Origin of the sequence: Collinsella sp. TM06-3 (assembly GCF_003436395.1) — a bacterium.
Taxonomy (GTDB): Bacteria; Actinomycetota; Coriobacteriia; order Coriobacteriales; family Coriobacteriaceae; genus Collinsella.
This window is the reverse complement of sequence record NZ_QSPG01000002.1, coordinates 57672-159143: the sequence shown is the minus strand read 5'-3', so window position 1 is coordinate 159143 and position 101472 is coordinate 57672. Positions and strand designations below refer to the sequence as shown.

General features: G+C 60.9%; 105 protein-coding genes, 2 pseudogenes and 1 riboswitch (1 of these 108 cut by a window edge). Of the genes and pseudogenes, 21 read left to right on the top strand and 86 right to left on the bottom strand.

What is annotated here, in order from left to right:
- The 3 genes from DXD56_RS01840 to DXD56_RS01830 form a co-directional block, all read right to left on the bottom strand.
- On the bottom strand, positions 1–1678 hold a 1678-nt coding region (locus tag DXD56_RS01840; protein WP_158549270.1), incomplete at its 3' end, for an ATP-binding cassette domain-containing protein.
- Positions 1679–1957: 279 nt separating this feature from the next.
- Positions 1958–2698 carry an ATP-binding cassette domain-containing protein gene (locus DXD56_RS01835; RefSeq protein ID WP_117769450.1) on the bottom strand — a complete coding sequence of 247 codons (741 nt, stop codon included), beginning with the start codon at positions 2696–2698 and terminating at the stop codon, positions 1958–1960.
- Between the two features lie 5 nt (positions 2699–2703).
- Complete coding sequence (locus DXD56_RS01830; RefSeq protein WP_117639656.1) at positions 2704–4926, bottom strand: hypothetical protein; 2223 nt, start codon at positions 4924–4926, stop codon at positions 2704–2706.
- A 551-nt stretch (positions 4927–5477) separates the two neighbouring features.
- On the opposite strand from DXD56_RS01830, the gene DXD56_RS01825 reads away from it, so the two are divergent.
- The 6 genes from DXD56_RS01825 to DXD56_RS01800 all read left to right on the top strand — a co-directional run bounded on the left by DXD56_RS01825 (position 5478) and on the right by DXD56_RS01800 (position 10086).
- Positions 5478–5990: a DUF2975 domain-containing protein gene (locus DXD56_RS01825; RefSeq protein WP_006235293.1), complete on the top strand. Its 513-nt coding sequence runs from the start codon at positions 5478–5480 to the stop codon at positions 5988–5990.
- Positions 5991–5999: 9 nt separating this feature from the next.
- Entirely contained in the window at positions 6000–6251 is a 252-nt protein-coding gene (locus DXD56_RS01820) for a helix-turn-helix transcriptional regulator (protein ID WP_117638121.1), read from the top strand.
- An 18-nt stretch (positions 6252–6269) separates the two neighbouring features.
- Positions 6270–6977, top strand: coding sequence for a site-specific integrase (locus DXD56_RS01815; protein ID WP_255360342.1), 708 nt, complete (start codon positions 6270–6272; stop codon positions 6975–6977).
- Between the two features lie 396 nt (positions 6978–7373).
- Positions 7374–7661, top strand: a complete 288-nt coding sequence (locus DXD56_RS01810) for an ACT domain-containing protein (protein WP_006235289.1) — start codon at positions 7374–7376, stop codon at positions 7659–7661.
- Positions 7662–7738: 77 nt separating this feature from the next.
- Positions 7739–9157 (top strand): citrate synthase, encoded by a 1419-nt coding sequence (locus tag DXD56_RS01805; protein WP_117639654.1) that lies wholly within the window; start codon positions 7739–7741, stop codon positions 9155–9157.
- Between the two features lie 86 nt (positions 9158–9243).
- A complete protein-coding gene (locus tag DXD56_RS01800) occupies positions 9244–10086 on the top strand; it encodes a Cof-type HAD-IIB family hydrolase (protein ID WP_117639652.1) in 843 nt (280 codons plus the stop codon).
- A 118-nt stretch (positions 10087–10204) separates the two neighbouring features.
- On the opposite strand, the gene DXD56_RS01795 is transcribed toward DXD56_RS01800, so the two are convergent.
- The 4 genes from DXD56_RS01795 to DXD56_RS01780 all read right to left on the bottom strand — a co-directional run bounded on the left by DXD56_RS01795 (position 10205) and on the right by DXD56_RS01780 (position 16578).
- Positions 10205–10999, bottom strand: coding sequence for a Cof-type HAD-IIB family hydrolase (locus tag DXD56_RS01795; protein ID WP_117639650.1), 795 nt, complete (start codon positions 10997–10999; stop codon positions 10205–10207).
- 198 nt (positions 11000–11197) lie between these two features.
- A complete protein-coding gene (locus tag DXD56_RS01790) occupies positions 11198–13018 on the bottom strand; it encodes an adenine deaminase (protein ID WP_117639648.1) in 1821 nt (606 codons plus the stop codon).
- 274 nt (positions 13019–13292) lie between these two features.
- On the bottom strand, positions 13293–14504 hold the full coding sequence (gene tyrS / locus DXD56_RS01785) for a tyrosine--tRNA ligase (protein ID WP_117639646.1): 1212 nt from the start codon (positions 14502–14504) through the stop codon (positions 13293–13295).
- A 97-nt stretch (positions 14505–14601) separates the two neighbouring features.
- Positions 14602–16578, bottom strand: a complete 1977-nt coding sequence (locus DXD56_RS01780; RefSeq protein WP_158549268.1) for a U32 family peptidase — start codon at positions 16576–16578, stop codon at positions 14602–14604.
- Positions 16579–16740: 162 nt separating this feature from the next.
- On the opposite strand from DXD56_RS01780, the gene DXD56_RS01775 reads away from it, so the two are divergent.
- Positions 16741–18957 carry a transglycosylase domain-containing protein gene (locus DXD56_RS01775; protein ID WP_117639642.1) on the top strand — a complete coding sequence of 739 codons (2217 nt, stop codon included), beginning with the start codon at positions 16741–16743 and terminating at the stop codon, positions 18955–18957.
- Between the two features lie 184 nt (positions 18958–19141).
- Here the strand turns inward: DXD56_RS01775 and DXD56_RS01770 are convergent, their stop codons facing one another.
- The 23 genes from DXD56_RS01770 to yqeB form a co-directional block, all read right to left on the bottom strand.
- Positions 19142–19579, bottom strand: a complete 438-nt coding sequence (locus DXD56_RS01770; RefSeq protein ID WP_006235280.1) for an arginine repressor — start codon at positions 19577–19579, stop codon at positions 19142–19144.
- A 132-nt stretch (positions 19580–19711) separates the two neighbouring features.
- Positions 19712–20710 carry a glycosyltransferase gene (locus DXD56_RS01765; protein ID WP_158549267.1) on the bottom strand — a complete coding sequence of 333 codons (999 nt, stop codon included), beginning with the start codon at positions 20708–20710 and terminating at the stop codon, positions 19712–19714.
- Positions 20711–20913: 203 nt separating this feature from the next.
- Positions 20914–21738, bottom strand: coding sequence for a tRNA pseudouridine(38-40) synthase TruA (truA, locus tag DXD56_RS01760; RefSeq protein ID WP_117629206.1), 825 nt, complete (start codon positions 21736–21738; stop codon positions 20914–20916).
- 92 nt (positions 21739–21830) lie between these two features.
- Positions 21831–22298, bottom strand: coding sequence for a 50S ribosomal protein L17 (gene rplQ / locus DXD56_RS01755; protein WP_006235277.1), 468 nt, complete (start codon positions 22296–22298; stop codon positions 21831–21833).
- 30 nt (positions 22299–22328) lie between these two features.
- Positions 22329–23270, bottom strand: coding sequence for a DNA-directed RNA polymerase subunit alpha (locus DXD56_RS01750; protein ID WP_006235276.1), 942 nt, complete (start codon positions 23268–23270; stop codon positions 22329–22331).
- Positions 23271–23302: 32 nt separating this feature from the next.
- A complete protein-coding gene (gene rpsD, locus DXD56_RS01745) occupies positions 23303–23899 on the bottom strand; it encodes a 30S ribosomal protein S4 (protein WP_006235275.1) in 597 nt (198 codons plus the stop codon).
- A gap of 19 nt (positions 23900–23918) precedes the next feature.
- The gene (rpsK, locus tag DXD56_RS01740; RefSeq protein WP_006235274.1) at positions 23919–24323 is read right to left on the bottom strand and encodes a 30S ribosomal protein S11; all 405 of its coding nucleotides are present in this window, start codon (positions 24321–24323) and stop codon (positions 23919–23921) included.
- 14 nt (positions 24324–24337) lie between these two features.
- Complete coding sequence (gene rpsM, locus DXD56_RS01735; RefSeq protein WP_022094275.1) at positions 24338–24712, bottom strand: 30S ribosomal protein S13; 375 nt, start codon at positions 24710–24712, stop codon at positions 24338–24340.
- 14 nt (positions 24713–24726) lie between these two features.
- Positions 24727–24840 (bottom strand): 50S ribosomal protein L36, encoded by a 114-nt coding sequence (rpmJ, locus tag DXD56_RS01730; RefSeq protein ID WP_006363204.1) that lies wholly within the window; start codon positions 24838–24840, stop codon positions 24727–24729.
- Positions 24841–24990: 150 nt separating this feature from the next.
- The gene (gene infA / locus DXD56_RS01725; RefSeq protein ID WP_035137443.1) at positions 24991–25209 is read right to left on the bottom strand and encodes a translation initiation factor IF-1; all 219 of its coding nucleotides are present in this window, start codon (positions 25207–25209) and stop codon (positions 24991–24993) included.
- 104 nt (positions 25210–25313) lie between these two features.
- Positions 25314–26102 (bottom strand): type I methionyl aminopeptidase, encoded by a 789-nt coding sequence (gene map / locus DXD56_RS01720; protein ID WP_117639640.1) that lies wholly within the window; start codon positions 26100–26102, stop codon positions 25314–25316.
- Positions 26099–26725: an adenylate kinase gene (locus DXD56_RS01715; protein WP_055252238.1), complete on the bottom strand. Its 627-nt coding sequence runs from the start codon at positions 26723–26725 to the stop codon at positions 26099–26101. Before DXD56_RS01715 ends, map begins: the two co-directional genes overlap by 4 nt.
- Before the next feature lie 18 nt (positions 26726–26743).
- A complete protein-coding gene (gene secY / locus DXD56_RS01710; protein ID WP_035137447.1) occupies positions 26744–28030 on the bottom strand; it encodes a preprotein translocase subunit SecY in 1287 nt (428 codons plus the stop codon).
- Complete coding sequence (rplO, locus tag DXD56_RS01705; protein ID WP_006235267.1) at positions 28024–28473, bottom strand: 50S ribosomal protein L15; 450 nt, start codon at positions 28471–28473, stop codon at positions 28024–28026. Before rplO ends, secY begins: the two co-directional genes overlap by 7 nt.
- Positions 28474–28476: 3 nt before the next feature.
- Positions 28477–28659: a 50S ribosomal protein L30 gene (gene rpmD, locus DXD56_RS01700; RefSeq protein ID WP_006235266.1), complete on the bottom strand. Its 183-nt coding sequence runs from the start codon at positions 28657–28659 to the stop codon at positions 28477–28479.
- Between the two features lie 2 nt (positions 28660–28661).
- Positions 28662–29186, bottom strand: a complete 525-nt coding sequence (gene rpsE / locus DXD56_RS01695) for a 30S ribosomal protein S5 (RefSeq protein WP_055252236.1) — start codon at positions 29184–29186, stop codon at positions 28662–28664.
- A 14-nt stretch (positions 29187–29200) separates the two neighbouring features.
- Complete coding sequence (rplR, locus tag DXD56_RS01690; RefSeq protein ID WP_006235264.1) at positions 29201–29569, bottom strand: 50S ribosomal protein L18; 369 nt, start codon at positions 29567–29569, stop codon at positions 29201–29203.
- A 75-nt stretch (positions 29570–29644) separates the two neighbouring features.
- The gene (gene rplF, locus DXD56_RS01685) at positions 29645–30181 is read right to left on the bottom strand and encodes a 50S ribosomal protein L6 (protein WP_117564182.1); all 537 of its coding nucleotides are present in this window, start codon (positions 30179–30181) and stop codon (positions 29645–29647) included.
- Between the two features lie 33 nt (positions 30182–30214).
- Positions 30215–30613, bottom strand: coding sequence for a 30S ribosomal protein S8 (gene rpsH, locus DXD56_RS01680; RefSeq protein ID WP_006235262.1), 399 nt, complete (start codon positions 30611–30613; stop codon positions 30215–30217).
- 119 nt (positions 30614–30732) lie between these two features.
- On the bottom strand, positions 30733–30918 hold the full coding sequence (locus DXD56_RS01675; RefSeq protein WP_022094280.1) for a type Z 30S ribosomal protein S14: 186 nt from the start codon (positions 30916–30918) through the stop codon (positions 30733–30735).
- A 79-nt stretch (positions 30919–30997) separates the two neighbouring features.
- Positions 30998–31555, bottom strand: a complete 558-nt coding sequence (rplE, locus tag DXD56_RS01670) for a 50S ribosomal protein L5 (RefSeq protein WP_006235260.1) — start codon at positions 31553–31555, stop codon at positions 30998–31000.
- Between the two features lie 322 nt (positions 31556–31877).
- A complete protein-coding gene (locus DXD56_RS01665) occupies positions 31878–32921 on the bottom strand; it encodes an XdhC family protein (RefSeq protein ID WP_117639638.1) in 1044 nt (347 codons plus the stop codon).
- 9 nt (positions 32922–32930) lie between these two features.
- Positions 32931–33725 carry a selenium-dependent molybdenum cofactor biosynthesis protein YqeB gene (gene yqeB / locus DXD56_RS01660; RefSeq protein WP_117639636.1) on the bottom strand — a complete coding sequence of 265 codons (795 nt, stop codon included), beginning with the start codon at positions 33723–33725 and terminating at the stop codon, positions 32931–32933.
- Positions 33726–33827: 102 nt separating this feature from the next.
- Here yqeB and yqeC point away from each other — a divergent pair, with 102 nt between their 5' ends.
- Positions 33828–34562: a selenium cofactor biosynthesis protein YqeC gene (yqeC, locus tag DXD56_RS01655; RefSeq protein WP_117639634.1), complete on the top strand. Its 735-nt coding sequence runs from the start codon at positions 33828–33830 to the stop codon at positions 34560–34562.
- Positions 34563–34682: 120 nt separating this feature from the next.
- On the opposite strand, the gene hydA is transcribed toward yqeC, so the two are convergent.
- From hydA to dpaL, 5 genes are all read right to left on the bottom strand, one after another.
- A complete protein-coding gene (gene hydA, locus DXD56_RS01650) occupies positions 34683–36050 on the bottom strand; it encodes a dihydropyrimidinase (RefSeq protein ID WP_117639631.1) in 1368 nt (455 codons plus the stop codon).
- Between the two features lie 9 nt (positions 36051–36059).
- A complete protein-coding gene (locus DXD56_RS01645; protein WP_158549265.1) occupies positions 36060–36674 on the bottom strand; it encodes a nucleotidyltransferase family protein in 615 nt (204 codons plus the stop codon).
- Positions 36675–36827: 153 nt separating this feature from the next.
- A complete protein-coding gene (ygeW, locus tag DXD56_RS01640) occupies positions 36828–38030 on the bottom strand; it encodes a knotted carbamoyltransferase YgeW (protein WP_055252229.1) in 1203 nt (400 codons plus the stop codon).
- A 201-nt stretch (positions 38031–38231) separates the two neighbouring features.
- Complete coding sequence (locus tag DXD56_RS01635; protein WP_117564174.1) at positions 38232–39617, bottom strand: YgeY family selenium metabolism-linked hydrolase; 1386 nt, start codon at positions 39615–39617, stop codon at positions 38232–38234.
- A gap of 237 nt (positions 39618–39854) precedes the next feature.
- Positions 39855–41069, bottom strand: coding sequence for a diaminopropionate ammonia-lyase (gene dpaL / locus DXD56_RS01630; RefSeq protein WP_117583046.1), 1215 nt, complete (start codon positions 41067–41069; stop codon positions 39855–39857).
- Positions 41070–41346: 277 nt separating this feature from the next.
- Between dpaL and DXD56_RS01625 the strand changes: the two genes are divergently transcribed.
- The 4 genes from DXD56_RS01625 to DXD56_RS01610 all read left to right on the top strand — a co-directional run bounded on the left by DXD56_RS01625 (position 41347) and on the right by DXD56_RS01610 (position 43841).
- A complete protein-coding gene (locus tag DXD56_RS01625) occupies positions 41347–42000 on the top strand; it encodes a transcriptional regulator (protein ID WP_117583047.1) in 654 nt (217 codons plus the stop codon).
- A 123-nt stretch (positions 42001–42123) separates the two neighbouring features.
- Positions 42124–43110, top strand: coding sequence for a hypothetical protein (locus DXD56_RS10000; protein WP_158549263.1), 987 nt, complete (start codon positions 42124–42126; stop codon positions 43108–43110).
- A gap of 266 nt (positions 43111–43376) precedes the next feature.
- Positions 43377–43467, top strand: a riboswitch (SAM riboswitch).
- Positions 43468–43475: 8 nt separating this feature from the next.
- A complete protein-coding gene (locus tag DXD56_RS09995; RefSeq protein ID WP_158549261.1) occupies positions 43476–43631 on the top strand; it encodes a hypothetical protein in 156 nt (51 codons plus the stop codon).
- A gap of 30 nt (positions 43632–43661) precedes the next feature.
- On the top strand, positions 43662–43841 hold the full coding sequence (locus tag DXD56_RS01610) for a hypothetical protein (RefSeq protein WP_117639623.1): 180 nt from the start codon (positions 43662–43664) through the stop codon (positions 43839–43841).
- Positions 43842–43919: 78 nt separating this feature from the next.
- Here the strand turns inward: DXD56_RS01610 and DXD56_RS01605 are convergent, their stop codons facing one another.
- The gene (locus tag DXD56_RS01605; protein ID WP_158549259.1) at positions 43920–44741 is read right to left on the bottom strand and encodes a 3'-5' exonuclease; all 822 of its coding nucleotides are present in this window, start codon (positions 44739–44741) and stop codon (positions 43920–43922) included.
- A 258-nt stretch (positions 44742–44999) separates the two neighbouring features.
- Here DXD56_RS01605 and DXD56_RS10240 point away from each other — a divergent pair, with 258 nt between their 5' ends.
- Positions 45000–45125, top strand: coding sequence for a hypothetical protein (locus tag DXD56_RS10240; protein ID WP_255413174.1), 126 nt, complete (start codon positions 45000–45002; stop codon positions 45123–45125).
- Positions 45126–45264: 139 nt separating this feature from the next.
- On the opposite strand, the gene DXD56_RS10235 is transcribed toward DXD56_RS10240, so the two are convergent.
- The gene (locus DXD56_RS10235) at positions 45265–45393 is read right to left on the bottom strand and encodes a hypothetical protein (RefSeq protein WP_255413173.1); all 129 of its coding nucleotides are present in this window, start codon (positions 45391–45393) and stop codon (positions 45265–45267) included.
- 75 nt (positions 45394–45468) lie between these two features.
- Complete coding sequence (locus DXD56_RS10135; protein WP_233508999.1) at positions 45469–45876, bottom strand: DUF4143 domain-containing protein; 408 nt, start codon at positions 45874–45876, stop codon at positions 45469–45471.
- Positions 45877–46694: 818 nt separating this feature from the next.
- Here DXD56_RS10135 and DXD56_RS01590 point away from each other — a divergent pair.
- Positions 46695–47693, top strand: a complete 999-nt coding sequence (locus DXD56_RS01590) for a hypothetical protein (protein ID WP_117639617.1) — start codon at positions 46695–46697, stop codon at positions 47691–47693.
- A 549-nt stretch (positions 47694–48242) separates the two neighbouring features.
- On the opposite strand, the gene xdh is transcribed toward DXD56_RS01590, so the two are convergent.
- The 5 genes from xdh to DXD56_RS01565 form a co-directional block, all read right to left on the bottom strand.
- Positions 48243–51020, bottom strand: a complete 2778-nt coding sequence (xdh, locus tag DXD56_RS01585; protein ID WP_117639615.1) for a selenium-dependent xanthine dehydrogenase — start codon at positions 51018–51020, stop codon at positions 48243–48245.
- Between the two features lie 12 nt (positions 51021–51032).
- Positions 51033–51512: a 4Fe-4S binding protein gene (locus DXD56_RS01580; RefSeq protein ID WP_117629213.1), complete on the bottom strand. Its 480-nt coding sequence runs from the start codon at positions 51510–51512 to the stop codon at positions 51033–51035.
- 11 nt (positions 51513–51523) lie between these two features.
- On the bottom strand, positions 51524–54523 hold the full coding sequence (gene ygfK / locus DXD56_RS01575) for a putative selenate reductase subunit YgfK (RefSeq protein ID WP_117639613.1): 3000 nt from the start codon (positions 54521–54523) through the stop codon (positions 51524–51526).
- 149 nt (positions 54524–54672) lie between these two features.
- Entirely contained in the window at positions 54673–56028 is a 1356-nt protein-coding gene (ssnA, locus tag DXD56_RS01570; protein WP_117639611.1) for a putative aminohydrolase SsnA, read from the bottom strand.
- A 195-nt stretch (positions 56029–56223) separates the two neighbouring features.
- Positions 56224–57618, bottom strand: a complete 1395-nt coding sequence (locus DXD56_RS01565; RefSeq protein WP_117639609.1) for a uracil-xanthine permease family protein — start codon at positions 57616–57618, stop codon at positions 56224–56226.
- Between the two features lie 352 nt (positions 57619–57970).
- On the opposite strand from DXD56_RS01565, the gene DXD56_RS01560 reads away from it, so the two are divergent.
- Positions 57971–58627: a transcriptional regulator gene (locus DXD56_RS01560; protein WP_233503003.1), complete on the top strand. Its 657-nt coding sequence runs from the start codon at positions 57971–57973 to the stop codon at positions 58625–58627.
- Between the two features lie 122 nt (positions 58628–58749).
- On the opposite strand, the gene DXD56_RS01555 is transcribed toward DXD56_RS01560, so the two are convergent.
- Positions 58750–59127 (bottom strand): RidA family protein, encoded by a 378-nt coding sequence (locus DXD56_RS01555; RefSeq protein WP_089572469.1) that lies wholly within the window; start codon positions 59125–59127, stop codon positions 58750–58752.
- 298 nt (positions 59128–59425) lie between these two features.
- Here DXD56_RS01555 and DXD56_RS01550 point away from each other — a divergent pair, with 298 nt between their 5' ends.
- Together DXD56_RS01550 and DXD56_RS01545 are read left to right on the top strand one after the other, a co-directional pair.
- The gene (locus DXD56_RS01550; protein WP_117639607.1) at positions 59426–61921 is read left to right on the top strand and encodes a U32 family peptidase; all 2496 of its coding nucleotides are present in this window, start codon (positions 59426–59428) and stop codon (positions 61919–61921) included.
- A 15-nt stretch (positions 61922–61936) separates the two neighbouring features.
- Complete coding sequence (locus tag DXD56_RS01545) at positions 61937–62596, top strand: RluA family pseudouridine synthase (protein ID WP_233509001.1); 660 nt, start codon at positions 61937–61939, stop codon at positions 62594–62596.
- A 431-nt stretch (positions 62597–63027) separates the two neighbouring features.
- On the opposite strand, the gene DXD56_RS01540 is transcribed toward DXD56_RS01545, so the two are convergent.
- Together DXD56_RS01540 and DXD56_RS01535 are read right to left on the bottom strand one after the other, a co-directional pair.
- On the bottom strand, positions 63028–63774 hold the full coding sequence (locus DXD56_RS01540; RefSeq protein ID WP_117639605.1) for a DeoR/GlpR family DNA-binding transcription regulator: 747 nt from the start codon (positions 63772–63774) through the stop codon (positions 63028–63030).
- Between the two features lie 3 nt (positions 63775–63777).
- Complete coding sequence (locus tag DXD56_RS01535) at positions 63778–64857, bottom strand: Gfo/Idh/MocA family protein (protein ID WP_117639603.1); 1080 nt, start codon at positions 64855–64857, stop codon at positions 63778–63780.
- 664 nt (positions 64858–65521) lie between these two features.
- On the opposite strand from DXD56_RS01535, the gene DXD56_RS01530 reads away from it, so the two are divergent.
- Positions 65522–65758, top strand: coding sequence for a hypothetical protein (locus tag DXD56_RS01530; RefSeq protein WP_089572473.1), 237 nt, complete (start codon positions 65522–65524; stop codon positions 65756–65758).
- Positions 65759–65874: 116 nt separating this feature from the next.
- Here DXD56_RS01530 and DXD56_RS01525 read toward each other — a convergent pair whose 3' ends face one another.
- The 8 genes from DXD56_RS01525 to DXD56_RS01490 form a co-directional block, all read right to left on the bottom strand.
- Entirely contained in the window at positions 65875–66759 is an 885-nt protein-coding gene (locus DXD56_RS01525) for an ROK family protein (protein ID WP_199411525.1), read from the bottom strand.
- Positions 66760–66838: 79 nt separating this feature from the next.
- Positions 66839–67963 (bottom strand): glycoside hydrolase family 172 protein, encoded by a 1125-nt coding sequence (locus DXD56_RS01520; RefSeq protein WP_172676343.1) that lies wholly within the window; start codon positions 67961–67963, stop codon positions 66839–66841.
- A 12-nt stretch (positions 67964–67975) separates the two neighbouring features.
- Positions 67976–68374 carry a PTS sugar transporter subunit IIA gene (locus tag DXD56_RS01515; protein ID WP_089572475.1) on the bottom strand — a complete coding sequence of 133 codons (399 nt, stop codon included), beginning with the start codon at positions 68372–68374 and terminating at the stop codon, positions 67976–67978.
- A gap of 26 nt (positions 68375–68400) precedes the next feature.
- Entirely contained in the window at positions 68401–69234 is an 834-nt protein-coding gene (locus tag DXD56_RS01510) for a PTS system mannose/fructose/sorbose family transporter subunit IID (RefSeq protein WP_089572476.1), read from the bottom strand.
- A 2-nt stretch (positions 69235–69236) separates the two neighbouring features.
- Positions 69237–70022 (bottom strand): PTS sugar transporter subunit IIC, encoded by a 786-nt coding sequence (locus tag DXD56_RS01505; protein WP_089572477.1) that lies wholly within the window; start codon positions 70020–70022, stop codon positions 69237–69239.
- A 9-nt stretch (positions 70023–70031) separates the two neighbouring features.
- The gene (locus DXD56_RS01500) at positions 70032–70505 is read right to left on the bottom strand and encodes a PTS sugar transporter subunit IIB (protein ID WP_089572478.1); all 474 of its coding nucleotides are present in this window, start codon (positions 70503–70505) and stop codon (positions 70032–70034) included.
- Between the two features lie 123 nt (positions 70506–70628).
- Complete coding sequence (locus tag DXD56_RS01495) at positions 70629–73370, bottom strand: PRD domain-containing protein (RefSeq protein ID WP_117639599.1); 2742 nt, start codon at positions 73368–73370, stop codon at positions 70629–70631.
- Positions 73371–73511: 141 nt separating this feature from the next.
- Positions 73512–73913 carry a hypothetical protein gene (locus DXD56_RS01490; protein ID WP_233524903.1) on the bottom strand — a complete coding sequence of 134 codons (402 nt, stop codon included), beginning with the start codon at positions 73911–73913 and terminating at the stop codon, positions 73512–73514.
- Here DXD56_RS01490 and DXD56_RS10130 point away from each other — a divergent pair.
- Together DXD56_RS10130 and DXD56_RS10125 are read left to right on the top strand one after the other, a co-directional pair.
- Positions 73870–73977, top strand: a pseudogene (locus DXD56_RS10130) (hypothetical protein); the annotation flags it as partial. The gene DXD56_RS01490 and the pseudogene DXD56_RS10130 sit on opposite strands and share 44 nt — an antisense overlap.
- A 292-nt stretch (positions 73978–74269) precedes the next feature.
- On the top strand, positions 74270–74371 hold the full coding sequence (locus DXD56_RS10125; RefSeq protein ID WP_231501554.1) for an IS3 family transposase: 102 nt from the start codon (positions 74270–74272) through the stop codon (positions 74369–74371).
- Positions 74372–75139: 768 nt separating this feature from the next.
- Here DXD56_RS10125 and rplX read toward each other — a convergent pair.
- The 25 genes and pseudogenes from rplX to DXD56_RS01360 form a co-directional block, all read right to left on the bottom strand.
- A complete protein-coding gene (gene rplX / locus DXD56_RS01480; RefSeq protein WP_006235043.1) occupies positions 75140–75445 on the bottom strand; it encodes a 50S ribosomal protein L24 in 306 nt (101 codons plus the stop codon).
- Positions 75446–75458: 13 nt separating this feature from the next.
- Complete coding sequence (gene rplN / locus DXD56_RS01475) at positions 75459–75827, bottom strand: 50S ribosomal protein L14 (protein ID WP_006235041.1); 369 nt, start codon at positions 75825–75827, stop codon at positions 75459–75461.
- 118 nt (positions 75828–75945) lie between these two features.
- On the bottom strand, positions 75946–76206 hold the full coding sequence (rpsQ, locus tag DXD56_RS01470) for a 30S ribosomal protein S17 (RefSeq protein WP_006235040.1): 261 nt from the start codon (positions 76204–76206) through the stop codon (positions 75946–75948).
- A gap of 16 nt (positions 76207–76222) precedes the next feature.
- Positions 76223–76438, bottom strand: a complete 216-nt coding sequence (gene rpmC / locus DXD56_RS01465; RefSeq protein WP_006235039.1) for a 50S ribosomal protein L29 — start codon at positions 76436–76438, stop codon at positions 76223–76225.
- A 107-nt stretch (positions 76439–76545) separates the two neighbouring features.
- Positions 76546–76941: pseudogene (gene rplP, locus DXD56_RS01460) on the bottom strand (50S ribosomal protein L16); the annotation flags it as partial.
- Positions 76941–77651: a 30S ribosomal protein S3 gene (gene rpsC / locus DXD56_RS01455; protein ID WP_117639597.1), complete on the bottom strand. Its 711-nt coding sequence runs from the start codon at positions 77649–77651 to the stop codon at positions 76941–76943. The pseudogene rplP and the gene rpsC, both read right to left, overlap by 1 nt.
- Positions 77652–77657: 6 nt before the next feature.
- Positions 77658–78029 carry a 50S ribosomal protein L22 gene (rplV, locus tag DXD56_RS01450; RefSeq protein ID WP_117639595.1) on the bottom strand — a complete coding sequence of 124 codons (372 nt, stop codon included), beginning with the start codon at positions 78027–78029 and terminating at the stop codon, positions 77658–77660.
- A 14-nt stretch (positions 78030–78043) separates the two neighbouring features.
- Positions 78044–78304: a 30S ribosomal protein S19 gene (gene rpsS, locus DXD56_RS01445; protein ID WP_006235035.1), complete on the bottom strand. Its 261-nt coding sequence runs from the start codon at positions 78302–78304 to the stop codon at positions 78044–78046.
- Between the two features lie 32 nt (positions 78305–78336).
- Positions 78337–79167, bottom strand: coding sequence for a 50S ribosomal protein L2 (rplB, locus tag DXD56_RS01440; RefSeq protein WP_022094198.1), 831 nt, complete (start codon positions 79165–79167; stop codon positions 78337–78339).
- A 179-nt stretch (positions 79168–79346) separates the two neighbouring features.
- A complete protein-coding gene (rplW, locus tag DXD56_RS01435; protein ID WP_006235033.1) occupies positions 79347–79634 on the bottom strand; it encodes a 50S ribosomal protein L23 in 288 nt (95 codons plus the stop codon).
- Positions 79635–80261: a 50S ribosomal protein L4 gene (rplD, locus tag DXD56_RS01430; protein ID WP_006235032.1), complete on the bottom strand. Its 627-nt coding sequence runs from the start codon at positions 80259–80261 to the stop codon at positions 79635–79637.
- A gap of 46 nt (positions 80262–80307) precedes the next feature.
- Complete coding sequence (gene rplC / locus DXD56_RS01425) at positions 80308–80928, bottom strand: 50S ribosomal protein L3 (protein WP_035137484.1); 621 nt, start codon at positions 80926–80928, stop codon at positions 80308–80310.
- A gap of 448 nt (positions 80929–81376) precedes the next feature.
- The gene (locus tag DXD56_RS01420) at positions 81377–82003 is read right to left on the bottom strand and encodes a histidine phosphatase family protein (protein ID WP_117639593.1); all 627 of its coding nucleotides are present in this window, start codon (positions 82001–82003) and stop codon (positions 81377–81379) included.
- A gap of 39 nt (positions 82004–82042) precedes the next feature.
- On the bottom strand, positions 82043–83197 hold the full coding sequence (locus DXD56_RS01415) for a cation diffusion facilitator family transporter (RefSeq protein WP_117639591.1): 1155 nt from the start codon (positions 83195–83197) through the stop codon (positions 82043–82045).
- A 151-nt stretch (positions 83198–83348) separates the two neighbouring features.
- Positions 83349–84563, bottom strand: coding sequence for a PTS fructose transporter subunit IIB (locus DXD56_RS01410; RefSeq protein ID WP_117639589.1), 1215 nt, complete (start codon positions 84561–84563; stop codon positions 83349–83351).
- Between the two features lie 40 nt (positions 84564–84603).
- Positions 84604–86328, bottom strand: coding sequence for an acetyl-CoA carboxylase, carboxyltransferase subunit beta (accD, locus tag DXD56_RS01405; RefSeq protein ID WP_117639587.1), 1725 nt, complete (start codon positions 86326–86328; stop codon positions 84604–84606).
- Positions 86315–87658, bottom strand: a complete 1344-nt coding sequence (locus DXD56_RS01400) for an acetyl/propionyl/methylcrotonyl-CoA carboxylase subunit alpha (RefSeq protein ID WP_117639584.1) — start codon at positions 87656–87658, stop codon at positions 86315–86317. The genes accD and DXD56_RS01400 overlap by 14 nt, the downstream gene beginning before the upstream one ends.
- A gap of 10 nt (positions 87659–87668) precedes the next feature.
- Positions 87669–88091 carry a 3-hydroxyacyl-ACP dehydratase FabZ gene (fabZ, locus tag DXD56_RS01395; RefSeq protein ID WP_099432064.1) on the bottom strand — a complete coding sequence of 141 codons (423 nt, stop codon included), beginning with the start codon at positions 88089–88091 and terminating at the stop codon, positions 87669–87671.
- 9 nt (positions 88092–88100) lie between these two features.
- Positions 88101–88577, bottom strand: a complete 477-nt coding sequence (gene accB / locus DXD56_RS01390) for an acetyl-CoA carboxylase biotin carboxyl carrier protein (protein WP_117639582.1) — start codon at positions 88575–88577, stop codon at positions 88101–88103.
- A 3-nt stretch (positions 88578–88580) separates the two neighbouring features.
- Positions 88581–89828, bottom strand: coding sequence for a beta-ketoacyl-ACP synthase II (gene fabF, locus DXD56_RS01385; RefSeq protein ID WP_117639580.1), 1248 nt, complete (start codon positions 89826–89828; stop codon positions 88581–88583).
- A 39-nt stretch (positions 89829–89867) separates the two neighbouring features.
- Complete coding sequence (gene fabG, locus DXD56_RS01380; RefSeq protein WP_117639578.1) at positions 89868–90641, bottom strand: 3-oxoacyl-[acyl-carrier-protein] reductase; 774 nt, start codon at positions 90639–90641, stop codon at positions 89868–89870.
- Positions 90642–90671: 30 nt separating this feature from the next.
- Complete coding sequence (locus DXD56_RS01375; protein ID WP_117639576.1) at positions 90672–91598, bottom strand: ACP S-malonyltransferase; 927 nt, start codon at positions 91596–91598, stop codon at positions 90672–90674.
- A complete protein-coding gene (gene fabK, locus DXD56_RS01370; protein ID WP_117639575.1) occupies positions 91586–92530 on the bottom strand; it encodes an enoyl-[acyl-carrier-protein] reductase FabK in 945 nt (314 codons plus the stop codon). Before fabK ends, DXD56_RS01375 begins: the two co-directional genes overlap by 13 nt.
- A gap of 2 nt (positions 92531–92532) precedes the next feature.
- The gene (locus DXD56_RS01365) at positions 92533–92769 is read right to left on the bottom strand and encodes an acyl carrier protein (protein ID WP_117639573.1); all 237 of its coding nucleotides are present in this window, start codon (positions 92767–92769) and stop codon (positions 92533–92535) included.
- Between the two features lie 52 nt (positions 92770–92821).
- Entirely contained in the window at positions 92822–93781 is a 960-nt protein-coding gene (locus tag DXD56_RS01360; protein ID WP_117639571.1) for a 3-oxoacyl-ACP synthase III family protein, read from the bottom strand.
- 176 nt (positions 93782–93957) lie between these two features.
- On the opposite strand from DXD56_RS01360, the gene DXD56_RS01355 reads away from it, so the two are divergent.
- Positions 93958–94734 (top strand): biotin--[acetyl-CoA-carboxylase] ligase, encoded by a 777-nt coding sequence (locus DXD56_RS01355; RefSeq protein WP_117639569.1) that lies wholly within the window; start codon positions 93958–93960, stop codon positions 94732–94734.
- 115 nt (positions 94735–94849) lie between these two features.
- Here the strand turns inward: DXD56_RS01355 and rpsJ are convergent, their stop codons facing one another.
- The 7 genes from rpsJ to DXD56_RS01315 form a co-directional block, all read right to left on the bottom strand.
- Positions 94850–95158 (bottom strand): 30S ribosomal protein S10, encoded by a 309-nt coding sequence (rpsJ, locus tag DXD56_RS01350; RefSeq protein WP_022094184.1) that lies wholly within the window; start codon positions 95156–95158, stop codon positions 94850–94852.
- A gap of 60 nt (positions 95159–95218) precedes the next feature.
- The gene (gene fusA / locus DXD56_RS01345) at positions 95219–97318 is read right to left on the bottom strand and encodes an elongation factor G (RefSeq protein ID WP_022094183.1); all 2100 of its coding nucleotides are present in this window, start codon (positions 97316–97318) and stop codon (positions 95219–95221) included.
- Positions 97319–97337: 19 nt separating this feature from the next.
- Entirely contained in the window at positions 97338–97811 is a 474-nt protein-coding gene (gene rpsG / locus DXD56_RS01340) for a 30S ribosomal protein S7 (protein ID WP_006235013.1), read from the bottom strand.
- Between the two features lie 74 nt (positions 97812–97885).
- Positions 97886–98263 (bottom strand): 30S ribosomal protein S12, encoded by a 378-nt coding sequence (gene rpsL, locus DXD56_RS01335; protein WP_006235012.1) that lies wholly within the window; start codon positions 98261–98263, stop codon positions 97886–97888.
- Positions 98264–98945: 682 nt separating this feature from the next.
- Complete coding sequence (locus tag DXD56_RS01330; RefSeq protein ID WP_117639567.1) at positions 98946–100022, bottom strand: DUF4179 domain-containing protein; 1077 nt, start codon at positions 100020–100022, stop codon at positions 98946–98948.
- Positions 99973–100491, bottom strand: coding sequence for an RNA polymerase sigma factor (locus DXD56_RS01325; protein WP_233524901.1), 519 nt, complete (start codon positions 100489–100491; stop codon positions 99973–99975). The genes DXD56_RS01330 and DXD56_RS01325 overlap by 50 nt, the downstream gene beginning before the upstream one ends.
- 310 nt (positions 100492–100801) lie before the next feature.
- Positions 100802–101472, bottom strand: the 3' end of a protein-coding gene (locus DXD56_RS01315) for a DNA-directed RNA polymerase subunit beta' (protein WP_199411523.1). Its footprint extends 3805 nt past the window's final position; only the last 671 of its 4476 coding nucleotides appear in the window; its start codon lies beyond the right edge, outside the window; its stop codon occupies positions 100802–100804.

Below are 101472 nucleotides of genomic sequence, written 5' to 3'. Positions count from 1 at the left end.
CCTCGTATGTATCGAGGTATTCCTGCTTGAGCGTCTGCGAGGACGACTTGATCTTTTCCACGAGCGTGCCGGCCTCGATGAAGTAGAACGAGTTGGTGAGGTCTGCCAGGTCGTCGAGCAGATGGCTTGAAATGAGCACGCTGCGTCCCCGCGCCACCTCGCTGCGCATCGCGTCGCAGGAGGTTTTCCGTTTTCCCGGATCGAGGCCGTTCAGCGGTTCATCGAGGATGAGGTACGGGCAATCGGTCGCTATCGCCATGGCAAGCTTTACCTGCTGCTTCATTCCTGTCGAGAGTTTACGGGTCGGCTTGTCGAGATATGGGGAGATTCCGAGGGAGTCGCAGAGCGAGTCGATGTCGGCGGCCGATTTCCACGCCTCCCTAACGAAAGCAAGGTGCTCGATGGCCGATAGCGTGGGATAGAGATCCGCGCTGCCCGAAGAGCTCAGGTAGACGAGTTCTGCAAATTCGGCTGATCGACGTTGGCAGATTCCGTCTGCCGCCAGGCTTCCCGAGCGGATGCGGGTGGGAAATTGGCCCGACAGCGCTTCAAGAAGGGTGGTTTTCCCCGAGCCGTTGGGAGCAACGAGGCCCGCCGCCGTTCCCGGGCTCAGGAAAAGCGACCCGATTGAAAGTATCGTCGTGCTTCCGTATCCCACGCTCGCGTCTAGAAGCTCGAGCCCATGGTGCTTTTTCGCGGGTCCAGGCTGTTTGGGGGAACGTGTCGCAACGGCGCCGACCGTAAAAAAGACCGCGACGTATGCCAGGGCCACGGCAAGCATCGATGCGCTGCCTGAACCGGAGCCAATGAATTCTGTCGGGAAGCATCCTACGTAACCCGTTGCCTCGATAGGCGAGAACACGGCCAGCGGCAGGAGATTGAGCGCGGCGTTATGCTCCAGCGCCGAATCGGACAGCAACGGGAATGCCGGGGCCGCGACAAGCAGCGCGGAGGTAAGGGGGCCCGCGAGGACGCGCCTCGTTGCGGTCGATATGACGGCGGAGCAAACGGATATCAAGGTTCCGCCCGCAAGCAGCGCGATAAGCAGGGCTGTGAAGACGTTTCCCGCGGTCGTGGTGGTAAGCGCGCCGTCATGGAAGAAGGCGATCGGGTACCCAATTTGCCCGAAGCCGTTTAGGGCCAAGGCGTAAATGCCCCCGGGTGCGAGGCCGGCGAGGAGCATCGCGGTCCCCGCGGCGATTATCGAAAACACGATCTGGATAAGGCGCCGGAATTTGGGCGCGGGCGCCTTTGCCGCCAGGGTCCCGGGCCTTGTGGCCCCGAGCAGGAGTATCGACGAGAGAAGGAAGGGGATGAAGGGAAGGAAAGACGGCGCCGTGGCAATGGCGTAAGGCAGGAAGGAAAGGAATGGCAGGTCGTTTGCGGAGGCCGGGATATCCGTGATGCCGGAGCTGCTCAGGGCACGGCAATATGCGAGCGCTGCGTCATTGGTCTCTCGGTCTCCCACGATGGACCCGGATTGGAAGCCTTCGCCCATGAGCGCGTAGTAGCTCTCGGCAGAATCGAGAAAGGCGGCGTCGGTTTGAGCGGCAAGGGCGGCGTTCGCGTATCTTGCAAGCTCCGCGTCATTTTGCTGCTCTGGAGATAGGTCTGTGCCGCTGGCCTGGGGCGCGCGCGTATTGAATGCGTCGACAAAGCTCTGCATGCCCTGTTTCATAAAGAAGGGCCCGTAGATGGGTGAATTGAACGCAATGGGGACGGAAAAGGCTGCAGCGAGAACGAGCGTACAAATCCATACGGCCTTGTCTCTTAGGATTAGTTTGAGAAGAAGTCGACAGTACATTTAGAAGCACCTACGTTCCTCAAAGAATTGTTAGATTAAAAGTAACAGACCGGATGAAGATACGTGCGACGGGGGCGAGGCGAATGGCTGAGCGGTATCGATATGCAGGTTCAACGGTATCACATTGGCCACATAGATTTTTAACTTGCATTTCTACCCGCCCTTTTCGTAGAGTCGCCGATACGTGCTTAGCGCACCCTCGGCGCGTCCGGCAGGCTTTGCGAAATGGGATCCAGGAGACTTCGGCGCAGCATCATCTTGCGGAATGCTTCTAATGAGCCTCCCATCCTTCAAAAACAGAATCTCATCGCACAGCCTATCGACCGAATCCAAGATGTGGGATGACATGATGATGCACGTACCAGAATCGGCCAGCTTCCTGAGAATCTCGGAATGCAAGTCCACCCTGCTGGGGTCGAGCGCGTTCATGGGCTCATCTAATAGAAGGTACCGCGCGCCCGTCGCATACGCAATCGCCAGGGTAAGCTGCTGCTTCATGCCCTGGCTCAGAGTGCGGATCCTCATCTTCGCGAACTCGCCTATCTGCGTTTGTTCCACTATCTCTTCGATATCGCGAGCATGCGGCCACATATCGCAAACCATCTTGAGGTGATCTTCCGCACGCAATCCGGGATACAGCAGCGTCCCCTCACCAGGTGCATAGAAGATCATAGAACGGACCTCTCTCGCACCCGTACCCTGCACCTCATCCAGAACGATGCTCCCGTCCACGCGAGGACCCGGCAAACCTGCCATCGCACGCAGCAACGTCGTCTTTCCATGCCCGTTCGGAGCGACGAGACCGTAGACCGTACCCGGGGCAAACTCAGCGTTCACCGAATCTACGAGCACCTTCTTTCCATAAGAGATCGTCAGCGTTTGAAGGTCAATCATCGAGATCATCCCCTTTCGATCTTTGGAACACTCAGGCGCACCATCAACGGAGATACGGCGCCCAAGACCACCAGCAGAGCGCCCGATGCGCCGACGACCTCTCCAAAAGGCATCGCGTTCGTCCCTCGCCCAAGGAACCCAATCGTCCCCACCTGGGAAGCGGGATCAAACGAGGCGAATGGAGCCAGCAGCGCGACGCCCATGCCCACGCTTTCAACATGAGCGCTCAACGAACCCAACACCAAGAGAACCGCGCAAACCATTCCGGTGACAACGGGGTTGCGGCTAATCGCTGCTGTCAACGCAGCGACGACGGAAATCACGCCGTATGCCATGACCAGCAACGGAATACTGCACAACACCGCCTCCCCCACCATGGACGTTGTCGAAGCTCCCGCCCGAATGAGAGCGACGGGATACTCCGATCCACCCGCACCGTTCTTAATCACGGACACAACGACAGCGGGAACCATCGACACCAAAAGCAGCACCAAGCCAAGCAGGAGAGCCAGCGCAACAGCCGTCAGAAAACGCACATGCGCTGTTGCGGGGATCTGGAGAACCAGAAGGGAACGACACTGCAGGTGGGTGCACGCGAGCGATGTGACAACCACGGGCAACAGCAAAAATAAGGAGAGAAGCGCTGCCTGGAGATACGAAAGGAGGATTAATGGGGGCATCTTCGTACTTAACTCGTAAACCTTGGGGTCCGGCAAGCTCGCGATCGACTCAAGCAGAAGGGCGCGCGCCTCCGCACGAGAAGGAGTCTCCGGCTCGATTCCAATCGATTGCAGGAGAGTCGCATCTGCCGCGCCCAGCTCACCTCGAGCGCGCTCGTACGTCGCAAGGCTTCGAAACCCCTCCGCAGGCATAGGCGCGTACACGAAACCCGAAAGAGCATCCCGCATGTCTTCCAGGGCCGCTTTGCCCTCGACGTCCATATTCGCAGCGTTCTGCTCTAGATACCGATCTATTGAACGGAGCTCCCCATCCCTATACCGAACAGCGGAAACGTTATCAGCGTCAGGAAACATCTCGACCAGAGCCGGGGCCAGCATCGTCGTCGACATTGCAATCGCGCATACGGCGAGGGTAGGAGAACGCAGGAGCAGTTTCCCCATCGTTCTTACGTATGCAACGGCGGAGGCACAAGCGCTCGAACGAGTTGCCGTTCTCGATGCAGTGAAGGAACCTCTCTCAAGACAAATCGGGGATATCGGGCACGCGCAGCCGCTCTTTCCAGCAACGCAAAGCAGGCTAATTGCCAGCACCTCGATCCCGATTGCGCATACGAGGGCAATCGCGCCACGCTCGAAGCAAAGTCCAGGCAGATTCACTATCTGCGTTGTCGGGTACGGGCTATAGGCGCCGACGGTCAACTCAGTGTTCGCATACGTAAGGGAATTCAACAGGGCGAACTCACGTAAAGCGATGGATCTTCCGTAATACCCGGGAACCATCGTCACCCCCATCAGGGCACATACGAACACGATTCCAAGCGTAGGGTTATTGGCAATCTTCACGGCAAGGTGAACGACAAGCGAGATGAACGCTGCCACCAAGAATTGCAAGATGGCCGTCTGCGCGAACACCAGCCAAGCCGGTTTGATAACCGGAGTCGCATATTGAATGTAGCCTATCGGATAGAACGGCGAGCCCGGGCCATTCTTCACAAGCGCGGCGATTATCCCTGGAAGATTGATGGCGAGGACGGCAAGCATTGCAAAAACACTCGCCCATACGCTCGATGCAACAAGTCTACCCAGCTCGCCCATCGGTGCCTGGATGATGAGCTTTTCACGTTTGTTAAGACGCGCGGCAAGGAACGAGACGGCAACGGCCGTTGCGACCCATAGCAAGTACTCCTTCGATCCGTCATAATAGGTGTACTCTCCATCCGATATCTGCAGAAACGGAAGTAGGGGAGAGAGCGGTGCCAAGATAAGACGTCCCGCGGCAAGAGGGTACAGAAGCGCGGGCATGCTTGATGAAGAGGTATAGACACCGTCCTCCCCCGCATTCACAAGCGCATCCGCATAGGATGCTGACAATTCCTGCTCAACACGGGTTATTCCCGACTCGAGGTATTCGACCCGTCCGTCGATGCCAGCCGCGCTCCTGAAGACGGGCAGAGCACAAAGAACCATCAACGCAACAACGACAACACAGAGCGACCTGGAGGAGAGAAGCGACCTAAAGATCGCCTTCGAGATTTTGAGCATATTCATCGCCAACCTTAACCTCATCCAGTCGGAACAGAGGGGCCGAACAAAATGCTCGGCCCTTCCTCGCATCTAGTAGGTGCTATAGACAAATTGCCATTTATCAGTTGTGCCAAGAACACCACAGGAGCACATTGCAGCGAGGCGGGATTCCCTATGATGCGCGGATCGGCGATAGCCATTTCGGTAGGAGATCATCTTGTAAGAGATGTTGAACATCGAGATGCTGTGCCCGCTTACGCCGCGAGGACAGCTGTAGCTCCAGTAGGTATCGACGACGTCGTCCGTATACCCGAGGGGCTCAACGAGGGCACACTGGCTGCTCTCCTGGGAAGGAGGCATCGGGGTATCCGCAAAAGCGGGGCCCCCGGCAGCAACAGACAAAGAGCGAGGCCGAGGAAAACCAAGAGCTTACACGACTTAACAGTACTGAACATAATCCTCTCCAATCTAGAGGGGTTTCGGTTGCAGCATGCTGTGATTACTTGCAGGCAAAGTCAATTTAACATAAACTGTTAAAAAGTAACCTGAGTTTTTTAAATTCTTCGGAGGTTATTATGAGTTCCGACAATCGCACTCCCCGGCTTCATTCCTTCCGCATCGCATGTGCGATAGCCTCTGCGACCCTTTGCGCCACCGCCATCGCACAAGTGGCGTTCTCCTTAAAGCCAGCAATCGAAGTGCTCGACAACCCTGTAATTGCAGACTCCCCCGCGTATCCAGCCCTTGCGATCTCGACATTGGTCCCTGCCGTCATCGGTATCGCTACGACCATCCTCAGCGCCGTTCTCGTGTGGACGATCAAGAGCGGAGACCCCTTCAAGAAAGGGTCTGCGACATGCTTGAAGGTGCTCGGCATTCTCTTCGTTGTTCAAGCTGCCACCAGCCTCTACGCCGGCTCACTCAAAACCTCCGTTTCGATGTTTGGCGGCGAGGGGGCCGTCGGCGCCCAAGAGATCGCTTCATCATTCGATTGGACCTCTCTGGTTCTCGGCATCGTCCTGTTCATGCTTTCCCAGCTCTTCTTGTACGCCCGAGAGCTGTACCTCGACTCCGACGAGATTGCGTAAGGAAACGCCATGCCCGTAATTGTTCGCCTCGACAAGATCATGGCCGAGCGAAAGATTTCCTCGAACGAACTTGCCGAAAGGATTGGAACCACGCCCGTGAACCTGTCCCGTATTAAAAAGGGGCATATTCGCGGCATTCGCTTCAACACACTCGAGCAGCTATGCCTCGCCCTTCGTTGCCAACCCGGAGACCTTCTCGAAGTCATGAGCGAAGAGGATGCCCGAAAGGAGTTCGGATTCGATTGGTCCGCCGAGGATTAGAGGGCGGTCGCACTCGCCCTGCACACGGGGATGCGAATCGGCGAGGTCTGCGGCCTTCGGTGGTGCGATGTGGATTTCGAGACGGGCCTGATCTCGATCAGACACTCGGTGGCGTACGCGAAGGGAATGGGTTCGTTCATCAAGGACACCAAGACCCATGACGCCAGGGGTATCCCCATCGACCCGGTCGGCCTACTCCCCTTCCTGAAGGAGACCCACGAGATCGACTGCGGAAAGCTGCGCTTGCGCGGCCTTACCGGGGCGGTCGAGATCGGGGACTGCTACATCCTGTCGGAGCCGGGCGCGACCTTCGCGACGACAAGCTATATCCGCAGGGCGTTCAAGACGTTCTCGGAGACCAACGGCCTCATGGGCACCAACGACGAGCTGATCACGTTCCACGGCCTTCGCCACACGTTCGCAACGCAGTGGATCCGCCAAGGCGGCGATATCAAGGCGCTCCAATCGATCCTCGGCCACAAGGACGCCATGGCGACGCTCAACGTCTACGCCGACATCGAGCCCATCTCCAAAATCCATAACATGCTGCGCGCCACGCCGTGCCTTTGGCGCGGGCACCTCGGGCCGAGGGTCGATCCGGGTCCCATGTTCCAACAGAGGATCCAGGAGTCCATCGAGACGCTCCAGGCGTTCGGCTACGGCATCACCGAGCCGGACGACCGAAATATCGCCATACGCGACGTGAAGACGAACAGTTGGCTCTAGCTCACCGAGTACGCGGCAGTGCTGGGCCCATCCCAACTGAGGTCACGGTGGTCCGATAGGGGCGCCGCCCGCGGCATGCGCCGCGGAGCGGTATCCCCTACCGAAGGGCGGGGATGCCCTCCGCTTCCAGTTCGGAATCAGCCGTCGGAGGCGTTCGGCTGACTGCGGGAACGGCCTGTCCGCTCAATGTGTTCGGCTGAGATCGGAAATCAACCCAACACGAGCCGGACACGCGCCAGACGGCTCTTCCCCGTGCGGCCTTCCCCCTTACGCTCATGTTGCAGGCATGTAACGCCGCAGCGAGCGCGCCTTTTTTGCGCCAGACAGGTACAATGATGAACACTGTACCGTAGCGGAGCGCCCCGCGCGCGCCGCAATCACGCGAAAGGGTTTCCCATGGCCGAGATCTCGTCCTCCCGTATCGTCATCACCGTCCTTGGCAAGAACCGCCCCGGCATCGTCGCCGGCGTCACCCGTGTCCTAGGCGAGGCCAACGTCGACATCCGCGACATCACGCAGTCCATTATCGAGGACATCTTCACCATGACCATGCTGGCCGATACCGCCGAGTCCAAGCTCGACTTCGCCGAGCTGCAGAAGGCGCTGGCCGAGGCCGGCGAGCTTTCGGGCGTCAACGTGTCCATCCAGCGCGAGGACGTCTTCAACTTTATGTACCGCCTGTAGCGAGCAAGCCGCTGGGGATAGCCTGACGCGCGCATGCCCATGCAAGTCACCCCGATGCGGCCCGGAGAGGAGCGCGCATGGCCTACGACGCCAAGAAAATCTATTACCGCTTCGATGACCACTTGAGCCGCCTGGTTCTGGATTACGAGGCGAGCCGTCAGATTTCGCCCGAAAGCGAAAACCTCTACCACGGCCTGCCGACCGACCCTTATGACGAGGACCTGTTTGTCGAGCACAATGTCAAGCGCGGCCTGCGCAATGCAGACGGTTCGGGCGTGGTCGCGGGCCTCACTCGCATCTCGGATGTGCATGGCTACAACAAGGTCGACGGTAAGGTCGTGCCCGATCAGGGCAAACTCACGCTTCGTGGCTACAGCATCGAGGATCTGGTCAACAACGCCCAGGCCGAGAATCGCTACGGCTACGAAGAGGTCGCTTATCTGCTCATTACGGGCTCTCTGCCCACCAAGGAAGAGCTTGACGGTTTTTGCGAACGTCTGGGTGCTTTTAGGCACCTGAGCGACGAATACGTCCGCGAGTTCCCCATGACCACGGTGTCGTCGAGCATCATGAATGTGCTTCAGCGCGCCGTGCTGCTGCTCTACGCCTTCGACGCCGAGCCCGACGCCATTACACCCGAGCACGAAATCGACGTCGCCATCTCCATGCTCGCCCGTCTCCCCCGCATCGCCGCCTTCGCACACATGGCCTCGGTCGCCAAGCTTCGCGGCTCCGAGGTTCACGTGCCACACCCCACGCCCGGTCTCTCCACCGCCGAGACCATCCTACAGGTCTTGCGCGGTGGCATGGCGTTCACCCGCGACGAAGCCATGCTGCTCGACGTGATGCTCATGCTGCATGCAGAGCACGGCGGCGGCAACAACTCCACCTTCGCTTGCCGCGTGCTGTCCTCCTCGGCCACCGACCCGTATTCCGCTTATGCCGCGGCTATCGGCTCGCTCAAGGGCCCGCGCCACGGCGGTGCCAACGCCAAGGTCGTGTCCATGCACGAGGACGTCCGCGCGCATGTCTCCAACTGGGAGGACGAGGACGAGGTCGCAGCCTACCTGGGCAAGATCCTCGACAAGCGGGCCTTCGACGGCACGGGTCTCATCTACGGCATGGGCCACGCCGTCTACACGCTGAGCGACCCGCGCGCCGAGGTGTGCCGCCGTTACGCGCGCACACTTGCCGCCAAGAAGGACCTGGGCGATGAATTCGCGCTCATCGAGCGCATTGAGCGCCTGGCACCCCAGGTCATGCGCGACCACGGCATGACCAAGCCCATCTGCGCCAACATCGACCTGTACACGGGCTTTATCTACAAGATGCTCGGCGTGCCCGAAACGCTCTTTACGCCGCTATTCGCCGTCGCCCGCATGGCCGGCTGGTCGGCACACCGCATGGAAGAGCTCTTCTGCGCGCACCGTATTATTCGCCCGGCCTATCGTCCGGTGATCGAGCCGCTGGAGTACAAGCCGCTCGCCGACCGCTAGGACGCGGACCGTTATAGAACTCGAGCGTGGCCAGGGACCCAAGCCCTCGGCCACGCTTTTTATGCCAGTAGAAAGGGCTGCATCAAATGATTGTGTTTTCCGATATGGATGGGACGCTGCTGACGAGCGTTAAGCAAATGAGCGATGCCACCTGGGCGATGCTCGACGAGCTCGCACGTCGTGGCATCGAGTTTGTTCCCTGCACGGGACGTCCACTGTCGGGCATCTTTGAGCCCATTCTCGCCCATCCCGCCGTGCACTACGCGGTCTGTGCCAACGGCGCCAGCGTCTGGCAGCTCGACGAGGATACGCCCACCGATGCCTCGCGCGCCACGTGCATCTTGAGCCGTCCGCTCGACCGTGGCATTGCCCACCGCATCCATCGCATTGCCGCCGGCCACGATGTGACCTTCGATATCTTCGCGGATGGGCAGTGCTTCCTCCCCCGCTCGCTCTACACGCGTCTGGATGAGTTCTGTGGCGGCGACCCCCACATCGCGGCTTCGCTCAAGCGCACACGAACACCGATCGACATGGATATCGACAGTAAGATCGACGGGGTCGAGACGCTCGAACGCATCGCCATGTACTGGCACGACCCGGCCGATCGCGACGCCATCGCGGCGGCGCTCGACACGCTCGGAGGCATTGAGGTCACGCGTTCGTACGCCATGAATATCGAGGTTATGGGCGAAGGCGCCACCAAGGGAACGGCCCTCACGTGGCTGTGTGAGCACCTGGGCGAGCGCCTCGCCAACGCCTGGGCGTTCGGCGACAACATCAACGACATCCCCATGCTGCAGGCAGCGGGCCACGGCATGGCCATGATCAACGCCGAGCCCGAAGATCGCGAGGCCGCCGACGCCATCACCGAATACGACAACGACCACGACGGCGTCGCCCGCACCATCATGGCCGCCCTCGCCTAGTCATTGGTCAGTCATTGGGGACGTTCTTAAACGACTAGTCACTGGGGACACTCTTCGCAAAAAGCTGCAAGGACCGTCCCCCACTGTCGGCAGAAAAGGAACGTCCCCATCTGCCGGATTAGGAGAGACTCTCCAGCACGCGACGGAGCTCCTGCTGGACGGCGTGGTCGCGGTTACAACCCACCACGCGATCGGCCACCGCCTTAAGCGCGGGGCGCGCGTTTTCCATCGCGCAGCCCGTGCCGACAAAGCGAATGATCTCGTAGTCGTTCATCGAGTCGCCAAACGCCATGACCTCGTCGCGACCAATGCCGTAATGCTCCGCGAGCTGCGCGATACCCGAGGCCTTCGACACACCAGGCTGCATGGCATCGATCCACGCGTTGCCCGAAGGCGCAAAAGTAAAGAGCTGACCAAGTTCGCGCTGTAGTACGTAGGCGCTGTCCATAACGGCACCGTCATCGCAAAAGATACTCGCCTTGATGATATTTACGCTGGGATCGGGCAGCTCCCAAATGCGTTCGGCATTGGGAAGGTCCTTATCGACCTCGCGCACGAACTTGCTCTCGTCATCGAGCAAAAAGGACTTGGTTCGGTCAAAGAGCGCAAGATGCAAATTGGGAAACGTCGCGACGGCCTGGGCGAGCCTTCGAATCGCCAGGTGCGAATACACCTCGCGGTCTACCATTTTGCCGTCGGCGAAGACCTGGGCACCGTTAGCTGCGACAAAGTCCATCTTGTCGCGAACGGGCGCAAAGAACTCGCACAGGCGATCGTAGCGACGACCTGACGATGCGGCGAAATGCACGCCATGCTCGTGTAGCGCCAGAATCAGTTCGTAGGTCTCGGGAGGCACCTGGCCGTTTTCGTCAAGCAATGTGCCGTCCATATCGGATGCAATCAGTTTAAACATAGAAAAGCTCCCTTCGGGCTTGTTGGAATCGAACGTGTATCCGATTCCAACGTACCCAAAGGGAGCTCAAATAAGACTCCGCGGGCGTAAACGTTACAAGGACCTGGCAAATAGCTCACACATGCCAGAGGTCTCACGGTCGCGGCGTCAGGCGACACGCCACCCCGACGGATAGTCGTTTAAGAACGTCCCCGATGACTAGTCGGCGTAGGTGAAGGTCGTGACGTCGAACATGCCCTCGGGGCGGATGCGGAGCGTCGGGATGACCGGCAGGGGCAGGAAGATGATGCCCATGATGGGGTCGAGCGGCGGCTCGATGCCCATGGCGCGCGCCTTGACCATAAAGTCGTCGTGCTGCGCGGCGACATCCTCGGCCGTGCCCTCGCTCATCAGACCACCGAGCGCCAGCGGAATACGCGCCACGACCTCACCGTTGCGCACCAGCACGTGGCCGCCCTGGCCAACAGCCTCGACGGCAGCCATCATATCGGCCGCGTTGTCGCCCACCACGCACACGTTGTGCGAGTCGTGGCCGATCGTCGAGGCGATGGCACCGCCCGTAATGGTAAAGCCACGCACCCAGCCGCGACCAATGTGCTTGCCAACAAGACCCAGGCCCGCAGGGCCATCACCGTCGGCCCCCTCGGCCTGCAGTGACAAGCCGCGGCCGTGGCGCTCGATCAGCATAATGCGGCGCAGGCCCTCGGCATTCTCGGGACGAGCCATGCCCGTGATGGCCTTGCCCGGCACCACGTCGATCACGGCCTCGCCCGGCTTAAAGGCATAGTCGAACACGTCGAGCGATAGCTTCGGCAGCTTAACGGAAGCACGCAGCTCATCGGCAAGGGCCGCAACCTCGGCCATCTCGGGTGCAATTTCGCCCACAAAGGTGCCATCCTGCGCCACCAGGGCACCGGCGGCATAAACACGATGCGGAGCCTTGGCAAACGTAAGGTCATCGAGCACCAGCAGGTCGGCGCGCTTGCCCGGGGCGATCGCGCCACGGAGCTCGTGTGGGTCGCGGCAGCCGTGGTCCAGGCCAAATGCCTCAGCCGTAGAAAGGGACGCCATGGAGATGGCGACCACCGGGTCGATGCCGGCCTCGATAGCCACGCGACAGGCATTGTCGATCATACCGGTCGAAAGCGCGTCGGAAGGAGCACGGTCGTCGGTCGCAAAGCAGCAGCGACGGGCGCGGGCGGGGTTCTCCAGCAGCATCGGCGACAAGTTGGCCAGGTCGTGGCTGCACGTGCCCTCGCGCAGCATCACATACATGCCGCGGGACAGCTTATCGAGCGCCTCCTCGGGAATCGTCGACTCGTGGTCGGCGATAATACCCGCTGCGGCATAGGCGTTGAGGTCTTTGCCGGCAACAAGTGGCGCATGGCCGTCGACCTGCTTGGACGGCGTCTGGTTGGCAGCGTCGATGCGAGCGCAGGTCTCAGGATCGGCCATAAAGACACCCGGCAGGTTCATCATTTCGCCCAGACCAAAGACATCGCCCGGATACTCGGCAAAAAACGCCTGCATGTCAGCGGCGGTAATCACAGCGCCCGCTTGCTCATCGGGCAGCGCGGGCACGCACGAGGGCATCATGTACTTGATGGAAATGGGCGCGCGACGGCCGTCCTCGATCATAAAGCGCAGGCCGTTCAGGCCGGAAACGTTGGCGATCTCGTGGCTGTCGGCGACGGCAGTGGTGGTGCCGCGCGTCGCCGCCATGCGCGCATACTCGGCGGGACGGATGTTCGAGGACTCGATATGCAGATGTCCGTCGATAAAGCCGGGGGCGATATAGCGACCCTGGCAGTCAATGACCTCAGCCGCCTCGTAGGTGCCGGCGGCATCGTCGCGACCGTCGTAGAGCACGCCGACGATTACGCCGTCCTTGACGGCAACGCTACCGGGCGCCACGCGCTGGCCATATACGTCGACAATCTGCGCATTGGTAAACAGCGTGTCGACGGGCACGCGGCCCTCGGCAGCATCGATCACAGACCTCATGACCTCAACGGACATACATACTCCTTTAACTGTAGAAATAACTGCGGAGCGGACGAGCCTTCACCGCAGCAAGCCAATAGCAATTGTATGCCCAAAAGAAGGTCCCGCTAACACCCCGTCCGCTTAACGGCACACGCCGCTTGGCGCAATGGGGACAGGTTACTTTGCACCAATGACAAGGAGTGTCCCAAAGTGCCGGCACAAAAGGAACGTCCCCAAGTGCCAAAAAAGCCGCAGCCGGAATCGTTCCGGCTGCGGCCCTATTGCACATGTTAGGTTGACCTACTTGCTAGACCAACTTAAAGCCCTTGCGCTTGCCTACTGAGAGGGTGTCGCCCAGCTTGAGGGCGCTCGGGTCGATGTTGTAGCTCTTGGGAGCCACCGCCTCGCCGTTGATCTTGACGCCGCCGCCGTCAATGTCGCGACGGGCCTGGCCGGCGCTCGCCGAAAGGCCCAGGTCCTTAAGCAGGCCTGCGAGGTAGATCTGGCCCTCGTCGTTGACGGTCAGCTCGACATGCTTCTCGGGGAAGTCGGCAAGCTGGCCCTCCTTGAACACGCGGTCGAACTCGGCCTGAGCCTCGTCACCGGCACCGGCGCCGTGATAGGTGTCGCACAGGTCGCGGCCCAGCGCGCGCTTGAGCTCATAGGGATCGGCGGAACCGTCGGCCAGGGCAGCGTCGATCTTGTCGACTTCGGCCGGGGTGAGCGAGCTGGCCAGACGATAGTACTTGCCGATCATCTCGTCGGGGATGGACATCGTCTTGCCGAACATATCCTTGGGAGCATCGGTCAGGCCGATGTAGTTGCCGTAGGACTTGGACATCTTGCGCACGCCATCGGTGCCCTCGAGCAGCGGCATGGTAAGCGCGATCTGCGGCTCCATGCCCATCTTCTCCATGAGCTCGCGGCCGGCGAGCAGGTTGAAGAGCTGGTCGGTGCCGCCCATCTCCACGTCGGCCTTGATCTGAACGGAGTCGAAGGCCTGCATCACGGGGTACAGGAACTCGTGGAGGGCGATCGGCGTCTGGGACTGGTAGCGCTTGGTAAAGTCATCGCGCTCGAGGATGCGGGCGACGGTGAACTTGGAGCACGCCTGCAGCAGGCCGGCCAGATCCATCGACAGGATCCAGTCGCCGTTGTGCACGATGGTGGTCTTCTCGGGATCCAGGATCTTCATGGCCTGGCTCACGTAGGTCTCGGCGTTGGCCTCAATCTGCTCCTGCGAAAGCTGCGGGCGGGTGGAATTCTTGCCCGAAGGATCGCCGATCAGTGCGGTGCCGTTACCGATGATGAGGGTGACCTTGTGGCCCAGGTCCTGGAACTGACGCATCTTGCGCAGGGGCACGGCATGGCCCAGGTGCAGGTCGGGGCTGGTGGGATCGACGCCGAGCTTGATGTTGAGGGGCTCGCCCTTCTCAAGCTTCTTGCGAAGGTCGGCCTCGGGGACGATCTGCGCTGCGCCCGAGGTGATGATACGCATTTGCTCGTCGACAGACAGCATTGGGTATCCTCCTTTTGCTATAGCACCCTCACCGGATACGGCGGTGCTCGAAGTTCATAAACCCACTCATAATAACCAAAACGGCGCGGCCGAACACCTACGACAGGAAAATCCTCGTCCTGCCGCACGCGTCGATAACGACCGGCAAACGCGTGCCGTCACGTTCGACCAAAAAGCGCGCCTGCTGACGGCGCGAGCAGTCACGGCAACGGACCTGCCCCGTTGCATCCGTGGCGCAGGCGCCCTCGGCAGTCAGCAAGCAGTGCTCGCACACCATGATCTCGGGACGGTCGGCATCGACAGGCCCCAAGACACCGGGGCAAGCGGCAAGCTCGGCAACACGCTCCGCATCATTGCCGAGCAACTCGGCCGACAAGCACACCCGCCCCGCACCGAGTCCGCGCAGCCAGGTAAGCGTGGCCCGATTGGCACAGAACACCGGCGCCGCCACGTCAAACGTTGTGCCCAGCTCGCGGGCCATCGCCACTTGTCCCAGATTGCGGCAGACGACGCGCCCGGCACGCTGCATAAGCGCCCGAGTCCGCTCGGCGTCGCCCGCGCGGCACACTTCGTCGAGCACCACCGTTGTATCGGACAGATCTCGCTCATCGCGCGGACCCACATCCATCAGCTCCCAGGCAAAGACCATACGAGCAAAATCCTCGCGCTTTACCGGCCCCGCCGACCCCGCCAACTCCGTCGACGCGCCGCCATCCACCGCAGCGTCCTCAAAGGGCAGTACCTCAACGGCACGCGCAACGGGCGCAATCGCATCCGCCTCGGCCCGCATGCGCTCCAACACCGCCGTCGTCTGATCCAACACGCCGGCGCTGCGAATCAGATAGACCTCGCAGCCCGCGTCCACCTTACGCTTGCAATGCACGACGACGCGCTTCCCCGCTGCGGCATCCACCGGGCAGGGCACCTGCGGCCAGCGCTTGGGCACATCGGGACGCGCGTCGACACCCGGATAGAACCGAATCTCGAGCGTGTCACCCGCCGCCACGGCGGCATCGAGCTCAACGGTCACCTCTTCGTGGCCCACAGCGACCAAGCGCCCCACGCGCACGCCCTGGTTGATCGCGCGCTCAAAGCTCATGAGCTCGGCACCCGAACGACCCCGCAGGTAAGCATCGGTAAACCCACGGTTAAACGACCTTCCCAGCTCGCGTTCAAGCTCTTCCACGGCACCGGAGTCCCACGCGCCGTCGCACAGCATATCGAGTGCCCGACGCCACACCCTCACCACGTTGAATACGTAATCGGGATTCTTCATGCGTCCCTCGATCTTGAGCGATGCCACGCCGGCGGCAACAAGCTCGGGCAGGTGCGCGATACCCAGATAGTCACGCGGACAAAGCAGGCGGTCTCCCTCGACGGCAACAACACTCTGCCCCGCCTCGTCCACTAGGTCGTACGCCAGACGGCACGGCTGCGTGCAGTCGCCGCGCATCGCCGAGCGCCCACGCCGCAGGGCCGAGAACTCGCACGCCCCCGAATAGCCGATGCAAATCGCACCGTGGCAGAATACCTCGATGGGCACGCCCGTGGCACATAGCGCCGCAATCTCGTCGACCGTCAGCTCGCGTGCCGTCGTCACGCGCTCGACCCCCAGCTCATCGGCGGCAAGCCGCACGGCACCCTCGCTATGAGCGCCCGCCTGCGTGGACAGGTGAATCTCGACCCCGGGAATCGCCGCGCGCAGCGCGCAGGCCAACCCGGCATCGGCGACAATCAGAGCATCGGCGCCCAGCTCCAGTGCATGAGCTCCCAACGCCACCGCGTCGGACAACTCATCGTCAAACACGAACACGTTGAGCGTTACGTACACACGCACGCCATGGGCATGCGCCACGGCGCAGCCGCGCGCAAACTCGTTATCCGTAAAGCCATGGGCGCTCACACGGGCGTTAAAGCCGCCCAACCCCGCATAGATGGCATCGGCACCCGCGGCGATGGCCGCAAGCATCTGGTCGAGTCCGCCCGCCGGCGCCAGCAGCTCGGGCAGCGCCGCACCGGCAGCATCCAATCCAGTCTCGTATTGTCCGCTCGGCCCCATCGTCCGAATCGCCATCGACAAACTCCTTACCAAGGTATGCATTCACTCTGAAAAATGCCGTCTTCCAGCATACACGAGGCCTCGCGCGCCCCGTTTGGTTTATCGTGTAATAACTTATGTCCATCCTGCCCCGACGGCACATCCACCGTCTGGCACGACATACCTGGAGGTCAATATATGGGTCCTCGCCAACGACAGGGACACAGCCGTTCAAAGACGCACGCCCTGCCCATAATCCTGCTCTCGTTTTTGGGCTTTCTGCTGATTGCGGGCGTGGCGTTTGGCATCGGCATGGTCGGTAACGTCAACCGCTGGCTGTCCGATCTGCCCGACTACACCGACGCCAACGCGTATCTGGTGAGCGAGCCCACCGAGATCGTCGACTGTAACGGCAACAAGATCGCGAGCTTCTACACGCAAAACCGCAAATCCATCACCAAGGACGAGGTCTCCCCCTACGTGCTGCAGGGCACCGTTGACGTCGAGGACGAGCGCTTCTACGAGCACGGCGGTATCGACCTGTGGGGTATCGCGCGTGCTGCGGTGGCAACCCTCGGCGGCGGGCACGAAGGCGCCTCGACGATCACCCAGCAGCTTGTGCGCAACACCATCCTGCAGGAGGAGCAATTCGACTCGACCATTGAGCGTAAGGTGCGCGAGGCCTACATCGCCATCAAGATGGAGGACATGTACTCCAAAGACGAGATCCTCATGATGTACCTCAACACCATCTATTACGGCCACGGCGCCTACGGCATCGAGGCCGCAGCCGAGACCTATCTGTCCAAGAGCGCCGCCGACCTCACCCTGAGCGAGGCCGCGCTACTCATCGGCCTTCCCAACTCGCCTTCGCAGTACGACCCCACGGTCAATCCCGATCTGGCACTGTCTCGCCGCAACAAGGTTCTCGACAACATGCTGCGCCTGGGCCACATCACCCAGGAGGAGCACGATGCCGCACAGGCCGAGCCCATCACCCTCAATGTGACCGAAATCTCGGGCAGCGGCGTCGACGTATACTCGCAGCCCTACTTTGTCTCCTACGTCAAGCAGCTGCTGGAGCAGGAGTTCTCGACCGACGTGCTCTTTAAGGGCGGCCTGACCGTCAAGACCACCATCGACCCCACGATGCAGCAGGTGGCAGAGAATGCCGTCCGCGAGCAGCTCGACACGCTCTCGCTTGACGGCCTGGACATGGGCATGGTCGTCGTCGACCCCAAGACCGGCTACATCAAGTGCATGGTGGGCGGCTACGACTACAACGCCGACGAGAACCACGTAAACCATGCCACGGCCAAGCGTCCCGTCGGCTCCACCTTTAAGGCCTTTACGCTGGCAACTGCCATCCAAAACGGCATGAACCCCAACGTCACCCTCAACTGCAACTCGCCGCTCAAGGCCAAGGGCACCACGACCGAGGTCCAAAATTACGCCAACCAGAGCTACAGCAACATCACGCTTAAGCAGGCGACGGCATACTCCTCCAACACCGGCTACATCCAGGTGGCGGAAGCCGTCGGCAACAGCAAGATCATCTCGCTCGTCAAAAAGCTCGGCATCGACCCCGCCAAGGACAACATCGAGGACGTTCCCGTCATGACGCTCGGCACCGGCTCGATCTCGCCACTCGAGATGGCCGCCGCCTACGCGACGTTTGCCAACGGCGGCTACTATCGCCAGCCGATCGCCATCACCGAGATTGATTCTCGTACCGGTTCGGTGCTGTACCAGCACACCGACAATCCCTCACAGGTGCTTACCGAGGGCGAGGCCGCCGCGGTCACCGATGTTCTGTCCGGCGTCATGAAGGGCAGCGGTACGGGTGCTGCCGGCGCCCTGAGTGTCAACCAGCCCTATGCCGGCAAGACGGGCACCACCGACAACACCACCAACCTTTGGTTCTGCGGCTATACCCCGCAGCTGGCGTGCGCCCTGTGGACCGGCTATTCCGCGGGCGAGATCCCCATCCAAAAGTACGGCACGGACCTGCTGGGCGACAGCACCAACCTGCCTGTCTTTAAGCGGTTTATGAACACCGTTCTGACCGGTACCGAGCGCGAGGAGTTTGCGACCGGAACGGCGCCCACCTACAAGAACAACAGCGTCTGGAAGTTCTACGGCACCAACAACACCAAGAAGTCGGAGAACGACGACAAGGACGAGGACGAAGAGGAAGAGGAAACCACCACAACAACTACCACGACGACCACGACCACCGAGACCACGGGCGGCGACACCACCGGCGGCACCGGTACGACCGGTGGCTCGACGGGCGGCTCCACTGGTGGCTCGACGGGCGGCTCCACTGGTGGCTCGACCGGCGGCGATGGCGGCACGCCTACGCCTACGCCCACTCCCGACCCCTCGCCCACGCCTGACGATACGGTCGGCTAAGAAGTACGCGACTAAAGCCAACAAGGCCCCGAGCAGCTTATTGAACTGCTCGGGGCCTTTTAGTTTGAAGCGACCTGGTGGGCGGTCTTTATACCGGCAAACAAAAAGGGGTACCGACCAACGTCGATGCCCCTTACAAGCCACTATGTCAGCGCACGCAATGCCGAGCGCACGGCCCGCACACCTACTTGCGAGAATTGCTCAGCTTATTGATCAGCGCCTCGAGGCGCTCGCCGTCCTCGGCCGTCTGGGCAATAACCAAAATCGTATCGTTGCCGGCAAGCGAGCCAAGCACATCGGGCAACTCTGCCGCATCAACGGCGGCGGCGATGCCGGAAGCCGTGCCAGGCTGAGCCTTGATCATAACCAGATTATCGGTACGCAGAACGCCCGTTACGAGCTCGGAAACCATACGCTGCAGGTGCAGGTCCTCTGCCAGAACATAGATGCCCTCAGGGAGCTTACGCAGCCCCATATCGGCAATATCGCGAGAGACAGTCGCCTGCGTGCAATCAAAGCCCATAGCACGGAGCTCATCGACCAGCACGCGCTGCGTGCGGACATCCTTATTGCGCACAATATCTCTAATGGCATCCTGGCGCCCATTGCGTTTTTTAGCCATACAAACCCTCTCTCCAAAAGATGGCGGAGACAATCAATCAGTGATTGAATAGTTTAACGCTATTTGAAGGCTTTTGTGTATAAGAACGCATTTCGAAACAATTCTATGCAAGTTTGTTTCGTAATGAGCCGTTTAGGCGGTTTTTGCGCCCGTCCGGTTAAGAAAAGCTGCCAGATGCGTACACATCACGCAGCGCGCGGGCTTGGCGCTGGCGATCGGCCCAAACAACAGACCGAGTCCCCGATGGTTATCCTTGAGCGCGGCGACCATCTGACGGGTTCGAGGCGCCTCGAGCATATCACGCATGCGGGCGGAACGCTCGATTGACGACACTCCATGCGGGCTCAGACACAAATTCTCGATGCAGGCGACCAGTCCGGCAAAGTAGAACTTTTGGCTTGCCAGCTTGAGCCGACCACCGCTATCTGCTTCCGAGAGTGAGTCCGCAAGCTCGTCGAGCGCCCGGGCGTCATCGGATACCTTGGCATACATGGTGGGATCAAAGGCATCTGTAAGCTTAGGCGCCGCCGCGTGGAAACAAGCGTCGCCGCATCCGGAGACGCGCTGTGCCTGCGAGAGCGCGCACGCCATAAACCCAACCGTGCGAAACGTCTTATCGCACAAAAGACATGCCTCAAACAGTGGACGGCTGTACATCACGCCAGAGACTTGAGCAACCAAGCCGCCTAAAATCAACTGGGGCAGCCCAGTCACCATAGAAGACTCGTCTTCTATGGCAATAGAGGCAGCATCCAAGACGCGCGAATGACGCTCGCGATGCGCATCGTATCGATCGAGCGACACCGAGGGGAGCACAATGTCTGCCGCAGTATCGCACGCGATATCGACCATCTTGGAAAGGGCCTGCGGAGCAAACCACTCATCGGCGTTCATGGCGATGATTTGAGAGCCGCGCGAGGCATCAAAACCGGCACGAAGACAAGCGCCGCGCTTCGCGTCCTCGACGTCAATCAAATCAATATGGATGTCCCTGTCGGCAGCAACTTGAAGCGAATGGCGCACACCGGGCACAGCATCGCGGCAGACAACGACAATCTGCAAATCATAGAGGTCTTGGTTCTGGATACTCTCGAGCGCACGCATCGCATAGCTGGGCGAACCTTCTACCACAAGGATCACCGAAAGTCGCGGATGCGAACAACGTCGAACCAAGTTTTCCATCCTCTCGATAGCACCAAATCAAACTGTCGTTCATGGTACACCCGAGCTATAAAAGCAACGAGCCGCCTAACATGTTGCACGCCAAGAACAGATGTTGCACACGCGCAGCTCACACATAGTATGTGCAAGGCACAGACGCGCCGAGCACTCCCCTAGTCGAGAACGACAAGCTCGTCGGGGCCGTAATCCACACCCATAAACGTAAGGCCGCAGGCAGGCGCCGTGGGACCCGCAGCGGTTCGGTCACGGGCGTCAATAACCTCGCGCATCCACTGGGGATCGCGACGATGCATGCCAATCTCCACGAGCGTTCCTACAATGGTACGCACCATCGAGTGCAAAAACGCATTGCCCTCGATAGTGAAGGTCAGGATATCCTCGCCAAAAGCGACCTCGTGGCCAAACTCCGCACGCATCACGCAGCGGTGCGTGGGCTTGCCCACAGCAGAGGCAACCTTGCAAAAGCTCTTAAAGTCCTGCTCGCCCAAAAGCGCAGGGCAGGCGGCCGCCATCGCATCGACGTCGAGGGGATAGCGATGCCACCACACCGCACCGCGCGAGAGCACGGGGCGCGCATCGCGATCGGCAATACGGTACGTATACGTACGGGACCGCGCGTCAAAGCGGGCAGAAAAGCCCCTACGGGCCTTGTAGACCTCGTTTATGGCGATATCTTTGGGCAGGAGGGCATCCATAGCCCTCAGCCACCTACGGCGCGTCAGAGCAAGCTCAGCGTCCGTTACGGGCACGCTAATGTACTGGGCCACCGCATGCACGCCGGCATCGGTACGACCCGCACACGTCAGATCGATCGGGCGGCGCAGCAGCGTCTCGATAGCGCGGCGCAACTCGCCCGCAACGGTCGTCTGGCCCGGCTGCTCGGCAAATCCGCTATAGGACGAGCCATCATAGGCAACACAGAATACAAGCGTGGCATCGAGCTCAGGAATCGAATTGAAATCAGACGGCGCGGTCATGGGCGCTCCCAACAAACAATCAACGGTATCGCGACAAAAAAAGAGGGGTACGCGAACGTACCCCTCGAATATAGCCTATGCAGACGGATTGTCTACTCAGCGGTCTCCTCAGCAGGAGCCTCCTCGACGGCCTCGACCTTCTTGGGAGCAGCGGCCTTCTTGGGGGCCGGAGCAGCCTTCTTGGCCTTAGGCGTGCAAGGCTCGGTGACGAGCTCCATGATAACGATAGGAGCGTTGTCGCCCTTACGGTTGCCGAGCTTCATGATGCGGGTGTAACCGCCGTTGCGGTCCTGCCACATGCCCTGGGCAGCCTTGTCGAAGATCTCGGCAACGAGCTGCTTATCGCCGAGCTTGGCGATGGCCAGACGACGAGAGTGCAGGTCGCCCTTCTTGGCCCAGGTGATGATCGGGTCGACGACCGAACGCAGCGCCTTAGCGCGGGTCTCGGTGGTCTTGATGCGGTCGTTCTCGAAGAGGGCCTTGGCCAGGCTCTTCTTCATGGCCTTGGTGTGGCTCGCATCGGTGCCGAGCTTCAGGCCCTTCTTAACGTTGTGACGCATGGTCTAGTTTCTCCTCAAATATGCGAAGCATTAAGCCTTCAGGCTCAGGCCCATGGACTCAAGCTTGTCCTTCACTTCCTCGATCGACTTAACACCGAAGTTACGGATGTTAAGCAGATCGTTCTCCGAGAACTCAACGAGCTGACGGACCGAGTGAATGCTGGCGCGCTTAAGGCAGTTGTAGGAACGGACGGAAAGGTCCAGATCCTCGATCTGCTTGTCCAGCTCGGCGTTGTCGTTGGTGACCTCGGGAGCGAAAATCGAAGCCTCCTCCTCGACCTCGGGGGTCTCGGCAAGGTTCATAAAGGCAGCCATATGCTGGTTGATGATATTGGCAGCCTGGACCACGGCGTCGCGCGGAGCGATGGAGCCGTTGGTCTCGATCTCGAGGACAAGGCGGTCGTAGTCGGTGTGCTGACCGACACGGCAAGCCTCAACGAGCTTGGCGCAACGGGACACCGGCGAGTACAGCGAGTCGACGTGGATCACACCGATGGGATCGTTGTCGCGCTTGTTAGCCTCGCCAGAGACATAGCCGCGGCCATAGCCGATGCGCATGCTCATGGTGAGATGGCCACCCTCGGTAAGCGTAGCGATGTGCTGCTCGGGGTTGACCAGCTCAAACTCGGACGGAATAAAGAAGTCCGCACCGGTGACCTCGCAGGGGCCGTCAACAGAAATGGTGGCGGTCGCCTCGTCGGTCGTGCCGAGAGCCCTGAAGACAAGACCCTTGACATTCAGGACGATGTCGGTGACATCCTCGACCATGTTAGGGATGGTCATGAACTCGTGCTGTGCACCATCGATCTGAATAGCCTCGACGGCGGCACCCTCGAGCGAGGACAGAAGTACGCGACGAAGGGAGTTACCCAGCGTATCGCCGTAGCCACGCTCGAGCGGCTCGACGGAGACACGAGCAGACGTCTCGTTGATCTCTTCGACCTGAACCTGAGGCCTAATGAATTCTGACATGTATTACCTCCAGCCTCAGCAGCCCGGATGGACTACTTAGAGTAGAGCTCGACGATGAGCTGCTCGTTGATATCACCGCTGATCTGCTCACGCGTCGGCAGAGCGAGCACGTTACCAGACAGCTTCTCGATATCGACCTCGAGCCAGCCAGGGACCTCAAAGCGCTCGGAGGAAATCAGAGCCTCCTTGATGGGGAGGAGGTCACGGAACTTCTCGCCGACAGCGACGACGTCGCCGGCCTTGACGCGGTAGGACGGAATATCCACGCGCTTGCCGTTCACGGTGAAGTGACCGTGACGGACGGACTGACGAGCCTCTTTGCGGGTGCGGGCGAAGCCAAGACGGAAGACGACGTTGTCAAGGCGAGACTCAAGGATGATCATGAGGTTCTCACCGGTGACGCCGTTCATCTTACGGGCCTTGTTGAAGTAGCCGTGGAACTGCTTCTCCAGAACGCCATAGATGAACTTGACCTTCTGCTTCTCGCGCAGCTGCATGCCGTACTCAGATTCCTTGCGACGGCGCTTGGGCTGACGGATAGATTCCTTCTTGCTGCTGTAACCGAGCTCAGCGGGATCGATCCCGAGCTGACGGCAGCGCTTAAGAACAGGAGTCCTGTCGATTGCCATATTGATACGATCCTTTCAGTTACACGCGGCGACGCTTCTTGGGGCGGCAGCCGTTGTGCGGAATGGGGGTCTTGTCCTGGATGCTCGAGACCTCGAGGCCAGCAGCCTGGAGGGAGCGAATGGCGGTCTCACGACCGGAGCCGGGGCCCTTGACGAAGACGGAAACCTTCTTCATACCGTGCTCCATGGCCTGCTTGGCAGCAGCCTCGGCAGCCATCTGGGCAGCGAACGGCGTGGACTTACGGGAGCCCTTGAAGCCCACCTGGCCAGCCGACTTCCAGGAAATGACGTTGCCCTGGGGATCGGTGATCGAAACGATCGTGTTGTTGAACGTAGAACGAATGTGAGCCTGGCCCACGGAAATGTTCTTACGGTCCGCGCGCTTCAGACGGGCAGCGCGAACGTTCTTCTTAGCAGTAGCCATCTATCTAGCGCTCCTTATTTCTTCTTCTTAGCACCGATCTGACGCTTCGGGCCCTTGCGGGTACGAGCGTTAGTGTGGGTGCGCTGGCCGCGGACCGGGAGGCCCTTGCGGTGACGAAGGCCGCGGTTGCAGCCGATGTCCATAAGGCGCTTGACGTTCTGGTTGCGCTCACGGCGGAGGTCGCCCTCAACCATGATCTGGTTCTTATCGATATAATCACGGATGGCGTTAACCTCATCCTCGGTGAGGTCCTTAACGCGCGTATCCACGTTAACGTTGCACTCGACGCAGATCTTCGTCGCAGTGGTGCGGCCGATGCCGTAAATGTAGGTCAGACCGATCTCAACGCGCTTCTCACGCGGGAGGTCGACACCATTAATACGGGCCAACGTAGTCTCCTCTCTTAACCCTGACGCTGCTTATGACGGGGGTTCTCGCAAATGACGAGGACCTTGCCATGGCGCCTAATGATTTTGCACTTATCGCACATCTTCTTGACCGAAGGACGTACCTTCATCGTTCTTCCTTTCGGTAGCGCTCAAACTACTTCCCTACTATCTACTCGCCCAGCCGCAGGCGTTTAAAACTATGGCTGGTCTTCACACACAATCCGACCGTAGGTTGAGCTAAGCCTGCAGTCGGAAATGGAGTGCGTGTATGCGTGCCGCTATTTGTAGCGATAGGTGATGCGGCCGCGGGTCAGGTCGTACGGGGAAAGCTCCACGACAACCCTGTCACCGGGGAGAATACGGATGTAATTCATTCGGATCTTGCCAGAAATGTTGCACAGAACCGAATGACCGTTCTCGAGCTCAACCTTAAACATGGCATTGGGCAACGGTTCCTTTACCGTACCCTCGAGCTCAATTGCGTCTTCCTTCTTCACAAGCAATCATCTTTCTCTAGAAAACGACAGCGATTGAATATTCTACAACACGTATGCACGCATCGTAATAACTTCGTAATGGATCCACAACTAAGTGGAACTTGTTACATTTCTCCGCCTTGGAGCGAACACCAAGCACCCTGGGCATCCGTGGTGAGAATCACCGGGCCGTCATTGGTAATGGCGACGGTGTTCTCGTAGTGCGCGGCGGGCAGGTGGTCGTTGGTCGTGACGATCCAACCGTCGGAGCCCGTGCTCACATGGTTGGAGCCCATCGTAACCATCGGCTCGATGGCAATGACCATGCCGGCCTGGAGGCGAACGCCTCTCCCCTTCTTTCCATAGTTAGGAACGTTGGGGTCCTCGTGCATCACACGGCCAATGCCATGGCCCACATAGTCGCGAAGCACGCCGTAACCGTGAGACTCGGCGAGAGACTGAACGGCATAACCGACGTCCCCGATATGGTTACCGGGAATAGCCTGCTCGATGGCAGCCTTAAGGCAATCGCGCGTGACCTCGCACAGGGCCTTGGCCTCGGGCGTAGGGGTGCCGACGAAAAACGTCCAAGCGTTATCGCCAACCCAACCGTCGACAACGGCTCCCGTATCGATGGAGATGATATCGCCATCGCGCAGGATCATGTCGGGGTTGGGAATACCGTGGACCACGGCATCGTTAATCGATGCGCAAATGGTACCGGGGAACCCGCCGTAACCCTTAAAGGCCGGGGTGCCGCCATGCATACGGATAATCTGCTCCGCGAGCTGATCGAGCTCAAAGGTCGAAACACCAGGGCGCACCATGGCTCCAACGTGGCGGAGCGCCATCTTAGATAGCGCTCCTGCCTTCTTCATCTGCTCGATTTGCGTTGCAGACTTAATCTTGATCATAGACCGAGAGCCTCTTTGACATCCCCGTACACGGTCTCGCGAGCCTGGTCACCGTTGACCGACTTGAGCAGACCCTGGCCACGATAGTAGTCGACGAGCGGGCTCGTGGACTTCTCGTAGACGTCGAGACGGTTCTTGATGGTCTCGGGCTTGTCGTCGTCGCGCTGATACATCTCGCCGGCGCACTTGGGGCAGGTAGCATCGGCAGCGGTGCCGGTGTAACCGCAGGCGCGGCAGGTGCGACGCGAAGACAGACGATCGATGATGACCTCGGGGGCCACGTCGACCAGAAGGGCGCAGTCGATCTCGCGACCCATGGCGGAGAGCTCGGAATCGAGCGTCACAGCCTGGGCGGTGTTGCGCGGGAAGCCGTCGAGGATGAAGCCCTGCTGGGCGTCATCGGCAGCAAGGCGCTCCTTGACAAGGTCGATCACGAGCTGGTCGGGAACGAGCTCGCCAGCGTCCATGTACTTCTTAGCCTGAATACCAAGCTCGGTGCCACCCTTGACGGCAGCACGCAGCAGGTCGCCCGTGGAAATGTGAGCGACGCCAAACTCGGCGACGAGCTCCTGTGCGACGGTGCCCTTACCGGCACCCGGAGCTCCGAGCAATACGAGGTTCATGAGCAATCCTCCTCTAGCCTATTTAAAGAATCCATCGTAATCATACATCTTGATCTGGCCTTCGAGCTTATCGACCGTGTCGAGCACGACGCCGACCATGATGAGGATGGACGTGCCGCCAAATGCCTGGATCAGATGGTTACCCGTGAAGGAGAAGATGATCGAAGGCACGATGGCGATGAGCGCCAAAAAGACAGCGCTGGGAAGCGTGATCTTGTTGAGCGCGTTCTTGATGTAGGCCGCGGTAGCCCTACCCGGACGGACGCCCGGAATAAAGCCGCCCTGCTTCTTAAGGTTGTCGGCCGTGTCATCGGGGTTGAACACCATGGAGGTGTAGAAGTACGCGAAGAACACGATGAGGACAACATTAAGCACCCAGTTGAGCCAACCGGTCGAAAGCGCAGAGGCAACTGCCTGAATCCAGCCGATGCCGGGGAAGAACACGGCAATCTGAGCCGGGAAGTACAGCAGCGCCGAAGCGAAGATGATCGGCACGACACCCGCGGTATTGACCTTGATGGGCAGGTAGGTGGTCTGGCCACCCATCATGCGACGGCCCACGACGCGCTTAGCGTAGGAGACCGGGATGCGGCGCTGGCCGCGCTCAAGAAAAACAATCAGCGGGATAACCAGCAGGATGATGGCGCAGATGATCACCATGGTGATGATGCCACCGGCATTACCCTCGGTGCTGGAGAAGATCGCCTGCGGCAGGCCGGCCATGATGTTCGCAAAGATGATCAGGGACATGCCATTGCCGATACCGCGCTGGGTGATGAGCTCACCAATCCACATGATCAGCATGGCGCCCGCAGTGAGCGTGCCGACGATCATGAGGTCGAAGATGATCTCGGGAGCGCCAGCGCCATTAAAGCTGATGCCGAAGCTCTTAAAGAGGAAGAGGTAACCCACGGAGTTGAGGATTGCCAGAGCCAAGGTGAGGTAACGCGAATACTGCGTAATCTTGGTCTGACCGACCTCGCCCTCGCGGGCAAGCTCATGCAGGGAAGGCACAACGGCCTGGAGCATCTGGAGGATGATCGAGCTGGTGATGTAAGGCATGATGCCCAGCGAAAACACCGACACATAGCTCAACGCGCCGCCAGAGAAAAGATTCAGGAGGGCCATAGCACCTGCGGCGACCGAATTGTTATCGGTCGAGAAAAGGCCCAGCATCCCCTGGAAGGGAATGCCGGGCACAGGAACGTGCGCACCAATGCGGTACACGACGAGCATAGCTATGGTAAAAAGAATCTTTTCGCGCAATTCTTTGATGCGGAAAGCATTCTTAAGACCATTTAGCACGGCAGCTCGACCTTTCCGCCGGCGGCCTCGATCTTGGCCTGCGCAGAAGCGCTGACCTTGTCGACCTTGACCGTGAACTTCTTGGTGAGCTCACCATTGCCGAGCACCTTGACGGGCTCGAACTCGCTCTTGGTGATGCGAGCGGCCTTAAGAGCGGCACCGTCGATCACAGCGCCGTCCTCGAACTTACGCTCGAGACGCTCGACGTTGACAGCGGTGTACTCGATACGACGGGGGTTGCGGAAGCCCGGGAGCTTGGGCAGGCGCATAGCCAGCGGAGTCTGGCCACCCTCGAAGCCGGCACCCTTGGTGCCGCCAGAGCGGGAACCCTGGCCCTTCTGGCCGCGGCCAGAAGTGGTGCCGTGACCCGAAGAATTGCCACGGCCGACGCGCTTGCGGTTCTTGGTGGAACCGGGCGCGGGAGTAAGATCGTGAAGCTGCATTTGCTACTCCTCTACAATCTCGACAAGGTGCTTGACCTTGAAGATCATGCCGCGGACGGACTCGTTGTCAGCAATCTCGCGAACCTCGCGGATCCTGTGGAGACCGAGGGCACGGACAGTACGGACCTGGTCCTGCTTGCAACCGTTGGTGCTGCGGACCTGCTTGATCTTGATGGTGTCAGCCATGCTTAGTTCTCCTTACCGACGAACATCTCGGAGACCGTCAGGCCACGGCGAGCCGCGACGTCCTCAGGGCTGGAGAGCTCCTTGAGGCCCTCGACGGCAGCCTTGATGATGTTGAGGCCGTTGTCGGTACCGAGGGACTTGGACAGGACATTCTTGATGCCAGCAAGCTCGAAGAGGGGACGCACAGCGCCGCCGGCGATAACGCCGGTACCCTCGACAGCGGGCTTGATGATGATGCGGCCGGCACCAAAGTGGCCGAGAACCTCGTGCGGGATGGTGCCCTGCTCGGTCACCGGCACGTGGAACATGTTCTTCTTGGCATCGAGAGACGCCTTGGAGATGGCCAGGGGCACCTCAGCGGACTTGCCCATGCCAACGCCGACGTTGCCCTTGCCGTCGCCAACGACGACGAGAGCGACGAGGCTCATGCGACGACCACCCTTGACGGTCTTCGACACGCGGTTGATGTAAACGACGCGCTCCTCGAACTCGGAGGCCTCGCGCTGCTGCTTCTGATTACGAGCCATGTGCTACATACCTCCTAGAACTCGAGACCGGCGGCACGAGCACCGTCGGCGAGGGCCTTGACGCGGCCATGGTAGATACGGCCACCGCGATCGAAGGCGACCTTGGTGATGCCGGCCTCGATGGCGCGCTTGCCAACGAGCTGACCGACCTTCTCCGCAGCCTCCTTGTTCGAGGTGTGGGTGCCCTTGAACTCGGCCTCGAGGGTCGAGGCAGAGACGAGCGTCAGGCTGGAGCCCTTGCTGTCGTCGATGATCTGGGCATAGATGTTGGCGTTAGTACGGGTCACGCGAAGACGCGGACGCTCGGAGGTACCCGAGACCTTGCCGCGAACACGACGCTGACGACGCTTGAGGCCTTCCAGCTTCGCCTTATGCTTGTTCATACGTAAACTCCTAAAAAGGTTGATCTTGCCAGCACCTGACGGGGTGCTGGTCTTATGCGAGTGAGTCGGTTACGACTACTTGGCGGCCTTACCCAGCTTGCGGCGGATGTGCTCGCCAACGTAGTGGATACCCTTGCCCTTGTAAGGCTCGGGAGGACGATGGCCGCGGATCTCAGCGGCGATCTGACCGACCTGCTGCTTGTTGATACCCTTGACGTTCACGTGGGTGTTGTCGGGAACCTCGAAGGTGATGCCCTCGGGAGCCTCGACGATCACGGGGTGCGAGAAGCCCAGGGAGAACTCGAGGTTCTTGCCCTTCTGCTGCACGCGGTAACCGACGCCGGCGAGCTCGAGCTTCTTCTCGAAGCCCTCGGAAACGCCAACAACCATGTTGTGGATGAGGGCGCGGGTGAGGCCGTGGCGGGCACGGGTCTCACGCTCGTCGTCGGGACGGGAAACGGTGAGGACGTTGTCCTCGATGTTGATAGCGAGCTTCTCAAAGACATCGAGCTCGAGCTGGCCCTTGGGGCCCTTGACGACAACGTTGTTGCCGTTGACTGCCACTTCGACTCCGGCGGGAATCTGGACAGGCTTATTACCGATACGAGACACGGTGATCTCCTTTCCTTCTACCTACCGAGCGAATTACCAGACGTAAGCGATGATCTCGCCGCCGACGTTGTGCTTGCGAGCATCGCGGTCGGTCATGACGCCATGGCTGGTGGAAATAATGGCGGTACCAAGGCCACCGCGGACGCGGGGCATGTCGGCAACGCCGGTGTACTTACGCAGGCCCGGCTTGGAAATGCGGCGGATGCCGTTGATGACCTTAGCCTTCTTGGGACCATACTTAAGCGTGATGTGCAGAGTCTTCTGGGGAACGGTGTCCTCGACATCGTAGCCCTCGATGTAGCCCTCCTCGTGCAGAACACGAGCGATCTCGACGAGCTTCTTGCTGCTCGGCATGGAGACCGTGGCCTTGTTCACAGAGTTAGCGTTACGGATGCGCGTAAGCATATCTGCGATCGGGTCTGTAAGGTTCATACAGATTCTCCTTCGTTCTTGATGAACACGTGCTCTTGGTTCTTCGCCGCCCTTAACGGCAAAGCCTTTTTAGCGCGTTTTCCCTGTTCCAAACTGATGCTTGAAACGCTGGTAGTGACTTACCAGCTGGCCTTCTTAACGCCGGGAAGCTCGCCCTTGAGTGCAAGCTCGCGGAAGCAGACACGGCACAGGCCGAACTTGCGGTACACAGAGTGCGGACGGCCGCAGCGCTGGCAGCGCGTGTACTCACGAGTAGAGAACTTCTGCTTGCGATTGCACTTGACGATCATCGATGTCTTAGCCACTTATATCCTCCTCACATAGAGTATTGTTCGCCCCAAGCGCCGCCCCCTTCTGGGAACGGCGCTCATAGGGCAGGTGAACCTATTTCTTGAACGGGAAACCGAAGGCGTCCAGAAGGGCCTTGGCCTCCTCATCGGTGTTGGCGGTGGTCACGAAAGTGATGTCCATACCACGCTGGTGATCGACGGAGTCGAAGTCGATCTCGGGGAAGATGAGCTGCTCGGTGACGCCCATGGAGAAGTTACCACGGCCGTCGAAGCTCTTGGCGGAGATGCCGCGGAAGTCGCGGATACGGGGGATCGCGACGGAGGTCAGACGATCGAAGAACTCCCACATACGGTCGCCACGCAGGGTAACCTTGCAGCCGATCGGCATACCAGCGCGCAGGCGGAAGGTAGCGATGGACTTGCGGGCACGGGTGATCATCGGCTGCTGGCCGGTGATGGCGCGCAGGTCGCGCACGGCACCGTCGATGGCCTTGGAATCGGTAGCGGCCTCGCCGACACCCATGTTCACGACGATCTTCTCAAACTTGGGGATCATCATGACGTTCTCGTACTGGAACTTGTCCTGAAGCTGCTGCTTGACCTCGTTGTTGTACTTGGTCTTCAGACGCGGCACATACTTCTCTTCTGCCATTGTTCACTCCTTCTTGGGGTTTTAAGCACGGGGCGTGGCCACGATGGGTTGTCCTCGTGCCTCCTGGCTGCATCCGCGCCGCTCATGGCATTTACGCGGTTTGGACTCGACGCAGCAGGAGCCGACAAAACAATCGGTACTATACGCGCATCGGGAGCGTATTTCCAGAAAAACCTCGTCTGCCTGCACAACTCCACAACTCCCCCGCACATATTGATCCCTAGGGGATCAAAATGGCAGTTGCGGTGAAATAGGGACTGTTTGACGGCTTAACCGGCTTAAACAGTCCGTATTTCGCCGCATCTTATTGATGGGGATGCGACTAGCGCTTGCGGGGGACGAGCTTGGTGCGGCGCAGGTGGATCATCTCGGCAGCGATGGAGATGGCAATCTCCTCGGGATCCTCGGCCTCGATGGCAACGCCGATCGGCAGGTGCAGCCCGTCGATCTGGTCCTGCGTAAAGCCCTCCTGCTCCAGGCGGGCGCGCACAAAGGCCGTCTTACGGCGCGAACCCAAGCAGCCCAGATAGGCTGGCTTGGCGCGCATGGCCTGAATCACCACGTCGATATCGGACTTGTGACCCGCCGTGGCGACGACCACTAGGTCACGCGGGCCGATGGGGCACTGCTTGCTCAGGCTCTTGTAGTCGACCAGACGACGGTCGTAGACACCGGGCACCCATTCGGGGGTCAGTGTGCCGGGGCGGTCGTCGCAAGCCACAACGGCAAAGCCCGCCGCCGTGAGCACCCGCGCCGTCGCAGCACCCACGTGGCCGCAGCCAAAGATATAGGTCAGGCCCTCGGGGCAGAGCGTCTCGATGTGCGCCGGGGGAATCTCGGAGGCGGCGTTGGTGTAGGTGACCTTACTCCCCTCCTCCACCAGCGAAAGCTCGGGGCAGCCGGCAATGGTATGGCGCGATGTCTCGCCATGGTACTCAACCACATCGCCCTCGAGCGCGCTCGCGATAAACGGCTCAAAGTCGATGACGAAGTCGCCGATGCGCCGATAGGCCAAGACGTCGGCAACCGACTGGAACAACGGTGCCTGAGTCGCATCCAAATGCAGGTAGCACAGGCAGATGGCTCCGCCGCAGATCATGCCGGTATCGGAGTTCTCGCCGCCCATGGTGTAGCGGACCAGACGCGACCGTCCCGCGCTCAGGAGCTCGCGCGCCTCATCCAGCGCAAAGAGCTCAATCTTGCCGCCGCCGATAGTGCCCGCCTGGCTGCCATCGGCAAAGACGGCCATCCAGGCGCCCACACCGCGCGGGGACGACCCCGCCGTACCGGCCACGACCACCAGCTCGCACGTCTCGCCAGCACGCAGGGCGGCAAGCGCCGCATTCACCACATCGAGCTTTTCCATTGCCGCCTTCTATCCTCTAAAGACATCGGTGAGCATAGCGAGTGCCTCGAGCACGCCGCCGCCGACCGACGTCGCTTTGTCCGAAATGTAGTTGATATAGCTGGCATCGCCGCGCGGGTCGACATCGGCGCATTTAAAGCCCTCAGTCACCTGCACGCCGTTCGCCAAAAGCCCGCGCAGACAGCCATCGATCTGCGTGCACATGGGCGTATCGCCCGCGTAGCCAATCACGTCTCCGGCGCTCACGATGTCGCCGATTGCGCGGTCGGACCGAAACACGCCGGCGGCGGGGCTGTGGATAACACGTTCCTTGCCATAGCCGGCGATAATGCCCGGCACGCCCGTGTTGGGCTGGGGCGAACCTTGGGTAATGACACGGCCGAGAAAATGCCCGCGCATGGTCTCGACCACGGCGTCGCAGTCAACCGGCGCGGTGAAGCCCGGTCCCACGGCAATAACGACAGGCGCCATATCGCGCGTGGTGCCCAAGTTGCGCTTGGCCAGAATCGCGTCCACCACGGCCGCGGGCTTCAGTTCGTCGAGCATCTTGGCCTGGGGGTCTACCACGACGGCGACGTCTCCGGCCTCGGTAATTGCAAGCACCTCTGCCGGCGTCTGCGCCAAGCGGGCGCAAATACCCTCGACCTGGACCTCGCCCAAGCGAATGGCCTCGCAAAAACTGATTGTGCGACGGATGCACGTGGGAACCGCGATATCGGCCATAACGACCGACACGCCGGCGCGCACCAAACGGGCAGCGACACCCGTGGCGATATCGCCGGCGCCGCGAACATAAACGAGCATTCCCGGGGCACCTCCCTGTGCTACGGTTTGAGCAGAGCAAAAGCGGTTCGACCGCTACTCTGATGATTATTTATTATCACAGTATTATACGGCGGTGAACAGATGGAAACGGTTAGCGGCAATCTTGCCTCGGCGCTCAGGATCAAGCCGGGCATTACCGCGATTATCGGCAGCGGTGGCAAGTCGACCTTGCTAAAGACGCTCGGCCTTGAGCTTATGCGCGCTGGCGGCCGCGCGCTCCTCTGCACCACCACGCATATGTTCCCCGTCGCCGGCGTGCCGTGGGACGGGTCGAGCCGTCGCCTGGACGCCGTGCCTTGGAAGCCGGGCGCCTCGCATGTCCCCGGTTGCACCTGCGAGGCATGCGCGGGCATGAGCCGCGGAAGTATCTGCCAGGCGGGTGTTTTGGACCCGGAGACGGGCAAGCTCTCCTCCCCTGCCGAGCCGCTCGACCAGCTGGCGCAGCGCTTTGACTACGTCCTGGCCGAGGCGGACGGCAGCAAGCGGCTCCCGCTCAAGGCGCACGCCCCGTGGGAGCCGGTCGTTCCCGCCGGGACGGTCAACGTTATCTGGCTCGTCGGCGCCTCGGGGCTCGGCAAGCCCATCAACGAAGCCGTCCACCGCCCCGAGCTCTTTTGCGAGCGTTGCGGCTGCGAGCTCACCGACATCGCCACGCCCGAGCGCGTCGCCCAGGTGCTCAATGCCGAGATGCAGGTGCTGAAACTCAGCACCGCACGCGTCATGCTCAACCAAGTCGATACGCTTGCCGACCCAACGATGGCAGATCGCTTCGAGGCTGTCCTCGGCCGCCCCATCGTCGCCACCAGCCTCAAGTAGCCGGCGCTGCCCCAGCAGGCCTATAAGTTGCGGTGGAATAGTTCCTGAAACGGCCTATTTGGCGGCTAAACAGGAACTATTTCACCGCAACTGCGGAGAGGGTCCGGCACCCCCCCCCCGTTAGCGGGGAACGTAGCGACCGGGCTGGGCTCCGGTGGGCTCGCCGTCGCGCGCCGCCAGCACGCCATTCACAAACACGGCCTTGGCGCGGCCATGTGCCTCAAAGCCCTCGAGCGGCGTGTAGTCCACGGCCTGATGCTGCGTCGCGGCACTGATCGTCCAGCGCACCTTGGGATCCCACACGCACACGTCGGCATCGGAGCCCTCAGCAAGACAGCCCTTGCGCGGATACATGCCAAAGACGCGCGCCGGGTTCTCGCTCATCAAGCGGCACAGATCCTCGGGGCCCAGCTGTCCCTCAAAGCTCGTAGCGATCGCGACGGGGCGATGCTCCACACCGGGCCCGCCGTTGGGAATCGCGCGGAAGTCGTCGCGCCCGCGGTCCTTTTGCCCATGCAGGTTAAAGCTGCAGTGGTCGGTGGCGATGGTATCGATCTCGCCGGCCACAAGCGCCTCGCGCAGCGCGGCACGGTCACCGGCATGGCGCAGCGGCGGGCTCATCACATACTTGGCGCCCGCAAAGCCGTCCTCGCCCTGCTCCAAGTAGCACGTATCGTCGAGCATCAGATACTGAGGGCAGGTCTCGACATAGATGTTCTTCTGCCCGCGCGCCTTGGCAGCGCGAATGGCCTCGAGCCCCAGCTTGGTCGAAAGATGCACCACGTTGACCGGTGCGTCGCCGGCTAGGTGCGCCAGATACAGCAGGCGGCTCACGGCCTCGGCCTCACACACGTCCGGACGGCTGAGCGCATGCCCCTCGGGCCCATGAATCCCCTGCTCGTACACGCGCTTCTGCAGCTCATTCACCAACGTGCCGTTCTCGCAATGCACGCAGAGCATGCCGCCCACGCGTTTGAGCTCCTCCAGCACCTCGAGCGTCTCGGCATCGTCCAAGCGCAGGTGGTCGTAGGCAAAGTAGGTCTTAAACGACGATACGCCCGCCTCGCGCATGGCCGAAAGATCGGCGCGGTTGCGCTCATTCCACTCGGCGAGTGCCATATGAAAAGCGTAGTTGGCCGTGCAGGTTCCGTCGGCGCGATGATGCCACTCGGCAAGGACATCGGGCATGGTCACGCCGCGATCAGCCGTCGCGTAGTCCACGATGGTCGTCGTACCGCCGCAGGCAGCCGCACGTGTGCCGGTCTCAAAGCTATCGGCCGTCCAATCCATGCCAGTCCAGCACTGCATGTGCGTGTGGCCATCGACAAAGCCGGGGAACACCCAACAGGCGGTGGCGTCCTGGACGGTATCGCCCTCGGCCGGCTCAATCGCTGCGGCGATCCGCACAATCTTGTCGCCCTCCATGGCAAGATCGGCGCGGCGAAGCCCCTGGGGCGTCACGAGCGCGCCGTTTTTGATGATGATCATAATTGCTCCTTATTGATTGATGCAGTTGGCCACGCGATCAAAATACGAGCAGGCGGCGATATGCTCCGTTATGCGTCGCTGTCCCTTGGCGGTATCGACGTCCCACAGCTCGTAGGCACGCGCCTCGACTAACGCAACGTCGGTGCGGCCCTTGATAATCGACCCACCACCGTCCTTGCCCTCGAGAAGCACGAGCGAAGGGAACAGTCGCCTTGGGAAGAGCACCGGGCTCGAAGGCTCACCGTTGCACGCAAGACGCACCGGATGCTTGCGGCCACGCTCGTCAAATGCACGAACCATAGCCTCAAAAGAATCCAAACTCACGAGCGGCTGGTCGCCCGGCAAAAAGAGGCAACCTTTCCAGTTGCGTTCGACTCCCCACGAAAGGCCCGCACGGACGCTTTCGCTGCGCAACTCGCCATCGTGCAGCACGCACGGGCAATGCTTGTCCTCGCAAATCTGAGCGACCTCGGGCCAACGCGTCGAAACCACAACATCAAAGCCCCCGGGGACCGAATCGATGGTCCGGGCAATCAGCGGCTCGCCATAGATATCGGCGAGCATCTTGTTAGAGCCAAACCGCTTGCCCTCGCCCGAGGCCATAATGACGCAACCAAGTTTCATGGCGATACCTCCCCTGAAACCATCGTACCCATAACTCGCGCCGTGGGGCATCTGCATCGAAAGCGCTTATCCCGCACGCCCACGATGCAAAAAAAGGGGGCACCCCGCCGGTTGGCAGAGTGCCCCTTTTACATGGCTTACCTCAACCCGGCTTTAGGCCTGGAACCAACGGGCGGTGTTGCGCTCGTCGAGGGCCTTGAGGGTAGCGGCGGGATCGGCAACCTTCTGCAGGAACATCATGGCTGCGATAGCGTACGGCTTGTAGCTGGCCTCCTTGTACATGCCCACACGGTGCATGTCGAAGACGTCGGCGTTGACCTCGCCGTGCTCGCAAGAGACACCGGAGATGTCGGCGGGCAGCGGGTGCATAAAGATGGTGTCCTGGCCGTTGGCAGTCTTCTCCATGAGCTCGGTCGTGGAGCACCAATCCTGATGCGTAGCGTTCTGAGCGAGCAGCTCCTTCTCGAGCGCAGCGATGCCGGCGTCGTCGCCCTCGGCGTACAGGTTGGTACGCTTCTCCATGGCGGCAAACGGAGCCCAGCTCTTGGGGATCACGATGTCGGCGCCCTCGAAGGCCTCGGCCATGGTGTTGACCTGCTTAAAGGTGGTGCCGGACTCGGCGGCGTAGCCCTTAGCGCGCTCGACGACCTCGGGCATGAGGTCGTAGCCCTCGGGGTGGGCCAGGGTGACGTCCATGCCAAAGCGGGGCAGCAGGCTGATCAGCGACTGCGGGCAGGACAGCGGCTTGCCGTAAGAGGGCGAGTAGGCCCAGGTGACAGCAACCTTCTTGCCCTTGAGGTTCTCGAGGCCGCCAAACTCGTTGATGAGGTAGAGCATGTCGGCAGAGGACTGCGTGGGGTGATCGGAGTCGGACTGCAGGGAGATGAGCGTGGGACGGTGATCCAGAACGCCGTCCTCGTAGGCCTGCTGCACGGACTCGGAGACCTCGGCCATGTAGGCGTCGCCCTTGCCGATGTACATGTCGTCGCGGATGCCAATGACGTCGGCCATGAAGGAGATCATGGTAGCGGTCTCGCGGACGGTCTCGCCGTGAGCGATCTGGGACTTCTTCTCGTCCAGGTCCTGCAGCTCAAGGCCGAGCAGGTTGGCTGCCTTAGAGAAGGAGAAGCGCGTACGGGTGGAGTTGTCACGGAACAGCGAGACGGCCAGACCCGAATCGAAGATCTTGGACGAAACGTTGTTCTCGCGCAGCTCGCGCAGGGCGTCGGCGACGATGTAGAGCGCCTTGAGCTCATCGGTGGTCTTGTCCCAGGTGTGCAGGAAGTCGCTGCCGTACATGCCCTTAAAATCGAGGCCGTTCAGCTGCTCGACGAGCTCGGTAAACTTAGCGTCCATGTAAATGTCCTTTCTAAAGGTGAAACGATCGCAATGAGTAGATGTGCCCCGGCATGCGCGTGTGGCTAGAACATGCAGAGCACTATGACGAGGACCCGCTACCGTTGAGGAAGCATGGGAGATAACGACCGCGGGCCCCAAGTCAACAGGGGGTGCCGGGGACACAGGCTGTCCCCGGCTCAACAAGATCAAGGAATGGGACTAGTCGATCTTGTTGTTGGTCAGACCAGCGCGGAACACGGTAGCGTCGCCATCGGCCTGGCTCGGATCGTAGAGGTTCAGGGCAGCCACGTACATGGCAGCAGCGGTGACCAGGTCGTCCTTGTAGGTGACCTCGTTGGGAGCGTGAGCCTGAGACTCGGCACCCGGGCCAAAGCCAACGCAGGGGATGCCATAGCGGCCCTGGATGGAAACGCAGTTCGTGGAGAAGGTCCACTTGTCGCACAGCGGACGACCGGTGCGCTTGTCCATGCTGGGCTCGCAGCCGATGCGCTCGTCACCGAACATGGCCTTGTGGGCGTCGACGAGGGCCTTGACGTGCGGAGCGGTCTCCTTGTTGATCCACGTGGGGAAGTAAGCCTCGGTCTCGTAAACCTCGCCGGTCCAGGACGGACGGTCGTACATGTACATGGAGACCTTCACGTCGTCGCCGTACTTCTTGGCGGCCGGCAGGTTGCGGATCTCGTCCAGGCAGGACTCCCAGGTCTCGCCGGCGGTCATGCGACGGTCGATGGAGATGGCGCAGGAGTCAGCGACAGCGCAGCGGCTGGGGCTGGTGTAGAAGATCTGGCTGACGGTGCAGGTGCCGCGGCCCAGGAAGCGGGCGTCCTCGAAGTGCTCGGGGTTGTACTTGGGGTCGAGCATCTTGACGAGGCCCTTGATGTCGGTCGACTCGTCGCAGCCGTTGTTGTTGAGGGCGCGGACGTCGGCGATGATGTCGGCCATTTTGTAAATGGCGTTGTCGCCGCGGTCGGGAGCGGAGCCGTGGCAGGAGGTGCCGTGAACGTCGACGCGGATCTCCATGCGGCCGCGGTGACCGCGATAGATGCCGCCGTCGGTAGGCTCGGTGGAAATGACGAACTCGGGCTTAATGCCGTCCTTGTTGTAGATGTACTGCCAGCACATGCCGTCGCAGTCCTCTTCCTGGACGGTGCCGACGACCATGATCTTGTAGCCCTCGGGGATGAGGCCCATGTCCTTCATCATCTTGGCAGCGTAGGTAGCAGAAGCCATACCGCCCTCCTGGTCAGAGCCGCCGCGGCCGTAGATGATCTCGTCGGTCTCGTAGCCCTCATAGGGATCGGCATCCCAGTTCTCGATGTTGCCGATGCCGACGGTGTCGATGTGGGAGTCGATGGCGATGATCTTGTCGCCCTCGCCCATAAAGCCCATGACGTTACCCAAGCCATCGACCTTGACCTCGTCATAGCCAAGGCTCTCCATCTCGGCCTTGATGCAAGCGACAACCTCGCCCTCCTCGCAGGACTCAGAGGGGTGCGAGATCATGGCGCGCAGGAAGCGGGTCATGTCAGCGCGGTGAGACTCAGCAGCGTTTTTAATTGCCTCGAAATCGAGTTCCTTAGTCATAACAGTCAACCTTTCTACAAGGGTTTACCTACAGGTAGATATTTCAGATAGATCACTTGTGCCAAGCAGCGTGAGGTCGAGCACCCGGCAAGCAAGCAACCATAGGAGGCGGACGGAGGACTTTGCTCCGTCGCGAGTTCCGCACGAGCCGGAGAGCACTTAATGTGCTCTCCGTGCGAGCAGGACTGTCCGAGCAGGGAGTAAAGTCCTCCGGCTGCCTCCGGACAGGTCAGCCTGCTAGCAAGTCGGGTACTCGCCCTCCCAGACGATGCGACGGTACTGATCCGGATCGGTGTCGCCCTCGGTGGAGAAGCAGAGCACGGAGCTCGTCTTGTCCAGGCCGATGAGCTCCTTGAGCTCGGCGTACTCGGGGTCGAGCATGAGGGTCTCGACCAGACCGGTGGTCACTGCGCCGGACTCGCCGGAGATGACGCGCGGGTCGCCCTTCTCGGGAGCGCCCAGGGTGCGCATGCCGCGAGCGGTGACCCAGTCGGGGCAGGACACGAAGGCGGTGGTGTGGTTGCGCAGGATATCCCAGCCCAAGATGTTGGGCTCGCCGCAGCACAGGCCGGCCATGATGGAGGGCATGTCACCGTCCACGATGCGCGGATCTCCGTCGCCGGCGGCAGCGCCCTTGTACAGGCAGGCGGCCGGTGCGCACTCAACCACGACGAAGGTGGGCGGGTTATCGGGATACAGGTTGGTGAAGTAGCCCACCACGGCGCCGGCGAGCGAGCCTACGCCAGCCTGGACAAAGACGTGCGTCGGGCGGTTGATAGCCATCTCGCGCAGCTGCTCGGCAGCCTCGGAAGCCATGGTGCCGTAACCCTCCATGATCCAGGACGGGATCTTCTCGTAGCCCTCCCAGGCGGTGTCCTGAACGATGACGCCGCGCTCGCAGGCGTCGGCCTCGGCGGCGGCCATGCGCACGCACTCGTCGTAGTTGACCTCTTCGATGGTCACCGTGGCGCCCTCGGCGGCAATGTTATCGAAGCGGGGCTTGGTGGAACCCTTGGGCATGTGCACGACGGCCTTCTGGCCCAGCTTGTTGGCAGCCCATGCCACGCCGCGGCCATGGTTGCCGTCGGTGGCGGTAAAGAAGGTAGCCTGGCCAAAGTCCTCGGCCAGCTGATCGGAGGTCAGGTAATCGAAGGTGCAGTCGGCAACGTCCTTGCCGGTCTCGTCGGCAATATAGTTGGCCATGGCAAACGAGCCGCCCAGGACCTTAAAGGCGTTGAGGCCAAAGCGATAGCTCTCGTCCTTAACGCACAGGTTGGACAGGCCCAGGCGCGCGGCCTGGCCGTCCAGGCGGGCAAGCGGAGTAACGGTGTACTGAGGGAACGACTGGTGGAAGGCGCGGGCCTTCTTCACGTGGTCGAGGCTCATGATTCCCAAGTGCTTGTCATCGCTCTTGGGCATCGTGTTGCCCGCCCACTGGATCTTATCGGCCATACGGTGAACTCCTTAAGTCCTCTCTTGCCGGCCCCCGCATACGCGTTTCAGCCCGATCCCATTCACACGGCTGAACTTTTATGTGGATGCCAAACAAAAAGTTTGTTAGCAATGTTCTATCACACTTTTTGATTGGATAACCTAACAAATTGTTTGTTGCCGCAATCGGTACCTTTTCGCCGCCAAACGGTCACATAACGCAGCAACGCTTTCGTTATTTGCGAACAAGTGTGGTTTATGGCAAAGTGTGCCCAAACAAATTTTTAGGAAGGCACCCATGACCCCCGCACAGATTGAGTTTTACAAGCGCCTTGCACACGGTCTGGCGCTCCAATTTGGCCCCAACTGCGAAGTCGTCGTCCACGATCTGGAGACCGAGGACGTGGACCACTCCATCGTAGTGATCGAAAATGGCCACGTCAGCGGGCGCAAACTGGGTGACGGCCCCAGCCATATCGTGTTTGAGTCCATGCACGAGGGCACCACCGACGTACACGACCGCGAGCCGTACCTCACTAAAACCACCGATGGCAAGCTGCTCAAGTCCTCGACCATCTTTATCCGCAACGACGAAGGCAAGCCCGTCGGCATTTTGGGCATCAACTTTGACATTACGCTTATGAAGGCTTTTGAGCGTTCGCTCGACGCCTTTACCGGCACCGGCGGCACGGGCTACACCGAGCCCGAGCCCATTACCAAGAACATCGGCGACCTGCTCGAGGACCTGCTGCACGAGTGCGAGCAGTTTGTGGGCAAGCCCGCGGCGCTCATGACCAAAGATGAGCGCATTCGCGCCATTGGCTACCTCGACCGTCGCGGCGCCTTCCTCATTTCCAAGTCGAGCGAGCGCGCCTGCGAGTTCTTTGGCATCTCCAAGTACAGCTTCTATAGCTACCTCAATGAGGCCAAGGCGGCGGCCGACGACAAGTAGGCACTCGCCTGGATTGTCCCTCCCCTTTTGGGCGCGAGTTCTGGAAAGCATGAATCCAAGACCGAGCCGCTTGGGAAGTTCCATATAATCGATGTCATTAGTATTTCGAAAGGGTGGAACAGAATGGCGTTGAGCAAGGCATCATGCACCGGTCGCGGATTGATTCCGGCAATTGGTGGACATGTGCACCGCATGTTCGATGAGGGTGAAGACGACCTGTTTTCGCTGAGCCTTGACGACGTGATGGATGATCGCCCGTGGACCGCCGACGAACTCATGGGCGGCGGGGCTCGCCCGTCAAGCCCCAATCCCGCACTTGCGCCTAAGCCCGCATCTGCGCCGACTCCTGCGCAGCCGCCTGTTTCGACGCCCGCGTCTACGCCCGCACCCATTTCGGCGCCCACACCCGCTCCCCGCCCCGCAAGCGACCCGTCCGAGACGGCGGCATTTCTCGCTGCGGCGACGCGGAGCAAATCGGCCGACAGCACCGTTATGTACAGCGCCCAGCAGTTGCCCGTTCCTGCGGCACGCAAGTCTCCGGTCACAAGGCTCGATGAGCCCGTTGCCCATCAGGTTGCCTACGATTCCTGGGCTGCAGCCGGTCTGGATGAGACCTCTACCGGCATGCCGGCGCTCGACGTTCCAGTTAACCCGCTTTTTGCCGCCAACACGAGCGCCGCGGACTATGAGGGCGGTGCGGCATATTCCGATTATTCCGATGGCTATGCTGGCACCGATCGCATCGAGACCGAGGATTATGGCACCGCATCGAGCGATTATCTCAACGATCCGTACGCTGCCACGCCTGCACCGGAATATGACCCGGAGGCCGCGTCCGCGCCGGCGTATACCAAAAGCACGGGCGACGAGCGCTTCGCCGATTATTACGCCGAGGAAAAGGCGCTGCGTTTTTCGGAATTTCCGCAGGCAGTCAAGGTTGCCTTTATCGCCATTGTCATTGCCCTGCTCGGCGTCATTGCGTTTGAGGGATTCCGGCTGTTCTCCGGCCCCACCCAAGCGGAGTCGGAGACCCAGCAAAAAGAGAACGATGACGAGTACCTGGACATCAACACCCTCAAGGGCGACCCCAACGACGGAGACGATGAGTAGCGAGAGCTGAAGGCGGCCGCAGGATCCCGCATCCAGCACCGGCTTCTAAGTGCTGTTTTGTCATCCAGCTACACTTTTCCGAAGTTTTAAGGTGCCTATTTCGACACTTTTCCGTACTTTTACACGGCTGATTTCGACACTTTTCCGGATGAAAGCCGAATAATCACTTGGGAAACCAACGCCGTTCACGCGTCATTTCGCAGGCGGCGCTTGATTTCTGTCCGTACACGTTGATAGACTTCCTCTTGCCCGCAAGGAGCGGGCGCATTTTATCCAGAGTCGGGGTAGAGAGTTGGCTCCACGATCCCGACGCCAACCGGCCAAGAGGCACGGTGGCCCTGCCAACATCGATGAAAGGAGTCCGTATGGACAATTTCTCCGTGCGCAGCGAGCGTAACTTCCACAACCTGATCGTCAAACCGAATCACATGCATCTTCTGGATAAGCCAAATGGCTACGCCTCGGCCATGATCAAGAGCAGCCTCTCCCACCAGATGCGCTTTACGGTGCAGGTGCTCTAGGAAGAACTCTGCGCCGCCGGCAGCCCGCACGTGCTGCAGATCAAGCTGCTTGGAGACGACTCTCGCGAGCCGTCTAGCTGGAAGCTCTTTGCTGACGGCATATGCGTTGCGGACGGATCCGGCGCCTTTGCCCGAGAGTGCTTCTGCGAGGGAGCCGAGGCATTCCTGGACCTGTGCCGCGACGCCGTACGCACGGCCGAGCTGTACTAGTGGAGCCAGAGGGAGTATGAGCTGTTGAGTGCGGCCCGCGGGATTGCGGGGGCGTAGGCAGACAGGCCAGACAGCTCGTCATACTGGTTGACGCTTCGATTCAAACAGCAGGGCGGGCTCGCGCTTACAGCCCCGCCATGCCAAACCGAATGGCGTTCTCAAAAGGCCTACCCCCTCCGCCTTCAGCTTTAGCAGCAGGTCGCCCAGCTCGGAGCACTTGCTGGAAAGGCGCGTCTGAGCTCGCTCGCCCATCCCCCACCGTTGACGGACCTCCTGGGCGCGCGGGCTCACGCGGTAGTCCCCGTCCATCATCTGCTTGAGCAGCTTGGCGGTCACGCGCGCATCGGCCAGAGCGCTGTGGGCGTGACCCGTCGACTCGTCGAACTCGATGCCAAACCACGTCGCTGCGTCACTCAAAGAGACGCACCCGTGGCTGCTCATGTCCATGATCGAGGTGTAAAACGCCTGCAGGTCGGCCCAGTCCGTAGGAAATGCGGAAAGATCGATGTGCTTTGCTTGGCACTCGATCAAAAGCTGTCGACGATCCGCCCCGCTCCAACAGACCACCTGGGCGGAGTAGCGCCCGATCCAATCGCTGAGCCTTTTGATCACCATGTAGAGCGGATCGGCCATCGCGGTGCCCACGGCCGATATCCCTGTGAGCTCGCGAACGGGGAACGCAACGCCTTCGGTAAATTCCGTCTGTACAAACTGCGAGAACTCGCCCATAACGTTGCCGTGGTAATCGAGCTTGACGGTGCCGGCCTCGATAATCTCATTGCACAGTCCACGGCGCTGACGCTGCTTTGGCACCGGCGCAAACTCAAAGTCCAGCACAATCTGGCGCGCAAAGTTCGTCGTATCGATAGCCGAGACACCCGGCATCTTTTCAGCTGACACGGTTAGGGCCTCTCTCCGTTGCTTGCCGCTCGTTTCTCGAACGGTCATATCACAGCAAGTGTAGCTGCCCGTGCGGACATGAAATCGCACAGTGCAGCTTTCCGGCATCCTTGCGTAAAGCTGCGCTTTGAGATGGTCACGTCGCTGTTATTATCGAACATATATTCGTATTTATGGCTGCAGTTTGATAGACTGGTTATTGTTGACGGCAGTTCCATGTGCCGGGCAGCGCCCTCCATGCGACGGGAGGTGATGCCCATGACCGATCTGACTGATTTTGTGAAGCTCCTGACCGCTTTGGTCTCGCTCCTCACGGCGCTTATCGGACTTACCGAGGCACTCAAGCAGCATACGAAGCATAAAAAGAGGGGTCGACGCCGCTAAGGCGATGACCCCTTAATCCAAGCAACGGCGCTGCCCAGCTCTTCACTACTTGGGCTGCCGTCGACCTTATTTTACCCACGGGCACCGGGTTTACCAAATGGATTTTCGGTAAAGGAAGCACGGCACGCCCGCAAAAACACTACGCCCCAAGTGCCGCCACGGGGATCACCGCCACGCCGTCGTCGCGTGTGTAGGCAATGCTCCCCTTTCCAACCACGACCGGCAAAAACGCCGGCGCGGCATTCTGGGCGTCAGGATTGGAGAGCACTTTCCTCTCCAGCGCCTTGAGATTTCTCGCTCCATCGTCTACTTTCGCATCGCTCAGCTTGACCTCGATGGCTCCTCAGCGCCCGTCGTGCTCAACGATCAGATCGACCTCAAGGCCCTTCTCATCTCGGAAATAATGGACACTGTTGTCGACACCGCCGTAGGTGGAAAGGAACACGCGCACGTCGCGCAGAACGAGGTTCTCAAAGAGCATCCCAAACGTTTGCATATCGCCAAGCAGCCGCTCAGGGGTAGCCCCCAGCAACGTCGCCGCAAGTAACGGGTCGCAGAAGTAGCGCTTGGGGCGCACGCGAACGCGGGCCTTCGAGCGCATGGGCGGCTCCCATCCGCACAGGTCCTCGGTCAGCTTGAGCCTGTTGAAGAGGTCCAGGTACGCAGCGATGGTCCTCTCGTCGGGACCCGCCTCGCCGTACGAGGCATCCTTCATGAGCGTCTTGTACGTGACAGCCTGGCTCTCGTTCATGGCAAGAGCTCGCAAAAGGCCGTGTGCAAGCTCGGGCGATCATGCGATATGCGAAATTACGCCATTCTCAATGCGGATTTTACGCTACTTTCAATGTAGTTTTTACGCCATTCTCATTGAAGGTTTTATGCTTGGCATCCTTAGCGCGACGCTCGCTCAACCCCTGACCACCGGATTGCCCGAATTCCGGGATGCTGCCTCCGCTCCAAACAAAAGGCCCCGACTCGCGATGAGCTGCCTCCCATTTCTTGAACATTAGAAATGGGAGGCTTTCCACCCCATGCCTCTATCGGAAACGGCATCCCGTCCTGAGCGTCGAATCCGGGACGTAGTTTCCGCATGCGGCCTCGTTAGGAAAGCATGTCCCACTCTGAGCGCTCATTCCGGGGCGCAATTTCCGCCAGAAACGCCGCCGGGAAAGCGCATCCCGGTTTGGAGCCGAAATCTGGGATGCGGTTTCCGGTTGAGGGCTGTCCGGAAAGCGCGTCCCATTCCGAGTGGCAATTCCGGGTCACAGTTTCCGCAGATACAAGGCGACAGTCCGCCGGCCTTATCACATGCCTTCAAATATGCGATCCAGAAACACAAAACAGCAGATAGAATGCTCTTTTTCAAAAAGTACACGTCCCGAAACTTACCAAGACTTCATATCCAGCTACCGTTCACGGTCGCCGATTACCGCCCACCGATTCAAACAAGAAATATGTCGCCAAAAGCAGGCCATCTACCTGCATGGTTAGATTTTGGTCAGCTTTTGGTCAGCTGAGCGGCAAGTTCCAGCTGATACGTTTTTGCTACCCAAAAGGAGGCGGTAGCTCATGACCCATTGCAATGACCAGCTCATCGACCAACTGCTCACTCAAGCCGAACAAGAGGGGCGCTGTCTGATTCCCCCGAGCACGGCGATCCGAAAAGCGCTCCTTCGGCGCACCGGCGGCACGGTTGTCTCGCCCATGCCGGGGTTGTTTGCGCGAAAAACGCGCTGGGATGAACTCAACCGAGCGCAACGCCATTGCGAAATCCTCCGCGCCCTTGCGATCATCCACCCCGATTGGACGTTCTGCTCGTTTTCGGCCGCCTGCCTGCTGGGGCTCGAGGTCTCGTGGCGACATCTGAACGTTGTGCATGTCTGTAGCTCGACAAAGCCGTCGGCTCGCCCGGGCGCGCATATTCAGCGGCATCAGATCGAGCCGGCCGGAGCAATCCGTCTATCCGGCACATCAGTAACGCCGCCCATCCAAACGGCTACAGATTGCCTGCTGCAAACTGGCTTTGCAGACGGCATGCCCATTGCCGATTCGGCGATCTCAAAGCTCGGCCTTACGCGAGAGCAGTTGATGGAGGCCGTCGAACAACGAGCGACCGCCCGCAATGGTCGCGCGATTCGCACTGCCCTCACGACACTTCGATATGCCGACGCCCGCGCCGAGAGCGGTGGAGAATCGGTCGCCCGAGCCGTCATGATCGAGACGGGCTTTGCGCCCGACTGGCTTCAATACGAGCTGACGGACCCCTTCGATTCGGCCAAGCCCATACGAACGGACTTTGCCTGGGAGCGCCAGACGCGGGAACTCACGCTGGGCGAGCTCGACGGGCTCATCAAATATACCGACCAGACCATGCTGGCCGGACGCACCACCGCCGAGGCGCTCGTTGCCGAACGACAGCGCGAGGCGCACCTATCGCTCTACGGTCACCCTCTGCTGCGCTTTACCATGAACGAGGTCCGCTCGGCAGGAATGCTCGCCAAAAAGCTGCAGACGGCAGGCATCCGGCAGACCGCGCTACCGACATGGCTCAACGACGTGGAGCTGTAGGAGCCGCTAGGCCGCGCATCGCCGAATCGCATCCCCCTATCTGGGCCGCGTTTTCCCAACGGCCACGCCAACGGAAAGCGCGTCCCGGAATCAAGCCTCAGAACGGGACGCAGCTTCCGCTTGAGAGCTGTTCCGGAAAACGTGTCCCACTCTGGAGCCGAATTCCGGGATGCAGTTTCCGTCAGAGGCTCAGGAGGAAAATACATCCCATTCTGAGCAGCGATTCCGGGACGCAGTTTCCGCTTGAAGGCCGATCCGGAAAGTACGTCCCACTCTGGGGCTCGATTCTGGGGCACAGCTTCCGCTTGAGGCCTCCGCCGGAAAGCGTGTCCCGTTCTGAGGCCTGATTCCGGGATGCAATTTCCGCTTGAGAGCCGTTCCGGAAAGTACGTCCCATTCTGGAGCCGAAATCTGGGACGCAGCTTCCGCATGCGGAGGCGCTCCAAACAAAAGGCCCCGGCTCGCGATGGAGCTGGGGCCAAGGGCACAGCATATGCAGTTGGTGTTGAGCGCGAACAGCCCGTCAGCAATGACCGTCCGCGCTCTACCCTACCCGCGGTGACGGGCGCGGCTGTACGGCGTATCCACCATGGGCAGATCGGGGCGTAGCTTGCCGTCAAACGCGCGGTAGGCGTTCTGCACGGCGGGCGCCGTGGGGATCGTTGCGATCTCGCCGATGCCCTTGCCGCCGTATGCCACGGGCAGCAGTTCGTCCTTCTCCACGTAGATGGCGTGGATATCCGGAATCTCGGGCGCACGGAACAGCCCGAGCGTGCCGTATCTTGCCTGGGGCACGCAGTCCTTGAGCGGCCAGTCCTCGGTAAGCGCATAGCCCATACCCATGAGCACGCCGCCTTCGATCTGACCCTGGATGGAGATGGGGTTGACCACCTTGCCGGAATCGTGCGCGGCATAGACCTCGCTCACGCGGCCGTCATCGTCCAGAATGACCACATGTGTGGCAAAGCCGTAGCAGATGTGGCTCTTGGGGTTGGGAACATCCGCGCCCAGTTTGTCGGTCGGCTCCAGGTACACGTAGCCAAACTCGCATCCCTCGAGCGCCTTGATGGCGGTCGCAGGATCCTGAGGATGCATACCCTGACCGGCGACGAGCTCCTGCGTGCGCAACTGATAGGCGCGACCGTCGTCGTACTCGATCTTGACGCCGTCGCCATGCGCGCTCACGGGAGTATCGGGTGCGGGCTTACCGGCCTCGATGCCAACCATGGCATCGCGCAGCAGGAAGGCGGCGCCGCGCACGGCCTCGCCGGTCACGACCGTCTGGCGCGAGCCAGACGTGGTGCCGGAGTCGGGAGCGTTCTCGGTGGAGCACTCGCCGTTGGCAATGCAGCTCAGCGGCAGACCGCATGCCTCGGCAACGTCCTGCAAAAAGACCGTGTTGCAGCCCTGGCCGATGTCGGACGTAGCGGCGTAGACCACGGCCACGCCGTTCTCGATGCGGATCTTGCAGCGGCCGGCATCGGGCAGGCCCACGCCCACGCCGGCGTTCTTCATGGCGCAGGCGATACCGGCGTGTCCGGGATGCGCGTAATAGGCATCCTTGACCTCGAGCAGCGTCTCCTTAAGCGCCGTGGAGCAATCGGCGATCTGGCCGTTGGGCAAAACCTCGCCCGGCTCGATGGCGTTACGGTAGCGAATCTCCCACGGATCCAGGCCGACCTTCTCGGCCAGTAGGTCGATCAGACTCTCGAGTGCAAACTCGGACTGGCAAACGCCAAAGCCACGGTACGCGCCGGCAGGCGGGTTGTTAGTGTAGTAGCCAAAGCCGCGAATGTCGGTGTTCTGGTACTTGTAGGGGCCGACGGCATGCGTGCAGGCGCGCTCGAGCACCGGGCCGCACAGCGACGCGTAGGCACCGGTATCAAAGTTGATCTCGCAGTCCAGGCCGGTAAAGTTGCCCTCGGCATCGCAGCCCAGCGTAAAGGTACCGTCCATCGCATGACGCTTGGGATGGAAAGCGAGCGACTCGGCACGCGTGAGCTTGCACTTCACAGGACGCTGGAACTTATATGCGGCGAGCGCGGCCAGGTGCTGGACCGAAACGTCCTCCTTGCCGCCAAAGCCGCCACCCACGAGCATGGTCTCGACGACCACGCGCTCGGACTCGTTGTCCCAGCCAAACATATGGGCGCACTCTTTGCGCGTATCGTAAGCGCCCTGGTCGGTCGACTGCACCTTGACGCCGTTCTTGTACGGGAAGGCCACGGCGCACTCGGGCTCCAAGAAGGCATGCTCGGTAAAGGGCGTGGTAAAGCGCTGCGTCACGGTAAACGTGCTCTCGGCCAGCGCCTTGGCGGCGTCGCCGCGCGTCACATGGCGGCTCTGGCACACGTTGTCCTTGAGCTCCACCGTGTTGCCAAAGGCAAAGAAGCTGTCGTGCAGGCGCGGGGCGTCGGCAGCCCTGGCCTCGACGATGTTGCGCACGGGCTCCAGCGGCTCGTAATCGATCCTGACGAGCTTCTTGGCCTTCTCGAGCGTCGCCTCGTCCTCGGCAACCACCAGCACAATGGCATCACCCACGCAGCGGGTGATATCGCCCTGGGCGATCATGACGTCCCAGTCCTGGATAAGGTGGCCGACCTGGTTGACCGGCACGTCCTCGGCGCGCAGGATGCCCACCACACCGGGCAGGGCCTCGGCCTTGGAAGTATCGATGGAGAGCACGCGGGCGCGCGGATACTTGGAGCGCACGGCGCTGGCGTAGGTCAGACCCGGCTGATCGAGCTCGTCGATGTCGTCGGGGTACTTGCCCTCGCCGAGAACCTTCTTGCGCACGTCGATACGGAAGGCACGCTTGCCCACACCGTAATCGTCGCCGCGCTCCAGGTCCTCGTCGATCTGCTTTTCGCCGCGGAGCACCGCAGCGGCCAGCGCAATGCCCTCGATGATCTTCTTGTAGCCGGTGCAGCGGCAGACGTTACCGCGAATGGCGTACTTGATCTGCTCCTCGGTGGGCTCGGGATCCTCGGCGATGAGCGCTGCACCCGCCATGACCATACCGGGGATGCAAAAACCGCACTGCACGGCGCCCACGGCGCCAAAGGCGTACACAAAGGCCTCGCGCACGTCCTGGGGCAGGCCCTCGACGGTCACGATGTTGCGGCCGGCGGCAAGAGCGGTGGTCAGTACGCATGCCTTGACGGCCGCGCCGTCTACATGGATGGTGCAGGTACCGCAGGCACCCTCGGAGCAGCCGTCCTTAGCGGAATGGATGTGCAGGTCGTCGCGCAAGTAGCGGAGCAGCGGCTTGTTCTGAGTCGTCGTGCGCTCGACGCCGTTAACGGTAAAAGTGAATTCCTGTGCCATGGTGATTCCCTTCTACACGCCGGCGGCGATGCCGGTGCGGTCGTGGATGGCGCCATGCGGGCAGACGACAGCGCACATGCCACACGACAGGCAGTCCGCGCCGTCGATATGGGCGCAGTTGTCCTCGATGCGGATAGCGCCGGCAGGGCACTTTTTGACGCACATGCCGCAACCGATGCAGCTCGTGTCGCAGATCTTGCGCGCAATGGCGCCCTTGTCGGTGTTGTTGCAGCGCACCAGGATGTTCTGGTAGCCGGGAACGAAGGCAATCACGCGCTGCGGGCACGCCATGCCGCACAGGCCACAGCCCGTGCACCTGGAGCGGTCCACGCGGGCGATGCCATCGACCAGCGCAATGGCACCGTGGGGGCAGGCCGCGACACAGGCGCCACAGCCAATGCAGCCTTCGCTGCAGCGGGCGTCGCCGCCTGCGGAGGCGCAACCGCTTCCGCAGGCAACGTAGGCCACGTTATGTTGAATGGATTTGGCCATAAGAGACTCGCCTATTTCTTAAGAAGGTACGAATAGTTGTCGCGCACGGCCCTGATGGTCAGGCGGACGGCCTCGGGAAGACCGGTGTTGACGGCATCGACCGAGACGGTGCGGACCGTGCCGGCGACGCGGACTTTAAAGTGGTCCTCGTCCACAGCCAGGAAGCCCTCGTTCTCGGAGTTCTCCATGTCCTGCTCGCTCCAGAACAGGGTGAGCTTGTCCTTATAGGGACGACCCTCCTGGTAGGGGCAGAACACGGCGCAGTTGCCGCACTCGTTGCACATGCCGTCGACATGTACCACCTGATGCTTGGCCAGGCCCGGCACCTTAATTGCCACGTTGGCGCGGTTGGGGCACACGTCGCAGCAGACCTCGCACACCGAGCCGCAGCCCAGGCAGCGGGTCTTGGTGCAGTTGTGCTTGTCGCGGCACAGCGACCCCTTGCGCTCGTAGCAGGTGTCCTCGCGACCGGCCTGCTCGTTGCAGTCGGCGTACTTGTTAAAGTCGACACCGGCAATGGCACGAGCGACCTCGGCGGCGTCGGCAATAGCCTCGACCACGGTGGCAGGACCGCGGCGGCAGTCACCAGCAGCCCAGACGCCCTCGACGCCGGTGGAGGTGGCGGCAAGACGGCCGCGACGGTCGTGCTCGACGCCCGCGGCATCGTACAGGCTGGCATCGATGCCCTCGCCCACGGCGCAGATCACCGTGGTGGCGGAAAGCTCGACGGTCTCGCCCGTGGCGACGGGGCTGCGACGGCCACTTGCATCCGGCTCGCCAAGTTCCATAACGTCGCAGGTCAGCACTGCGCCGTTGAGTGCCTTGGGCGCCAGCAGCTCGCAGAACTCAACGCCGTCGGCAAGAGCAAGATCGAGCTCTTCCTCGTCGGCGGGCATCTGCTTCTTGGTGCGGCGATACACCAGGCGCACGTTCTTCACGCCAGCCAGACGCTTGGCCACGCGAGCCGCGTCCATGGCGGTGTTGCCGGCGCCGATGACCACGACGTCCTCGCCCAGCTCGAGCTTCTCGCCCTTCTTGGCGGCCTCGAGGAACTCCAGCACGTCGAGCTCGGCACCCTCGCCCAAGCCTGCAGAGCCGGGCATCCAGGCACCGGTGGCCACGACCACGTCGGTAAAGCCCTGAGCCTTGAGCTCGTCAATGGACTCCACGCGGGCGTTGAGCTGCACCTTAGCGCCAAAGGCCAGGCAGAGCTCGGCATCGTGGGAGATATCGTCGCTCGCGATACGGAACTCGGGGATCACGTGACGGACCACGCCGCCGAGAGAGTCGCGGGCCTCGAAGATAGTGACGGGCACGCCGGCGCGCGTCAGGAAGAACGCCGTCGCCAGACCGGCCGGGCCGCCGCCGATAACGGCAACGTTGCGCTCGGCGTCGTTGGCAATGGCCTGGGTGCGCAGCTTGGGCAGCACGGCGGTCATGGCCTCGCGGGCGGCCTTGAGCTTGCTGGCGCGAATCTGGGCGCCCTCGGGCTCGTAGAATGCGCGCTCGCAGGCACGGCCGCAGGGATGCGGGCAGATGGTGCCGGTAATGAACGGCAGGGCGTTGCGCTCGATGATATTGTTGAGCGCGTCCTCGTAGCGGCCCTCGTCAACAGCCGCCAGATAGGCAGGGATATCCTGCTGGATGGGGCAGCTCGTACGGCAAGGCGTGGTAAAGCAGTCGGAAAGCGGGCTCTTGCCGGCGACCTTGCGGTCGGGCAGCGGGCGCAGCGGCTTCTTGTAGAGCGGGTTGGTGAGCGAGTCGGTCTGGATCGCAGTCACGGCCTCGAGAGAGACGCCCGCGAACGGCTTGCCATCCAGGTCGGTAAACTCGCCGGCCATCTGGCTAAAGCGCTCGTAGCCACCGGGCTTGAGTACGTCGGTCGCCAGGGTAACGGGCCAAATGCCGGCATCGTACAGGGCACGAATGTTGTAGACCGTGGCACCGCCGGAGTAGCTGATGCGCAGCTTGCCATCGAACTGCTCGGTAATGCGGCGGGCGGCCTCGATGGTCAGCGAGAACAGTGAACGGCCCGACATGTACATCTCGGTGGAAGGCAGCTCGTTCCTCGTCACGTCGACGGGGAACGTGTTGGTCAGCTTGACGCCAAACTCCAAGCCTCGCTCGGCGCACAGGGCAATCAGGCGCTCGAACATGGGCACGGCGTCGGCCCACTGCAGGTCCTCGCGGAAGTGTGTATCGTCGAAGACGATGTAGTCAAAGCCCAGCTCGTTCAGACGCTGGCGGGCAAACTCATAGCCCAGCAGCGTGGGGTTGCACTTGATGTAGGTGTTGAGGCCCTTCTCGGTGATGAGGTAGGTCGCGATGCGCTCGATCTCCGCCGGCGGGCAGCCATGCAGCGTGGACTCGGTTATGGAGTTGGACACGCGCGCCGGGATGGACTCGACAAACGCGGCGTCGACATGCTCAAACTTGTCCAGGTTGGCGAGCGCCCATGCGCGGCACTCGTTCCAGACGTCGGAGCCGCTGGCGTCCTTCATGCCTTCGATGTAGGCATCGACCTTGGGGCTCTTAATGCCCTCCAGGTCATAGCCCACCGACATGTTGAAGACAAAGCCGTCCGGGCTGCCCAGACCGTACTCGCGAGCGATCAGGTGGCAGGCAAACCATGCCTTCACGTACTCGGCAAAGGCCTGCGGAACCTCGAGCTCGGTCGACCATTCGCAGTTGTAGCACTCGTCCTGAGCCACGATGCAGGGCTTGTTGACGCACTTGGAGAGCTCCTCGCCGTCCATAACCTGGACGGTCTTGAGCTCAAAGAAGCGAGAACCGGCCACATAGGATGCCACGATGTTCTGGGCAAGCTGCGTATTGGGGCCGGCGGCCGGGCCAAACGGAGTCTCGATGCGCTCGTCAAAAATGGGAAGCGCACCCTCCTGGTTGGTCGTGACCATCTTGCGCACGCCAAAGATGGCGTCCTGGGTCTTGTGCTCCTCGATGATCCAGTTCATCAGCTGCGAAAACGGGATCGGCCTCATGATGTCGCTCATAGTGAGCTCCTCTCTGTAACGCCCGGCGAGACCGCGCGGCGGGCGCAAATACGGTGTAGCGCTAGCACAGCGCCGGCGACCCCGCGGAGGTCGCCTATACGCGCGTCGGATGCGGCGAAACATCTGACGCGCGCGAATCTACTTGTGAATTAGTAGGTGCGACCGTTGAGCGTGCTCCAGAGCTTCTTGGACTCAGCCATGGTCCACGCGTTGATCTTGTCCTCATCAATGCCAACGAACTCGCGATCCTTGTACAGGACGCGGCCGTTGATGATGGTGGTGCGGCAGTTTTTGCCCATCATGCCAAAGAGCATGTGGCCGTCGATATTCTCCTCGCTCAGCGACGTAAAGGGCTTGTAGTCCATAACGATGACGTCGGCGGCAGCGCCGGCCTCGAGCACGCCGAGCTTGCGATCGAAGTACTTGCTCGCCATCTTGGCGTTGTTCTTGAAGAGCATCGTCATGGCCTCGCACCAGCCCACGTTGGGCATGGCGGCGTTGTGGCGTTGAATGATCAGGAAGACCTTGAGGCTCTCGAGCATGTCGTGGGTGTAGGCGTCGGTGCCCATGCACACGGGGATGCCGCGGCGGAAGAACTCGAGCACGGGGGCGCAGCCCACGGCGTTGCCCATATTGGATTCGGGGTTGTTAACGAGCCAGGTGCCGGACTCCTTGACGATATCCATCTCGGCGGGCGTCACGTGGATGCAGTGGCCCAGCATGGTGTCGGGACCCAGCAGGTTGTGCTGCAGCAGGCGCTCGACGGGGCTGATGCCGCCGCGGTTGAGGCGGGAATCCCACACGTCGTTCATACCCTCGCATACGTGGATGTGGAAGCCGGTCAGGCCGTTGTTGGCCTCGGCCATCTTGTCCATGGTCTCGTCCGACAGCGTAAAGGTGGCGTGACCGCCAAACATGGCGGCGATCATGTGGTTGTCGTTATCGCGACGCTCCTTGGCGGCCCACTGGGCAAACTCGGCGTTCTCGGCAATGGCCTGGTCACATTTTTCCTGGCCGCGTCGATCGGAGACCTCGTAGCACAGGCACGAACGCATGCCCAGCTCCTGAGCGGCATCCTTAATGGTAAAGAGGCTTCCCGGAATCTCGCAGAAGCTCGCATGGTGATCGAAGATCGTGGTGACGCCATCGCGGATGGAGTCAAGAATCGTGGCATAGGCGCTGGCCTTGGTGCCGTCGAGCGTCAGGTTGTCGTCGATCTTCCACCACTGCTGCTCAAGATTCTCCAGGAAATTGGTAGGGTTACAGCCCTTAATGGCAAGGCCGCGGGCCAAACCCGAGTAGATGTGGGTGTGGCAGTTGATGAGTCCGGGCATGATGAGGTTGCCCCGGGCGTCGACGTACTCGGCATCCGGGTACTTGGCCTTGAGCTCGCACTCGGGGCCCACTTCGACGATCGTATCTCCGTCAATGGCGACCGCACCGTTTGGAATGAACGGGGTCTGAGCATTGCGGGTAAAGACAGAACCGTTAGCGACCAGAAGCATGGATGCTCCCTTCAACATCAGGGGCGGGGTTTGACACCTCTGACATGGCGGAGTGCGAAGCGCCGGCCTACACCGGAAACGGGCCCTCTCCCGTCAACGCTTCACCAAAGGGACAAACCCTTTGAAGTGCGGCTTGGCGCCGCATGACGTCGGCGGACGAGGCGATGCGCCCGCCGACGAATAGCACCGAATTGGCTACTTCTTGCTCTCGGGCAAGACCAGATCCACGGCAGCGTCCTTGGCAGCATCGATGTGCTGAGCCACGACCGGCGTCTGCGGAAGAATCAGGTTAAGGACGATGGCCATGATGGCGGTGGGGGTTACGGCATTGGAGCCGATGACGGTGGACACCCAGGCGGGCATACCCTCGCCGGCAAGGCAACCGCTGGCCATCCAGATACCCAGGCCAAAGACGACGGAGGTACCGACGATGGTGGTAGTGCGCTGCGTGAGGCCCTCGCGGGTGAACATGCGCACGCCGTTCATGGTGATGGTGCCAAACACGCCCACGGTAGCACCGCCGATGACGGGCTGCGGGATAGCGGAAAGGACGGCAGAGAGCTGCGGGAACAGACCGGCGATGGCAAAGACGGCAGCGATAATCACAAAGACCCACTTGTTGACGACCTTGTTGGAGCAGATGATGCCCACGTTCTGGCCAAGGGCGCTGGTGGGAAGACCGCCCAGCAGGCCGCCGACCATAGAGGTAAGGCCCTGGGACACGATAGCGCCGGAGAGCTCGCGCTCGGTGGGCATACGGTCGATGGAGCCCAGGCAGGCGGCGGAGACGTCACCGATAACCTGGATGGCAACCATGGGGAACACGACGGCGAGGGTAATGCAGACCTCGGGATCAAACTCGAGCGCGTAGGGCATGAGCTTGGGAAGGGCGAAGACCTGAGCGGTGGCGACGCTGGAGAAGTCGATCATGCCGAAGGGGATGGAGACGATCATGCCAACGATCATGCCAAAGAACACGGAGCCCAGCTTGAGCGTGCCCTTGCCAAAGTTGGCGAGCGCAAAGACCACGGCGAAGGTGATAAGAGCGACGCACCAGGCCTGCGGGGTGCCCCACAGCGGCGTGCCCATGCCGCCGGCCATGTACTTGACGGCCGTGGGATAGAGAGAGACGCCAATGGAGAAGATGACCGTACCGGTCACGACGGGCGGGAACAGCCACTTGATCTTGCTGTAGGCCAGACCAAAGAGGACCGCGACGGCGCCGCCGACGATCTCGCCGCCCAGCAGCGCACCAAAGCTAAAGCCCGAGGCACCCATGGCCTGCAGGGCCGGCAGGAACGCGAACGAAACGCCCATGACGATGGGCAGGCCGCCGCCGATGCGACGGAAGGGGGCAAAGGCCTGAAGGGCCGTGTCGATCGCCGAAAGAATGAGCGCGACCTGGATGATGTCGGTGCTCTGCTGGCTATTAAAGCCGTAGACACCGGCCATGATGACAGCCGGGGTGATGATACCGGCAAACGAAGCCAGTGCGTGCTGAAGGGCACACGGGATCATTTCCTTAACGGGAGGCATGCCTTCACGAGTGAACAGGGCTTCAGTGCCGTTCGTAACCGTCTCCTGGGTCATTTGACCACCAATCCTCGAAGTAGTTGTTTTCGCATCTAACGCTCTATTGTGACGCAGTGCGGGGTTGAGGTTGTGCCTTCGTTGCATATCGTATTAAAGATGATTCTCATTCTCAATAATAATTTTTTGTTATCAGACTATTCTTCGGCTGAAATAACTCGTTTCCGCAGGTCAGGAATGTGTCTGGTCTAAATAACATCTTACTTTTCTTTTGGTCGACCGTTTACCGCCAAAATCATACCGTTCGTCTGCATTACGCAATGTACCTGCGGATATACGAGATGATGAGCAGCGTGTTACCATGAGAAAAAATTGTTATGAACATTTCCGATTTCACCCAAAGGAGTTGCCCGTGAACGAGACCGTACGCCGCTTTTTGCCGATGGTCGATTTCCTGGAGCAGATACTCGGCAAGAACAGCGAGATCGTGCTGCACGATTTCTCGGATCCCGACCACGCCATCGTCGATATTCGCAACGGCATCGTGAGCGGCCGTAAGATCGGCGGTCCTGCCACCGATCTGGCGCTCAAGATCATGCACGACCCCAAGTATCGCGACCTGCCGTTTATTACGGGCTACGAGGGCCGCGGCGCCGGCGGCAAAACGCTGGAGTCGGCGACGTACTTTATCCGCGAGGATAACGAGATCGTTGGTATGCTCTGCGTCAACACCGACCTCTCGACCGTGCGCTCCATCAACACCATGGCGCAGCAGCTCATGGCATGCTTCGACGCGGCGCCGACGCGCACGGAGCCCGCCCCTATCGAGGTCGAAAGCCTTTCGGAGTCCACGCAGGAGCTCATCGACCGCAGCATTGCCGAGTTGCTGAGCGCACGCGGGCTGGATGTAGCGTCGCTTGGTCAGAGCGACCGCGTGGACGTCATTCGCCACCTCAACGGCAACGGGGTGTTCATGCTCAAGGGCGCTGTGGCCTGCGCCGCCACCGCGCTGGGCATTTCGGAGCCCAGCGTATACCGCTACCTGCAAAAAGTCCGCAAGGAAGGCTAAACGTGATCCCTTGGGGACGAAGGGAAACGGATCATTTTTGTCGCATCGCTTGACAAAAGACCCTGCAGCTCGCACGCGCTGCAGGGTCTTTTTGCATGTCATGTTTAGTTGTTACCAACACCTTAGAGAGCGGCGACAACCTCGATCTCGACCAGACCGCCAGCCGGAAGGGCGGCAACCTGGAAAGCGCTGCGCGCGGGGAACGGAGCCTCGAACTTGGAGGCGTAAATCTCGTTCACGGCGGCAAAGTCGGCGATGTCGGCCAGGTAGACCGTGGTCTTGACGACATCGGCAAACGTGGCGCCGGCAGCGGTCAGCAGAGCCTCGACGTTGGCGAGGGACTGCTTGGCCTGGGCCTCGACACCCTCGGGCAGCTTGCCGGTCGCGGGATCGATGCCCAGCTGGCCGGACAGAAACACCATGTTGCCAGTCTGGATACCGGGGGAATACGGGCCGATGGCTGCGGGTGCGTTATCGGAAGACACGACGGTCTTGCTCATGTTTTTCTCCTTACAAGTAAAAGGGAACGGGAGCGCGGCGTTCACACCGGGAGGCACAGTTCGGTCTGAACACCGCGCTTGATTGGGATAGTAGGGGATGAGTTTGCCCAATGCAAGATAATTATCAGCCTTCGAGAATATTTTATCGCCCAACGGTTTCCCCGGACCGCTGAACGGTTCTCATATGAAGCAGCCAGTCCAAGCTGCTGAAGACTTTATCCCGCTTAGAGCACGGGCATCGCCTGCCGCGATGGCACCACTATACTTTTGATTATCTGAGCATTTTGAAAGGCAGGATATGACCGCAACCGCCAGTCGAACCACCAACCGTAGACCCGAGCTCTTGGCCCCCGCCGGAGGCCCGGAGCCCTTCGCCGCCGCACTCGCTGCCGGGGCAGACGCCATCTACTGTGGCATGGGCAGCTTCAACGCCCGCCGCAAGGCAACGAACTTTACCGACAAGGCCTTTGAGCAGGCCTGCCGCGCTGCACACCTGGCCGGCTCGCGCGTCTACGTCACGGTCAACATCGTCATCAAGCAGTCCGAGATGGCCGATGCGTTGCAACTCATCCATCGCTGCTCCACGCTGGGCGCCGATGCCTTCATCATCCAGGACTGGGGTCTGTTCTTTGAGGTCAAGCGCACGATGCCCGGCATCGAGACGCATATCTCGACCCAGGCGAACATCCATGACGACCGCGGAACCATCTGGTGCCGCGAGCAGGGCGCCGACCGCGTGACCCTCTCGCGCGAGCTCTCCATCGACGAGATCGCCGCCATCCACGACGCCGCGCCCGATGTCGACCTCGAGGTCTTTAGCCACGGTGCCATCTGCTTTTGCTACTCGGGTCTGTGCCTGCTGTCGAGCTTTGCCATGGCGGGCCGCTCGGCCAACCGCGGCATGTGCGCCCAGCCCTGCCGCCTGCCCTACGAGCTAATCGACGAGAACGGCCGCACGCTCTCCCCCGCCGGTCGCGAGCGCGCGCTGTGCCCGCGCGACACCAACACTTCGCAGCTTGTTCGCCGTCTGTATGACGCCGGCGCCGCATCGCTCAAGCTCGAGGGCCGCATGAAGGCGCCCGATTACGTGTATTCCATCGTCGACGTGTATCGTCATCAGATTGATGACATGCTGGCCGGAACCACCGTTGCCAAGGACGAGAAAGCCGCCCGCCAGCGCCAGCTCAAGCGCTGCTTTAACCGCGACTTTACGCACGCCTATCAGGACGGCACCTCGGGCGACGAGATGATGAGCTATGAGCGTTCCAACAACCGCGGCCAGATCGTGGGCACGGTGCTGGGCAGCCGCCCGGCCAACCGAGATGTGCGCGGCCTCAAGCCCGACGACCGCCGTCGCCGCGCCGCCATCGCCCGCATTGAGCTGTTTGAGCCCGTGGAAAAGGGCGACCTGCTGGAGCTTCGCCACGATGATGAGTTCGATCAGTTCCTAACCACTATCGCTGCCGATGATGCCGCCGTCGGTGACATCATCGAGTGCCGCGTGCCCCGCAGCATGCCCGAGGGCTGCCGCGTGCGCGTCATCCGCAGCCAGCGCGCCATCGACGCCGCCGGCGCCGCGCTCAAGCGCGACGTGCTTCGCCGCCGCGCCGTTGATGTAACCGTTGTGGCGCATCTGGGCGAACCGTTTACCGTGACGCTCACCTGCTGCGACGCCCCATCGCTTACGGCCACGGCCACGGGCTTTACCGTCGAGGCCGCCAAGACCCGCGCGGTCGAGGCGTCCGATTTGGTAGAGCACGTCGGCCGCATGGGCTCCTCGCCCTTTGAGGCAGCGAGCTTTGACGTTTCGCTCGACGCCGGCTGCGGTATGGGCTTCTCCGCCGTGCACAAGGTGCGCGCCGCCGCCTGCAAGGCATTGGAGGAGGCCATTCTGGCGCCGTACGAGGAGCGCGCGAAAACGCTCGAGTTGCCGGTGATTGTAACCAGTGGTTCCCGCCCCGCGCCCGCGCACTACCGCGACGAGCCGCAGATCTGCGCCACCGTCACCACGCTCGAGGCTGCCGAGGCAGCCCGCGCGGAGGGCGCAACGCGCATCTACATGACCACCAACGCGCTCGATGCGGCCAAGCTCTCCCCCGCCGATACGTTTGAGCAGGGCATCGTACCCGTGCTCGATGAGGTCTGCCGCGCCGTTGACCACGTCCGCGTTGACCCGTGGGTTGTTGCCGGTGCCACGGTCGCTATTGGCAACATCTCTGAGCTTGCCCTGGCCGCCCAGGTTGGCGCCACGGCCGAGATTCGCTCTTGCCTGCCGGTTCATAACACGCCCTGCATGGAAGCGCTTGCCGAGCGCGGAGCCGGTGCGTTTTGGCTCTCGCCCGAGATCACGCTCGACGAGATTGTCTCGCTCGGCGCCGCCGCGCCCGCGGCGCTGGGCATCACCGTCTTTGGCCGCCCGCGCGTCATGACAAGCGAGCATTGCATTCTGCAGGTTGCCAACGGCTGCATCCACGATTGCGCCAACTGCCGCCTGCGTGCCCGCAAGCTCTCGCTCAAGAATATCGACGGCAAGGTCATGCCCGTGCGCACCGACATCCATGGCCGCTCTCGCTTGTACGACGCCTACCCCATCGACCTTACGCCGCAGGTACCACAGCTGCTCGACGCCGGCGTGCGCCGTCTTATGGTGGACGGCACGCTGCTCGAGACGGATGAGGTGGGCCGCGCCGTCGCACGCGTCCGTCGCGCTGTCGAGGCGGCTCAAGCCGGCCGCAAGCCGGCCGCCCGCCTGCGCGGCGCCACCTCGGGCTGCATGTTTGTGGGAATTAGCTAACCGAAAGGCTTACACGTGAACGAAGAACCTCAAGTCCTCTATTGCGACGCCTGGCTCATGGTCATCGACAAGCCCGCCGGCATGATCGTCCACGGCGACGGCACCGGCGAGCGCACGCTCACCGACTACGCCAGCGACCTGCTGCTGGCGATGGGCGACGGCTTTGCCGCGACCGATATGCAGCCGCTCAACCGCTTGGACCGTGACACCACCGGCGTGGTGCTGTTCTCACTCGACAAGCAGACGCAGCCCGCCTTTGACCAGATGATCATCGACCACGCGTTCGAAAAGCACTACCTGGCGCTCGCCGAGGGCAAGATCGACTGGAACGAAAAGCTCATCGACAAGCCCATCGCCCGCGACCGTCACGACAGCCGCAAGATGCGCGTCGGCGCCAGCGGCAAGCCGTCTCAAACGCGCGTGAAGGTGCTCAAACGTCTTAAGAGCCGTCGTGGCCTGCCCACGCGCTCGTATATCGATGTCGAGTTGCTCACCGGCCGCAAGCACCAGATCCGCGTACATCTGGCCAGCGAGCGCCATCCCCTGGTGGGCGATGACCTGTACGGAACGCCGCGTCCCTACGGCCTGATGCTCCATGCCCACAGCGTGTCCTTTACGCATCCCGTAACCGGCGAGCACATCCACATCGAAGCCCCCTGCCCCTGGGAGCCCTAAACCACCACAAAGGGGACAGGCACCTTTGTGGTGGTTTTGTGCCGCGATGGCTCTGCCGGATTCCCAAACATCTCGATCTGTAACAGCTAAAGCCCATTTTGCGGTCCATCTGTTACAGATCGAGACATTCGAATCCCCTCAAGGGAATAATCTCAATCTGTAACAGTAACTCGGCAAAATCAGTCCCAGATGTTACAGATTGAGACAAAGGGACGGCGCGGTTCGTAAGTATCTCGATCTGTAACACCTAGCCCACTTTTTACGGTCCAGTTGTTACAGACTTAGACAAACCGGCAGGCAACGAAAGCGGCGACGCCCGTGATGGACGTTGCCGCTTTTCTATTGAGAAAACTACTCGGTTTTCGTTACTAACCACCACAATGGGGACAGGCACCTTTGTGGTGGTTTTGGCCTTAGCCCGTCCCCTGCTGTTAGACCGTGATGACGTTGTCCATTGCCCGGTACTTGGCGGGGACCTCGCCTGCGGTAATAATCGTTGCGTCGCGGAAGTCCGCAAACTTGACGGGCGCCACCATGCCAAATTTGCTGGCGTCCGAGATTACGAAGCGTTTGGCCGTATGACGCATCGAGATGCGCTTTACTTGGGCCTCCTCGATATCGGGCGCCGTGAAGCCCTGCTCGGCGGCGATGCCATTAGAGCCCCAAAAGCCACAGTTGAAGTTGTAGCGATCTAAGGTTGCCAAGGCATCGGGGCCAACGAGCGCCTCGGTCTCGGGTTTGAGCTCGCCGCCCAGCACCACGGTACGCATGCCGCGCAAAGCGAGATGCTGAGCATGGAGCACGGAATCAGTCACATAGGTGACCCCTTCGAGATGCGGAAGATGCTCGATGAGCCTGAGCGTCGTCGAACCCGAATCGATGTACACAAAGCTCTCGGGCTCTACCAGCGCCGCCGCACGGGCGCAGATACGTTCCTTGTCGTCGTTATGGAGATCGCTGCGCTCATTAAGCGTTAGGTCGCGCGTCACGTGCGCGCGCTCAAGGCTTGTCGCGCCGCCGTGCACCTTGGCGATGCGGTGCGCTCGGTCAAGTGTCTGCAGGTCGCGTCGAATGGTAGAAGCCGTCACACCCAGGGCATCGGCAAGCTCTGGCACCGTTACTGAGCCAGCCTGTTGCACCATCGAGACGATCGCATTGAGTCTATCTTCCGCGAGCATCGCTTACTCCTCCTCGGGGTAGACGACTCCCCAATCGGCACGGAGCTTGGTCATCAGCTCCATAACATCAGAAGCATAGTCCAGAAGCTCACGCTTGGAATCATCGCCGGCGACGGCCTTCTCGAGGTCAGCCATCTCGTAGCATAGTGCGTAAGCCTCGGTGCCCGCGACGACCTCCTCGCGATGACCGTCCGCAGTCCACACGATGGTCGCATGGTCGGCGCGCGGATACTCGTTGACCTCGATATAGCACTTATCGAAGCTGATGACCGAGCGCTTGGGCTGCTTGGAGTGGAGCGTAAGGCTCACGACGCCCAGCTGCTGCTCGGCGTTACGGCAGACAATGCCGCCCGCAACATCGACACCAGTCTCGCAGGTGTTGCCGAGCGAAACAACTTCGGTTGGCTGGCTGGCCATAAACAGGCGCATGACAGAAAGGGCATAGACGCCGATGTCGAGCATGGCGCCGCCGGCGAGGTTGCGGTTGTAGAAGCGATTGGTCAAGTCGCCGTACTCCTTATAGCTGCCAAAGTTGAGCTGGGCGAGATTCATACGGCCAAAGTCGCCTACATCCATGCGACGGCGCAGCTCCTGATACAGCGGCATGTGAAGCACTGTGGTGGCGTCCATAAGGACCACGTTGTGATCGTCGGCGATGGCGCGGGCCTCGTCGAGCTCGGCGGAGTTGAGGGTAATGGCCTTCTCGCAGAGCACGTGCTTGCCGGCGGCCAGCGCGGCACACAGATAGGTAATATGCGTGTTGTGCGGCGTGGTGATATAGACGGCGTCGATGTCCGGATCGGCGTAGAGGTCCTCGACCGTTTCATAGACCTTCTCGATGCCATACTGCTCAGCAAAAGCTTGAGCCTTGGACAGCGTGCGGTTGGCGACACCCGCAAGCTTGCGGCCGGCAAGAGCGAGAGATTGGGCCATCTGGTTGGCAATAACGCCGCAACCGATCACAGCCCAACGGAGCTCGGGAGCCGTAAAGATGTCCTCGGGGAACGGCTTGTCCTGGACCGAAGCGAATGCTGCTTTGGCGGCTACCGCGGCGTCGAGTGGAACCTGCTTGGGATCTACCATATGTGCCTCCTGGGTCATGGAGCGTCTAACATTTCTGCCGTCTCTATATTCGCACAAATTAGCGCGTATGTGCGTACTTTTGCGTATATAACCGCCAAATGGTCAAAATACAGCCGCAGACGACGCTTATACACGCATAGCCACGCAATCCTACGCACACAAATACGCACAAATGCGCACTAATCATTACTCAGAGACGGGGAATTCTGCTTAGAACTCGAAAGACAGGATGATCCGCTTCGCCTCGTCGCTCATGGCGCGCTGCAGCTCTAAGGACCGTCCCAAACTGCCGACAGAAAAGGAACGTCCCAAACTGCAGACAGAAAAAGAACGTCCCCAGGCGCCGGCATTTCAAGAGCACTCATTTAAGTCTGTCCCCAATGAGTGCAATCACTCATGTAAGTCTGTCCCCAATGAGTGGGAGCAATCAGAGACTCTTTGCGAGGGAGGCCGGACGTGGCCTTCCTCGTTTTTATTCATGGACTTTAGTCCGTGCCGCGCGGCACGCGCGGCATAGAAAGCCACCCGCTCAGCGGGTGGAGGCCAATTTCCGCTACGCGACAAAAACCTTCCCCCTAGCATGAGGATTGTTCAGGTCATCATACTAGGGGGAGGTGATTGCTGTGGCCCAGAAAGCCAACAGCCTCGCGTACACGAAATGGCTGTGCAAGCACCGCATCGCACCGAGGTCAAGCTCATCGCCGCCATCGTCGAGAAGCACCCCAAGGTGCGCTTTGCCGCGAGCCGTACCTCGGCCCACGCCGACCTCTACGACCGCATGGAGCAGGCCCTGTGCGAGCGCGTGGCCAACGCGGTGGAGGTCGTCCGCTCCGACATCAGCCCCGCGCTTCTTGTCCACACCGGTCCAAACCTCGTGGGTGTGGCGGTCCAGGGACTCTAGCGGAGGCGGGGCGTCCTGCCCCAAAAACAAATGCAAAAGACGAGCACTTCTTGCCGCTCAATTGGCAAGAAGCGCTCGTCTTTTCTTAACGCGTTGTATGGCGGAGAGAGCGCAAGTTACGCGAGCGCCCTTCTTGCCAGCTCGGCCGCGCCGAGGATTCCTTGGTCGCCGCCGCAGCCCGGGGCGCAGATGTAGCTCTCCATGTCCTTAAGCTCGGCGGTCTGGATGTAGCCACCCAGATATTCGAGGGTCTTCTTGCGGACGATGCCGTAGAGCTGCTCCTGGTGCATCACGCCGCCGCCGAGGACGATGCGGCGAGGCGAGTACATGAGCACGAGGTTCGCACACATCTGCCCCAGATAATCCCCCTCGAGCGCCCACACCTCATCGTTGTCCGCGAGCTCGGCCGCGGGCTTTCCCCAGCGCGCGGCGATGGCGGGGCCGGAGGCGAGCCCCTCGAGACAGCTCGCGTGGCTCGGGCAGACGCAGCGTCCCTCCTCGGTGGGACGGGTCCTTACCAGCATGTGACCGGCCTCGGGGTGCAGCATGCCGTGAAGGAGTCTGCCCGCGCACATGACGCCCGCGCCCACGCCGGTGCCGATGGTCACGTAGACGGCGTCCTCGAGCCCCTTGCAGCAGCCGAAGACCACTTCGCCGAGGCAGGCAACGTTAACGTCCGTGTCGTAGGCCACCGGAATCCCGAGGGCGCCGGCGAACGGGGCGCGAAGACCATGGCCTCGCCACGCGAGCTTGGGCGTCTGGAGGATGGAGCCGTAGCGCTCGTCGTTGGGGTTGACGCAGGTCGGGCCGAAGGCGCCGATGCCCAACGCGTCCACATCGCGGGCGGTGAACCACTCGATCATCTGCGGGACGGTCTCGGCGGGCGTAAGCGTCGGGGTCTCCATACGGTCGAGGACCTCGCCGTCGCCGGACACCACGGCACAGACCATCTTGGTCCCGCCGGCTTCGAGGGCGCCGAGCCTCATTTGCTTTTCGCTCATGTGATCCTCCTTACAAAGGGACGCCCGCAGTCATGGTCAACCGCGGGCGCCCATAACGTTGGCTTGTTTCGAGGCGACCCTACCTGGGCACGCGGTCCTGCCTTGCGGCAAACGGGGCGAGCACGGCGTGCGGCTCGCTTTGGTACCAGTAGGCGACGGTGGAGATGTCGTCCTCGCGCTCGTAGAGCTTGATGTCGTCGTTGCCGAGGTCCTGGAACGTCACGCGCAGGTCCTCCTTGAACGAGATCGGGTCGGGAAGGTGCCACCTGTAGAGGCCGTGCCTGGGCAGCGCGTCGTCGTTAGTCGCGAGCATCGGATTCGGGTTCGGCTTGCCCGCGCTGAAGCGGTCGCGCGTGGCGTCGCGCGTCGAGCGGTACGGGTAGCCGGCGAACAGCGTGTTGAAGCACTGCGCCTCGGGCAGCGCGTGGGGCGGCCTGTCGAGGAAGGCCCAGGCACCGCCGAAGTAGTCCTCGGCTCCCGTCGAGGTGACCGTGGGGAACTCCTCGTCGCCGTCGAGGAAGAACTTCATCTCGCCCTCGCCCCACCAATAGCGCTCCAGGGCGCACAGGGCCATGTAGGTGCCGACGTAGTAGCCCTTGCCGCGCACGCCGTCGAGCACGGTGTAGTCGACGCCCCTGCGGGTGCTGCGCTCGCGGTTAAAGCGGGCGTGGAAGTACATGGCGTCGTCCGGCACGTCGGTGAGCGCGTAGTTGAACGTGTAGAAGATGTACTTAATGAACCCGGGGTGCTCGCTCGTAAGCGTGACCTTGGCGTGCTTCCTGAAGGGCATCTCGAAGTAGCAGTTCATGCCGCCCGTCGGGTTCACGCAGATGGGCATCGAGTTGACGATGGCGCGCTCACCGAAGCCGTTGCAGAAGAAGTCGCCGACAGGGCACTCGACCGAGGGGGTCTCCTCGTCGTCCCAGTAGAAGCGCAGCACGAGGTCACGCATGACGAAGCTGCCGGCGGCGGTCTTGTCGGGGACGGTCATCCAGATGTGGCGGATGATGCCGGGGCCCTCGATGTCCGCGAGCGTGATGGTCTCGCCGGACTCAAGGGGCACGCAGCACGAGCCCTTGCGGCCGACGCCGAGGTGGCTGGCCGACATGGCGGCGCGGCCCTTCTCGCCCGTGATGTTCTCGGGGGTGATGGCGCGGCTTTCCTCACCGCCGTGCATCCACACGTCCTTAAGGAACTCTCTCATCGTCGACCTCCTCTATTCGTCGTCGTCGCACTCGGCGGAACTGGCACCGTTCACGTAGATGATCTGCTGGCGCGCCTCGTTGACGAGGGCGTCGAAGTCGAGTTTCTCGTCGGGGCGCGCGAGCGCGACCGTCATGGCGAGCGGGAGGTTGACACCCGCGATCACGTGGATCCGGTCGGAGGCGAAGCGGGAAAAGCGCTGGTTCACGCTGCCGCCGTACGCGTCGGTGAGGACGACGACCTCGTCAGTGCCCGAAAGAGCCGCCTCGACCGCCGCGTCGAGCCCCTCGCCGTTGTCGTTCACGTAGGCGCACACGGCGTTGACGGCGTCGCCCTTACCCGTAAGGAACTCGAGGGTGTCCTTGAAGCCCTGGGCGAGAAGGGAATGGCTCGCCACAACTATCTTTCTCATTGATTCACCAATCTCTTGGGTCGAAGCTAGGCGAGGATGCCGGCGGCGGAGGCGACCATCGCGAGGACGATCACCACGAGGATGAGGGCCGTCATGCTCGCGTTCTTCTTGGTAAGAAGGTAATACGCGCTTCCCGTGATGGCGGCGGGGATCATGGCAGGCAGGATCTTGTCGAGCAGCGGCTGAATCTCCATCGCGACGTCGCCGAAGCTGAAGCTAATCGGGCAGGTGACGCCGATGACCGAGGCGATGAGGCAGCCGACCACGGTGAGGCCGAGCACGGAGGCGGCGGCAGTGAGGTTGGGAAGCTTCTCGCTGAAGTCGGTGACGAGCTTCACGCCCTGCTTGTAGCCGAACTCGAGGGCGTGCATGCGGACCCAGAAGATGGCCAGGATGAGCGCGAACCAGATGCCGGCTCCCACGGGGTTGCCCTCGATGGCCATGTAGGCGGCGATGGAGCCCATGATGGTCGGGATCATGGTCATGAGCAGGGAGTCGCCGACGCCGGCGAGCGGTCCCATGGTGCCGATCTTCAGGTCTTGGACGGCGTCCGCCGCCGCTAGGCCGTCGCGCTCCTCCATGGCCACGCAGGCGCCAAGGATGATGGCGGCGAGCCAAGGCTGGGTGTTGTAGTAGCGGAAGTGGTTGTTGAGCGCTTGCTTATAGTCCTCGTCGTTCGTGTAGATCTTCCTCAGGACCGGCGAGAGGGCGTAGGCGACTGAGGCGCCCTGCTGGGTCTGGTAGTTGAAGGTGCACACGCTCATGAGCCAGCGCCAGTTCGCGTTGCGCAGGTCCTTCTTGGTGACCTTGTAGCCGGAGGGCTTGCCCTCGGCGACGGCGGTGATGTTCTCGTTTTCCATGGTTACTCATCCTCTCCGATGAAGGCGTCTGCGGAAGCGTGGGCGGCGAGCTCGGTGTCCCTCTCGGCACGCTGGTAGAACGCAATCGCGAGGGCAACGCCGACGATGGCGGCGCCGATGATGGGCACGTTCAGGAAGGCCGAGAGGAAGAAGCCGGCGAGCAGGTACTGGAAGTACTTGGCGGTTGGCATGTAGCGGAGCAGCATGGCGATACCGACGGCCGGGAGCATCTTGCCGGCGAGGGTGAGGCCGGAGAGGAACCACTGGGGCATGACCTCGAGGAGCCAGTTGACGGCGGGCTGGCCGAGCGTCACGGAGACAAAGACGGGCAGGGCGGCGCACAGTCCGAAGAGCGCGGGGCAGACCCACAGGATGGCGTTCATCTGATTGAACTTACCCTCGTTGCAGAACTTCTGGGACTTCTCGACGACAAAGCCGTTGAGGATCTTGGCGACGACGTCGAGCTGGATGCCGAGCATGCCGACCGGCAGGCCGATGGCGAGGCCCGTGTCGGAGCCCAGGGTCACGCCGTAGGCGGTGGCGATGATGGCCATCGTGCCGTAGTCGGGAATGGAGGAGCCGCCGAAGCCCGCGACGCCGAGCTGCATGAGCTGAATGGTGCCGCCGATGACAAGGCCGGTCTTCCAGTCGCCCATGACGACTCCGGTGATGAGGCCCCAGAAAACGGCGTAATTGACGAAGATCATCGGGATGCCGTAGTAGTCCACGTGCTTGATGAAGGCCAGCAGGGTCAAAAGGACGACCTGCAGGATAGTGAAGTTGACCATATTTCCCCCTTAGATGAGGTCTGCGACGGAGACGGGCTTGTCGGCGGGCACGAACTGGGCCGTCACCTTGACGCCACGGGCGATGAGCGCCTTGTAGCTCTGGACGTTCTCGGCGGAGGCGTAGGCGCGCTGGGTGAGCTGGATGCCGTCCTCCTTGACGAGCGAGCCGCCGACGACCAGCGACGGGAGCTCGACGCCCGACTCGACCAGGCGAAGCATCGTCTCGGGCTCCTTGGCGATGACGAAGACCTTCTCGCGGTCGTACTTGCCCGCGGCGAAGTTCTTGAGCGCGGTCTGCTCGGAGATGATCGAAACGGCCATGCCCGCGGGGCGCGCCATCCTCATGGTGGACTTCAGGACCTCGTCGCCGGCGACCTTGTCGTCGATGACCATGACTCGGGTCGCGCCCGACACCGGGGCCCACTGCGTCACGATGATGCCGTGAAGCAGGCGATTGTCGATTCGTGCCATAACAACACTCATGTTTGCTCCTATCAAATGAAGTTTTACGTTCGGTACTGCCTCGGCGCTATCCGGATTCGCGCCGGGCAAGGGGTTATCGGATTATTGAGGACGCGCGGTCAGCTTGCGGCGGCGCGGGGAAGGTCACTCGTCGAGCAGGAGGTCCGAGGAGCCGAGGCGCTCTTCTCGCGCCGGGGCGGCGCTCACGCTTATGTAGTCGAAGACATATGCGATCTCGCTTACGGGAACCTCTACGCGATAGCGCGTCGAGATGCTCGAGAAGCTCTGCCTGAAGGACTCGATGAAATCGGCGCGTTCCTCCTCGAAACGGTCCTGGCCAACGTAGGTCTCAATGGGGTTTCTGGTAACAAGGCGCTCGACGAGACAGCAGAGGTGAACGTAGAGCCCAATGATGGCGTTGCTGCCGATCTTCTCGCCTGTCCTGCGCTGAAGCTCGTGCACGGCGCTCTCGATCTCATGGAATAGCCGCTCCGGGTCGAGGATGGTGATGGAGCGGATGACGTTCTGCAGCGTCATGTTCGAGAGCAGCTTCTCGTGGAAAGAAGAGAGCTCGGAAGCGTCAAGCCACCTGCCGAACACGGCATCAACCTTAGAGGCGGACGCCGTCGACATGATGTCCTCGAGGGCGACGAAGGGGACGGAGGCGACCCCGGGGTCTCCCGTGCCGATGACGGCGCAGACGCGGTGCTCGGAGAAAACGGCGTCGTTCGACCCGTTCGCGACGAGCTGCTTGAAGGGCCTCGTGAGCAGGCGCGCGCCTATGGTGCGCGGGAGGCTCTGCGAGACGAGCTGGCGTATCCTCTCCGCGGCGTCGACCCCGGACTCGGAGCAGAAGACGATGGCGTCCTCACGGTTGACGCGCTCGATCACCTTGCAGTGCGTCACGCACGCGGCGGTCGCATCGCCAAGAACCTCGGCGATGGACTTGCCGCCGAGCAGCCCGACCCCGATCTCGAGCGCAAGACCGGTAGAGACGTTGTTCACCACGCCGATAGTGGAGTCGGTAACGTTCTCGAGGGCCTTATAGGCCTCCTCCAAGGAGCCCATGTCGACGAGGAACACGACCCCGGTGCAGTAGGAATGACGGTCGACGAGGCGCTGGAGCGGACCGACGATGTCCTTCAGCTGCTGGTCGTAGGGCATGTCGACAGCCTCGTACACATGCATGCCGAGCATACGGTTCGCCGCGTCGGCGATGCTCGTCGCCGTTGAGTAGCCGTGGGACAAGATGACGCAGAGCGTCCGAAGGGCCTTCGCATCGCGAGACTCCGATGCGACGCACAGCGTCAGAAGCGTCTTCGTGAAGTGATCGAGCGAGATTCCCAGCGCCCCTTCCACGTCTGCGGCGACCTGATCGGAGACACTCGAGGCAAACGGCAATTCGGAGGTCACGGCACCGAGGAGATAGGAGATTTGCTCCGCACAGGCAGACTTTCGCTTAGCCAGGCCGATACCCGGCCACAACTGCAGGCAAATCTCCTGGGCCAGTAGAAAAGCGACCTTCCTCGAAAGCTCGATGCCATAAGAAGAGCCTGCGTCGGCAAGGACCGCGCCCACGACGCGCTCGAAGGCGCGCGACCTCGAGGAGGCGACGCCGTGGTCGAAGATCAAGTGATCCTCAACGCCGCGCACAGCGGAGACAGCTTGCGAGACAAGCTCGGAGACAGAGAGCTCCCCGGCGCAGAATCGCTCATCGAGGGAGCACAGGGCATCGAGCGCCTGCTCGACCGGCCCTGTGCTCTCGGCGGCATCCAGAGACGCGTCGATCAGAACGCCATCGTCGGGCTGTTGATCGATCTGCGCGGAGGAGAGGAGCCCGCTGGGAAGAAGATACGGGCGAACGACGACGTAGTCGCCCTCGCGATTGAGGAACGCTTTGGCGCAGCAGTTCGTCACGCAGGCGCGCAAGCCGGCGATGTTATCGGAAAAGTCCGCGTTCACGAGGCAACGGTATGCGCCGCGGCTGATCTTCACATCAGAACCGATTCGGCACCCCTCGCTGCGCAGGAAGCTCAAGATGAGATCCTCGCGCTCCTCGGGGGTCCGCTCCTTGAGTGAGGGGACGCGGGCACAGATGGGCATTTTACTGTAGGCCGAGGAAACCTTCAGGTCATCGGCGGAAAGCGTCGTCGAAAGAACGAGGCGAGCGCGCGGCGCATCCTGGGAGGCATCGAGCCCGAGGGCCGTCGCAAGGCAGTGCTCCATCGCAGAGGGAGAGAGTGCTTCGATGCCGTTGACAAAGACCACACCCCCGCGCGCTTTCGCGATCGACTCGTCAAGAAGCCCGTTGAACGAGGCGGCGTCCGGGACCCCGGCGCAGTCGATGCGCACATAGGAGGAGTCGCGGGACAGCAAGCCCTGGTTCTTGCCGTACTCGTACACAAGGCGAGAAAGGAAAGACTTACCGACACCCACGCCGCCGCTCAAGAGGATGGGCAGGCCAAACGGAGGGTACTGAACCGCAGCCTTGCACTGCTCGACAACGGAGCTGAGGCTCATGTCGAAGCCCACGGCACGCGCGAAGTCGCGGTGATCGGCGATTCCCGTCGCCTGGATGAGGTCGGCGAGCGAGGCGTACTCGCTTGCAGAGAGCTTTACCTGAAAACGCTTCTGGAACGCGCGGCGATGAAAATAACGGACAGGCCTGCCCGCCACCTTAACCACAAGACCGGCGCGAACAAGGTCGTTGAGGTACTGGCTCGCCAGGCTCCTGGAGATGATGAGCGTCTCGGCGATGTCGGAGGTGGACAGACGGGCAAGGTCGTCGAGCGAGACGGCAGAGGTGAGGGCCTCGAGATGCTCGAGAATCCTGTCCCTCATGTCGACGGGTTTCTTTGCCAAGCTGTCCTGTGTGGTCTTGTCCATGACTTCTTACCTCCTCGTACAAGGAGTATAAGGGGAGAACAGAGAACGGAAGGGGGCGCGTGGGGGAATCAACAGCTCCGAGGAAAAGTCCACCACTTGAGGGGCAGAAAACAACGGCCATTGAACATTCAGGGCCGACGCTCAACACTTCGGCTCGACACTTCGCTTTGGAAAGGGCCCGGCGCGCCGGGGTCCCAACATAAAGAAGGACCCCGGCGCGCAGGGCCTAAAGCTTAACCATGCGCGCGGCGATGCGGGCGCAGTCGCAGGCGGCCTTCTTCTCGAAAGTGTTGTAGTCACGACCCGGCCCTCGGCGCAGGGCTTGTCGCTGATGGCGCGCACGACGACGAGGGGCACGCCGTTGAGATAAGCGGCCTGCGCGATGGTGCAGCCCTCCATCTCGCAGCACAGGTCGCCGAAGGTCGCGAGGATTCGCTCCTTCTGTTCCGCGGGCGAGACGAACTGGTCGCCGGAGACGACGCGGCCCTTGAGGACCTTAATGTCGGGGGCGACGGCGGCCGCGGCGGCGCACGCCGCCAGCAAGGGCCGGAACGGATCGCGCAAGATCAAGGCGTCGCCCGGGAGGTCGGGCGTTACCGTCAGCCGGCGCCGCGTCTGCCGCATCATGAGGGAGAACGGCCTGGCCGGCGCATACGGCAGGAAGAGGTTCAAGGTGCACCCCGGGGCGGTCAACGAGGCCGACGTGTCGAACGTCGTCGCGCGCGGCTTCGGCGGCAGGGCGCCGTGCACCCATATATGCAGCGACTTGGTCTGCGTGCGCGTCGGGGCGTCGTGGAACTACGTCTGCCTGCTCGTCGACCTCTGCAACGGGGAGATCGTCGGCCACTCCGAAGGACCGAGGAGGGACGCGCGAGCTCCGAGCCAAGCTCTTGGATTACGTGCACTGGTACAACAACTTCAGGATCCACTCGACGCTGGGCTACATGTCGCCGGTCGAGTTCAGGGAGGCGGGGCCGTCCCTCCCGGAATCGTCCAAATAAGTGTTGCCAATCCATAGCCAATCCAGCCATCATCTTCGCGAAGGCGGACGTCAGGAAAAGCTCGGCTTGAGCTCGGTCGGACGCGGTCTGTGGGGCATCATTCAGGCTCAGGGGGTCTCCTTGTCTTCTTCGGTCGCAACCTGAATGATAGGGACGGCCCCTTCTCTCTTTCCCCTTCGTTTTCGACGCGTCACCCTCTCGGCGGGCTTAAGGCCCGCGCTCGCGGGTGCAGGGGCTACGCCCAAACCCCAAAAACGTAACGCCGTGCTCGAAGCGTTTCCGGACGTCAGCGTAATCTCAAATCCCGTTCGTCAACTCATGGGCAAGCCACCTGAGACTACTCATTTCTCCTACTGGCAATGAAGACCTGCGACCTGCAGTTTTGCAAACTGCTTGAAAGCCACCTGCGTTGATTCACTTCCTATTGCAGCTGGCGGCTTGCACGCGAAAAGGCATTTAAGTTTCAAAACGGGCGTTTTCGGCGCTATCGAGCCTCCAAAGGCATCCCGCCGCGCCCTTTGGGACAAAAACAAAAACTCAAAGCCCTGAGTTCGAAAATAGTTTTTGGAGTTGTCCCGACTTTTGTCCCCGAAGCCGACGAAACGCGACAGGGTGTCACGTGGCGGCACTCGATTCGAGACGGCACCGAAAACTGGATGCAACCGGAATGACGGGACGGCAGAACCGAAACCATCGAGTGGGGATAGAAAAAGGCCCGGGTGCCGTGGCATCCGGGCCTTTGCTAGCAACTTAAATGTTGCGGGCAGCTTAGAACTTGTGGCCGCACTTCTTGCAGACGCGCAGCTTGTTCTTGCCGTCCTTCTCGTGACCGACGCGGGTAACCTTACCGCACTCGGGGCAAACGAGATTGACGTTGGAGGCGTCGATGGGAGCCTCCTGCGAAACGATGCCACCCTGCTGGTTGGCAGCGTTGGGCTTGACGGCCTTCTTGACGACCGAAACGCCCTCGACAACGACCTTGTTCTCGGCGGGGAGAGCACGCAGGACAACGCCCTGCTTGCCGCGATCCTTACCAGAGAGAACCTGGACCTTATCGCCCTTCTTGATATACATATATCTCCCCTAACTACAGGGTCTCGGGAGCGAGCGAGACGATCTTCATGTACTTCTTGTCACGAAGCTCGCGAGCGACGGGCCCGAAGATACGGGTGCCGACAGGCGAACCATCGTTGTTGATGACAACGCAGGCGTTCTCATCAAAGCGAATGTAGGAGCCATCCTTGCGGCGGATCTCCTTAACGGTGCGAACGACGACGCAACGGACAACGTCCTTCTTCTTGACGTTGGCGCCAGGGGTAGCCTCCTGGACAGCACCGATGAACACATCGCCGATGCCTGCATAACGACGCTTGGAACCGCCAAGCACCTTGATGCAGCGAATCTTGCGAGCGCCGGAGTTGTCGGCGACGTTCAGCATGGTTTGCATCTGAATCATGGTAGATGTTCCTCCGAACTAAGAACCGAAGAGAGGTGCGCAGCCTTTATACGGCCCGTGGTATGCAAGCCAGGCATACGCACATCTTCGGAAACGTACAAGTCGTAAGAGCGACTGCTTATTTAGCGCGCTCGACGACCTCGATGAGGCGCCAGCGCTTCATCTTGGACATAGGACGGGTCTCCATAACGCGGACGGTATCGCCCACGCCAGCCGTGCACTCCTCGTCGTGAGCGTGCAGCTTCTTGGAGCTGGTCATCATCTTGCCGTACTTGGGGTGACGCTTGCGCTCGGTGATGGTGACAACGATGGTCTTGGCACCGGAGACGGAGGTAACGACACCCGTACGGACCTTACGCGAGTTACGCGAATCAGTCATGTTCTCTCCTTAGGTCCTACTCGGCGACAGCGGACTTCTCCGCTGCGATCTCGCGGGCGCGCTGCTCCGTGAGGACGCGAGCGATGTCCTTCTTCACGGTGTTGACGCGAGCGGTGTTGTCCAGCTGGCTGGTGGCCATCTGGAAACGAAGGTTAAAGAGCTCGGCGCGCATTTCCTTCAGCTTCTCAACGAGCTGAGCGTCCGAGAGCTCACGAATCTCTGCGGGCTTCATTAGTTCTCCTCCTTGGCGGCGGCGGCGTCCTCAGCAGCCCACTTGGCCTCGAGAGCGGCCTCCTCAGCCATCTCCTTCTGGATGCGCTGCTCAGCGTTCTTGGCAGCAACAATCTTGGTCTTGATGGGAAGCTTGTGCTGTGCAAGACGCAGAGCCTCGCGAGCGACCTCCTCGGGCACGCCCTTGACCTCGAACATGATGCGGCCGGGCTTGACGACGGCCACCCACTCCTCGGGGTTACCCTTACCAGAACCCATGCGAGTCTCGGCAGGCTTCTTGGTGATGGGCTTATCGGGGAAGATCGTGATGTAGACACGACCGCCACGCTTCATGTAGCGGGTCATGGCAATACGAGCGGCCTCGATCTGACGGTTGGTGATCCAATGGGCCTCGAGAGCCTGGATACCAAACTCGCCGAAATGCAGCTCGGTATTACCCTTGGCCTGGCCCTTCATGGAGCCACGCTGCACCTTGCGGTGAAGAATACGCTTAGGGGCAAGCACTACTGACCCCTCCTCTCGGAGTTACGACGACGAGGACGGGAAGAGCCCTCGAGTGCAGGGTTGGGAACAGGCTGGCCCGGGAGCTTCTCGCCCAGGTAGATCCAGACCTTCACGCCGCAGGCACCCATGGTGGTGCTGGCGACAGCCGTGCCGTAGTCGATCTTGGCGCGGAGGGTGTGCAGAGGCACGCGACCCTCACGGTACCACTCACGACGGCCCATCTCGGCACCGCCGAGACGACCGGAGCACTGGATACGGATGCCCTTGGCGCCGGCCTTGCGGGCGGACTGGACAGCCTTGCGCATAGCGCGACGGAAGGCAACGCGGCCCTCGAGCTGCTCAGCGATGGACTGAGCAACGAGGTTGGCGTCGAGCTCGGGGCGCTTGATCTCGACAACGTCGACGGAGAGCTGGCCCTTGGAGACGTCAGCGACCTTCTCGAGCTCGGTGCGGAGGGTATCGATCTCGGCACCCTTCTTACCGATGACAACGCCGGGGCGAGCGGTGAGGATGATGACCTTCACCTTGTCGCCAGCGCGCTCGATCTCGACGCGGGAGACAGCTGCGCGGGAAAGACGCTTCTCGAGGTACTTGCGGATCTCGAGATCGTTACCGAGGGTCTTAGCGTAATCCTTCTCTGCGAACCAGCGGGAGCGCCAGTTCTCGGTGATGCCAAGACGGAAGCCGGTGGGGTAGACTTTCTGACCCATACAGCTTTACGCCTCCTTTCGAGGAGCAACGACGACGGTGATGTGGGAAGTACGCTTCAGAATGCGAGAAGCGGAACCCATGGCGCGGGGACGGATGCGCTTAAGCGTCGGACCCTCGTCAACATAGGCAGCGGCGACAACCAGGTTGTCGGCACGCAGACCGTTGTTGTTCTCGGCGTTCGCAACGGCGGAACGGAGAACCTTCTCGACATCCACGGCGACGGCGCGGTCGCAGAAGTGGAGGATGTCGAAGGCCTGAGCGACAGGCTTGCGGCGGATCAGATCGACCACCAGGCGGGCCTTGCTGGGGGAAACACGCACGTACTTAGCGACGGCGCGAACCTCGGTGGCCTCAGTTTCAATAGACTTAGTTGCCATTTACGGTTAACCCCCTATTTGGCCTTGTGGCCACGGAACGTACGAGTCGGCGCGAACTCGCCGAGCTTGTGACCAACCATGGACTCGGTAACATACACGGGCACATGCTTGCGGCCGTCGTGGACGGCGATGGTGTGACCAACCATCTCGGGGAAGATGGTGGACGCGCGGGACCAGGTCTTCACGACGTCCTTCTTGCCAGCCTCGTTCATCGCGGTGATACGCGAGAGAAGGCGAGTCTCCACGAACGGGCCCTTTTTGAGACTTCTGCTCATAAGTGCTTTCTCCTAAAACTCGGTATCCGAAATTACTTCTTACGGCGACGAATGATGTGCTGGTTCGAGACCTTCTTCTTCTTGCGCGTACGAAGGCCCTTCGTCGGCTTACCCCAGGGGGTAACAGAGGGACGACCAGAGGTGTGGTTCTTGCCCTCGCCACCGCCGTGCGGGTGGTCGACAGGGTTCATGACGGTACCGCGGACGGTCGGGCGCACGTTCATGTGACGCTTACGGCCGGCCTTGCCGATGACGATGTTGGAGTGATCGGCGTTGCCGACCTCACCGACGGTGGCGCGGCAGGTAACGAGGATGCGGCGCATCTCGGAGGAAGGCATACGGACGATAGCGTACTTGCCCTCCTTACCCATCAGCTGGCAGGAGTTACCGGCGGAACGGGCGATAGCAGCGCCCTTGCCCGGCTGGAACTCGACGGCGTGGATGAGCGTACCGACGGGGATGTCGGCGAGGGGCAGAGCGTTGCCCGGCTTGATGTCGGCGTCAGAACCGGACATGATGGTCTGACCGACCTCGAGGCCCTTGGGGGCCAGGATGTAGCGCTTCTCACCGTCAGCGTAGTGCAGCAGAGCGATGCGAGCGGAACGGTTCGGATCGTACTCGATCGTGGCAACCTTGGCGGGCACGCCGTCCTTGTTGCGCTTGAAGTCGATCACGCGGTAACGACGCTTCACGCCGCCGCCCTGGTGGCGGGTGGTGATGCGGCCGTTGTTGTTACGACCGGCCTTCTTGGGCAGGGGCTCGAGAAGAGACTTCTCGGGCTTGGTGCAGGTGATCTCGGAGAAGTCGGAGATCGTCTGCCAACGCCTACCAGCGGAGGTCGGCTTAAGGTGCTTTACAGCCATTACAATCCCTTTCAATAGGAATCCGTTAGCCATCGCAGACAGGGATTCGAGGTTCTGCCTCGGGTGCGATGACACCGGACGTATACACGGCTCCGGGCGTGTCCATTTTATACGCCCAAAACCTTGAGCTCTCGCCTCCCCTATTTGGGAGGCATGAGCTCACTCAACAGCAGCGAGTCTTAGGCCTGGTTGCCAAAGACCTCGATGGTGTCGCCCTCGGCCAGCGTGACGATGGCCTTCTTCCAAGAACGGGTCTTGCCGGCGACATAGCGCACGCGCTTGGTCTTGGGCTTGACCGTCAGGGTGTTCACGCGAACGACCTTGACGCCGAAGATCTCCTCGACAGCGTCCTTGATCTGATACTTGTTAGCATCCTTGGCGACCTCGAACGTGTACTTGTTCTGCTCCATGCCGGAGAAGGAACGCTCGGACACGATCGGACGGATGATGATCTCGTGGGCGGTCATTTAAGCAAGCACCTCCCCGAAGTGAGCGGCGATGTCGGCGGGCATCAGCACGGCGTTGTTGTTGACGAGATCGTAGGTGTTGGCCTCGTCGGCAGTGATGATGAACGTCTTGGGAATGTTGCGGAACGACAGGTAGGCGTTGACGTCCTCATCGCGAACGATGATGGTCAGACGCTTGCCCTCAAGGCCGAGAGCCTTGAGCATGGCAACGGCAGCCTTGGTGGAAGGCTTCTCGAAGCCGTAGTCGTCGACGAGCACAAGCTCGCCATCGGCCAGCTTGGCGGACAGCGCAGAGCGCATAGCCAGCTTGACCTCCTTGTTGTTCATACGCTTAGCGTAGGAACGGGGCTTGGGGGCGAAGACAACGCCACCGTGACGCCACTGGGCAGCACGGATGGAACCCTGGCGGGCACGGCCGGTGCCCTTCTGACGCCAAGGCTTCTTGCCGCCACCGGAAACCTCAGAGCGGCCCTTAGCGGACTGGGTGCCCTGACGCCAAGAGGCCATCTGGCACTTGACGATGTGGTGCATAACGTGGATGTTCGGCTCGATGCCGTACACCTCAGCGGCGAGCTCGGCCTCGGCGACCTTCTTGCCCTCGCTGTTCTTTACTTCAAACTTTGCCATTTAAGTGTTCTCCTTGGTATGACGCTGGGCTAAATGGGCTGGGCCCTTAGGCCATACGGATGGCGACGAGACCATTCTTGGCACCCGGGACAGCGCCCTTGACCAAGATGAGGTTCTGCTCGGCATCGATGCGGACAACGGAAAGGTTCTTGACGGTAACGCGCTCGTTACCCATGTGACCGGCCATCTTGACGCCCTTGAGGACGCGCGCAGGATAGGCGCACTGACCGATAGAACCGGGGTGACGCTGGAAGTGAGAACCATGCGTCATAGGACCGCGGCGCTGACCCCAGCGCTTGATGCGACCCTGGAAGCCCTTACCCTTGGAGGTACCGATGACGTCGACCTTCTCGACATCAGCGAAATCAGCGACGGTGACGACCTCGCCGACCTTGTGCTCCTCGCCGTTCTCGACGCGGACCTCACGAAGGAAACGGACAGGCTCGACGCCAGCCTTAGCGAAGTGACCAGCCATGGGCTTGTTCACGTTCTTGGCCTTGATGTCGCCGAAACCGATCTGGACGGCGTCATAGCCGTCGGTTGCCTGAGTTTTAACCTGCGAGACAGCGCAGGGGCCAGCCTGGATGACCGTGACGGGAACGACGTTGTCGTCCTCGTCCCAAACCTGGGTCATGCCAATCTTGCGGCCGAGAATCATGCTGATCAAGATATGATCCCAACTCTCGCGTGGTCTTGGGACAATGCGTACACCACCGAGCGTACGCCCCTAGAGGACCACTACTTACACGACGTGCTCCCCAGTCTTGTATTGCGCCCAGACTACCTGACAACCCTATTAAGCAGGCATTTTGTCCAGCCAGAATACTCCCCTGGTTTCACACAGCTGTTTAGTATACACGGCTGCGGGCGTATCCATCGAGATTCATATTTCACTCACATTGTTTACGCAGGTAAAGTGCGTGGAGTCGCCTGGGCTTGGCAGAGGGGCGGCGAAATATATTAAGTTTGCTGCTCTACAGTCCTGCGCAAGACGGAAAGCACATTAAGTGCTTTCCTTTGCGTGCGGAACTCGCGACAAACTTAATATATTTCGCCGCCCCTCTGCCAAGCTCGGGAGACGACACGTTGATGTCTGCTTAACTCTGCTCGCTCAGCTAATTACTTTGTTGGGGGTCCACTATTTGTTGAAGGGTGAACTTACACTGCATTGGCTCGCCTTCTGCTTGCGGCTTTTCCTCGTCAAAATCGAAGATCATGATGGCGCAGTTGGGGAGTTTTGCTGGGAGCTCGAAGCCCTCTGGGGCTGCAGCCTTGATGAATTGGCGGCTGGCGCTGCCGTGGCTTACTGCTAGGAGGGTTTCGATATCCTCGGCGCCCATGATATTGGTGAGGGTGTCTACCATGCGCTCTTGCAGCGCCTGGCTTCCTTCTCCTCCGAAGGGAACCAAGTCCTCGCCCGGATCCCATACGTCGGTAGGCAATGCGTCGTGGGGACCTTCCTCAAAGGTTCCGTAGCAGCGCTCGATGATGCCTTCGCAGGGCTCGACTGCTGCATCCGGACCGAGGAGTTCGCATGCGACGAGACTTGCCGTGTCCATGGCTCGGCCTAAGGGCGATGAGACCACTTTGTCGGGGACGACGCCATGGACCTTGAGCCATGCGGCTGCCATTCCCGCTTGTTTACGGCCCAGGTCGGTCAACGGTGAATCGCAGCGGCCCTGGACCAGCTTTTTGACGTTGAATTCCGTCTGGCCATGACGAAGTAGATATAGACGCTTCATGCTCTCCCCTTCTGCTTCAGTTACCTTGCCGGCACAGCCCTACTCGTGGGTATGCCCTACGTAGTCTTCGTCGATCGTAATCTTTGCAATCGACTTGGGATATTCCGATTCGACCCGTTGTGCCAGCGCGTGTTTGAGCTCATCGGCATCCATGTCCAAATCCGAGGGTCGCACGCAGTCAAAGATCACATTGGTGTGCGTGGGGCCCGGCACGCAACGCAAATCGTGAATCGAAAGGCGTCTATCGATCTCCTGGGCCATAGCGTTGATGCACAGGCGCATGCTCGCCACATTTGAATCGTCGGTCACGATGGGATCGTAATGGAGCGTGACGATCATGCCGTCCTCGTCCCTAAACGACTGCTCGATGTTATCGAGCGTGTCGTGACTTTCCAGCGGGCTGGCCTCGGCCGCCATCTCGGCGTGCGCACTTGCAAACTTCCTGCCCGGACCGTAATCGTGAACCATCAGGTCATGAACACCCAAAACGCCGGGGTAGCTCATGATCTTGTCTCGGATGTGCTTGACCAGCTTGGGATCGGGTGCCTGGCCCAAAAGGGGGCTCACCGTATCTTGGATAAGCTCAAAGCCGCTCCAGCCAATATAGACGCCAACGGCAAGGCCAACCCAAGCATCAAGATTGACATGCGTCACCTGGGAAACAATCGCGCACGCCAGCACAGCGCCCGTGGCCAGGACATCGTTCTTTGAGTCCTGAGCCGTCGCATGCAGCGTATCGGACTCAATACGGTCACCGAGCTTTTGGTTGAGGGCCGCCATCCAGAGCTTTACGACCATCGAAAGCACTAGAACCGTCACCAGGGCAAGCGAGAACTCGACAGGTTCGGGGTGGATGACGCGCTCAACCGAGGACTTGATAAGCTCAAGGCCGATCAGCAGCACGAGCGCCGCCACGACCAGACCCGAGAGATACTCGTAGCGACCGTGACCGTAAGGATGCTCGGGGTCGGCCGGCTTGCTCGCCAGCTTAAAGCCCAGCACGCTCACGATATTCGAGCTGGCATCGGACAGGTTGTTCATGGCATCCGCCACGATCGAAACCGATCCCGAAACCACGCCAATTGCGCCCTTCGCAGCACATAGTGTCACATTGGCGAGAATACACACAACGCCCGTCAACGTGCCCACGCGCGCACGGTCGCCCTGCGCACGCTTAACAATCCACTCGACCATCTACATCCGCCCCCACGGTACTACCTATATATCTATTGTTCAAACGGATTGTAGTGTAGCCACTTTGTCCCCCAGATACAAAAAAGGCCGCAACCCACACGGACCACGGCCTTGGAATATGGCAAAGGAATCGTCCTTGTGTCGCACAGGTTTACGCGCTTACTTCGGCCACGCTCTTCGAGGTTTCGGGTGAATCGGCTCCGTCCCCCGTCGCTCGCCCCTTCGTCGGCACCACGCCAAAGCAGTAGCTCAGCGCCGCAGACGCCGCAAATGCCGTGCCGCCGGCAACGCAGCACCACAGCAGGTTCGAAATACCGCCCGTGGCAAAGCCAATGACCATGAGGACATTCGTCATGCCGATGGTATAAGCCGTAACGTGGCCCACGGCTGCAACAAGGCCTCCGACGGCGCCGCCAATGGCCATGCACGTCAGGCACCTGCCATATTTAAAGCCGCAGCCGTACAGCGCCGGCTCGCTTACGCCGCCAAGCACGCCCGAGATTGAATAGCCCAGCATGAGCGCCTTCTCATCCTTATCCGCAACGCGGAGCGACGCACCAAAGGGCATGCCCCAAACGGCGAACGTCGCCATTGTCGCGGCAATGAGAATGCACGAATCCGTTCCCACGCTCATAAACTGCGCGTACGCAAGCGATAGGACAACGTTGCTGACGCCCGCAATCTTAAGAAACTCCCAACCCGCGGCAAGCCCCATGAGCGTGAGCAGCGACACGATGCCACCGGAATTGCCAAGCATAAACATAAGTTGGCCCAACAGCATGCCCAGATAGCTGCCCGCCGGCGCCGTAATACACAGCGAAACCGGAACCATAACGAGCATGGTCGCAAACGGAACGAACGAAAACGCCACGGCCTGAGGGATAACGCGCTGAAAGAAACACTCCACTCGCCATAGCACGGGCACCGAGATGAGAACCGGAATAACAGTCGTCGTGTAATCGTTGACCGGCGCGGGAAACAGACCATACACGGAAGTCATCGATGCCGCCGTCGTCGATGCGACATCGACAAGCTTAAGCAGATCGGGCGCAATCAATACGCCGCCCAGCATCATGCCCAGCTGCTCCGAGCAACCGAGCTGGCGGGCGGCCGCCCAACCAAGATAAATGGGCAAAAAGTAGTAGCCGGCGTTATAGAGCCAACTGTAGAGCAGGCGATAGATATCGGAATCTGCAGACCACAGACCCAGCATGCCTTCGCCCATAATGACGGCGACGGTGCGAAACAACGCCGCGCAGACAATAAACGGCAGCGCCGACATCATGCTTTTGGACAGATAGTCCACCACGGCCATGGCGTTTGATGAGACCGTCGTTGTAAAAGAGGTGTTAGAAACTTGTGACATGGAACGCCTTTCCCAATGTGACATGCGGACTGTCCCTTTGTCACATCGTGCGGTACTGACCGATTGCGCGGTACTTTTCGTAGCGGAGGTTTGTGAGGGTCGCGTCGTCGAGCCGCCCAAGCGTATCGAAGGCATCAAATGCCGAGGACATGACGGCACCGGCGATCTCCTCATGTGACAGGCCCCTATCGTCGACAATGCCGTCGATGATGCCGAGCGCCAACAGATCGGGGGCCGTGAGCTTAAGCGCCTCGGCGGCCTCATTCGCACGCTCGGTATCTTTCCACAGGATCGACGCACAGGCCTCGGGGCTCACGACCGAATAGGCCGAGCTCGAGAGCATCAGGATGCGGTCGGCCACGGACAGCGCCAGCGCGCCACCAGAGCCGCCCTCGCCTGTCACCACCGAGACAATCGGCGTCTTAAGGCCGCTCATCTCCATGAGATTCTGGGCAATCGCCTCGCCCTGGCCGCGCTCCTCGGCACCGATGCCGCAAAACGCACCCGAAGTATCGACCAGGCACAGAACCGGTCGACCAAACTTTTCGGCCTGGCGCATCAGGCGACGCGCTTTGCGATAGCCCTCGGGATGCGCCATGCCAAAGTTGCGGCGCATACGCTCTTTGGTCGTGGTGCCGCGCTCGATGGCGATGACCGTTACGGGGCGTCCGTTTTTCCAGCCAATACCGGCCACCACAGCGGCGTCGTCTCCAAAGTAACGGTCGCCGTGCAGCTCCACAAATCCATCCAGGCCCAGTGAGATCATCTCACCCGCCGTGGCGCGATCTGCCGAGCGGGTCTGCTTGACAATCTCGAGCGCGGTTTTTGGTGCCGTCGAGCGCTTAAACAAGTGTCCCAGCTTTTTGCCGCGGCGACCCGTATGCACGATCTCGTGCGGTGCCCCCAGACCGGGCGCGTGTCCTTCGTGCAGCGCCAGCAGCTCTCCCACTGTGAGCGCAATCTCGCCACGCGGAACAACGGCATCGCAAAAGCCGTGCTCCAGCAAAAACTCGGAGCGCTGGAATCCCTTGGGCAGGCGCTTGTGCATGTTCTGCTCGATCACGCGCGGGCCGGCAAATGCCGTCAGGGCATCGGGCTCGGCCAGGATAATGTCGCCCTCCATGGCAAAGCTCGCGGTTACGCCTCCGGTCGTGGGGTCGGTGAGTACCGTGATATACAGGCCGCCCGCCTCGCTGTGGCGCCTAACCGCCGCGGAAATCTTGGCCATCTGCATAAGCGATGTCACGCCCTCTTGCATGCGTGCACCGCCCGAAACGGTAAAGCCGACAACTGGCAATCCCAGCTCGGTCGCACGCTCAAATGCGCGACAGATCTTCTCGCCCACCACGGAGCCCATCGAGCCCATCATAAAGTTGGCGTCCATAAAGAAGAGTGCCGTATCGCAACCGCAGATTTTGCCCCTGCCGCACACAACGGCATCGCGCTCGCCCGAACGCTCGAGCGCGCCCTTGAGCTTATCGGCATAGCCGGGAAACGAAAGGAAGTCCTCCGACGCCAGATTGGCATCCCATTCCTCAAACGTGCCCTCGTCGACCGTCATGCGCATGCGCGCGCGACCGCTCACGCGAAAGTGTTTGCCGCAACGAGGGCAGACCTCGAGGTTGTCGTGTAGACGTGCCTCATCGATCACACGGCGGCACTCCGGGCACTTGATAAACACGTGGCGCGCGGGAAACTCGGCGCACGACTCGGTTATTGGCCCCTCAAGGACATTGACCGTCTTCGCTTTTCTATTCATCAGCATAGAGATGCCCCATCAGATCGGTGTGATACATGCCCGACAAGAACTCATCGTTTGCCAGCACGTCGAGCTGAAGCTCGCTGTTTTCGCTCACGCCCTCAATCACGAGCTCGCCCAGGGCCGAGCGCATCTTGCGAATGGCGCCGTCGCGCGTGGGCGCACACACGATGAGCTTGCCGAGCATGGAGTCGTAGTACGGCGGAACGTTCGCACCGGTAAACATGGCGGAATCCCAGCGCACGCGCGGACCACCCGGCACACGCAACGCGGTGACCGTTCCGCATGACGGCAGAAAGTCCGGCGTTTCGGCATTGATGCGGCACTCCATGGCGTGGTTGCGGACCGGAACGTCCTCCTGCTCAAAGGGCAGAAGCTGGCCGGCCGCCACGCGCAGCTGCCACTTGACCAAGTCGGTATCGGTCACAAACTCCGTAACCGGATGCTCCACCTGCAAGCGCGTGTTCATTTCCATAAAGTAGAAATTGCCGTCGTCCGAATACAGGAACTCGATGGTACCGGCTCCTTCGTAGCCGACGGCACGAGCCAGGTCGCGCGCGGCCTTGTGCATACGGGCACGAATGTCGTCGTGTCCGTCGAGGCACGGCGCGGGGCTCTCCTCGATCAGCTTTTGGTTGCGGCGCTGCACCGAGCACTCGCGCTCGCCGAGCGAAAACACATGGCCCTGCTTATCGGCCATAATCTGCACCTCAACGTGGTGCGCCGGCGCGACGAACTTCTCCATGTAGCACTCGCCATCGCCAAAAACGGCCTCTCCCTCGGCACGCGCCTCAATGAACGCCTTTGCCGCATCTTCCACGCGCTCGACCTTACGAATGCCGCGACCGCCACCGCCTGCACGCGCCTTAATAAGCATGGGGCAGCCGATGCGCTCGGCCTCGGCCGTTGCCTCCTCGGGGCTTTTGAGCAAATCGCAGCCCGGCACGATGGGCACGCCCGCCGCGGCAGCCGTTCGACGTGCGGCGTCCTTGTCGCCCATGTTGTCGATCACCTCGGCCGAGGGGCCGACAAACGCCAGGCCATACTTGTCGCAGTCGCGCACGAAGCTCGCCTTCTCGGAGAAAAAGCCATAGCCGGGATGAATTGCCTTAGCTCCCGACTTTACGGCACAGGTGAGCACGGCATCGTCGTTGAGGTAGCTCTCGGCAAGACGCGGGCCGCCGATACAATACGCCTCGTCGGCAAGTTGCACGTGCAGCGCGTCCGCATCGGCCGTGGAGTAGACGGCGACGGTCTTGATGCCCATATCGCGGCACGCGCGGATAACACGGACCGCGACTTCGCCGCGGTTGGCGATGAGCACTTTGTCGAACATGAAGACTTCCTTAACTTTCGTGCATGAGTGCAAAGGACATATCGGCGCGGCAGCAAACCTCACCGTTGACGCTCGCAGTACCCGTCGCAAAGCGGAACGGCCCGCGCGCTCGCGTGATGGAGCACACCAGGTCCACCGTGTCGCCCGGGCGCACCGGACGCTTAAAGCGCACCTTGTCCAGACTCGTGTAGAACGGCGTCGCGCCGCGCGCCTCCTCATCGCCCATCAGCAGCACGCAGCAGTTCTGGGCGAGCATCTCGCATTGGATCACGCCGGGGACCACCGGGTTTCCCGGAAAATGCCCCTGCAAAAAGTACTCGTCGCCCGTGATCGTGATCTTGCCGTGGGCCTCGTCGCCCACCAGCTCGGCCTCGTCGAGCAAAAGCATCGGCTCGCGATGCGGTAACAGCTTCTTGAGCTCTTCTTTGTTCATGGATATCACCTATCCGATCCTCATGAGGCAGCTGCCGAACTCCACGAGGTCGCCGTCGGCCACGCAGATCTCGAGCACCTCGCCATCCGCCTCTGCCGTCACCTCGTTGAGAACCTTCATGGCCTCGATGATGCAGAGGGTCTCGCCGGCCTTGACCTTGGAGCCCACGTGCACAAACGGCTCGTCGCCCGGCGCCGGGGCAGCATAGAAAACGCCGACCATGGGAGCGGTCACCTCGGTGCCCTTGGGCTCCGGTGCGGCGGCAGGCGCCTGCGCGGCGGGCTCCGGTGCGGCGGCAGGCACGGCGACAGGAGCCACCGCCGGAGCAGTCACGGCACTCGGCATAGGCATGGGCACGGCAACCGGCTGCGCTGCACTCGCGCGCTCGAGCTCGACCGCGGTGCCATCGGGCTCCTCCACGCGCACGCGCGTAAGGCCGCGGTCCTCCATCACATCGGCTATCTCGGCAAGTCTTTTGGAATCCATGCTCTAGCTCCTTGCATATCTACGCAGCGCGATGGCGGCATTGTGTCCGCCAAAGCCCAGATTGGTCGAAAGCGCCCAGGTAAGGTCGGCGCGAACCGCGCGATTGGGCGTGTAGTCAAGATCGCAGGCGGGATCGGGCGTGTGGTAGTTAATGGTCGGCGGCACCACACCCTGCTCGAGCGCCATGGCACAGGCCATGACCTCGATGGCGCCCGTGGCACCGATCATGTGGCCGGTCATCGACTTGGTCGACGAGACATGTGCGGCGCGCGCCGCGTCCTCGCCGAGCGCTCGTTTGATGCCCGCCGTCTCGGACGAATCGTTGAGTTTGGTCGAGGTGCCGTGAGCGTTGATGTAGAGGCCCTCAGAAGGCTTAACGTCGCCCTCGGCCACCGCCAGCGATATCGCACGGGCGATACCTGCCGCGTCCGGGTCGGGACTCGTGATGTGGTAGGCGTCATCGGTGTTGCCGTAGCCCACGACCTCTGCGTAAATGTGCGCACCGCGGGCCTGTGCGTGCTCCATACCCTCGAGCACGAGCACGCAGGCGCCCTCGCCCATCACAAAACCGTCGCGGTCTGCATCGAACGGGCGGCAGGCCGTCGCGGGATCGGGGTTGGTGGTCAATGCGCGGCAGGACGTAAAGCCCGCAACGGCATCGGGGATAATGGCGGCCTCGGCGCCGCCGGCCAGGATTGCATCGGCATAGCCGTGCTTGATGGCGCGGAACGCCTCGCCCACCGCATGGGCAGAAGTCGCGCACGCGGTCACCACGGGCAGGGTCGGGCCTTTTGCCTTATGGCGAATCGCAATGTTGCCCGAAGCCATGTTGGGAATCATCATCGCAATCATGTAGGGCGATGCGCGACGAGGCCCGCGATCGGCAATCGTGTGAACGTTGTCGACAAGCGTCTGCATGCCGCCCACGCCCGAGCCCACATAGACACCCAGGCGATCGCGATCGACCGCGCCCTCAACATCGAGGCCCGCATCGTGCATGGCCTCGTCCGACGCCGCCATCGCAAACTGAACACAGGGGTCGAGATGCTTGGCGTCATGCTTGCCAAAGTACTCGTTGCCGTCAAAGCCCTTGACCTCGGCCGCCACTTTAACGGCGAACGCATCGGTATCGAAGTGCGTGATCGGGCCGATACCGCACGTGCCGGCGCACATGGCCGCCCAGGTGGCAAGCGCGGTATTGCCGAGCGGCGATACGGCACCGATGCCGGTGATTGCAACTCTCTGTTCCATCATGGTCTCCTCATCCAAGCCGCTTAACCGGCTTGCTTTCTATATCGCCATTCCGCCGTCGACGCGTATGACTTCGCCCGTAATGTAAGCGGCCGCATCGCTCGCCAAAAAGCGCACCACGCCGGCCACTTCCTCGGGGCGCGCCATGCGCTTTAGGGGAATCTGCTCCTCGGTTGCCGCGCGAACCTTCTCTGAGAGTTTTGCCGTCATATCTGTCTCGACAAACCCGGGGGCGACCGCGTTCACTCGTACGCCGCGGGGCGCAAGCTCGCGCGCTACCGCCTTAGTCAGGCCGATAACGCCCGCCTTGGAGGCAGCGTAGTTGGCCTGCCCGGCATTGCCCATCAGGCCCACAACCGAGCTCATGTTGACGACGCAACCGCCGCGCTGGCGCATAAAGGTCTTGGTGAGCGCGCGCGTCGTATTGAACGTGCCCTTGAGATTGACATCGAGCACGCGGTCGAAGGCATCGTCGCCCATACGCATGAGCAGGCCGTCGCGCGTGATGCCGGCGTTGTTGACGAGCGCCCAAATGGAGCCAAAGTCATTGAGAATCGCTTCCACGCAGGCGTTGACGGCATCGGGGTCGGCCACATCGCATTGATACGCGCGCGCCGTGGCGCCAGCGGCCTCGCAGGATTCGCACGTCTCGCGCGCCGCATCGACGCTACCGGCATAGACGACGGCGATATCAAAGCCGTCCTCCGCCAGACCGACAGCGCAGGCGCGGCCGATACCGCGCGAGCCGCCCGTAACCAGTGCCACGCGACGTAAGTCGTTGCGCTCGAGCGTGCCGTTGTTCAAGTTGCCCATGTCATTCCTTTCGGGTTATAGCCCTGTGGACTATGCGAGCTCGTCGGCAATAGCTGCGACCTGCTCGGCCGTTTCGCACGAATACACGCGAACGTCGCTCAGCGTACGCTTGACCAGGCCCGACAGCGTTTTGCCAGGGCCAACCTCAATAAACGTGTCGATGCCTTGATCCTGCAGAGCATGCAGCGTTTCGACCCAGCGCACGGCATGGCTCACCTGGTTGGCCAAGACATCCGATGCTGCTCGCGGGTCCGCCGGGTAGGGCGCCGCCGTCATATTTGCCATAACAGGAATGAGCAACGGGGACGGCGTGTGACCGGCCTCGATATATGCAGCAAGGCCACAAGTCGCCTCGGCCATATAGGGGCTATGGAATGCACCCGACACCGCGACTTTCATAGCGCGGCCGCCAGCCTCTTTTACCAGGACGTCGAGCTCCTGCAGCGCCTCGGGCGCTCCGGCCACAACCGTCTGCTGCGGGCTGTTGTAGTTGACCGGCCAGCAGTCCTCGCCGGCTTGCGCAGCCAGGTTCTCGACTTGCGCTGCATCGAGCTTGATGACGGCGCGCATGCCGCCCGGATGGCGCTCGGCAGCCGCTGCCATCAATGCCGCGCGCTCACACACGAGCTCAAAACCCGCTCGCGTATCGAATGCCCCCGCAAAGGTGAGCGCGGCGACCTCGCCAAGCGAAAAACCCGCACAGGCGGCAGGCACCACGCCGCGCTCACGCAGGGCGGTAGCCGCTGCCAGGTCGTGAACGAACACGCACGGCTGCGTGTTCTCGGTCTGCGAGAGCTCCTCCTTGGAGGCGCTCCGGCACTGCTCGCTGGTCCCCGGGCGCACCTCGTCGGCAATGGCGAACACCTCGGCAGCCGCCGGCGATGCTTCGATGAGGTCAACGCCCATCGCGGGGTGCTGGGCGCCCTGGCCGGCAAACAGAAACGCTACGCTACCCATGTGGACGCACCCTTCAGAACGCGCTCGGCACCATCGACCAGGTCGTCAACGATTTCACGTGCGCTTTGGCGCTCGTTGACCATGCCGGCAATCTGCCCACACAAAAACGAACCCTCTTCGTAATTGCCGTCCTTGGCGGCCTTGCGAAGGGCGCCCGTACCCATGGCCCCGAGCTCCTCGGCACTTGCGCCCGCCGCCTCACTTTTGGCGTAGGCATTGGTAAAGGGGTTCTTGAGCGCACGCACCGGATGTCCCATCGAACGGCCGGTCGCGCGCGTCGAGGTGTCTCCCGCCTTGAGCACCAGCTCTTTGTATTGTTCGGAGACGGTACACTCATCGGCAACGAGAAAACGTGTTCCCACCTGGACGCCAGCGGCGCCAAGCATAAAGGCCGCTGCCACGCCGCGACCGTCGGCGATACCGCCAGCTGCCACAACGGGGACATTGACCGCGTCGACAACCTGCGGAACGAGCGCCATCGTCGATGTCTCGCCAATATGTCCACCCGATTCGGTGCCTTCGGCAACCACGGCGGTGGCCCCGCGACGCGCCACGAGACGCGCCAGTGCCACCGAGGCAACGACCGGGATGACCTTGATGCCGGCGTCGTTCCATGCCTTCATGTACTTGGTGGGATTGCCGGCACCCGTCACGACGACCGGCACCTGCTCGTCAATCACAACCTGCGCGACCTGGTCGGCAAACGGGCTCATAAGCATGACGTTCACACCAAAGGGCTTATCCGTCTTGGTGCGCAGCACGTGAATCTGATCGCGCAGCCAGTTGGCGTCGGCATTCATGGCCGCGATGATTCCCAACCCGCCGGCCTCGGACACGGCCGATGCCAGCGAGGCATCGGCAATCCAGGCCATGCCGCCCTGGAACACGGGCTTTTCGATGCCGAGCAGCTCGCAGAGAGGAGTCTTGAGCATCTCTACTTCTCCAATGCCGCCTCGACCGTATCGGCGAACTCGCCGACCGTCTTGGGGTTCTCCTCGGTATCGAGCTCAATGCCAAACTCGTCCTCGACGGCGACGAGGATCTCGACGGTGCCCAGGCTGTCGAGGCCAATCTCCTCGAGCGTGGACTCGGGCTTCATCTCGACGTCGTCAAGGCCAGCGGTCTCGCGGATAACGTCGCAAACGCGCTCGAAGGTCTTCTGATCTGCCATGGTAGTTCTCCTTTGTTTGTGCCCTAGGGGCGTTTTTATTTCCTATGTGCGACTACTTCCAGCGAAGTAAATAGCCACCTATATCCAAACCGGCGCCAAATCCAACGAGGGCGACGGTGTCGCCCGCAGTCAGTGCGTCGGTACGTGCCAGCCGGTCAAGCGCAAAGGGAATGCAGGCGCTCGAAATGTTGCCGGTCTCGCGCAGCGTTCGAACCACGCGCTCGTCTGGCACGCCGAGGCGCTTGACCGCCTGACTCAGGATTCGTTCGTTAGCCTGATGGAATACAAAATGATCGATGTCTTCGACCGAAATGCCCGCATCGATCGCAAGCTTATGGACCGTGTCGCAGATGGCGTTGACGCCGAACTTGAACACGCGGCGGCCATTCATGGACAGCACGCTCTCACTATCAGCGGAGTCCTTAAACGGCGAGGTGCCGATCAGACCGGGAACGCGCAACGTCTCGACGTCGGGCGCCGTCGAAAGCTCGACGGCAAGGGGGCTGTCTCCCCCAGCTTCTATCACTGCAGCACCCGCGCCGTCACCAAAGAGCACGCACGTGGCGCGATCTGTCCAGTCAAGCGCGCGCGTCATCTGCTCGGCAGCAACGACAAGCACATGCTTGGCTCGTCCTCGGGCGATATAGCCCTCGGCGACATCGAGCGCAAATACGAAGCCGGCGCAGGCCGCCGAGACATCGAAGGCAGGGCACGTCGCGCCCAGACGCACGGCAACGGCACATGCCTCGGCGGGAACAAGGTGGTCACCCGTTGTCGTCGAGCAGACGATCAGATCCAGCTGGCTCGCGTCGATTCCGGACACCTGGAGTGCCCGCTCGCTCGCCGCTACGGCGAGGTCGTCAAGTGACTCGGTGGAGCAGACGTGGCGGCTCTTGATACCTGTGCGGGTAAAAATCCACTCATCCGAGGTATCGAGGAACTCAGACAGCTCGTCATTGGAAACACTGCGCTTAGGAAGCGCCGAGCCTGTTCCAAGAATCGTGAAACCCATCACTAACCTCCTTTGAGTTGTTGACGTGTTTACATCGACCAAGAGAGGATAACGCATTTCAGTCGTTGTTGACGTGTTAACATTAAATTGTTCAAATGCGACAAAGGCTTCACATTGTGTCTATCTCTCGACACCATTACGCGATTGCCTTATTACCTTAGGAGGTAGCAGCTGTTATGGATTCTCGTTTAACGGTGGTCGACGTAACCGGATCGACCAACGATGACCTGCTCGAAGCAGGAAAACAGGGAGCGCCGCACGGCACAGGACTTGCCGCCCGGGCTCAGACAGCAGGACGCGGCCGGCGCGGCCACAAGTGGGATTCAACCGCCGGCAACCTATTGCTTTCGATTGTTCTGCGCCCATGCGTTAATCCTGCAAAGTACTCTGGTCTTGCCGCCGTCAGCGGCCTAGCGGTGCTCGAGGCGCTCGAAATGCAGGGCCTTGCAAACGAGATTGACCTCAAATGGCCCAACGATCTGGTCGCGCGAGGGCGCAAGCTCGGCGGCATTCTGGTCGAGGCCGCACGCGATAACGACGGCAAACCTTTCGCCGTCTGCGGCATTGGCGTCAATGTGAACTATGTGCCCTCGGAGGTTCCCGATGGCGGCCTGCCGGCAATCGGTCTCTCGGATCTCAACGAGAACGTTCCCGCCGTCGATGTGTTACTCAAGGAGGTCTATCACACCGTCGTAAACGCTGTGAACGCGTGGGCAGAGCGTCTCAACGCCATGGAAGATAACGCCGGACCACTCGCGCCCGTCCACGGCGAATATGTCGCTCACCTCAATTGGATTGGGGAGCACGTTATCGCCCGTTCCCCTGCCGGTGACGAGCTGGCACGCGGCATCTTTAAAACCGTCGATGCCTTTGGTCGCGCGTGTATCGAAACGGAAGGCGGCGTGCGATCCTTCCATTTTGAGGAGGCATCGCTGCGCCCCTTGAGCGAATAGGGCGCCGCAGCCACCTACTCGGCAGCAATACCCGGCAGTCCAAACCATCATTCAAAACAAAAGAGCCCCGCTACCGTAATGGTAGCGGGGCTCTGTAAGCTATGAGCGATATCGCTTAGAGCTTGATGTCGATGTCGACGCCAGCGGGAAGGTCGAGACGCATGAGCGAATCAACGGTGCCCGAGGTGGGGTCGAGGATGTCGATGAGGCGCTTGTGGGTGCGCATCTCGAACTGCTCACGGGAGTCCTTGTTCACGTGCGGCGAGCGGATAACCGTGTACAGGTTGCGCTCGGTGGGCAGGGGGACAGGACCGGAAACGCGAGCGCCGGTCTTCTGAGCGGTCTCAACGATGAGCTTCGCGGACTGATCGACGACCTCGTGATCATAGCCCTTGAGGCGAATGCGGATCTTCTGGGTAGCCAACTTAAACCTCCAAAGAGTGCGAGAGATGTTCTCGCGGATTACGTAACAGGGAGCTCGAACTTAGGCGTTCTTGCTCATGACCTCGTCCACGATGGACTTGGGCGCCGGCTCATAAGAGTCGAACTGCATCGTGTAGGATGCACGGCCCTGGGTCTGGGAGCGAAGGTCGGTAGCGTAACCGAACATCTCGCCCAGCGGCACCTTGGCACGGATGAGCTTGCTGTTCTTGCGATCCTCCATGCCCTCGATCTTGCCGCGGCGACCGGAGAGGTTGCCCATAACGTCGCCCATGTACTGCTCGGGGGTCTCGACCTCGACAGCCATGATCGGCTCGAGCAGCTGCGGATCGGACTTCTTGAGGGCGTCCTTGATAGCCATGGAACCGGCGATCTTGAAGGCGGCCTCGGAGGAGTCGACCTCGTGGTAAGAACCGTCGAACAGGGTGACCTTGACGTCGAGGACCGGGAAGCCGGCGATAACACCGGTGTTCAGGGCCTCCTGGATGCCCTTGTCGATGGACGGGATGTACTCCTTGGGCACGACGCCGCCGACGATAGCGTTGACGAACTCGTAGCCGAAGCCCTCCTCCATCTTCTCGAGCTTGATGACGGCGTGGCCGTACTGACCGCGACCACCGGACTGACGGACGAACTTGCCCTCAGCCTTCTCGACGTCGTGACCAGCGGTCTCGCGGTAGGCAACCTGGGGCTTACCAACGTTAGCGTCAACCTTGAACTCGCGGAGCAGACGGTCGACGATAATCTCGAGGTGCAGCTCGCCCATGCCGGCGATGATGGTCTGGCCGGTCTCGTGGTTGGTGGACACCTGGAAGGTCGGGTCCTCCTCGGCGAGCTTGGTCAGAGCCAGGGACATCTTGTCCTGCTCGGCCTTGGTCTTGGGCTCGATGGCAACGTCGATAACGGGCTTAGCGAACTCGATCTTCTCGAGGACGATCTCCTTGCCCTCGGCGCACAGGGTGTCACCGGTGGTGGAGTTCTTGAATCCGACGCAAGCGACGATGTCGCCGGCGGCAGCGTCGTCACGGTCGATGCGCTCGGCGGCGTTCATCTCGAGGATGCGGCCGAGGCGCTCGCGCTGACCGTTGGAAGCGTTGACAACGTAGGAGCCGGACTCGGCGCGGCCGGAGTAAACGCGGACGTAGGTGAGCTTACCGACGAACGGGTCGGTCATGATCTTGAAGACCAGGCCGGAGAAGGGCTCGTCGAAGGAAGGATGACGCTGGATCTCCTCGCCGGTGTCCGGATCGGTACCGGTGACGGCCTCAACGTCGAGCGGGCTGGGCAGGTAGTCGACGACAGCGTCGAGCAGCTCCTGGACGCCCTTGTTCTTGTAGGCGGAGCCCACGAAGACGAGGTTGAGCTCGTTGGCCAGAACGCCCTTACGCAGAGCAGCCTTGAGCTCCTCGACGGTGAAGTCCTCCTCCATGAGGATCTTCTCCATGAGCTCGTCGTCAAAGCTGGCAGCAGCGTCGAGGAGCTCCTCGCGCTTGGTGGCAGCGATGTCGGCAAACTCAGCCGGGATCTCGTCCATCGGCTCGGGGTAGGTCATGCCCTTCTCGTCGGCCTTGAAGTCCCATGCAGTCATGGTGACCAGGTCAATGACGCCCCAGAAGTTGTCCTCGGCGCCCATCGGGACCTGAGCGGCCACGGCGTTAGCGTCGAGACGATCCTTCATGGTCTCGATAGCGTTGAAGAAGTCAGCACCCACGCGGTCATACTTGTTGATGAAGGCGATGCGGGGGACGTTGAAGGTAGAAGCCTGACGCCAAACGGTCTCAGACTGGGGCTGGACGCCGGCAACGGCGTCGAAAACGGCGACAGCGCCATCGAGGACGCGCAGGCAGCGCTCGACCTCGGCGGTGAAGTCAACGTGGCCCGGGGTGTCGATGATCTGGATGCGGTAGTCCTTACCGTCCTTGTTCCAGAAGCACGTAGTGGCAGCGGAGGTAATGGTTACGCCGCGCTCCTGCTCCTGAACCATCCAGTCCATGGTGGCAGCGCCCTCATGGACCTCACCGATCTTGTGGGTCTTACCGGTGTAGTAAAGAATACGCTCGGTCGTGGTGGTCTTACCGGCATCGATGTGAGCCATGATGCCGATGTTACGGGTATCGGAAAGCTTGTACTTAGGCTTAGCCATGTTAGTTCCTTACCTTAACTTACCAACGATAGTGAGAGAACGCGCGGTTGGCCTCGGCCATCTTGAAGACGTCCTCACGCTTCTTGACGGAAGCGCCCAGGCCGTTGGAGGCGTCGAGGATCTCGTTGGCGAGACGCTCGGCCATGGTCTTCTCCTTGCGAGCGCGGGAGAAGTTGACGATCCAGCGGATACCCAGAGCGGTGGAACGACGGGAGTTGACCTCCATCGGGACCTGATAGGTAGCGCCACCGACACGCTTGGGCTTAACCTCGAGCGTGGGCTTGACGTTGTCCATAGCCTTCTTGAAGGTAGCGAGAGCGTCGCCACCCTCGGACTTCTCGGCAACGATCTCGAAAGCGGTGTAAACGATGCGCTCAGCGGTGGCCTTCTTGCCGTCAAGAAGGACCTTGTTGATGAGCTGAGTCACCAGGCGGTTGTTGTAAACGGCGTCAGGCTGAACCTCACGACGATTAGCTGCTGCACGACGCGGCATGTGAAATCTCCTTAAGTGTCTACCGTGCGGCGCTCAAGACGGCACACGGCGAAAGTATCAAAACGTTATCTGGCTTATTTAGCCTTGGGGCGCTTAGCACCGTACTTGGAACGGGCCTGCATACGGTTCTGGACCGGAGCAGCGTCGTAGGCGCCACGGATGACGTGATAACGGACACCAGGGAGGTCACGGACACGACCGCCGCGGACGAGCACGATGGAGTGCTCCTGCAGGTTGTGGCCCTCACCCGGGATGTAAGCGGTAACTTCGATGCCGTTGACAAGGCGAACACGGGCAACCTTACGAAGAGCCGAGTTCGGCTTCTTGGGGCTCGTGGTGAAGACGCGGGTGCACACGCCGCGCTTCTGGGAGTTGTGCTGCAGAGCAGCGTTCTTGGACTTCTTGGGCACGGAACGACGGCCCTGGCGAACCAGCTGGTTAATAGTAGGCAAAGCGTACTCCTTCTCGAATGATTCCAGCTTTCTGTAAAGTGCAACGGCTTGAATCGAGGGGTCAGCATCCCCCTACGAAACACGCATTTCGATAGGATACGTGGCGTTAGCTGTGCCGTCAACAGACCACGCCGCCGGGCGTATCCTAAAATCAGCACATTTCCGCAAAGCCTACACAAAAGGAATCCCCGCCTGTGCGCGGGGGCGGATTCCCGGTCCGGGCGGCCCGCTGTTTAAGTTTGCCGCTCTACAGTCCTGCGCAAGACGGAAAGCACATTAAGTGCTTTCCTTTGCGTGCGGAACTCGCGACAAACTTAAACGGCGGGCCGCCCGGGCCGGAAATCCGACGTGCTCGTCGGGGCAACGTTACCCGCCAAAAAGGGACAGGTTTATTTTGGTCGGTTTTATCTGGGGAAACGTCGCGCTCCAACGGTGATCTGCTCTCACCTGTCGCATGGAAATCGGCGGCGCTTTCGGAAGTATGCGGCAAATTCTGGACCCGCCGAGCGCACCGGGGTTTTGCGATAATAAACCCGCAGGTAGAGCGCTTGAGCATATACGGTGTGGTCGACCCATCAAGATTTTGCCGCATACTTCAGGAATGCAGGCGAATATCGTGCGGTCTAACCGCCCATTTACCGCAAAGAAGGCCGCTTCCCCTAGTAGAAAGCGGCCCCAAATCTTACGAATAGACGATGGTAAAGGGTTCCGACGTTTCGGCGCCCCCTGTTGAAGTGCAGCGTGTGCCTTCGAGCGTTACTGAAACCACTTGGTCGACATCAATCAACTTCGTTGGCACCCAAATGTTCTCTCCGCTATTGCGTCCCATCGAAACATAGAAATTGTACGCCCCTGCGTCGTCATCTTCGATAATCTGCTCTGACCCATCCTTGTAGGTGACGGTCAGTTTATGATCAGCTGCTTCATAGCCCAGATCATCGATGTGCGTCTGGATGGAAAACGGACTGATCTCGAGAGGCGAGTCATCGGAGCGGAGTTCTTTTGTATCGACGTGCGCTCCGACGTTAAACTCTGGCGTCGATACCTCGATCACCTTCGCATCCTCACCTTTGCCCTCCGTCCAACTGATATTCCAGGTGACCGCATGTCGTAAATCTCGATCGCGATTCCAAGATGCAAAGTACATCGTGCCGTTAATGACCGTGTCGCTTGATGTGTCTTTATCAATGGTGCAGCGTGTATCAGCCCATTCCTCGCCGAAGTTCATGCTGGGTGTACTGACGCCCCCTTCTTCTTCACCATAGAGAACAAGTTCGCCAAGCTCTGCCGCTGGCTTGTAGTAGTTAACGCCATTCGGATTGGACAATGTAAACGTCACAGCACCGCAACCGTTCTCGTCGATTGCCATCTCATGAATGTCGAGCGTATAGCCGTTGCCCTCGACGGACAGATTGACCTTCTGGACTGCACCCTCCAGGCTTTGGGGCGCGATACCATCACCAAACTCTCTGGTGTAGGTATATTTCGTCCCCGACGAGCCGCCATTTGTCCAGGTAACGGACTCTCCGTTGCCATGGTTTCCCCAGGCAGAGGCAAAATAACTGGAATTGACAACAGCGTAGGCGACCCCTCCGGTCGCCAGCACTCCGGCAAGACATCCGATTACGGCAACATACAGAGGCTTCGCGTGACCCTTTCGGCGAAGCGGCTCGCCAGCAGCGGCATAAAGAACACGGTCAGCAAGATCGCTATCGGCTTGGACGGACTCGAAGGCCTGCTTGATCTGGTTGGATTTCACGGTCGCCCTCCTCTAGGATGAACTTGAGCTTCGATCTGCCGCGAGCTAAACGCGTTCGAACGGTCGCGGCTGGCACATGCAGTAACTCGGCAATTTCTGAAGTCGAGAAGCCCAGATAGTAATAGAGCACGATAGGAATACGGAATCGTTCCGGAAGCCGCATGACATCTGACAGGACGGCCTTGGTCTCATCCTGCGCTGTCGAAAGCGAATCGGCCAGATTCTCAATATCCTCCACGCGCCTCCACGGCTTTCGAAAGAGAGATTTACATTCATTGATCGTGACCCGGATAAGCCATCGACGAAGATGCTCCCAGTTTTCAAATTGCGCGTCGCTTTTGAGCAACTTAAGAAAGACGTCTTGAGCGACATCGTCGGCGTCAGCGCGATCACGCAGATACGTCAATGCGATCCGAAACACGACATCCCGGTGGTCTTCGACCGCCTGTCTAAAAGCTTGTTCTTCCATAATCACCTCCCGGTGACATTAATGGTTCTCGATGAGGCCCTCACCATAGATACGCTCTTGTCGGGCGAAATGTTTCAAATTCAAGCATGAAAAACCGACCAAAATAAACCTGTCCCTTTTTGGCAAGGGATCAACGGAACGCAACAGGTTGAGCATACGCAAGCGAGCGGCCCCCAGAGCGTACAAGGTGGCATGAAAAAGGCAGGGCATTGACCTTTTGGTCATGCCCTGCCTTTTGAATGACAGATTGTAGCTCTGGGGGCCGCGCAGCGACGGAGGTCGCCGCCGTTCGTTAGAACGGCGGAACTAGTTACTCCTCGTCGTTGTCCTTGGCCTCTTCGGCGTCGTCGGTGTCTACGAGCTGGTTGAGTAGCTCGTCGAGGGAAGCCATGTCCTCGTTGATGGCACCGTTGGCGGGAGCCTTCTTGTCGTCGATCGGGGCGCCCAGGAGCTCCTCGTCGGCGTCGGCGTGATGCGTCGGAGCGGAGGTACCCAGCAGGATATCGTCCGGACCGTCGGGGCTAAAGACCATCTGCAGCAGCTGCGAGAGGTCTTCCTCGTCGGCAACGTCGTCGTTGTTCTCGAGGATGTAGAGCAGGTCGTGGGCCTCCAGGCCGTCACGGAGCTCCTCGATCGCCTTGGCACCGATGCCATCGATGCGCAGCAGATCCTCCTCGGACTTGCCAACCAGGTCGCCGACCGTCTCGATGCCGACCTCGCTGAACTTGTTGGTCCAGCGCTGCGACACGCCCAGGTCGTCGAACAGGTACAGGCGAGCCTTCTCGGCGGAGATGGTGTGGCCGTTGCGGGTGAACGAACCGTCAGCACCACCGAACTCGTCGTAGCCGGCCCAGTCGAGCTGCTGCGGGAGCTGCTCGTCCAGGTCCTTGAGCTCAACCGGAGCCCACTCGGGCAGCGACTTGGCGTTGGGCGAAGCCGGGCCGTCAATGTCGACATAGCCGTCGGCCGTGCGATACGTCA

Excerpts from the sequence above, each read along its gene's own strand:
- rplO (WP_006235267.1), bottom strand. The coding sequence starts at position 28,473 with ATGCAGCTTCACGATCTTACTCCCGCGCCCGGTTCCACCAAGAACCGC.
- DXD56_RS01830 (WP_117639656.1), bottom strand. The coding sequence starts at position 4,926 with ATGAATATGCTCAAAATCTCGAAGGCGATCTTTAGGTCGCTTCTCTCC.
- DXD56_RS01580 (WP_117629213.1), bottom strand. The coding sequence starts at position 51,512 with ATGGCCAAATCCATTCAACATAACGTGGCCTACGTTGCCTGCGGAAGC.
- map (WP_117639640.1), bottom strand. The coding sequence starts at position 26,102 with ATGATCAAGATTAAGTCTGCAACGCAAATCGAGCAGATGAAGAAGGCA.
- DXD56_RS01770 (WP_006235280.1), bottom strand. The coding sequence starts at position 19,579 with ATGGCTAAAAAACGCAATGGGCGCCAGGATGCCATTAGAGATATTGTG.
- DXD56_RS01540 (WP_117639605.1), bottom strand. The coding sequence starts at position 63,774 with ATGCTCGCGGAAGATAGACTCAATGCGATCGTCTCGATGGTGCAACAG.
- DXD56_RS10135 (WP_233508999.1), bottom strand. The coding sequence starts at position 45,876 with ATGAACGAGAGCCAGGCTGTCACGTACAAGACGCTCATGAAGGATGCC.
- DXD56_RS10000 (WP_158549263.1), top strand. The coding sequence starts at position 42,124 with ATGGCGTTGAGCAAGGCATCATGCACCGGTCGCGGATTGATTCCGGCA.
- hydA (WP_117639631.1), bottom strand. The coding sequence starts at position 36,050 with ATGATCATCATCAAAAACGGCGCGCTCGTGACGCCCCAGGGGCTTCGC.
- rplB (WP_022094198.1), bottom strand. The coding sequence starts at position 79,167 with ATGGCTGTAAAGCACCTTAAGCCGACCTCCGCTGGTAGGCGTTGGCAG.
- rpsQ (WP_006235040.1), bottom strand. The coding sequence starts at position 76,206 with ATGACTGATTCGCGTAACTCGCGTAAGGTCCGTACGGGTGTCGTTACC.
- DXD56_RS01750 (WP_006235276.1), bottom strand. The coding sequence starts at position 23,270 with ATGTCAGAATTCATTAGGCCTCAGGTTCAGGTCGAAGAGATCAACGAG.
- rplN (WP_006235041.1), bottom strand. The coding sequence starts at position 75,827 with ATGATTCAGATGCAAACCATGCTGAACGTCGCCGACAACTCCGGCGCT.
- DXD56_RS10240 (WP_255413174.1), top strand. The coding sequence starts at position 45,000 with ATGACCGATCTGACTGATTTTGTGAAGCTCCTGACCGCTTTGGTCTCG.
- DXD56_RS01665 (WP_117639638.1), bottom strand. The coding sequence starts at position 32,921 with ATGGAAAAGCTCGATGTGGTGAATGCGGCGCTTGCCGCCCTGCGTGCT.
- ygfK (WP_117639613.1), bottom strand. The coding sequence starts at position 54,523 with ATGAGCGACATCATGAGGCCGATCCCGTTTTCGCAGCTGATGAACTGG.
- DXD56_RS01775 (WP_117639642.1), top strand. The coding sequence starts at position 16,741 with ATGGGTCCTCGCCAACGACAGGGACACAGCCGTTCAAAGACGCACGCC.
- fabF (WP_117639580.1), bottom strand. The coding sequence starts at position 89,828 with ATGGAACAGAGAGTTGCAATCACCGGCATCGGTGCCGTATCGCCGCTC.
- accB (WP_117639582.1), bottom strand. The coding sequence starts at position 88,577 with ATGGATTCCAAAAGACTTGCCGAGATAGCCGATGTGATGGAGGACCGC.
- tyrS (WP_117639646.1), bottom strand. The coding sequence starts at position 14,504 with ATGCTGTCTGTCGACGAGCAAATGCGTATCATCACCTCGGGCGCAGCG.
- DXD56_RS01825 (WP_006235293.1), top strand. The coding sequence starts at position 5,478 with ATGAGTTCCGACAATCGCACTCCCCGGCTTCATTCCTTCCGCATCGCA.
- DXD56_RS01780 (WP_158549268.1), bottom strand. The coding sequence starts at position 16,578 with ATGGCGATTCGGACGATGGGGCCGAGCGGACAATACGAGACTGGATTG.
- fabG (WP_117639578.1), bottom strand. The coding sequence starts at position 90,641 with ATGGGCAACTTGAACAACGGCACGCTCGAGCGCAACGACTTACGTCGC.
- DXD56_RS01410 (WP_117639589.1), bottom strand. The coding sequence starts at position 84,563 with ATGTCACAAGTTTCTAACACCTCTTTTACAACGACGGTCTCATCAAAC.
- fabK (WP_117639575.1), bottom strand. The coding sequence starts at position 92,530 with ATGCTCAAGACTCCTCTCTGCGAGCTGCTCGGCATCGAAAAGCCCGTG.
- DXD56_RS01590 (WP_117639617.1), top strand. The coding sequence starts at position 46,695 with ATGACCCATTGCAATGACCAGCTCATCGACCAACTGCTCACTCAAGCC.
- DXD56_RS01835 (WP_117769450.1), bottom strand. The coding sequence starts at position 2,698 with ATGATTGACCTTCAAACGCTGACGATCTCTTATGGAAAGAAGGTGCTC.
- xdh (WP_117639615.1), bottom strand. The coding sequence starts at position 51,020 with ATGGCACAGGAATTCACTTTTACCGTTAACGGCGTCGAGCGCACGACG.
- DXD56_RS01365 (WP_117639573.1), bottom strand. The coding sequence starts at position 92,769 with ATGGCAGATCAGAAGACCTTCGAGCGCGTTTGCGACGTTATCCGCGAG.
- DXD56_RS01520 (WP_172676343.1), bottom strand. The coding sequence starts at position 67,963 with ATGAGAGAGTTCCTTAAGGACGTGTGGATGCACGGCGGTGAGGAAAGC.
- DXD56_RS01625 (WP_117583047.1), top strand. The coding sequence starts at position 41,347 with ATGACCCCCGCACAGATTGAGTTTTACAAGCGCCTTGCACACGGTCTG.
- DXD56_RS01805 (WP_117639654.1), top strand. The coding sequence starts at position 7,739 with ATGGCCTACGACGCCAAGAAAATCTATTACCGCTTCGATGACCACTTG.
- rpsS (WP_006235035.1), bottom strand. The coding sequence starts at position 78,304 with ATGAGCAGAAGTCTCAAAAAGGGCCCGTTCGTGGAGACTCGCCTTCTC.
- rplV (WP_117639595.1), bottom strand. The coding sequence starts at position 78,029 with ATGGCAACTAAGTCTATTGAAACTGAGGCCACCGAGGTTCGCGCCGTC.
- DXD56_RS01795 (WP_117639650.1), bottom strand. The coding sequence starts at position 10,999 with ATGTTTAAACTGATTGCATCCGATATGGACGGCACATTGCTTGACGAA.
- DXD56_RS01525 (WP_199411525.1), bottom strand. The coding sequence starts at position 66,759 with ATGAGCGAAAAGCAAATGAGGCTCGGCGCCCTCGAAGCCGGCGGGACC.
- DXD56_RS01360 (WP_117639571.1), bottom strand. The coding sequence starts at position 93,781 with ATGGGTTTCACGATTCTTGGAACAGGCTCGGCGCTTCCTAAGCGCAGT.
- DXD56_RS01555 (WP_089572469.1), bottom strand. The coding sequence starts at position 59,127 with ATGAGCAAGACCGTCGTGTCTTCCGATAACGCACCCGCAGCCATCGGC.
- DXD56_RS01635 (WP_117564174.1), bottom strand. The coding sequence starts at position 39,617 with ATGACTAAGGAACTCGATTTCGAGGCAATTAAAAACGCTGCTGAGTCT.
- ygeW (WP_055252229.1), bottom strand. The coding sequence starts at position 38,030 with ATGGACGCTAAGTTTACCGAGCTCGTCGAGCAGCTGAACGGCCTCGAT.
- fusA (WP_022094183.1), bottom strand. The coding sequence starts at position 97,318 with ATGGCTAAGCCTAAGTACAAGCTTTCCGATACCCGTAACATCGGCATC.
- DXD56_RS01415 (WP_117639591.1), bottom strand. The coding sequence starts at position 83,197 with ATGGTCGAGTGGATTGTTAAGCGTGCGCAGGGCGACCGTGCGCGCGTG.
- rplR (WP_006235264.1), bottom strand. The coding sequence starts at position 29,569 with ATGAACAAGCATAAGGCGAAGCTGGAAGGCCTCAAGCGTCGTCAGCGT.
- DXD56_RS01790 (WP_117639648.1), bottom strand. The coding sequence starts at position 13,018 with ATGTCCGTTGAGGTCATGAGGTCTGTGATCGATGCTGCCGAGGGCCGC.
- DXD56_RS09995 (WP_158549261.1), top strand. The coding sequence starts at position 43,476 with ATGGACAATTTCTCCGTGCGCAGCGAGCGTAACTTCCACAACCTGATC.
- DXD56_RS01810 (WP_006235289.1), top strand. The coding sequence starts at position 7,374 with ATGGCCGAGATCTCGTCCTCCCGTATCGTCATCACCGTCCTTGGCAAG.
- rplD (WP_006235032.1), bottom strand. The coding sequence starts at position 80,261 with ATGGCAAAGTTTGAAGTAAAGAACAGCGAGGGCAAGAAGGTCGCCGAG.
- DXD56_RS01565 (WP_117639609.1), bottom strand. The coding sequence starts at position 57,618 with ATGACCCAGGAGACGGTTACGAACGGCACTGAAGCCCTGTTCACTCGT.
- DXD56_RS01355 (WP_117639569.1), top strand. The coding sequence starts at position 93,958 with ATGGATTCTCGTTTAACGGTGGTCGACGTAACCGGATCGACCAACGAT.
- DXD56_RS01820 (WP_117638121.1), top strand. The coding sequence starts at position 6,000 with ATGCCCGTAATTGTTCGCCTCGACAAGATCATGGCCGAGCGAAAGATT.
- rpmJ (WP_006363204.1), bottom strand. The coding sequence starts at position 24,840 with ATGAAGGTACGTCCTTCGGTCAAGAAGATGTGCGATAAGTGCAAAATC.
- rpmD (WP_006235266.1), bottom strand. The coding sequence starts at position 28,659 with ATGGCTGACACCATCAAGATCAAGCAGGTCCGCAGCACCAACGGTTGC.
- rplW (WP_006235033.1), bottom strand. The coding sequence starts at position 79,634 with ATGACCGCCCACGAGATCATCATCCGTCCGATCGTGTCCGAGCGTTCC.
- rpsK (WP_006235274.1), bottom strand. The coding sequence starts at position 24,323 with ATGGCTACTGCTAAGAAGAACGTTCGCGCTGCCCGTCTGAAGCGCGCG.
- rplE (WP_006235260.1), bottom strand. The coding sequence starts at position 31,555 with ATGGCAGAAGAGAAGTATGTGCCGCGTCTGAAGACCAAGTACAACAAC.
- rplQ (WP_006235277.1), bottom strand. The coding sequence starts at position 22,298 with ATGCGTCACAACGTTAAGAAGGGCCTGAAGCTCGGCACCGATGCGAGC.
- yqeC (WP_117639634.1), top strand. The coding sequence starts at position 33,828 with ATGGAAACGGTTAGCGGCAATCTTGCCTCGGCGCTCAGGATCAAGCCG.
- rpsE (WP_055252236.1), bottom strand. The coding sequence starts at position 29,186 with ATGGCTCGTAATCAGAAGCAGCAGCGCGAGGCCTCCGAGTTCGAGGAG.
- fabZ (WP_099432064.1), bottom strand. The coding sequence starts at position 88,091 with ATGAACAAAGAAGAGCTCAAGAAGCTGTTACCGCATCGCGAGCCGATG.
- DXD56_RS01515 (WP_089572475.1), bottom strand. The coding sequence starts at position 68,374 with ATGAGAAAGATAGTTGTGGCGAGCCATTCCCTTCTCGCCCAGGGCTTC.
- DXD56_RS01400 (WP_117639584.1), bottom strand. The coding sequence starts at position 87,658 with ATGTTCGACAAAGTGCTCATCGCCAACCGCGGCGAAGTCGCGGTCCGT.
- DXD56_RS01715 (WP_055252238.1), bottom strand. The coding sequence starts at position 26,725 with ATGAACCTCGTATTGCTCGGAGCTCCGGGTGCCGGTAAGGGCACCGTC.
- rpsD (WP_006235275.1), bottom strand. The coding sequence starts at position 23,899 with ATGGCAATCGACAGGACTCCTGTTCTTAAGCGCTGCCGTCAGCTCGGG.
- DXD56_RS01800 (WP_117639652.1), top strand. The coding sequence starts at position 9,244 with ATGATTGTGTTTTCCGATATGGATGGGACGCTGCTGACGAGCGTTAAG.
- DXD56_RS01535 (WP_117639603.1), bottom strand. The coding sequence starts at position 64,857 with ATGGTAGATCCCAAGCAGGTTCCACTCGACGCCGCGGTAGCCGCCAAA.
- DXD56_RS01325 (WP_233524901.1), bottom strand. The coding sequence starts at position 100,491 with ATGGAAGAACAAGCTTTTAGACAGGCGGTCGAAGACCACCGGGATGTC.
- rpsG (WP_006235013.1), bottom strand. The coding sequence starts at position 97,811 with ATGCCGCGTCGTGCAGCAGCTAATCGTCGTGAGGTTCAGCCTGACGCC.
- rpmC (WP_006235039.1), bottom strand. The coding sequence starts at position 76,438 with ATGAAGCCCGCAGAGATTCGTGAGCTCTCGGACGCTCAGCTCGTTGAG.
- DXD56_RS01645 (WP_158549265.1), bottom strand. The coding sequence starts at position 36,674 with ATGAAACTTGGTTGCGTCATTATGGCCTCGGGCGAGGGCAAGCGGTTT.
- accD (WP_117639587.1), bottom strand. The coding sequence starts at position 86,328 with ATGCTGATGAATAGAAAAGCGAAGACGGTCAATGTCCTTGAGGGGCCA.
- DXD56_RS01495 (WP_117639599.1), bottom strand. The coding sequence starts at position 73,370 with ATGGACAAGACCACACAGGACAGCTTGGCAAAGAAACCCGTCGACATG.
- truA (WP_117629206.1), bottom strand. The coding sequence starts at position 21,738 with ATGACCGCGCCGTCTGATTTCAATTCGATTCCTGAGCTCGATGCCACG.
- rpsC (WP_117639597.1), bottom strand. The coding sequence starts at position 77,651 with ATGGGTCAGAAAGTCTACCCCACCGGCTTCCGTCTTGGCATCACCGAG.
- DXD56_RS01420 (WP_117639593.1), bottom strand. The coding sequence starts at position 82,003 with ATGAAGCGTCTATATCTACTTCGTCATGGCCAGACGGAATTCAACGTC.
- DXD56_RS01505 (WP_089572477.1), bottom strand. The coding sequence starts at position 70,022 with ATGGTCAACTTCACTATCCTGCAGGTCGTCCTTTTGACCCTGCTGGCC.
- DXD56_RS01510 (WP_089572476.1), bottom strand. The coding sequence starts at position 69,234 with ATGGAAAACGAGAACATCACCGCCGTCGCCGAGGGCAAGCCCTCCGGC.
- rpsH (WP_006235262.1), bottom strand. The coding sequence starts at position 30,613 with ATGAACCTTACAGACCCGATCGCAGATATGCTTACGCGCATCCGTAAC.
- dpaL (WP_117583046.1), bottom strand. The coding sequence starts at position 41,069 with ATGGCCGATAAGATCCAGTGGGCGGGCAACACGATGCCCAAGAGCGAT.
- DXD56_RS01375 (WP_117639576.1), bottom strand. The coding sequence starts at position 91,598 with ATGGGTAGCGTAGCGTTTCTGTTTGCCGGCCAGGGCGCCCAGCACCCC.
- ssnA (WP_117639611.1), bottom strand. The coding sequence starts at position 56,028 with ATGCTTCTGGTCGCTAACGGTTCTGTCTTTACCCGCAATGCTCAGACC.
- DXD56_RS01550 (WP_117639607.1), top strand. The coding sequence starts at position 59,426 with ATGACCGCAACCGCCAGTCGAACCACCAACCGTAGACCCGAGCTCTTG.
- yqeB (WP_117639636.1), bottom strand. The coding sequence starts at position 33,725 with ATGCTCGTTTATGTTCGCGGCGCCGGCGATATCGCCACGGGTGTCGCT.
- rplX (WP_006235043.1), bottom strand. The coding sequence starts at position 75,445 with ATGTATATCAAGAAGGGCGATAAGGTCCAGGTTCTCTCTGGTAAGGAT.
- DXD56_RS01500 (WP_089572478.1), bottom strand. The coding sequence starts at position 70,505 with ATGAGTGTTGTTATGGCACGAATCGACAATCGCCTGCTTCACGGCATC.